93 protein-coding genes, 1 other RNA gene and 1 other annotated feature (2 of these 95 running past the window's edge) are annotated in these 115,343 nt (G+C 45.9%); of the genes, 29 read left to right on the forward strand and 65 right to left on the reverse strand.

Annotated features, from left to right (window positions below):
• The 3 genes in view from OO774_RS13220 to rppH are tightly spaced (at most 9 nt apart) and all read right to left on the reverse strand, a layout consistent with a single transcriptional unit that may run on beyond the window.
• Positions 1-133, reverse strand: partial view of a sulfite exporter TauE/SafE family protein gene (locus tag OO774_RS13220; protein ID WP_264903098.1) — the 5' portion only. It extends 659 nt beyond the left edge of the window; only the first 133 of its 792 coding nucleotides appear in the window; the start codon lies at positions 131-133; its stop codon lies beyond the left edge, outside the window.
• Positions 134-142: 9 nt separating this feature from the next.
• Positions 143-2,389: a phosphoenolpyruvate--protein phosphotransferase gene (ptsP, locus tag OO774_RS13225; protein WP_264903099.1), complete on the reverse strand. Its 2,247-nt coding sequence runs from the start codon at positions 2,387-2,389 to the stop codon at positions 143-145.
• 2 nt (positions 2,390-2,391) lie between these two features.
• Positions 2,392-2,913, reverse strand: a complete 522-nt coding sequence (rppH, locus tag OO774_RS13230; RefSeq protein ID WP_005381953.1) for an RNA pyrophosphohydrolase — start codon at positions 2,911-2,913, stop codon at positions 2,392-2,394.
• 617 nt (positions 2,914-3,530) lie between these two features.
• Here rppH and mutH point away from each other — a divergent pair.
• A complete protein-coding gene (gene mutH, locus OO774_RS13235) occupies positions 3,531-4,211 on the forward strand; it encodes a DNA mismatch repair endonuclease MutH (protein WP_264903100.1) in 681 nt (226 codons plus the stop codon).
• A gap of 17 nt (positions 4,212-4,228) precedes the next feature.
• On the opposite strand, the gene OO774_RS13240 is transcribed toward mutH, so the two are convergent.
• Positions 4,229-4,540 carry a DUF6482 family protein gene (locus tag OO774_RS13240; protein ID WP_264903101.1) on the reverse strand — a complete coding sequence of 104 codons (312 nt, stop codon included), beginning with the start codon at positions 4,538-4,540 and terminating at the stop codon, positions 4,229-4,231.
• 153 nt (positions 4,541-4,693) lie between these two features.
• On the opposite strand from OO774_RS13240, the gene OO774_RS13245 reads away from it, so the two are divergent.
• Positions 4,694-5,728 carry an NADP(H)-dependent aldo-keto reductase gene (locus tag OO774_RS13245; RefSeq protein WP_264903102.1) on the forward strand — a complete coding sequence of 345 codons (1,035 nt, stop codon included), beginning with the start codon at positions 4,694-4,696 and terminating at the stop codon, positions 5,726-5,728.
• Between the two features lie 134 nt (positions 5,729-5,862).
• On the opposite strand, the gene OO774_RS13250 is transcribed toward OO774_RS13245, so the two are convergent.
• The 7 genes from OO774_RS13250 to xerD form a co-directional block, all read right to left on the reverse strand.
• Positions 5,863-6,114, reverse strand: a complete 252-nt coding sequence (locus tag OO774_RS13250; protein WP_264903103.1) for a DUF1127 domain-containing protein — start codon at positions 6,112-6,114, stop codon at positions 5,863-5,865.
• 519 nt (positions 6,115-6,633) lie between these two features.
• Complete coding sequence (gene vpsR / locus OO774_RS13255) at positions 6,634-7,968, reverse strand: cyclic-di-GMP-binding transcriptional regulator VpsR (RefSeq protein ID WP_264903104.1); 1,335 nt, start codon at positions 7,966-7,968, stop codon at positions 6,634-6,636.
• 242 nt (positions 7,969-8,210) lie between these two features.
• Complete coding sequence (gene lysS, locus OO774_RS13260) at positions 8,211-9,728, reverse strand: lysine--tRNA ligase (RefSeq protein ID WP_264903105.1); 1,518 nt, start codon at positions 9,726-9,728, stop codon at positions 8,211-8,213.
• A 42-nt stretch (positions 9,729-9,770) separates the two neighbouring features.
• A protein-coding gene (gene prfB / locus OO774_RS13265; protein WP_118117739.1) for a peptide chain release factor 2 occupies positions 9,771-10,869 on the reverse strand; the annotation gives its coding sequence in 2 pieces (ribosomal slippage) (positions 9,771-10,793 and positions 10,795-10,869; 1,098 coding nt in all).
• A gap of 160 nt (positions 10,870-11,029) precedes the next feature.
• Positions 11,030-12,769 carry a single-stranded-DNA-specific exonuclease RecJ gene (gene recJ, locus OO774_RS13270; protein WP_264903106.1) on the reverse strand — a complete coding sequence of 580 codons (1,740 nt, stop codon included), beginning with the start codon at positions 12,767-12,769 and terminating at the stop codon, positions 11,030-11,032.
• 44 nt (positions 12,770-12,813) lie between these two features.
• Positions 12,814-13,602, reverse strand: coding sequence for a bifunctional protein-disulfide isomerase/oxidoreductase DsbC (gene dsbC, locus OO774_RS13275; RefSeq protein ID WP_264903107.1), 789 nt, complete (start codon positions 13,600-13,602; stop codon positions 12,814-12,816).
• A gap of 59 nt (positions 13,603-13,661) precedes the next feature.
• A complete protein-coding gene (gene xerD / locus OO774_RS13280; RefSeq protein WP_264903108.1) occupies positions 13,662-14,579 on the reverse strand; it encodes a site-specific tyrosine recombinase XerD in 918 nt (305 codons plus the stop codon).
• Between the two features lie 167 nt (positions 14,580-14,746).
• Here xerD and fldB point away from each other — a divergent pair, with 167 nt between their 5' ends.
• On the forward strand, positions 14,747-15,265 hold the full coding sequence (gene fldB / locus OO774_RS13285) for a flavodoxin FldB (protein WP_264903109.1): 519 nt from the start codon (positions 14,747-14,749) through the stop codon (positions 15,263-15,265).
• Positions 15,266-15,352: 87 nt separating this feature from the next.
• Here fldB and brnQ read toward each other — a convergent pair whose 3' ends face one another.
• Complete coding sequence (gene brnQ, locus OO774_RS13290) at positions 15,353-16,663, reverse strand: branched-chain amino acid transport system II carrier protein (protein WP_264903110.1); 1,311 nt, start codon at positions 16,661-16,663, stop codon at positions 15,353-15,355.
• Between the two features lie 328 nt (positions 16,664-16,991).
• Here brnQ and OO774_RS13295 point away from each other — a divergent pair, with 328 nt between their 5' ends.
• Complete coding sequence (locus OO774_RS13295; protein WP_264903111.1) at positions 16,992-17,711, forward strand: methyltransferase; 720 nt, start codon at positions 16,992-16,994, stop codon at positions 17,709-17,711.
• Between the two features lie 107 nt (positions 17,712-17,818).
• Positions 17,819-19,042 (forward strand): ATP-dependent RNA helicase SrmB, encoded by a 1,224-nt coding sequence (gene srmB / locus OO774_RS13300; RefSeq protein ID WP_264903112.1) that lies wholly within the window; start codon positions 17,819-17,821, stop codon positions 19,040-19,042.
• A 63-nt stretch (positions 19,043-19,105) separates the two neighbouring features.
• On the opposite strand, the gene yaaA is transcribed toward srmB, so the two are convergent.
• A complete protein-coding gene (gene yaaA / locus OO774_RS13305; RefSeq protein ID WP_264903113.1) occupies positions 19,106-19,882 on the reverse strand; it encodes a peroxide stress protein YaaA in 777 nt (258 codons plus the stop codon).
• 108 nt (positions 19,883-19,990) lie between these two features.
• Entirely contained in the window at positions 19,991-21,424 is a 1,434-nt protein-coding gene (locus OO774_RS13310; RefSeq protein WP_264903114.1) for a sodium:alanine symporter family protein, read from the reverse strand.
• A 724-nt stretch (positions 21,425-22,148) separates the two neighbouring features.
• On the opposite strand from OO774_RS13310, the gene OO774_RS13315 reads away from it, so the two are divergent.
• Positions 22,149-22,334 (forward strand): DUF3545 family protein, encoded by a 186-nt coding sequence (locus tag OO774_RS13315; protein WP_014230839.1) that lies wholly within the window; start codon positions 22,149-22,151, stop codon positions 22,332-22,334.
• A 229-nt stretch (positions 22,335-22,563) separates the two neighbouring features.
• On the opposite strand, the gene OO774_RS13320 is transcribed toward OO774_RS13315, so the two are convergent.
• From OO774_RS13320 to nfo, 3 genes are all read right to left on the reverse strand, one after another.
• Positions 22,564-23,115, reverse strand: a complete 552-nt coding sequence (locus tag OO774_RS13320) for a hemerythrin domain-containing protein (protein ID WP_264903115.1) — start codon at positions 23,113-23,115, stop codon at positions 22,564-22,566.
• Between the two features lie 111 nt (positions 23,116-23,226).
• Positions 23,227-23,907, reverse strand: coding sequence for a uracil-DNA glycosylase (ung, locus tag OO774_RS13325; RefSeq protein WP_264903116.1), 681 nt, complete (start codon positions 23,905-23,907; stop codon positions 23,227-23,229).
• 280 nt (positions 23,908-24,187) lie between these two features.
• Positions 24,188-25,075, reverse strand: coding sequence for a deoxyribonuclease IV (gene nfo, locus OO774_RS13330; RefSeq protein WP_264903117.1), 888 nt, complete (start codon positions 25,073-25,075; stop codon positions 24,188-24,190).
• Between the two features lie 328 nt (positions 25,076-25,403).
• Here nfo and grcA point away from each other — a divergent pair, with 328 nt between their 5' ends.
• The gene (gene grcA / locus OO774_RS13335; RefSeq protein ID WP_264903118.1) at positions 25,404-25,781 is read left to right on the forward strand and encodes an autonomous glycyl radical cofactor GrcA; all 378 of its coding nucleotides are present in this window, start codon (positions 25,404-25,406) and stop codon (positions 25,779-25,781) included.
• A 121-nt stretch (positions 25,782-25,902) separates the two neighbouring features.
• Here grcA and thrC read toward each other — a convergent pair whose 3' ends face one another.
• The 3 genes from thrC to thrA are packed head-to-tail and all read right to left on the reverse strand — an operon-like array spanning position 25,903 to position 30,616.
• Positions 25,903-27,183, reverse strand: a complete 1,281-nt coding sequence (gene thrC / locus OO774_RS13340) for a threonine synthase (protein ID WP_264903119.1) — start codon at positions 27,181-27,183, stop codon at positions 25,903-25,905.
• Positions 27,180-28,136, reverse strand: a complete 957-nt coding sequence (gene thrB, locus OO774_RS13345) for a homoserine kinase (protein WP_264906113.1) — start codon at positions 28,134-28,136, stop codon at positions 27,180-27,182. The genes thrC and thrB overlap by 4 nt, the downstream gene beginning before the upstream one ends.
• Before the next feature lie 20 nt (positions 28,137-28,156).
• On the reverse strand, positions 28,157-30,616 hold the full coding sequence (gene thrA, locus OO774_RS13350) for a bifunctional aspartate kinase/homoserine dehydrogenase I (RefSeq protein WP_264903120.1): 2,460 nt from the start codon (positions 30,614-30,616) through the stop codon (positions 28,157-28,159).
• 54 nt (positions 30,617-30,670) lie between these two features.
• Positions 30,671-30,787, reverse strand: a sequence feature (Thr leader region).
• A 437-nt stretch (positions 30,788-31,224) separates the two neighbouring features.
• On the opposite strand from thrA, the gene OO774_RS13355 reads away from it, so the two are divergent.
• On the forward strand, positions 31,225-31,695 hold the full coding sequence (locus tag OO774_RS13355; protein WP_264903121.1) for a ribonuclease regulator: 471 nt from the start codon (positions 31,225-31,227) through the stop codon (positions 31,693-31,695).
• On the opposite strand, the gene OO774_RS13360 is transcribed toward OO774_RS13355, so the two are convergent.
• Both OO774_RS13360 and OO774_RS13365 read right to left on the reverse strand, forming a co-directional pair.
• Positions 31,692-32,174, reverse strand: a complete 483-nt coding sequence (locus OO774_RS13360) for a putative 4-hydroxy-4-methyl-2-oxoglutarate aldolase (protein ID WP_264903122.1) — start codon at positions 32,172-32,174, stop codon at positions 31,692-31,694. The two genes, OO774_RS13355 and OO774_RS13360, sit on opposite strands and share 4 nt — an antisense overlap.
• A gap of 59 nt (positions 32,175-32,233) precedes the next feature.
• Positions 32,234-32,641, reverse strand: coding sequence for a DUF3293 domain-containing protein (locus OO774_RS13365; protein WP_264903123.1), 408 nt, complete (start codon positions 32,639-32,641; stop codon positions 32,234-32,236).
• Between the two features lie 360 nt (positions 32,642-33,001).
• Here OO774_RS13365 and arcA point away from each other — a divergent pair, with 360 nt between their 5' ends.
• On the forward strand, positions 33,002-33,718 hold the full coding sequence (gene arcA, locus OO774_RS13370; RefSeq protein WP_264903124.1) for a two-component system response regulator ArcA: 717 nt from the start codon (positions 33,002-33,004) through the stop codon (positions 33,716-33,718).
• Positions 33,719-33,776: 58 nt separating this feature from the next.
• On the opposite strand, the gene OO774_RS13375 is transcribed toward arcA, so the two are convergent.
• From OO774_RS13375 to OO774_RS13385, 3 genes are all read right to left on the reverse strand, one after another.
• Positions 33,777-34,226, reverse strand: coding sequence for a hypothetical protein (locus tag OO774_RS13375; protein WP_264903125.1), 450 nt, complete (start codon positions 34,224-34,226; stop codon positions 33,777-33,779).
• A 1-nt stretch (position 34,227) separates the two neighbouring features.
• The gene (gene arcB / locus OO774_RS13380) at positions 34,228-36,579 is read right to left on the reverse strand and encodes an aerobic respiration two-component sensor histidine kinase ArcB (protein ID WP_264903126.1); all 2,352 of its coding nucleotides are present in this window, start codon (positions 36,577-36,579) and stop codon (positions 34,228-34,230) included.
• 344 nt (positions 36,580-36,923) lie between these two features.
• Positions 36,924-37,883 carry a TIGR01212 family radical SAM protein gene (locus OO774_RS13385; protein WP_264903127.1) on the reverse strand — a complete coding sequence of 320 codons (960 nt, stop codon included), beginning with the start codon at positions 37,881-37,883 and terminating at the stop codon, positions 36,924-36,926.
• Positions 37,884-38,438: 555 nt separating this feature from the next.
• Here OO774_RS13385 and gltB (OO774_RS13390) point away from each other — a divergent pair.
• The 9 genes from gltB (OO774_RS13390) (at position 38,439) to OO774_RS13430 (ending at position 54,777) form a co-directional block, all read left to right on the forward strand.
• Positions 38,439-42,977 carry a glutamate synthase large subunit gene (gene gltB, locus OO774_RS13390; RefSeq protein WP_264903128.1) on the forward strand — a complete coding sequence of 1,513 codons (4,539 nt, stop codon included), beginning with the start codon at positions 38,439-38,441 and terminating at the stop codon, positions 42,975-42,977.
• Positions 42,977-44,446: a glutamate synthase subunit beta gene (locus OO774_RS13395; protein WP_014230823.1), complete on the forward strand. Its 1,470-nt coding sequence runs from the start codon at positions 42,977-42,979 to the stop codon at positions 44,444-44,446. Before gltB (OO774_RS13390) ends, OO774_RS13395 begins: the two co-directional genes overlap by 1 nt.
• Positions 44,447-44,902: 456 nt before the next feature.
• The gene (gene gltB, locus OO774_RS13400) at positions 44,903-49,366 is read left to right on the forward strand and encodes a glutamate synthase large subunit (RefSeq protein WP_264903129.1); all 4,464 of its coding nucleotides are present in this window, start codon (positions 44,903-44,905) and stop codon (positions 49,364-49,366) included.
• 21 nt (positions 49,367-49,387) lie between these two features.
• On the forward strand, positions 49,388-50,800 hold the full coding sequence (locus tag OO774_RS13405) for an FAD-dependent oxidoreductase (RefSeq protein WP_264903130.1): 1,413 nt from the start codon (positions 49,388-49,390) through the stop codon (positions 50,798-50,800).
• 291 nt (positions 50,801-51,091) lie between these two features.
• Positions 51,092-51,520 (forward strand): DUF1499 domain-containing protein, encoded by a 429-nt coding sequence (locus OO774_RS13410; protein ID WP_264903131.1) that lies wholly within the window; start codon positions 51,092-51,094, stop codon positions 51,518-51,520.
• A gap of 63 nt (positions 51,521-51,583) precedes the next feature.
• On the forward strand, positions 51,584-52,279 hold the full coding sequence (mtnN, locus tag OO774_RS13415) for a 5'-methylthioadenosine/S-adenosylhomocysteine nucleosidase (RefSeq protein ID WP_264903132.1): 696 nt from the start codon (positions 51,584-51,586) through the stop codon (positions 52,277-52,279).
• 30 nt (positions 52,280-52,309) lie between these two features.
• On the forward strand, positions 52,310-53,263 hold the full coding sequence (locus OO774_RS13420; protein WP_264903133.1) for a cobalamin biosynthesis family protein: 954 nt from the start codon (positions 52,310-52,312) through the stop codon (positions 53,261-53,263).
• Positions 53,263-54,087: a vitamin B12 ABC transporter substrate-binding protein BtuF gene (btuF, locus tag OO774_RS13425; protein WP_264906114.1), complete on the forward strand. Its 825-nt coding sequence runs from the start codon at positions 53,263-53,265 to the stop codon at positions 54,085-54,087. The genes OO774_RS13420 and btuF overlap by 1 nt, the downstream gene beginning before the upstream one ends.
• Positions 54,088-54,156: 69 nt before the next feature.
• Complete coding sequence (locus tag OO774_RS13430) at positions 54,157-54,777, forward strand: TRIC cation channel family protein (protein ID WP_264903134.1); 621 nt, start codon at positions 54,157-54,159, stop codon at positions 54,775-54,777.
• 2 nt (positions 54,778-54,779) lie between these two features.
• On the opposite strand, the gene OO774_RS13435 is transcribed toward OO774_RS13430, so the two are convergent.
• The 6 genes from OO774_RS13435 to secA form a co-directional block, all read right to left on the reverse strand.
• Positions 54,780-55,559 carry a TSUP family transporter gene (locus OO774_RS13435; RefSeq protein WP_264903136.1) on the reverse strand — a complete coding sequence of 260 codons (780 nt, stop codon included), beginning with the start codon at positions 55,557-55,559 and terminating at the stop codon, positions 54,780-54,782.
• 159 nt (positions 55,560-55,718) lie between these two features.
• Positions 55,719-58,952 (reverse strand): carbamoyl-phosphate synthase large subunit, encoded by a 3,234-nt coding sequence (gene carB, locus OO774_RS13440; protein ID WP_264903137.1) that lies wholly within the window; start codon positions 58,950-58,952, stop codon positions 55,719-55,721.
• 16 nt (positions 58,953-58,968) lie between these two features.
• On the reverse strand, positions 58,969-60,108 hold the full coding sequence (gene carA / locus OO774_RS13445; RefSeq protein ID WP_264903138.1) for a glutamine-hydrolyzing carbamoyl-phosphate synthase small subunit: 1,140 nt from the start codon (positions 60,106-60,108) through the stop codon (positions 58,969-58,971).
• Between the two features lie 481 nt (positions 60,109-60,589).
• Entirely contained in the window at positions 60,590-61,399 is an 810-nt protein-coding gene (gene dapB / locus OO774_RS13450) for a 4-hydroxy-tetrahydrodipicolinate reductase (RefSeq protein ID WP_264903139.1), read from the reverse strand.
• A gap of 114 nt (positions 61,400-61,513) precedes the next feature.
• The gene (gene mutT / locus OO774_RS13455; protein ID WP_264903140.1) at positions 61,514-61,915 is read right to left on the reverse strand and encodes an 8-oxo-dGTP diphosphatase MutT; all 402 of its coding nucleotides are present in this window, start codon (positions 61,913-61,915) and stop codon (positions 61,514-61,516) included.
• 301 nt (positions 61,916-62,216) lie between these two features.
• A complete protein-coding gene (gene secA / locus OO774_RS13460) occupies positions 62,217-64,943 on the reverse strand; it encodes a preprotein translocase subunit SecA (RefSeq protein WP_264903141.1) in 2,727 nt (908 codons plus the stop codon).
• Positions 64,944-65,343: 400 nt separating this feature from the next.
• Here secA and OO774_RS13465 point away from each other — a divergent pair, with 400 nt between their 5' ends.
• Entirely contained in the window at positions 65,344-65,799 is a 456-nt protein-coding gene (locus tag OO774_RS13465) for a DciA family protein (protein ID WP_264903142.1), read from the forward strand.
• A 73-nt stretch (positions 65,800-65,872) separates the two neighbouring features.
• Here OO774_RS13465 and lpxC read toward each other — a convergent pair whose 3' ends face one another.
• From lpxC to rsmI, 16 genes are all read right to left on the reverse strand, one after another.
• Positions 65,873-66,790 carry a UDP-3-O-acyl-N-acetylglucosamine deacetylase gene (lpxC, locus tag OO774_RS13470; RefSeq protein WP_264903143.1) on the reverse strand — a complete coding sequence of 306 codons (918 nt, stop codon included), beginning with the start codon at positions 66,788-66,790 and terminating at the stop codon, positions 65,873-65,875.
• A gap of 101 nt (positions 66,791-66,891) precedes the next feature.
• Positions 66,892-68,127, reverse strand: coding sequence for a cell division protein FtsZ (gene ftsZ, locus OO774_RS13475; RefSeq protein WP_264903144.1), 1,236 nt, complete (start codon positions 68,125-68,127; stop codon positions 66,892-66,894).
• A 30-nt stretch (positions 68,128-68,157) separates the two neighbouring features.
• Entirely contained in the window at positions 68,158-69,420 is a 1,263-nt protein-coding gene (ftsA, locus tag OO774_RS13480) for a cell division protein FtsA (RefSeq protein WP_014230805.1), read from the reverse strand.
• Positions 69,413-70,195: a cell division protein FtsQ/DivIB gene (locus tag OO774_RS13485; RefSeq protein WP_264903145.1), complete on the reverse strand. Its 783-nt coding sequence runs from the start codon at positions 70,193-70,195 to the stop codon at positions 69,413-69,415. The genes ftsA and OO774_RS13485 overlap by 8 nt, the downstream gene beginning before the upstream one ends.
• A gap of 191 nt (positions 70,196-70,386) precedes the next feature.
• Positions 70,387-71,844, reverse strand: coding sequence for a UDP-N-acetylmuramate--L-alanine ligase (gene murC / locus OO774_RS13490; protein ID WP_264903146.1), 1,458 nt, complete (start codon positions 71,842-71,844; stop codon positions 70,387-70,389).
• A 23-nt stretch (positions 71,845-71,867) separates the two neighbouring features.
• Complete coding sequence (gene murG, locus OO774_RS13495; RefSeq protein ID WP_264903147.1) at positions 71,868-72,935, reverse strand: undecaprenyldiphospho-muramoylpentapeptide beta-N-acetylglucosaminyltransferase; 1,068 nt, start codon at positions 72,933-72,935, stop codon at positions 71,868-71,870.
• A complete protein-coding gene (ftsW, locus tag OO774_RS13500; protein ID WP_264903148.1) occupies positions 72,922-74,118 on the reverse strand; it encodes a cell division protein FtsW in 1,197 nt (398 codons plus the stop codon). The genes murG and ftsW overlap by 14 nt, the downstream gene beginning before the upstream one ends.
• 21 nt (positions 74,119-74,139) lie before the next feature.
• Positions 74,140-75,453 carry a UDP-N-acetylmuramoyl-L-alanine--D-glutamate ligase gene (gene murD, locus OO774_RS13505; RefSeq protein ID WP_264903149.1) on the reverse strand — a complete coding sequence of 438 codons (1,314 nt, stop codon included), beginning with the start codon at positions 75,451-75,453 and terminating at the stop codon, positions 74,140-74,142.
• 38 nt (positions 75,454-75,491) lie between these two features.
• Positions 75,492-76,574, reverse strand: coding sequence for a phospho-N-acetylmuramoyl-pentapeptide-transferase (gene mraY, locus OO774_RS13510; RefSeq protein WP_014230799.1), 1,083 nt, complete (start codon positions 76,572-76,574; stop codon positions 75,492-75,494).
• Positions 76,574-77,938, reverse strand: coding sequence for a UDP-N-acetylmuramoyl-tripeptide--D-alanyl-D-alanine ligase (murF, locus tag OO774_RS13515; RefSeq protein WP_264903150.1), 1,365 nt, complete (start codon positions 77,936-77,938; stop codon positions 76,574-76,576). The genes mraY and murF overlap by 1 nt, the downstream gene beginning before the upstream one ends.
• Complete coding sequence (murE, locus tag OO774_RS13520) at positions 77,935-79,416, reverse strand: UDP-N-acetylmuramoyl-L-alanyl-D-glutamate--2,6-diaminopimelate ligase (protein ID WP_264903151.1); 1,482 nt, start codon at positions 79,414-79,416, stop codon at positions 77,935-77,937. Before murE ends, murF begins: the two co-directional genes overlap by 4 nt.
• A gap of 61 nt (positions 79,417-79,477) precedes the next feature.
• A complete protein-coding gene (locus OO774_RS13525) occupies positions 79,478-81,271 on the reverse strand; it encodes a penicillin-binding transpeptidase domain-containing protein (RefSeq protein WP_264903152.1) in 1,794 nt (597 codons plus the stop codon).
• On the reverse strand, positions 81,268-81,585 hold the full coding sequence (gene ftsL, locus OO774_RS13530; protein WP_264903154.1) for a cell division protein FtsL: 318 nt from the start codon (positions 81,583-81,585) through the stop codon (positions 81,268-81,270). The genes OO774_RS13525 and ftsL overlap by 4 nt, the downstream gene beginning before the upstream one ends.
• A gap of 5 nt (positions 81,586-81,590) precedes the next feature.
• Complete coding sequence (gene rsmH / locus OO774_RS13535; protein WP_264903155.1) at positions 81,591-82,541, reverse strand: 16S rRNA (cytosine(1402)-N(4))-methyltransferase RsmH; 951 nt, start codon at positions 82,539-82,541, stop codon at positions 81,591-81,593.
• A gap of 230 nt (positions 82,542-82,771) precedes the next feature.
• An RNA gene (gene rnpB / locus OO774_RS13540) (RNase P RNA component class A) lies at positions 82,772-83,201 on the reverse strand.
• Positions 83,202-83,397: 196 nt separating this feature from the next.
• Entirely contained in the window at positions 83,398-84,261 is an 864-nt protein-coding gene (gene rsmI / locus OO774_RS13545) for a 16S rRNA (cytidine(1402)-2'-O)-methyltransferase (protein ID WP_264903156.1), read from the reverse strand.
• 68 nt (positions 84,262-84,329) lie between these two features.
• Between rsmI and OO774_RS13550 the strand changes: the two genes are divergently transcribed.
• Genes OO774_RS13550 through OO774_RS13565 form a run of 4 tightly spaced genes read left to right on the forward strand, consistent with a single transcriptional unit; the run spans position 84,330 to position 87,780 of the window.
• Positions 84,330-86,144 (forward strand): penicillin-binding protein activator, encoded by a 1,815-nt coding sequence (locus tag OO774_RS13550; RefSeq protein ID WP_264903157.1) that lies wholly within the window; start codon positions 84,330-84,332, stop codon positions 86,142-86,144.
• Positions 86,128-86,496 (forward strand): YraN family protein, encoded by a 369-nt coding sequence (locus OO774_RS13555; RefSeq protein ID WP_264903158.1) that lies wholly within the window; start codon positions 86,128-86,130, stop codon positions 86,494-86,496. Before OO774_RS13550 ends, OO774_RS13555 begins: the two co-directional genes overlap by 17 nt.
• Before the next feature lie 3 nt (positions 86,497-86,499).
• Positions 86,500-87,090: a phosphoheptose isomerase gene (locus tag OO774_RS13560; RefSeq protein WP_014230789.1), complete on the forward strand. Its 591-nt coding sequence runs from the start codon at positions 86,500-86,502 to the stop codon at positions 87,088-87,090.
• A 21-nt stretch (positions 87,091-87,111) separates the two neighbouring features.
• Positions 87,112-87,780, forward strand: a complete 669-nt coding sequence (locus tag OO774_RS13565; RefSeq protein ID WP_264903159.1) for a BON domain-containing protein — start codon at positions 87,112-87,114, stop codon at positions 87,778-87,780.
• A 62-nt stretch (positions 87,781-87,842) separates the two neighbouring features.
• Here the strand turns inward: OO774_RS13565 and sspB are convergent, their stop codons facing one another.
• The 8 genes from sspB to zapE all read right to left on the reverse strand — a co-directional run bounded on the left by sspB (position 87,843) and on the right by zapE (position 94,406).
• Complete coding sequence (gene sspB, locus OO774_RS13570; RefSeq protein WP_264903160.1) at positions 87,843-88,328, reverse strand: ClpXP protease specificity-enhancing factor; 486 nt, start codon at positions 88,326-88,328, stop codon at positions 87,843-87,845.
• A gap of 15 nt (positions 88,329-88,343) precedes the next feature.
• Entirely contained in the window at positions 88,344-88,979 is a 636-nt protein-coding gene (gene sspA, locus OO774_RS13575) for a stringent starvation protein SspA (RefSeq protein WP_014230786.1), read from the reverse strand.
• Positions 88,980-89,077: 98 nt separating this feature from the next.
• Complete coding sequence (locus OO774_RS13580) at positions 89,078-89,815, reverse strand: cytochrome c1 (protein ID WP_264903161.1); 738 nt, start codon at positions 89,813-89,815, stop codon at positions 89,078-89,080.
• Positions 89,812-91,077, reverse strand: a complete 1,266-nt coding sequence (locus tag OO774_RS13585) for a cytochrome bc complex cytochrome b subunit (RefSeq protein WP_264903162.1) — start codon at positions 91,075-91,077, stop codon at positions 89,812-89,814. The genes OO774_RS13580 and OO774_RS13585 overlap by 4 nt, the downstream gene beginning before the upstream one ends.
• On the reverse strand, positions 91,077-91,667 hold the full coding sequence (gene petA / locus OO774_RS13590) for a ubiquinol-cytochrome c reductase iron-sulfur subunit (RefSeq protein WP_264903163.1): 591 nt from the start codon (positions 91,665-91,667) through the stop codon (positions 91,077-91,079). Before petA ends, OO774_RS13585 begins: the two co-directional genes overlap by 1 nt.
• 547 nt (positions 91,668-92,214) lie before the next feature.
• Entirely contained in the window at positions 92,215-92,607 is a 393-nt protein-coding gene (gene rpsI, locus OO774_RS13595; protein WP_005372876.1) for a 30S ribosomal protein S9, read from the reverse strand.
• Positions 92,608-92,622: 15 nt separating this feature from the next.
• A complete protein-coding gene (rplM, locus tag OO774_RS13600; RefSeq protein ID WP_264903164.1) occupies positions 92,623-93,051 on the reverse strand; it encodes a 50S ribosomal protein L13 in 429 nt (142 codons plus the stop codon).
• A 251-nt stretch (positions 93,052-93,302) separates the two neighbouring features.
• Positions 93,303-94,406 (reverse strand): cell division protein ZapE, encoded by a 1,104-nt coding sequence (gene zapE, locus OO774_RS13605; protein WP_264903165.1) that lies wholly within the window; start codon positions 94,404-94,406, stop codon positions 93,303-93,305.
• A gap of 194 nt (positions 94,407-94,600) precedes the next feature.
• Between zapE and zapG the strand changes: the two genes are divergently transcribed.
• The 3 genes from zapG (at position 94,601) to degS (ending at position 97,871) form a co-directional block, all read left to right on the forward strand.
• Positions 94,601-95,044, forward strand: coding sequence for a Z-ring associated protein ZapG (gene zapG / locus OO774_RS13610; RefSeq protein ID WP_014230780.1), 444 nt, complete (start codon positions 94,601-94,603; stop codon positions 95,042-95,044).
• A gap of 197 nt (positions 95,045-95,241) precedes the next feature.
• Positions 95,242-96,609 carry a DegQ family serine endoprotease gene (locus tag OO774_RS13615; RefSeq protein WP_264903166.1) on the forward strand — a complete coding sequence of 456 codons (1,368 nt, stop codon included), beginning with the start codon at positions 95,242-95,244 and terminating at the stop codon, positions 96,607-96,609.
• Positions 96,610-96,806: 197 nt separating this feature from the next.
• Positions 96,807-97,871, forward strand: coding sequence for an outer membrane-stress sensor serine endopeptidase DegS (gene degS / locus OO774_RS13620; RefSeq protein WP_264903167.1), 1,065 nt, complete (start codon positions 96,807-96,809; stop codon positions 97,869-97,871).
• A 42-nt stretch (positions 97,872-97,913) separates the two neighbouring features.
• Here degS and parC read toward each other — a convergent pair whose 3' ends face one another.
• The 6 genes from parC to nudF all read right to left on the reverse strand — a co-directional run bounded on the left by parC (position 97,914) and on the right by nudF (position 104,926).
• The gene (parC, locus tag OO774_RS13625; RefSeq protein ID WP_264903168.1) at positions 97,914-100,196 is read right to left on the reverse strand and encodes a DNA topoisomerase IV subunit A; all 2,283 of its coding nucleotides are present in this window, start codon (positions 100,194-100,196) and stop codon (positions 97,914-97,916) included.
• A 3-nt stretch (positions 100,197-100,199) separates the two neighbouring features.
• On the reverse strand, positions 100,200-102,080 hold the full coding sequence (gene parE / locus OO774_RS13630) for a DNA topoisomerase IV subunit B (RefSeq protein WP_264903169.1): 1,881 nt from the start codon (positions 102,078-102,080) through the stop codon (positions 100,200-100,202).
• Between the two features lie 251 nt (positions 102,081-102,331).
• On the reverse strand, positions 102,332-102,916 hold the full coding sequence (gene yqiA, locus OO774_RS13635) for an esterase YqiA (protein ID WP_264903170.1): 585 nt from the start codon (positions 102,914-102,916) through the stop codon (positions 102,332-102,334).
• A gap of 47 nt (positions 102,917-102,963) precedes the next feature.
• A complete protein-coding gene (gene cpdA, locus OO774_RS13640) occupies positions 102,964-103,770 on the reverse strand; it encodes a 3',5'-cyclic-AMP phosphodiesterase (RefSeq protein ID WP_264903171.1) in 807 nt (268 codons plus the stop codon).
• Positions 103,771-103,816: 46 nt separating this feature from the next.
• Positions 103,817-104,275, reverse strand: a complete 459-nt coding sequence (locus tag OO774_RS13645) for a DUF1249 family protein (protein WP_264903172.1) — start codon at positions 104,273-104,275, stop codon at positions 103,817-103,819.
• Between the two features lie 3 nt (positions 104,276-104,278).
• Positions 104,279-104,926 carry an ADP-ribose diphosphatase gene (gene nudF, locus OO774_RS13650; protein ID WP_264903173.1) on the reverse strand — a complete coding sequence of 216 codons (648 nt, stop codon included), beginning with the start codon at positions 104,924-104,926 and terminating at the stop codon, positions 104,279-104,281.
• A gap of 229 nt (positions 104,927-105,155) precedes the next feature.
• Here nudF and tolC point away from each other — a divergent pair, with 229 nt between their 5' ends.
• On the forward strand, positions 105,156-106,478 hold the full coding sequence (gene tolC / locus OO774_RS13655) for an outer membrane channel protein TolC (protein WP_264903174.1): 1,323 nt from the start codon (positions 105,156-105,158) through the stop codon (positions 106,476-106,478).
• Positions 106,479-106,804: 326 nt separating this feature from the next.
• On the opposite strand, the gene hldE is transcribed toward tolC, so the two are convergent.
• From hldE to OO774_RS13670, 3 genes are all read right to left on the reverse strand, one after another.
• Positions 106,805-108,235 carry a bifunctional D-glycero-beta-D-manno-heptose-7-phosphate kinase/D-glycero-beta-D-manno-heptose 1-phosphate adenylyltransferase HldE gene (gene hldE / locus OO774_RS13660; protein WP_264903175.1) on the reverse strand — a complete coding sequence of 477 codons (1,431 nt, stop codon included), beginning with the start codon at positions 108,233-108,235 and terminating at the stop codon, positions 106,805-106,807.
• Between the two features lie 67 nt (positions 108,236-108,302).
• Complete coding sequence (gene glnE, locus OO774_RS13665) at positions 108,303-111,146, reverse strand: bifunctional [glutamate--ammonia ligase]-adenylyl-L-tyrosine phosphorylase/[glutamate--ammonia-ligase] adenylyltransferase (RefSeq protein ID WP_264903176.1); 2,844 nt, start codon at positions 111,144-111,146, stop codon at positions 108,303-108,305.
• A gap of 111 nt (positions 111,147-111,257) precedes the next feature.
• On the reverse strand, positions 111,258-112,514 hold the full coding sequence (locus tag OO774_RS13670) for a methyl-accepting chemotaxis protein (protein WP_264903177.1): 1,257 nt from the start codon (positions 112,512-112,514) through the stop codon (positions 111,258-111,260).
• A gap of 67 nt (positions 112,515-112,581) precedes the next feature.
• Here OO774_RS13670 and OO774_RS13675 point away from each other — a divergent pair, with 67 nt between their 5' ends.
• The gene (locus OO774_RS13675; RefSeq protein ID WP_264903178.1) at positions 112,582-113,355 is read left to right on the forward strand and encodes an ion transporter; all 774 of its coding nucleotides are present in this window, start codon (positions 112,582-112,584) and stop codon (positions 113,353-113,355) included.
• A gap of 218 nt (positions 113,356-113,573) precedes the next feature.
• On the opposite strand, the gene OO774_RS13680 is transcribed toward OO774_RS13675, so the two are convergent.
• The gene (locus OO774_RS13680) at positions 113,574-115,106 is read right to left on the reverse strand and encodes an inorganic triphosphatase (protein ID WP_264903179.1); all 1,533 of its coding nucleotides are present in this window, start codon (positions 115,104-115,106) and stop codon (positions 113,574-113,576) included.
• Positions 115,107-115,318: 212 nt separating this feature from the next.
• Between OO774_RS13680 and OO774_RS13685 the strand changes: the two genes are divergently transcribed.
• A protein-coding gene (locus OO774_RS13685; protein ID WP_014230765.1) for a TIGR00153 family protein crosses the window boundary here: on the forward strand, positions 115,319-115,343 show its 5' end (the start). It continues 656 nt past the right edge of the window; only the first 25 of its 681 coding nucleotides appear in the window; the start codon lies at positions 115,319-115,321; its stop codon lies beyond the right edge, outside the window.

Consider the following 115,343-nt stretch of genomic DNA (forward strand, 5'->3'; position numbering starts at 1 on the left):
AAATACCAGCGTAAGGCAGAAGGTATAGTAAAGCCGGTACAACGATGAGTCCGCCGCCGATACCGAGCAGTCCCGCCATAACACCGACAAACGCACCCAATGCGAGCAATAGTAAAAATAAAGAGACTGTCACATTTACCTACTACTTCTTGCCTGCCCGGATAAAACCTGCAAATCCTTGTTGGATAAAGAAATCATGCATCATTTGATGGATCTCTTCTCCATATGAAAGTGTCATTGCTTGTTCAGCTAACTGTTTTAGCTCTTGTTGTTGGCTATGACGAATCAAATACTTAACCTTAGCGACATTAGACGTATTCATGCTCAGGCTCGTATAGCCCAAGCCCAACAGCAGCAACGAACCAAACGGATCACCCGCTAGCTCACCACAAATGCAGACTGGTACCTGATATTGCTGACAAACGTCATGAATCTGCTTCAGCGCCAGCAACACAGCTGGGTGCATGGATTCATAGACATCAGAAACACGAGAATTGTTCCGATCCACCGCCAATAAATACTGGGTTAAGTCGTTGGTGCCCACCGAAACGAAATCAACACGATGTGCGATAGTCGGCAATAAATACACCATCGAGGGCACTTCGATCATCACCCCTACTTTCGGTGCCTGAATCCGGTCATCAATTAACACGGCTTCACTGTAGGCCTGATCAATTAAAGTAATCGCATCATCCAACTCTTTCACCCCTGAGACCATTGGCAACAAAATACTCAAATTACCGCTATCCGCGCTTGCTCTGAGCATAGCGCGTAGCTGGATAAGGAAAATATCCGGATGATCTAAGGTAAAGCGGATACCGCGCCACCCTAAAAATGGATTGTCTTCATCGATAGGTAAATATGGCAGTGGTTTATCACCACCGATATCCAGGGTACGCATAACCACACGCTGATGTGCGTAACTGTTCAGTATCGCCTTATATTGATGATACTGCTCGTCTTCGGATGGAAAGTGATGCTGAAGTAAAAATGCGATTTCAGTTCGATATAACCCCACCCCATCCACTCCGGTGTTGATGGCAATATTGCTGTCAGCACTCAAACCCGCATTGAGCATAACTTCAACGTGGTGGTTATCTTGCGTAATCGCAGGCAGTGAGAGATCCTTATTCACCATGGCGGTGAGCTCGGTTTCTTCGCTGACTAAACTGCGGTATTCACGTAATAACTGACGGTTTGGCTCGAGGAAAATCTCCCCGGTATAGCCATCAACAATGCCCAACTTACCATTGACCACTTCTGTGTTGATATTGGCGCCCATCACAGCAGGCACGCCTAACGCACGAGATAAAATCGCCGCATGAGAGTTGGCTCCCCCTTCTAGCGAAACCACCGCCAATAGGTGTTCTTTAGGAACCGAAGCGAGTAACGTTGCGGTAAGCTCATTTGCCACCATAATGACCGGTCGATCAATGGCAGAATTTTCTTGCTCACTGTTGTGCAGAAAATAGAGTAACCTTTGCCCCAGCTCTTTGATGTCCTGCGCACGCTCTCGCATATAAACATCAGACATTCTGGCAAACCGGTTCGAGTAGGATTCCACAACCTGACGTAATGCCCAATCAGCTCTATCACCTTTCTCGATTTGTTTCTTAAGATCACCGCGCAACATCGGATCATTCAACAAGTGAGTAAACAAATCGAAGATAGCTAATGCGTCTTTATTGATTTCACTATCCAGCTTCTTACGCATTCGTCGGAAATCATTTAAAGCTCGTTCAATCGCGACCAGTAAGAGCTCATATTCACGCTCTTTGTCTAATGTCGAAGCAGGAAAAACATCGGACAAACTAGGTTGCGTGTTATCAAACCAGAACTCACCAATCGCCACCCCCGTAGACGCAGGAACCCCTTTCAAAATGGTCGGTTTCGACGCGAGCTGCCAATGGCCAAGGTTTTGCGCATGAGCGATCAATACCGCTAACTGAGCCGATAATGTGACGAGGAATGACTCTTCCATTTCACTGAACAAACGTGGTGTTTTCTGTTGAATAACTAAAACACCCAGCACTTGTTTGCGATGAATAATCGGAGTAGCAAGAAACGAGTGGAAGATTTGTTCTCCGAGTTGAGGGAAGAATTTAAACTCGGGGTGTTTGGAGGCTTCAGCAAGATTTAGTGGCTCAGCGCTACGCTTTACTAACCCAACCAAACCTTCATCGAAGTTGATATGGATGCTATCACCTTCAAAAGTCAGGCCTTGAGTTGCCATTAACTCAAGGCGCTGCATTTCTTCATTAGCAAGATAAATAGTACAACACTCTGTGCGAAGGGCAGCACAAGTCTCTTTAACCAATATATCAAAGGCCAGATGGACATCTTCGACCCTGGAGACTTTTTCAACTATTTCCCTTAGCTGGCTGAGCATGACTATCCTCTACGTTGCTTTTTTCTTTTCCCTTTCGCTTTTCTTTCTCGAAAAGGCATGGCTAAAGAAGCAAACTCTTTCATTGCACGACGGTAAACGTCTCGCTTGAAAGAAACAACTTGCCTAACTGGGTACCAATAACTTACCCACCGCCAACCATCAAATTCAGGGGATTTTCCGCGTTGCATATTGATGCGAGATTCATCGCATTCCAATCGCAGCAGAAACCATTTCTGTTTTTGGCCGATACAAACAGGCTTGGAGTCCCAACGCACCAATCGCTTTGGTAGTTTATATCTTAACCAATGACGACTTGTTGCAATGATTTTAACGTCTTTTTTCGTTAAACCGACTTCTTCATATAACTCCCTGAACATAGCCTGCTCAGGTGTTTCACCTTCGTCAATTCCACCTTGTGGAAATTGCCATGAGTGTTGCCCGTATCGTTTAGCCCAGAAGACCTGACCATGGTTATTACATATCACAATACCAACATTCAGTCGGTAACCATCGCCATCTATCACTGGCTAACCTCTATGAATAATTTTTTATTACCGTGATTTTTCCACATATCCCCATGACTAGCAAACTTACTGATGTGATATGAGCAAGATTTATTACTTTTCCACCACCATTGGATATCTTTTAGCCAGCAAATACTTTATCAACACAAGAGTGAGACATTGCCCACATTTATTCACCTTTTCTGTGAATAACTTTGTGAAGAATTCGAGGGCAAAAAATATTCCTGTTCAAAACAATCGCAAACGACCTCATTAATATTAATGATAAAAGTAAATAAATACATGATTAATATAATTTAAAATCCAACCCTAGTGATTAAACGACCACAAGACAACTGATGATCTTTTCACCAAAAACAGATCGGTCAAAGATCCATCAATGCACGATTTATCCACACTTATTAAGTGTACCTTCACGACATAGCCATAAAATCAAGCTTAAAAACCACTTAAAACCCCTGTTAATTCATCCAGCCCTGGCTTGGATCCCATGATACCCTGCCCATCTGTGGATAAGTTATGAATTGATCATTCTTAATCCACCTCGATTAAATCTTAAACAGTGATTTTTTACGGAATTTGTTAAACTGTGTGTTTTGAAAGTAACCCCAGTTATTATGAAACCAGAACCACAAACAGAATCGGAACTCATGGAACGTGCTCACGATATCGCAGGCCTCAGTTTTGCGGAACTCGCAGAAGAAGCTGATATGATCGTTCCTGATAATTTAAAGAGGGATAAAGGCTGGGTGGGTCAATTACTTGAATGGCATTTAGGTGCGCCAGCTGGAAGTAAACCCCAGCAAGACTTTTCCAAACTGGGGATCGAGTTAAAAAGTATTCCGATTGGTTATTCGGGCAGACCATTAGAAACGACTTTCGTCTGTGTTGCCCCTCTGACGGGAGTGCAAGGTCTTACATGGGAAACAAGCCACGTACGCAACAAACTCTCTCGTGTACTTTGGGTACCCGTTGAAGGCGAGCGAGAGATCCCTCTTGCAGAACGTCGAGTCGGCAGCCCTTTAATTTGGTCGCCCGACGAAGAAGAAGAACGTATTTTACGTAACGATTGGGAGGAGTTGATGGAAATGATCGTATTGGGTCAGTTTGATCAAATTTCCGCCAGACATGGAGAAGCGCTGCATTTACGCCCAAAAGCCGCCAATGCAAAAGCACAAACAGAAGCTTACAGCTCAAATGGTAAGCCAATAAAAACCCTGCCCCGAGGATTTTATCTCAGAACACAGTTTACTGAGCAGATTCTGCTAAAACACTACATCCATACACAATCTGAATGACAAATGATCTAAACGGCTTAGTGTGTGATGAGCGACAATTCAATATCACAATATGAGGCCACGCCATTGCTACCGCATTCGTCGTAGGCATTGTGTAGCCTCAAATATGCTTTGTCGAACCCTAACCTGAGCAGTTCTTCTTTCACCAATTCTAATGATCCGAAATGAATAGGATCTTCACCGTCTCTAATCGGCTCAAGTTGGTGTTTATATTCCACTGCTAGCAAATAGTCAGAGACATCAGAACAACCTATCACAAAGACCTTTGGCATTTTATAGCTGTCTTTATGATCACCATGTAGCCACATGTCCAATTGATGCTTCTGCATGATTCACCTCCTTTACCACTTGTTCTAAGTGTAGTTACGGTATGAAGAGCTTTCGAGTCATCTATGCCGCTAAACGTAAATCATTTGCGAGAGGGACTAAAAATCCCCTATATTGGAAGAACTTATTAAGTCGGTAACTCTCAAGGAAGTGAAATGCAATACACAAAACTACCGCACTCATCTCTCGAGATCAGTAAGATTTGTCTCGGAACGATGACGTTCGGAGAACAAAATACAGAAAAAGAAGCGTTTGAGCAGCTCGACTTTGCCCTGGATCATGGGGTGAACTTCATCGATACCGCTGAGATGTATCCGGTGCCACCACAAGCGTCGACACAAGGACTGACCGAACAATACATTGGAAATTGGCTAGCAAAATCAGGCAAACGAGAAAAAGTGGTTCTGGCCACGAAAGTGGCGGGGCCACGTACTCTACCTTATATCCGTGAAAATATGAGCCTGAATCGTCGCAATATTCACGATGCCATTGATACAAGCCTGGAGCGACTACAAACGGATTACGTTGATCTATACCAATTGCACTGGCCACAACGTCAAACCAACTGCTTTGGTCAACTCAATTACCCTTACCCAGACAAGCAAGAAGAAGTGACGTTAATCGAGACTCTGGAAGCGCTAACCGAATTGGTTAATGCAGGTAAAGTTCGTTATATCGGCGTATCAAATGAAACACCTTGGGGCGTAATGTCACTGCTGCGCTTAGCAGAAAAGCATGACTTACCGCGTATCGTTTCTATACAAAACCCTTATAACTTACTCAACCGCAGCTTTGAAGTGGGGTTATCAGAGATTAGCCACTACGAAGGCGTACAGCTATTAGCTTATTCTCCACTGGCATTTGGTTGCTTAACGGGTAAATACCTTAATGGAGCGAAACCAGAGGGCGCTCGCTGCACGAAATGGGAGCGCTTTGCGCGTTACTTCACACCGCAAGGCGTTAAAGCAACCGAAGCCTATGTCAACCTGGCGAGAGAACATGGTTTAGATCCAGCACAAATGGCACTGGCATTTGTGAATCAGCGTCCGTTTGTTGCTTCCAATATTATTGGTGCGACTAACCTCGACCAGTTAAAAGCCAATATTGATAGTATTGATCTTCAGCTCAGCGAAGAACTGTTAACGGAAATTCAGGCGATTGGCACAACCTACTCCAACCCTTGCCCATAAAATGAAACAGGCTGACCTTCAAGGTCAGCCTGTGAAGCACTATTTAAAGTAACTCCGTTGAACTCTGGATTTATAGCGTGCTGAGCTGGTCTAGCGTATGTATAGCAAACAAACGAAGCCCAACACGCTATCAATTACGTCGGTATTCGCGCAGTTAAAACACGACGAAGATGACGAACTCGACGTTCTACTTTCACAGTATCTGGAACAGTTGCTCGGGTAGAACGACCTTCCGGATCCAGACCAATATCTTTCAACAGATGCACATTAGTCCACGGAATATCATGAGCAGAACGGCGTACTTTCCTCTGCCATTCTTTTTCTTCACGTCTTAGGTCTGCTTTTAAAAGTAGAGTAGCAAGTTTCAAGTAGATAGAGTGACGCATAATAATTTCTCCAATTATCGATAAAAGTCGACTGGGAAAAATAGTGCGCAGAAAACAGATTGATCTGTGGTACTAAGCCGCCATTTTTCCGCAGCCTAGTAAAAATAAGATAGGTTACGGGTTAATTTTTATCTCGTGAGTCAATGGTATTAATATCTGCCGATTTTAGAGGTGTCGGTACGATAGAAATACGATCAGCGCAAGTCATGGTGTTATCAACGTAATGTTTCATCTTGCGCCTCCTAGCTAAAAATTAATCCGTTTGTGAAATGGTATAACTCTTTGAGTTACGGTTAAATTGTAAGCGATGGCGTTTATTTATCAAACAATTTTTACCTTCTCGATAAAAAACAAATCAATCACCTAAAGTTAAGTTGCATATGTTTTTTTGAATAACATATTCATCTGAGGAATATATAAATCTTCGAATTTTATAAATCGTAAATACAAAAATAACAAAAGCGACCATTGGCCGCTGTTGTTATTTCAATCTAATGAGAATCAATGAAGATACATGGCCTAAATAGGTTGGTCCGAAATTAAATTATGTTTGTTGAGAAGACGGTACATGGTTGCGCGCGAAACACCTAACTCCTTAGCGGCATTAGAAACTTGACCTGAATGCGATTCCAAGACGACAAGCAATGCATCGCGTTCGCTTCTCTCACGAATCGATTTCAAGCTACGCTTGGAGTCATTTCGTTGAGGCAAATCTAAATGATGCGCGTCAATCACAACACTGTCTGACATTAATACTGCACGTTTCACCTGATTCATCAGCTCGCGTACATTGCCCGGCCAGAAGTAACGCATCAGTGCTTTTAATGCATCTTCCGAGAAGCTTTTTGCTTGTGAGTTGTACTCCTTTGAAAACTCTTGCAAGTAATAGCGTGCCAGTAGCGCAATGTCACTGGCACGCTCTTTCAGGCTAGGAACGCTAATTCGTAACACGTTGATGTAATGATAAAGCTCTTCGTTGAAGTCGCCGTTGATCAGTGCTTTTTCTACATCAGAAGAGTTCGCCGCAAGAATACGAACGTTGACACTTTTCACTCCATCAGGGGTTTCTACTGTGCCTTCCTGTAAAAATCTCAACAAGTTCATTTGTTGCTGTTTCGAGATGGTAAGAACGTCATTAAAGAGCACAGTACCGCCATCAGCCTGTTCCAATAAGCTTGGACCCGTCTCGCGGTTCGCTGCAACGCCAAACACTTCAGCCTGGAACCTCTGCTCATTCAAAGCTCGGCAATTAATCGACATAAACGGCTTGTGAGAGCGGGAAGATACCTTGTGAATCGCTCGGGCAACCGCTTCTTTTCCCGTACCGCTTTCTCCAGAAATAAGAATACTGACGTCGGTTGGACCGATACGTTTCACCTGATCACGCAGACGTTTCATTGGAATAGATTCACCTATCAAGCCTATATCCAGACAGTTACCGAAGCTTGGCCACACTTTCTTTTCTAATTTAAGCATACCCAGTTGGTGGCCGATGGTGCTTAATAGTTGCGCATCAGGAATTGGGGCAGTGAAAAAGTCGATACAAAAATTGACGATAAACTGGCAGATAGTATCTGCCCCCAACTGCGATTCTCTGATGAACGCTAGCCAGCGCACATGTTTATGAGAACTTACCAAGTTAGCCAAACCGTTTAAGCTGAATTCATCATGGCTGAGGTCGACGATACCAATACATGGTCCAATATCTTCCAGCAACGCATTGGCTTTACGTAAATCACCCACCTGGTGACACTTCCAGCCAACTTGCTCCAACACTGACAACCAAGGCTCATACGTGCCACCTACGACGACAAGCGACCCCGGAATGGAATCCATCTTAAACTGCCCAGCCATTCTCTAACCCTTACTATTTATTGTTGATAACATATTGGCGAAAAGCCCATCTTTGCGAACGGGTACCATTATCGAGACTCCGATCGTTCAAGTCTGTCTCAATATTAAGACTATGCAATAGATTGAATTTTGGCGAATACTTATATGCATATCCTATAAGGGATATAGTGCAATTGCTTGAATTTTTAAATAGATGGCAAAAAAAAACCACCCGAAGGTGGTTTATTACGTTCTCTACACGATTAGGCTTGTGGACGCATCGCAGGGAACAGAATCACGTCACGAATCGTGTGCGTGTTGGTAAATAGCATCGCCAGACGGTCGATACCGATACCCTGACCTGCTGTTGGCGGAAGGCCGTGCTCAAGTGCAGTGATGTAGTCTGCATCGTAGAACATCGCTTCGTCATCGCCCGCGTCTTTCGCGTCAACTTGTGCTTTAAAGCGTGCGTCTTGGTCTTCAGCATCGTTAAGCTCTGAGAAACCGTTCGCCACTTCACGACCACCGATAAAGAACTCGAAACGGTCAGTGAAGAATGGGTTGTTATCGCTACGACGTGCCAGTGGCGAGATATCCGCTGGGTAGCCAGTGATGAATGTTGGTTGAATCAGTTGAGGCTCAGCCGTTTCACCAAAGATTTCTTCAAGAAGCTGACCACATGTCCAGAACGTTTCCACTTCAACGTGTACTGATTTCGCAATCGCAACCATCTTCTCACGGTCTTGTAGATCCGCTTCTGTTAGCGCCTGGATTTCTGCGTGTTCTGGGTTGTAGTGTTTGATCGCTTCAAACATGCTCATGCGCGCGTAAGTACCACCGAATTCAACCGTCTCTTCACCGTATGGCATTGATGTTGAACCCAGAACTTCCATCGCTACCGTGCTTAGCATCTCTTCAGTCAGATCCATCAGATCTTTGTAGTCAGCGTAAGCTTGGTAGAATTCCATCATTGTGAATTCTGGGTTGTGGCGAGGAGAAAGACCTTCGTTACGGAAGTTACGGTTGATCTCGAATACGCGGTCAAAGCCACCCACAACCAGACGCTTCAGGTACAGCTCTGGAGCAACACGCAGGAACATATCGATGTCCAGCGCGTTGTGGTGAGTGATAAATGGACGTGCCGTCGCACCACCAGGGATCACGTGCATCATCGGCGTTTCCACTTCTAGGTAGCCTTTTGAGCTCATAAAGTTACGAATCGCAGACACTAGCTTAGAGCGAATGATGAACGCCTGACGTGAATCTTCGTTCACGATTAGGTCTACGTAACGTTGGCGGTAACGCATTTCCTGGTCAGTCAGACCGTGGAATTTTTCTGGTAGAGGACGTAGCGCTTTGGTTAGCAGTTCGTACTCTTCCATGTTCACGTATAGGTCGCCTTTACCAGACTTGTGCAGTGCACCTTTCACACCGATGATGTCACCGATGTCCAGACCTTGGTATTTTGCCTTAAGCTCTTTCTGTACGTCTTTTGCTGCGTACGCCTGAATGCGGCCAGAAGTCTCTTGGATAACTAGGAAAGGACCACGCTTAGCCATAATACGGCCAGCGATTGCAACAACGTGGTTAAGCTCTTCTAACTCTTCCTTTGTCTTCTCACCGAACTCTTTTTGAAGGTCGCCCGCTAATGCGTCACGACGGAAGTCGTTTGGGTGGCCGTTTGCTTTGCAGCTCTTACGAATCTCGTCCAGTTTCGCGCGGCGTTCTGCAATTAGCTTATTCTCTTCTTGTGCGTTGTCGTTTTGAACAGCATCAGTCATTTTTCGATGTATCCTGTTTCGATTTGAGTGTCGATGAAAAGCTTAAAGACCTGATTTCAGGCTAGCTTCAATAAATTTGTCTAGGTCGCCGTCAAGAACCGCTTGCGTGTTACGGTTTTCAACGCCAGTACGTAAATCTTTGATACGTGAGTCATCCAGAACGTAAGAACGGATCTGGCTGCCCCAACCGATGTCAGATTTCGCATCTTCATTTGCTTGCTTCTCAGCATTCTGTTTTTGAAGTTCAAGTTCAAACAGTTTTGCACGAAGCTGCTTCATTGCTTGATCTTTGTTCTTATGCTGAGAACGGTCATTCTGACACTGAACCACTGTGTTGGTTGGAACGTGGGTAATACGTACCGCAGACTCTGTGGTGTTAACGTGCTGACCACCCGCACCAGACGCTCGGTAAACGTCGATACGTAGATCGGACGGGTTAATGTCGATATCAATGTTGTCATCAATCTCTGGGTAAACAAACGCAGAAGCAAATGACGTATGACGACGGCCGCCTGAATCAAATGGCGATTTACGAACCAAACGGTGAACGCCGGTTTCTGTGCGTAACCAACCGTATGCGTACTCACCAGAGATACGAACCGTTGCTGATTTCAGACCCGCAACTTCACCTTCTGATACTTCGATCACTTCCGCTTTAAAGCCTTTTGCTTCAGCCCAGCGTAAGTACATACGTAGCATCATGTTGGTCCAGTCTTGAGCTTCTGTACCGCCCGAGCCTGCTTGCAAGTCGATGTAGCAATCAGAGCTGTCGTGGTCGCCAGCGAACATACGACGGAACTCAAGCTGCTCTAGCTTCTCTTCTAGCTCAGCAAGTTCTGGTTCGATTTCGTCAAACGTTTCTTGATCTTCTTCTTCAACCGCAAGCTCCAGAAGACCTTCAACGTCTTCTACACCTTGCTCTAATTGGTCGATAGTTTCAACAACCGCTTCGAGTGATGCACGCTCTTTACCCAGTGCTTGTGCACGTTCAGGTTCGTTCCATACATCTGGTTGTTCTAGTTCTGCGTTTACTTCTTCTAGACGCTCTTTCTTTGCGTCATAGTCAAAGATACCCCCTCAGGACATTTGTGCGCTCAGACACGTCCTGTAGACGGTTTTTAATTGGATTGATTTCAAACATGTTTACTCAACATTTTAGAATAGAATTTAACCGAGGAATTCTACTGAAAAATGTGACGGAGATACAGGAAAATTTCGAATGGAAGGTCAGATTGCGACAAGATAAGCACGGCCTCGCACATGCAGGAGACCGTACTCGATATTAAAGAAAAGCTTAGGTACTACTTCGCTTCAATGTGATCAATCATCAGTTGCAGAGATTGATTGCCTCGGAATTCGTTCACGTCCAGCTTATAGGCTAAGCGCACCGTTTTGACGGAGGCGTCCGGCCAGCGTCGCAAATCAACATTGAACGCAATACCATCAATCATCACGTTGGTTGGATGACCTTTATGCAGTGGCTCTAACATCAGTTTCAGGTGTTTTTCGCCCACGAGTTTTTGATGTAATACTTTAAACTCACCATCAAAAACCGGTTCAGGGAACGCCTGACCAAATGGGCCACCAGCACGCAGCAACTCAGCAACATGCATGGAGAACTCTTCTGGCTTAAGTTCGCCATCAGACAGAATCACACCTTTTAGCGCGGCATCATCAAGTTCTTGCTTCACCACTTCGTCGAATAAACGACTAAAACGCTCAAAGTCCTGCTCTTTAATGGTTAATCCGGCCGCCATCGCGTGGCCACCGAACTTGATGATCAAGCCCGGGTTTTGCGTATCGATAAAATCGAGTGCATCGCGCATGTGCAGACCGGGAATCGAACGGCAAGAACCTTTGATCGTCCCTTCACCGCCATCAGCAAACGCGATCACCGGGCGATGAAACTTCTCTTTGATACGCGAGGCAAGAATACCAATCACACCCTGATGCCAGTCGCGTTGAAACAGAGCCAAACCGTAGGGTAGCTCACTGTTCTCACCAAACTGCAGGCGTTCACAAAAGGCCATCGCCTCCTGCTTCATCCCTTCCTCGATCTCTTTGCGGGTTTGGTTGAGACCATCAAGTTCATTGGCCATTCGGCGTGCAGCATGGATGTTATTACACATCAGTAACTCAACCCCGAAAGACATGTCATCCAAACGACCTGCCGCGTTAATCCGCGGACCAAGAGCAAAGCCAAAGTCAGACGCCACCAGACGGCGGGCATCACGCTTGGCGACTTCAATCAGAGCCTGAATCCCCGGCCGCGCTTTACCAGCACGAATGCGCTGTAAGCCTTGATGAACCAGAATGCGGTTATTTTCATCCAGCGGCACGACATCCGCAACGGTGCCTAACGCAACCAGATCAATCAGTTCCATCAGTTTTGGCTCTTGTATTCCTTGCTCGGCAAACCAGTTCAGTTTGCGCATGTGCACACACAACGCCATCATCAGATAGAACGCAACCCCAACCCCTGCTAAAGCTTTGGATGGAAACGCGCAGCTTTCCAGGTTTGGGTTCACCATGGCATCCACATCTGGAAGTACTTGTCCTGGCAAGTGATGGTCGGTAACCAGTACCGTAATGCCATTTTCTTTCGCATAACGAACCCCTTCAATCGACGAGACCCCGTTGTCCACGGTCATGATCATCTCAGCGCCAAGTTCCAGAGCTTGATCTACCACTTCCGGGCTCAAACCGTATCCGTCTTCAAAACGGTTTGGTACTAAGTAATCCACATTGGCACTACCTAACATGCGCAGTGCCAGCACAGACAACGCAGAACTGGTCGCGCCATCGGCGTCAAAATCGCCGACGATTATAATGCGCTTTTGTTCCTGAATCGCCTGGAATAACAGTGCCACTGCTTGCTCAATACCACCCAATTTTTGATACGAGTGTAAACCACGCGCTGAGGTTTCCAGCTGTGCCATATCCGTGATGCCACGATTGATATAGATGCGCTTCAAAATTGGGGGGATGGAATCCGGCAGCAGGGAAAGATCCGGCTCCGGACGTCGTTGAATTTCTATCATGCTTGAAAAGAGCCAGCGGTACTGCTGGCTCTGCTCCTAAAGGATTATTGTTGCTTTAAACGGTTTAGTAGATCGGCTGGAGGCAGATAGCCGCCCACCATTTCACCGCCTGGCAGGAAGATGGCAGGTGTACCAGAAATACCAAGTTGTCGACCTACATTGTAGTGTGCCTGAACCGTTTCTTTACACTGATTCAAGTCCTTCGCAGGGTTGTCGAAAGTACGATTTACTTTCGCATTGTGGATAGCAGCTTTCGGATCCTCTGCACACCATATTGTTGCCATTTGATCAGCAACTGGCCCTGTCGCGCCTTGACGTGGGTACGCCATGTAACGTACGGTAATGCCTAAGTCATTGTAACCCTGCATTTGATTGTGCAGACGCACACAGTATCCGCAGGTAATATCGGTAAATACGGTCACCACATACTTCTCATTATCAGCCTTGAACTCAATCATGCTGTCAGAAAATTCTGCAATCTTCGCAGCATTGAGTGGTGCCTGACGCTCAGCCAGCACATCTTTATAACCACCATTTTCATCAATCGCGTATAGTGTACCTGCAATAAAATGATTGCCATCATTTGAAGCAAACAAAACCCCACCATTGGTTTGAATTTCTAACAAACCGGTGACGTCTGAAGGCTGGATATCAACTATGGATAATCCTAATTTTGAAAATTTTGCTTTTAGTGCAGCTTCATCAAAGTTTTGTTGTGCCGTAGAGGCAACTTGTTGTGCAGGAGTTTCCGTTTTAGCCTGACTTTCTTCCGCCCCACAAGCGGTAACAAAAAAGGGTAAAGTCAGCAGAGTTAGTCGGCGTAATACGCTCATTAAAATCACCTTAAAAATACGTTCTTTCATCCATGAGACCAGGATGGATACAACCATCATTATGCTCTTGGGTGGTGTTGACTGTGGATCTGCTTCAATCGCTCAGTCGCCACGTGAGTATAAATTTGCGTAGTCGATAAGTCACTATGCCCTAACAGCATCTGTACGACCCTGAGATCTGCGCCATAGTTCAGTAAATGTGTTGCAAACGCGTGGCGAAGCACATGCGGCGATAACTGTTCGGTATCGATCTCCGCAATCACAGCATAGTATTTAATTCGATGCCAGAACGTTTGACGAGTCATTTGCCGGGCACGCTTACTTGGAAAAACCACATCCGAAGAGGTCTCTCCCAGCAGTGCTGGCCGACCTTGCTGAATAAAGGTTTCAATCCAGTCCACGGCGTTTTCCCCCATCGGTACCAAGCGCTCTTTTCCGCCTTTACCCGTTACGCGAACCACACCCTGACGCAAACTGACATTTTCCATCGTCAGACTCACCAATTCAGTCACACGAAGTCCAGTTGCGTAAAGTAACTCTAGCATCGCTTTATCTCGCAACTCCACAGGGTCATTCGGATCAGGCGCATCCAATAATGCATCAACCTGTTCTTCGCTGATATCTTTCGGCAAACGCTGCGGGAGCTTAGGGCTGACCAACAAGGCGCTGGGATCATCAGCACGTACTTTTTCACGATGAAGATACTGAAACAGACGACGAATGGCCGATAGCATTCGGGCACGGGAAGTCTGTTTGTAATCCAAATCAACTAAGTAGCTCTGGTACTCTTGAAGCCCCGATAAGCTGATAAAATCAAGACGGTAACGCTGTTGCTCCATCCATGTGAGCAGTTTGATCAGATCATTTCGGTATGAAGCTAAGGTGTTCTCAGACAGTCCACGCTCCATCCACATCGCGTCTAAGAATTGCTCCACAAAGGCAAAGTCTTGTTGATTGACAGGCAGTTGTGCTGTCATTCGCGCTTCCTTTTTTATTTTTCTATAACCCCTGAGGGTAAGGCAGCCCCAGTTTGAATGCCATAAAAAATTAGCTTAGTAAGAGATTCTCCACGATATTCGCTGCATTCACAGGCGGTTTAAGGTTAAAATCCTCCACAACAGCAACATAAAATACGACGAATATAATGAAAATCGGACTCTTTTACGGCTCTACGACCTGTTATACCGAAATGGCAGCAGAGAAAATTCGTTCCATCATTGGAGAAGATCTTGTCGACATTCACAATGTGAAAGAGACACCGCTAGCTTTGATGGCAGACTACGATTTATTGCTCATTGGTATTTCCACCTGGGACTTTGGTGAAATCCAAGAGGACTGGAGTGCCATTTGGCAAGACATCGCAACAACGCCATTAAAAGGGAAAGTGGTGGCATTATTTGGCCTGGGTGATCAGGAAGGCTACGGTGAATGGTACCTGGATGCCATGGGTCTGCTCCATGATGAACTGAAAGCAACAGGCGCACAATTTATCGGCTACTGGCCTAATCAAGGCTATGAGTTCGAGGCATCTAAAGCACTGACCGAAGATGGCAGCCAGTTTGTAGGCCTGGCATTAGATGAAGATTCTCAGTACGACTTGAGTGACGAACGCATTGAGAAATGGTGTGAGCAAGTGCTGGTCGAGTTCCACGATACATTGTAATCAGCTATTTGATGTTCCGCTTCGCAGAAAAAACAAAGCCCGATGAATGACTTCATCGGGCTTTTTGTTATTCGTCGCTCAGCGAACTTACGCTATTTCTTCTACCATTTCATTTTTAGGTTTAGAAATAAAGAACATACAAACGATCGCAGCAAGCGTTGGTAGAACCCAACCCATACCGATTTCAAACAGAGGCAGCATATTGAACGCAGAAACATCCATACCTGCTACTTTTGCTGCATCTAGTAACGCAAACAACAAAGAAACAAGCAGTACTGCACGGTAAGCAAAGCGAGTGTTAGGCAGTTTGCTACGCACAAACGTTAACGCTACCAATGCAATCGCGACAGGATACAGTGCAAACAACACAGGAACAGACAAAGAAATCAACTGCGCAAGACCCACGTTGGCAACCAACGCACACACAGAACCGTTAACCAGTACCCAGTGCTTGTAAGACAGCGATGTTTTAGAGCTGAAGAAATCAGAACACGCCGAGATAAGGCCGATAGCCGTGGTTAAACATGCCAGTAAGACGATCACAGAAAGAACGATTTGACCATAAGGACCAAACAGTGCCTGAACGTATTGGCTCAGAACCAAACCACCGTTGTCTGCGCCCGCAGCAACCGATGCACTGGTAGCACCTAAATAGAACAGTGAAATGTACACGAACGCCAGACCTGCCGCTGCAATACAGCCAGCAAAAATCAGGTATTTCGTTGTTGCTGCGCGCTCTGTAATGCCTTTACCACGAAGCGCATCTACCATAAGCATACCGAACATCAGTGACGCGAAGGTATCCATGGTGTTGTAACCTTCTAGAAAGCCTTTGGTCAGTGGTTGAGTTAAGTACTCACCTGTTGCACCGATCATTTCACCCTGAGGATCAATAAACACAGCGAGAGCCAGGACAATCAGACCAACAAACAAGACAGGAGTCAGTACTTTACCTATCAGGTCGATCAAGCGTCCCTGGAACCATGAAAATAGCATCGCAACGACAAAAAAGATCACGGAGAAAGCGGTCAGGTTTGTTTGAGAGGCTTCAATAAAAAATGGCTTAATGGCCATCTCATAAGCGACCAGGCCTGTACGAGGAGCAGCAAATGCCGGACCAATAATAATGAAAATCAGAGCCGCCATCACAACCGCCGCTTTTTTCGGCAGGTCTTGTGTTAAATGATCCCAAGTTCCGCCTGCCACAGCAATAGCAACGATAGTAATAAGAGGTAAACCTACCGCTGTTAGCAAGAAACCGAACATAGCTGGCATGAGGTTTTCACCGGCCAATTGGCCAGCCAGCGGTGGAAAGATGATGTTGCCAGCACCTAAAAAGAACGCAAACAGCATAAAGCCGATTGCGATAATATCTGTTAGTTTTAACGTCTGTTTCACAGATACCCCTTGTCTAAAAATGTGTGAATGTTGTGTATGCATCGACCACTTATTGAGTCTTTGTTATTAACAGGTACTCGTGGTTCAATCTAAAAATAGCGCCGCATAATGACGAAAGAATCATCATTTGGCAACCTGCGAGGGAAAAACACCATATTAATTTATGTTTAGAACAAAAAACCAGTTAATCTAACCAGTACAAAGAAAAAAACTAGAAATTTATCTCGATCAAATAACGATACAATTTACTAACCTACAAAATAACAAACCAAACAATTAATAAACATCAGATGAAAGCACTGAAATATAGAGCATATATGAAATAATTATGAACGGTGGGAAATTTAAAACTAAGAGCTTCAAGTTTAAGCGTTTTTTCATCGAAGGTGGCGAAAGTGGTATGCCTGTCAGTACCGATGGCGTGATGCTTGGTGCCTGGATTGAAAGCCCTGAAGATGCTGAGATACTCGATATTGGAACAGGTACTGGCTTGCTGGCATTAATGTGCGCCCAACGTTTTAGCCAGGCTCAGATAACCGCACTGGATATTGAAGCAACGGCAATTACTACAGCTTCGAGCAACTTCACTCAATCGCCTTGGAAAGAGAGATTGTGTGTGCTTCACACAGATGTATTGAGCTTCACGCCCGCTAAGTTATTTCAGCGAATCATTTGTAACCCGCCCTATTTCAATAGTGGAGAGCAATCCAAACAGAGTCAGCGAGCGACGGCAAGACACACCGACTCTCTGCGCCATGACGCCCTGCTTCAACGGTGTTACCAACTGTTAGAAGAAGATGGAAAAGCCAGCTTTGTACTGCCTATCACCGAAGGTGAGCAGTTTATTAAATTAGCATTGCAACAAGGTTGGCATTTATCTCGCCTTTGCCGAGTGCAGCCATCAGAGAAAAAGCCAGTGCATCGCTTGTTGTTTGAGTTGGCGAAGCAGCCTTGCGATACTCAAGAATCACACTTGATCGTTCACTCATCAGACGGATACAGCGACAATTTTGTCCAGCTAACCCGAGAGTTTTATCTTAAGATGTGAAATAACATGTGATCCTTATCACCAATCACTTTATAATGTGCGACCTTTTCGTATTTTAAGCTGTTGCGGCGGACCATTAACCAAGCCTTGCTTGTGGAGAACTCATTGTGATCAGAACTTTTGCTGAACTTGATCTAGACCCTAACCTACTTGATGCCATTGAAGATATGGGCTTCGATCGCCCAACAAAAGTCCAGGCAGAAGCAATCCCACAAGCGCTGGATGGTCGTGACATTCTGGCGTCGGCACCCACTGGTACAGGTAAAACTGCGGCATTCGTACTGCCAGCACTGCAATACCTGCAAGATTTCCCGCGCCGTAAACCTGGACCAGCGCGTATTCTGATCCTAACTCCAACTCGTGAGTTGGCGATGCAGGTAGCGGACCAAGCCCGAGCACTGGCGAAAAATACTAAGCTCAATATTTTTACCATCACTGGTGGTGTTCAGTACCAAGAGCACGCCGATATTCTTGCTACCACGCAAGACATCGTTGTTGCGACACCAGGTCGTCTGCGAGAATATATCGACGCTGAACGCTTCGATTGCCGTGCGATTGAATGGTTAATCCTTGACGAAGCCGACCGCATGCTAGACATGGGCTTTGCGCCAACAGTCGATCGTCTATCGAACGAGTGCCGCTGGCGTAAGCAAACTCTTCTATTCTCTGCAACATTAGAAGGCAGAGGCGTTGAAGGCTTCACGGCTGATCTACTCAAAGAGCCTGCAGAGATCGATGCAAAATCACCACTACGTGAGCGTAAGAAGATCGCACAATGGTATCACCGTGCGGACAATGCAGAGCATAAACTCGAGCTACTCAAGCACATCATCACAGAGCAAGCAGAACGTACAATCGTCTTCCTCAAGACGCGCGAACGTCTGGCTGAACTGCGTGGCCAACTTGAAAGCGCACAGATTCCATGTTCATGGATCCAGGGCGAAATGCCTCAAGATCGTCGTAACAATGCGATTGCACGTTTCCGTGATGGCACAGTTAACGTCCTGCTTGCAACCGACGTTGCCGCTCGTGGTATCGACCTTCCTGATGTGTCACACGTGATCAACTATGACTTGCCACGTACAGCAGATGTTTACCTGCACCGTATTGGTCGTACTGCTCGTGCTGGTAAAAAAGGTAACGCTATCTCAATTGTCGAGGCGCACGACCAGCCAATGATGGATCGCGTCGCTCGTTACGTTAAAGAAGACATCAAAGAGCGTTTCATCAAAGAGATGCGTCCAAAACACAAAAAACCGGTGTTTAAGAAGAAAAAGAAAAAAGACGACAAGAAGAAAACAGCGAAAAAGAAAGTCGCTAAGAAGAAGTAAGTTTATACCCAAATAGTGAAAGGGTTGGCAATGCCAACCCTTTTTTGTATCCGGAGTTTGAGCTTAGTTCTGCTCTTCGCGTTTGAAAACCAGCTCTGTTGGCGTCGACTCTTCTTCGACGAAGTAGTATCCCGCCGTATCAAACTTAGTCAGGTCAGCGACACTCTCAATTCGATTTTCGATAATGTAACGCGCCATCATGCCACGCGCTTTTTTAGCGTAGAAGCTGATCACTTTGTATTGACCATTTTTACAATCTTTAAAGATTGGCGTGATCACTTGAGCATCAAGGTTCTTTGGTTTCACCGCCTTAAAGTACTCGTTTGATGCCAGGTTAATCAGCACATTATCGCCTTGGGCTACAATCGCTTCGTTGAGCTTGTCAGTGATGACATTGCCCCAAAACTGGTACAAGTTAGCTCCTTTGTCGTTGGCAAGCTTAGTACCCATTTCCAGACGATATGGTTGCATCAAATCTAATGGTTTCAACAAACCATAAAGGCCAGATAGCATACGCAGATGATCTTGAGCGTAATCAAAGTCAGCTTCAGACAAGCTTTCAGCTTCAAGACCCGTATAAACATCACCTTTGAACGCTAGGATCGCCTGACGTGAGTTTTCAGTCGTGAAAGTTTCACTCCACTCCTGGAATCGACCTACGTTCAAATCTGCGATTTTGTCGCTCACCTTCATCAATGATGAGACATCAGCAGGCGTCAGTTTACGGCAAACTTCAATCAGCTGTTTGGAATATTCAATTAACTCAGGTTGAGTAAACTTTTCCGTTGCTAACGGAGACTCATAATCCAGTGTCTTAGCAGGAGAAACTACGATAAGCATGACTTTAACTCTATCCTTTTAATTTTATATACCGTTAAGGGTACAAAAAAAGCCATGCATTGTCTGCATGGCTTTTTGAATCGTGCTGATAGTTTTTAACTATGACACTTAGTCTTTTTTATCGTTGTACCAGATGCCTTCTTCCAGCTGAGACTTCAGCTCAGGGAAGTCGTTGGCATCAAATGTTGGTACCTTACCTGCATCTAGCTGACGGTTGTAGTCTTTAGCCAGCTTGATAACAATGCCCGATAGCAAAATAATCGCTACCAAGTTCACAATCGCCATTAGACCCATTGACACATCGGCCAACGACCATACAACTGGCAGGGAAGCCATCGCACCAAACATCACCATACCTAAGAAGACAATACGGAATACGCTAATGCCGGCTTTATGGTTATGCTCCAGGAAAACCAAGTTCGTCTCTGCATATGAGTAGTTTGCAATGATCGATGTAAACGCGAAGAAGAAGATTGCCACTGCAACGAAAATGCCACCCCAGTCACCAACTTGTGAGCTCAATGCGCGCTGTGTCAGTTCGATGCCAGTAACTTCTGTCGCCTGACCTACGTATTCACCAGACATCAGGATAATCGCTACCGTCGAAGAACAGATCACGATCGTATCCATAAACACACCCAGCATCTGAACATAACCCTGAGACGCAGGGTGCGGCGGGTACGGTGTTGCAGATGCTGCAGCGTTTGGCGCAGAACCCATACCAGCTTCGTTCGAGAATAGGCCTCGTTTTACACCGTTAATCATCGCTTGTGCGATAGCGTAGCCTAAACCACCTGCCGCTGCTTCTTGTAGGCCAAAGGCACTCTTAACAATCAGAGTAAGTACCGCAGGAAGCTTCTCGATATTTGCGAACATCACCACTAGCGCGAGCGCAAGGTAAAGCAGAGCCATAAGTGGAACAATCATCTCTGCGACTTTAGCGATACGTTTGATACCACCAAAGATAACCGCAGCAGACAAGCCAACAACAGCGATACCCACATAGAGAGAGTTCCAGCCAAATGCCGTATTCATCGCATTTACAATAGAGTTAGCTTGAACCGCGTTGAACACCAAACCAAAAGCGATAATCAGGAGAACCGAGAACAATACGCCCATCCAGCGCATGCCCAGGCCTTTTTCCATGTAGTAAGCAGGGCCACCACGGTAGTTGCCATCATCATCTTTGGTTTTGTATAGCTGTGCCAGAGTGCTCTCTGCAAACGAGGTTGCCATACCTAACATGGCAATCAGCCACATCCAGAAGATAGCACCAGGGCCACCCGCTGTTAGTGCTACAGCAACACCAGCCATATTACCAGTACCAACACGTGCGGCAAGACTGGTACAAAGTGCTTGGAAAGAAGAAATACCAGCTTTGTCTGCTTTACGACTGTTCTTTAGAACCGAAAACATGTGTCCGAAGTGGCGGAACTGAATAAACCCCAATCGAAAGGTGAAGTAAATACCAACACCAACAAGAAGATAAACCAGAATCGATCCCCAAAGTAGATCGTTCATCAAATTGATTAAGTCTGTCATGCGTACCTCAAAGTGAGTTGCGCTGGTCTATGCTTCCTAGCCATCCACCAGATTGCCTGCTAAGTGTCAAAGTGTGCTTAGCTAATTAAATAGTGTTTGTTTTTAAGGGCAATCTAGAATCGTAAATGTCGCTTCATGCATCCATTTTACGTACCAGCGTATTTTTTGACGGGCGGATAATGCAATCTGGAGACGCAAAAATCAATATGAACATGAGTGCGCAATATTGTTATTTTTCACTATAAAGTCACCAAAAAATAACATAATCAGAAGATTAACATGCCACAAATCGCAACATTTACCTCACCGGAATGCAACAAAAGTAATTAAGCCATAACCAAAGCTGTTTCACTCTATGATTCCGGTGCAAAGCTAGTATTCATAAGGTGTAACAGAAAGTTACCCCCCTAACATTTTCGCTAGTCGCACACTATTTAATCAAAGTCGTTTTATGCAACTTTAACCTTGGCTATATGCTCTACTGGAGAGTTTTTCATTAACACGGAAAAAATCATCATTTAATCGTTTTTACAGGCTCGTTTGGGCACTTTTTATGCAAGGGTACGAAAGTAAAGTGTGATTATCGAAGTGTTTTTGCACGAAAATGTCATGATACGGACACAATTTCGAAATATGTCATGGCTATTCTCACAATTATTGTGGTAATTAAAAATCTCCACATGGAGTGGTTACAACAGTTTATTTAAACAAGGTAAGGTGGCTTATGGACGGCTTTCAACTAGATGACATTTTTAATCTGGATACTACCTCAACAACCAAATCTCGTGCCAAACCAATGAAACGTAAATGGCGAGAAATAGAAGAGATGAACGACAGACGCAACTTATTGAAAGAACTGCGGGAACTCGATGTCTGTAATGACTACAACCTAGACGACATTAAACTCTAATTCGAACAAAAGGCACCTCATGGGTGCCTTTTGTTATTTGGTATAGAGCGAAGATTAAGGGTGCCACAGGTGCTTTGGGTTCGCTTACACCCAATTCTCACATAGTGATAATTATCTGTATGTGACCTCCGCATTCAAACGAAGTTTTATTTGTATTAAATTCTTATTTGGTAAGAAAAACGACATACAAACCCGAGCAAACGCCTCATTTACTCGGGCAAAATGCACGTTAGATGTACTCCATATCGCTTTGACGAACACGTTCAGCCAACTGTTTATAGCGGTCAGCAATGGTATCGCCAAATACCGGGTCGTCCTCATTTTCACTCCAGAGACTCTCAACGTACTGCCAGTCTTCCGTCGTAAACAGCTCTTCGATCAATGGCAAGACCTTGCGTTCTTCGAGCTCAAGGTGACGTTTCTGTGAGTTAATGAAATCTTCTAAATGTGCAATAAACACATCTTGGGGCACCACAGCATCTTGCAGAATCATCTCGATCACCGCTGAGAATTCTTTGTTTTTTTCGGCCAGCTCTTTATGTTCCTGCTCGAGGTTTTCCACGGTCCGTTGCTTACCATAATGTTCTAAGAAATGATGATAGAGGATGTCCTCTTTTGGGTGGTGAACTTTTTCTGAATGCGTAGAGAGGTAATCAACAATCTCGCCCACTAACGCATAGTTAATGGTGCGTTCTTGTTTTATTTCATTAAGTTTGTGGCGCAATATAGCCAACAGGCGAACCATGTAGCCGTGTTCGCGTCGAATTCTTTCGATCATCATAGCGTCTCTCCTTAACACCTTCTTTTAGTAAGTGTACATGAGAAATACAATGCCAGCTTGAGCACGCTCAAAAAAACAGCGATCAGAAGATCTTAATCGCTGTTATTCAGTTTACACCGTCAGTGGTAGATGCCAATTGATAGGTTGTTTACCTTGTGATGTAAGTATTTGGTTTGCTTGCGAGAAGTGCTTGCAACCCAAAAAACCTCGGTGAGCAGAAAGTGGGGATGGGTGAGGAGCAGTAAGGACGTGATGCTTGGAACGATCGATAAATCTGCCCTTTTTCTGCGCGTGCGCGCCCCATAACAGGAATACAACGCCCTGCTGATGCAAGTTTATCGCTTCAATGACTTTGTCGGTGAACGCTTCCCATCCCGTTTTCGAATGAGAATGAGCCTTACCCTGCTCTACCGTCAATACGGTATTAAGCAGTAATACACCTTGTTCAGCCCAACTTTGCAAAAAACCGTGTTGAGGAATTTCAAAACCATCGATGTCCTGAGCAAGCTCTTTGTATATGTTCACTAAAGAAGGTGGGATTTTCACTCCAGGCAAAACAGAAAAGCACAACCCATGCGCCTGATTAGGACCGTGATAAGGGTCCTGGCCTAAAATAACCACCTTTACATCATTGAACTCGGTATAACGAAACGCATTAAACACATCTTTGCTTGGCGGATAAATCGTTTTTCCCGCCGAACGTTCCGATTCAACAAAGTTTAAGGTATCGACAAAATAGCTTTGTTTTTTTTCTTCGCCGATCACATCGTGCCAAGTCGGTGACTGATTCATAGAAAGTTCCTGTCCTTAAGTGTTGCGCTATTCTAACCAGCAACACTCAAACAGACAAAAACTTACCAACCCGACTTGAGACCAGTCATCAGAGATTAGTGTTTCTGTGGCGTTCGGAAGTGGCCTTGACCCGTAATATGACGGTTAGGTGCAGGCAAACGCACCGAACGTCTGCTATGTGAAAAAGCGGTAAAAGTGTTAGGTCGAGACATAATGCAATCCTTCTTTGTATGGCCCCAATAAACATTAAGAAAGAAAAGTGCCAACTATGACAACTGAATTAATTTTTGTTTAATTCTTGCAAATGGTAGTCACGAAGCGTCTCTATTTCTTGATGCCAAATATCCGGATCAATTGTTTCCAAAATCAAAGGGATACCATCAAAACGGGCGTCTCTTGCTATATATTCAAAACAGTCCCAGCCGATTTCACCTTTCCCCAGAGAGTGATGGCGATCAACCCGGCTTGCAAACTCTACTTTTGAATCATTTAGATGCATCGCCCTTAAATAGTGCATACCAACGATACGATCGAACTCAGAAAACGTGCGTTCGCAATCTTCTTTCGTTCTTAAATCATAGCCTGCGGTAAACGTATGACAGGTATCAATGCACACACCGACACGCTCTTTGTCTTCTACTTGCTCGATGATTTCTGCAAGGTGTTCAAACTTCCAGCCCAGGTTGGTACCCTGGCCCGCCGTGTTCTCGATAACCGCAATCACGTTTGGTACTGCTTTGTGTGCAAGATTGATTGACTCCGCAATCGTCGCTAAACACGCCTGCTCGGAGACTTTTTTCAGGTGACTTCCGGGATGAAAGTTTAACAGCGTTAGACCAAGCTGATTACAACGCTCCATTTCATCAATGAATGCGGCGCGTGACTTATTGAGTTTCTCTTCTTCAGGCGCACCTAAATTAATCAGATACGAGTCATGCGGCAAAATACTATCAGAGCTAAACCCGAGCATTTTGCAGTTGGCTTTAAATGCACTAATGGTTTTCTCTTCCAGTGGCTTGGCTACCCACTGACGCTGGTTTTTGGTAAATAAAGCAAAAGCGTTGGCGCCTATCTCACGTGCACGCAAAGGGGCCTGATCTACGCCTCCAGCGGTAGAAACATGAGCACCGATCAGTTTACTTCCAAACTTGTTTTTCATATTTGTCATTTAATCACTTTAGACTTTCAGGATGCGTACCTAAATACAATCAGTTACACAACACTGGTTAAATTCAAGTTGACTATATGTAGTAAAATTACAACATACTGGCATTTAAAATATTTTTTATATTATCAAAAATAGTGTAATAATTTTGTTTTTAAACACTTTATTGATTTAACTCAACAAAACAACCTTAATGAAAATAATGTTTTTGGTTGTTTTTTGACTTAAATCAATATTAAAATAGTGGTTATTAGCTATATAATACTCAGCTCAATAAAAAGTTTGAAAACTAACACCAATAAACACCACGTAAGTGGACTAGGAGACAGTAATGATCCAAGGTATCCAAATTACTAAAGCAGCAAATGACGAACTACTAAACTCTATCTGGCTACTAGATGGTGAAAAGAACGAAGCTCGTTGTGTTGCAGCATCAGCTGGCTACGAAGCAGACCAAGTGATTGCAATCAGCGATCTAGGTGAATACGAAAGCCGTGAAGTAGCAATCGAAACAGCACCAAAAATTGAAGGTGGTCAACATCTGAACGTGAACGTACTTAAGCGTGAAACGCTAGAAGATGCAGTGGCTAACCCTGAAAAATACCCTCAGCTAACCATTCGTGTTTCTGGCTACGCAGTGCGTTTTAACTCACTAACTCCAGAACAACAACGCGATGTAATCGCACGTACGTTTACTGAGTCTCTATAATAGGGACACACTCTGGTAAGGTTTGAAAGCGGCGCTCATTGAGCGTCGTTTTTTTATCGCCTCTATAAAATAAAAAAGGTGGAGACTAAGCCCCACCTTTCTCATTTAGCTTGTAACTCGCTTATTGTACTCGACGCAATACCGTTTTAAGAGCATCAAAGTCCGCATCTAAATCTTCAGACAGCAGTTCCATCGCAGCATGCTTAGCCAGTGGAGCTGGTAGGTCGATATCAGATTCTAAGATATCATCAACGACTTCTTTGAACTTCGCCGGGTGAGCCGTACATAGGAACAAACCAGTCTCACCGGCTTGAAGTTGCTCGTCCAGTACGCGATAAGCGATTGCACCATGCGGCTCGCATAGGTAACCCAGTGAATTCAGCTCTTTTACTGACTCGGCACTTTGCTCATCTGAAACTGCACCTTTACCCAGCGTTTCCAAGCCCCACTCTTTTACGCGGCATAGCTCTTCAATACGTGGCCAGTTGTTTGGTTGGCTTACATCCATCGCGTTAGATGTCGTGGCAACCGTTGGTTTTGGATCCCACTGTCCTGTTTCTAGGTAGCGAGGCACTGTATCATTCGCATTTGTTGCAGCGATAAAACGTTTGATCGGCAGACCAAGTGCTTTTGCCAACAAGCCAGCCGTTAGGTTACCGAAGTTACCGCTTGGTACAGAGATAACCAGGTTTTCACGCTCTTGTTTACTCATTTGCGCCGCTGCTTCAAAGTAGTAGCAGATTTGCGCCATCAAACGGCTGATGTTGATTGAGTTGGCGGAGTTAAGACCGATTTCTTCACGCAGAGCGGCATCATCAAATGCCTGCTTAACAAGTGCCTGACAAGCATCAAAGTCACCGTTAATTGCTACGGTATGGATGTTCTTACCTAGCGTACAGAACAGCTTTTCTTGTAGCGGGCTGATTTTGCCTTTAGGGTAAAGAATCACAACGTTGATGTCTTCCATGCCGTAGAAAGCATGTGCAACCGCAGCACCTGTATCACCGGATGTTGCTGTAAGAATCGTGATCTTACCGCCAGTAGATACCGCAGCCAGTGATTGCGCCATAAAACGACCACCGAAGTCTTTAAACGCCAGTGTCGGGCCATGGAAAAGCTCTAATGCATAAACGCCATCTTTGACTTGTTTGATAGGTGCCGGGAATTGGAAAGCAGCATCAACCATAGAGTTCACTTGGTCTTCTGTCAGCTCATCACCAATCAACGCCGAAAGAATTTTTGTACTACGCGAGACAAAATCTTCTTCTAGCAGCGCATCAATATCATCAAATTTTGGTAATTCCGATGGAAAAAACAGGCCTTGGTTACGACCTAACCCTTGGCGAACGGCTTGGCCAAAGGAAACTTGTTCATCATTTTCTTTTATATTGTAAAGCTTCATAGCTCACTTCCTGTTACTTTCGAACCCTGTTTATCCAGACGACAAACGTGGACGAATCCTTCTTCGTTTTGTACGTAGTTTTGTTCTAACCAGCGAGCAACTCGCTCAGCGACATCTTTCTCTTTGCAAATACTGAACAGTGTTGGACCACTGCCAGAAATACCGGTAGCTAACGCGCCTGCAGAAGCTGCGTATTGGCGAGCATTCGCAAAACCTGGCAGCAGTTTCTCACGATACGGTTCTGCGATCACGTCTTTGATCATTTTCGCCGCAAGTTCCGGTTGACCAGAATGACACGCATGAATAAAGCCTGCAAGATGTCGACCGTGAGCTATGATATCTTGTCGACGGTACTGAGATGGTAGGATCTCTCGAGCTTCAGCAGTAGACACTTTTATTCCCGGGTAAGCCATTACCCAGTACCAGTCATCAAAACATGGTACTTCCTGGCTAATGATACCCAGTTCTTCAAGCATTAACTGCACGCCACCTAAGTAACAAGGCGCCACGTTATCATAGTGAATACCACCGGAAATTTTACCTTCCATCTCGCCCATTAGCGCTAATAGCTCAGTTTCATTGAGCGGTTGTCCGTGGAAACGGTTCAACGCATCTAATGCAGCAACAATAGAGCACGCACTAGAGCCTAAGCCTGAGCCAATCGGCATGTTCTTCTCAAGCGTCATTTCCAATGATTTCAGCTCAACGCCTTTTTTGTCCAGCTCGCGCGCAAAGACAACCCAACAGTCGTAAACAATGTTCTCTTTGGGTTCTGTTGGTAACTTCGAGACGAAGTTACCTGCAGTTTTCAGGCTGAATGGCTCAGAACCAGATTTCACTTGTACTCGGTCACCCAACAAGGTGCCATCGATAGGAGAGACAGCTGCTCCCAAAACATCAAAACCTACGCTTACATTACCAATTGATGCTGGGGCATAAACCACTACATCCATATCACTTGAACTCATTACTGTTATACCCCTAGTTTCCAACCTAAAGTACGCATCACATCTGAAAATACGCCTGCAGCAGTTACTTCAGTACCCGCACCGTAACCACGTAATACCAAAGGAATTGGTTGGTAGTAACGGCTGTAAAATGCTAGTGCGTTTTCACCATCTTTAATTTTGTACATTGGATCATTTTCATCAACACTTGCAATGCTGACTTTGCACTTGCCTTCACTAATTTCACCAACATAACGCAAAACTTTACCTTCTTCAGCGGCTTTTGCGACCAGATCTTTAAAGTAAGCATCCGCTTCAGGTAGTCGCGCCATAAACTCATCAACGCTGCCTGAATCGTCAAAGCCAGGTGGCAGCGCCTGATCAACCACAACGTCTTCCAACTCTAGCGACATTCCCGCTTCACGAGCTAGAATAAGAAGCTTACGAGCCACATCCATACCCGATAGATCATCACGTGGATCCGGTTCAGTGAAGCCGTTCTCTTTCGCAATGTTGGTCGCTTCGCTCAAGCTCATGCCTTCGTCTAGTTTACCAAAGATGTAAGACAGTGAGCCTGACAGAATACCGCTGAAGCGCTCAAGCTCATCACCTGCTGAAATGAGATTTTGTAGGTTTTCAATCACCGGCAGCCCCGCACCAACGGTTGTCTCGTACATCAGTTTACGACGTGAGTTACGCGCCACATCGCGAAGCTGATGGTAGTACGCCATGCTTGCTGTGTTTGCTTTTTTGTTTGGTGTTACAACGTGGAAGCCCGCCGCCAGGAAGTCGGCATACTGATTAGCAATATCTTCACTCGAAGTACAGTCAACTAACACAGGGTTAATAATGTGGTTGCGTTGCACCAATGCAATAAGGCGAGCCAAACTAAACTCTTCCGTTGTCGAAGACATACGATCTCGCCAATGCTCCAGTGATAGGCCTTCACTATCGAGTAACAGTCCTTTACTGTTTGCCAAACCACATACGCGAATGATGATGCCTTTCTCTGCCAGTTTTGCTTGTTGACGTTCAATCTGATCCACTAGCTCACCACCAACACCACCAATGCCTACGACGAAAACATCAAGGAAGTGTTTAGAATTGAACAGGTTCATGTGACAAGCTTTGATTGCCTCAGAGATCTTATCTTCAGGAATAACAGCAGAGATAGCTCGCTCGGAAGAGCCCTGTGCAATTGCTACGATATTGACATTCACTTCTGCAAGAGATGAGAAGAAACGTGAAGCAACACCACGTGACGTACGCATACCATCACCAACCAGTGTCACAATCGCTACATCATCAATGAATTCGACTGGTTCAAGCAAACCGTCTTTCAGTTCCAGCTCAAACGCTTCTGCCAGAGTCTGTTGTGCTTTTACTTTATCTTGTGCTTCTATACAGAAACTGATGCTGTATTCTGAAGATGACTGAGTGATCAGTACAATTGACACACCTGCTGACGACATTGCGCCAAAGACTCGGCTCGCCATGCCAACCATGCCTTTCATACCAGGACCAGAGACGTTAACCATGGTCAGATCATTCAGTGTAGTAATACCCTTGATAGCCAGATTATCTTCACCCGTATCTTGACCAATCAAGGTACCAGCACCTTGCGGGTTAAAACTGTTTTTGATTAAGCATGGGATGTGGAACTGAGCAATTGGGGCAATGGTTTTCGGGTGCAGAACGGATGCACCGAAGTAAGACAGCTCCATCGCTTCCTGATAGCTAAGCGACTTTAGTAGCCTTGCATCTTCTACTAAGCGAGGATCACAGTTGTATACGCCATCAACGTCAGTCCAGATTTCACAACAATCGGCACGAAGACAAGCGGCTAAAACAGCAGCTGAATAGTCTGACCCGTTACGACCCAGTGTAACCAGTTCTCCTTTCTCGTTACCGGCAGTAAAACCAGGCATGATGTTAACATGACCTTGAGGAAGAGGCTTTTGGCGGAAATTTTGTGTAGAAATATCAACATCAACCATCGCTTCAAGGTGATCACCTTGAGCGTAAAGGTATTCAACCGGGTCAATTAAGCTAGCCTTTTGACCTTTTGCTTCAAGTACCGCTTTCATCAGTTGAATAGAAATACGCTCACCTTTACTGATGATGCGCGCATTTACATTGTTTGGACACATGCCTAACAAACTGATTCCGTGGACAAATTGACGTAATTGAGAGAGCGAGGTTTTAACTTGATTGTCGTAGCCAGTCCCATCTAGGTTAGGCACCACAGCTTGGATTTCGGCAAAGAGCGTTTTAAACGACTCATCTAACTCGTTAATTTGTAATTCTGCTTCACCATTTCGTAAAGCGCCTTCAATCACAGCAACCAATTTATTTGTTGTTTTACCCGGTGCAGAAAGTACGACTGCGACTTCTTCCTGTTGAGCATTATTCGCAATGATATCTGCTGCTCTTAAAAAGCGATCTGCATCAGCCAATGATGAACCGCCAAACTTCAATACTCGCATCCCTTCCTCCAATGTATATTCTTAAACTTGTCTAAATTTTGTATTAAGAAAGCATAAAAAAAGGCCTGTATCTTGTTGGATACAGGCCTTTTTTGTGAATTTCTTTCGCTCAGCAGCCTGCCCCAACAATGGTAATGTCGGTAATAATAATGGTGGTCATTACAAAGAGGCTGTTAACTGGCATAAATTAATATTCTACGAATTGTGTGTTTGCTTAACTCTACGTTTACCGAGTTTCTGTAACAGAGTCAATAAAAAATTGTTTATTTTCCAGTCTTGCAGAGATAAATGCTGCGGTATAACACTGAAAACAATGGAGTTATTTGAAATTAATTTTTTTTGAAAATTTAACTTCGCTTTTCACTCCTCACTATAGGTTTGTAGAGAAAAAGTGACACACTGCTCCCTACGTTTAAGAGAAGCATTGCTAAAATGGCAAAGATATAAATGCACCGCTAGGATTATTTCACATCAATCGAAGTGTGATCGCAGTCCAGAGAGTAAATTATTTAGCAAATAAATGAGCTGGCTTTCATATTATATGCTTTAATAGTGAGAAGCTTTGAGCACATACCAATAAAAACTGTGAAACACAAGGAGTGGTGAGCATGAAAAGATGGCTTTTTCTGTTACTGTTTGTCATGCCCAGTGTTTCTATGGCTGCAGAACTGCCAACCCTTCCTGGAGCAATGAGTACTTCTCCTCATAAATTGTTTCTTTCGAGTGACAGTTACCAATCAGATAGTTTTGATGTGTGGAATATCGACGGCGGATACTCATACGAGTTATTTGATTCAGTCGATCTATACGTTGGTGCACGTGTCAACAACTCTCCAGTCCAAAACCAAAGCGGTTTTTTAAGTGGCGTCAGTTACCACTTTAATGATCGTTTCACGGTTAAAAGCACGCTGCGTTCTTTCAAATCGGACACCAATGAGCGCATTGATGAAGAAGACAGTGGCCTTGCTGCCGAAGTGTCTAGCCGCGTAAAGATCACTGATAAGCTAGATCTTCACGCAACTCTGGATTACCAAGATTGGCAACAAGGCTTTGAGGTAGGATTAGGCTTCCGCTTCTAGAACTCCAGTTTTTCTTTGGAAATCAATACGCCATTCCAGTCTGCATAAACATAATGCTTCGGCTGCACTAACTGATTTTGCATTGTTACTGTCACATTGACCTCACCCAGACCTCGTTTCTCTGTCTTAAACGGACAGGAGCCAAGTGCTTGAACGCCAATATCCATTTGTGACATTTGCGCCACATCACGTACAGCACCGTAAACAATAATCCCTTCCCACCCATTTTCGATACCAAGAATGGCCAATTGATCACCGAGCAACGCTTTTTGGCAAGAACCGTGGCCATCGACAATCAATACTTTTCCTGTACCGTCCTGTCCAAGTACTTCTCTTACCTTGGAATTGTCGTGATAGCAACGGACTGTGACAATTTCACCAAAAAACGCAGTACGCTGTCCAAAATTCTGTAATGGCAGATTTAGCAACGTCACTTTGTCTTCAAATTGGTCACAAATATCTGGTGTTATATCGTTCATATTTCCTCCGTGAATGGTCTCGCTCGAGATAAGCTCCAACGAGTAATATCCTGTTTGTGCTATACGAGTCGCTCACTCATCTTCGCTACCTTGTGTCGACTGCTCAGATCACTGCAGGCAATAAGGTATAGGTCGCCATGAGAAACATAATAAATCGCGTTTTGTTGAAACTCGTTTGCCAGTGCTATCGCGTCTTCTATTGAGATCTGCGCCGCAAAACTCTCTTCGTACCATTCAAAGGTGCTGTCACCCACAGTGACTGGCACATAGTTGACGTGCTTTAGACGCCTTTCTAGCTTTTGATTAATTATGCAGTTATCTTCTTTTGACAGCAAATTACTGTATGGGTTCCAAGCAGTTATCACAACATAGGTCAAAACATTCCACTTTGTTTCAAAACGGAAAAAAGAATTTGCATAAGCATTCCATAACGATGCGTCGATGTTCGTATTATTTTTTTCTATCATAACTCTTAAATGATTAATAACAGTTAAAATTACTCAATTGATGTAAATCAACAAACTGCATGGAATTAACATTTGAGCATTGTTAGCATGCTGTTAACAATATAAAATTCGCCCATCTCTAGGGTGTTTACGTTTCCTCCTCCAAGTTAGAAACTGGAAATGAAAGGTAAATATCCCATTAGAATAAAAGTCGCCACGGGATGATGGTGAGTTGGTAAATCTCCATGGAAGGCGGATAACTGAAAGAAGTGTAATTTTGATTAACTTGATTTATTATCAAAATTTCATTACCTGTATGTTATATTTTTGCCTAGAATTTATTCTATTAGCACAATTTTGTCACAAATTTAGGTACCGCCAATGCAAACCCCGCAGATTCTGATCGTTGAAGATGAGCAAGTAACTCGTAACACTCTTAAGAGTATTTTTGAAGCAGAGGGATACGCTGTTTTTGAAGCCAGTGACGGTGAAGAGATGCACCAAGTATTATCAGACAACTCTGTTAACTTGGTCATCATGGACATTAACCTTCCAGGCAAGAATGGCCTTCTACTTGCACGTGAATTACGCGAACAAGCAAACATCGCACTGATGTTCCTGACAGGCCGTGACAATGAAGTGGACAAGATACTAGGTCTTGAGATTGGTGCAGATGATTACATCACTAAACCATTCAACCCACGTGAATTGACTATCCGTGCGCGTAACTTGTTGAGTCGCTCAATGAGCGAGAATGCCGTTCAAGAAGAAAAACGCTCAGTAGAAAAATACGAATTCAACGGTTGGGTGCTAGATATCAATAGCCGCTCACTAGTGAGTCCTTCAGGCGATAGCTACAAGCTGCCTCGTTCTGAATTCCGTGCTCTACTACACTTCTGTGAGAACCCAGGTAAAATACAAACACGCGCTGACCTTCTTAAGAAGATGACAGGACGCGAACTTAAGCCACACGATCGTACTGTAGACGTCACTATTCGTCGTATTCGTAAGCACTTCGAATCTGTATCAGGTACACCAGAAATCATCGCAACAATTCATGGTGAAGGTTACCGCTTCTGTGGTGATCTTGAAGACTAATTAAGTCTTCATAGGTACCAAGGGCTTGCCTGCGCAAGCCCTTTTTTACTTTTAGAGGTCAATACACCTTATTGATCTTCACATACTTTTCCACCAGCCAGCGCTTTTTGCCAGCATCATCCAGCAGTATCGCCAGTTCAACCCACTTCTCAGTGTTAACTTGATTTTCCCAGGTAAAAGCGACTTCCCATTGGTTTTCGCTATGAGTCCGAGTGTCCAGAGATTCTTCGTCCAACATCCATTGCTCATCACCTTGTTTAATTATCAAAGCCTCAACAGTAAGATTTGCAGGTAACTGCGTATCACTTTCCAAAGAGAGAGAGCCATGGAGGTTGGCTTCCTGCGAGTCGCCAATCGTCGGCATCAAATTGACCCAGAGGTTACTCTTGAGTTCAATATTCACTTTATTGATCGTTATCTGGCTGTCTTGTTTCCAATTCACTTCAGGAACAGCACTACAACCCGTCAGCAAAGCAGTCGCAATGGCTACTGATGCAAGTTTTTTCATGTTATTTCCTTTGTTCTAACCAACTTCTTAGTACTTGAATATCGTTGAGGTATTCATTTTTTATCTCTTCGATCCAATCAGAAATATTCTCCCACCACGCAGGCATATCAGGAGACTGGGCTTTCTGCGCGACACTTTGAATACGTTTCAGACCAATTGAACCTGCCGCACCTTTAATCTTGTGCGCTTCTGACACAATGCCGTCTTTATCTTTCGCGATCATATTGGAATCCAGAACTTCAATATAATCGGGCATCATCTCTTCAAACATTTTGATACTGTCATAAACTGGCTTCGAGCCGACAATATCAACGTAAGACTCCAGCATATCGAGATCAAGCAAATGCGTCTCTATCACTGGGGATGGGGTTGGTTCTTCTGCCACTTCAATAACCGCTACTGGCTGTGGTTTTTCCACTCTGTGCATAAAAAACTTATCAACCACAGACTGAATAGCATGAACAGCCAAAGGCTTGCTAATGGCATCATCCATGCCGTTTTGCAGATATTCTCTACGATCTTTTAGCACATTCGCCGTTAACGCGACTAATGGGGGCAAGTTGTCGTAATGCTCTCGGTAGTACTTAGCTACATCAAAGCCGGTCATATCAGGCAACTGAATATCCAGTAAGACTAAGTCATACTGTTCCGGAACGAAATTGACTAACGCCTCTTGTCCTGTCATGGCAACAGTGACTGAATGGCCTAAGCTTTCCAATAGTGATTTCGCCACTGTCACGTTCAGTTCGATATCTTCAACCATAAAGATATTTAAGTGAACATTATCGCGTTGCGCGTCGATGATCGGCTCTTCGAGAGCCACGACTGGAACATGAATAGAAACGGTAAATGTACTGCCGTAGCCCTCTTCACTAGCGACAGAGATATCACCATCCATCATATTGATCAGCTGCTTAGAGACTGCCAGCCCGATGCCAGTGCCCACCGCATGTAGGTTATCTTTGCCTGATTTCACTTGGTAATACATGGCAAAAATCTTATTCAATTCTTCTTCCGGAATACCAATACCGGTATCTTCCACTTCAATGATGATGGTCGCGAAGCTATCTTCAACATCGGCACTTACCGTCATGACTACGCCACCTTCCTTAGTGAACTTCATGGCGTTGTTGACCAGGTTCCAGATAACCTGACGTAAACGGGTAGCATCGACTTCAATCGCCTTCGGTAAATCGCTCAAACGCTCTAAATCAAAGCGCAAGCCTTTCTGTTCAGCCATCAAAGCAGAGATACTCTCTATTTCTGCGACAAAGTCTTCGAAATTAAGTGGCTCAGGTAATAACTCTAGTTTGCGACGGTCAAACTTATCCATGTCGATAATATCGTTGAAAATATTTCCAAGCGTAATCGCGCTGACATTGATGGTTTGCATGTACTTACGCTGCTCTTCCGTCAACTGGGTATCCAGCAACATACGACTCAGGCCGACAATCCCATTGAGTGGTGTACGAAGTTCATGGCTGATAGTGGAGATAAAGGTGGTTTTGTCCCGGCTGGCTTTTTCCAGAGACTCTTCGTGTCGCTTGCGCTCGGTGATATCACGTCCAAAACCAACCAAACCAAGGTGACGGCCATCCTTGCTATAGAACGGAACCTTACGCAGTTCGAAGTAATGTTTGCGACCATCCGGGTATTCCAACCATTGCTCATAAGTAATGGCCTGATTATCTGTAAAGACTTTCTGGTCCGTATCAACGATTGGCTGTGCAATTTCTTTACTGTAAACGTCCCAAGGGCTTAAACCCACCAACTGATGCTCTTTCTTACCGGTCAGCTCTTCCATGGCACGGTTACAACCTGAGAACACACCATCCGCATTTCGGTAGTAAATCAGATCCGGAGACGCATCAATGAAGGAGCGCAATAAGGCGGTTCGCTCCGCAAGCTCTAACTGGGTGCGCTCACGCTGAAAGACCTCATTTTCCAGATCCTTCATCGCTTCTTCACGCGCTTCTTCAGCTTTAATACGCTCTTCAATCTCTTGATTGAGCTTTTCAATATTCTGTTGCAACTGGAAGTTCAGTTCTTGGTCACGCGAGCGCATGTCTTTCAGTTTGGAAACCAGTTTGGTTAACCTCTGGCGCGACTCCTCCAATTGGTCGACAACTACCGACAGAAAGTATACCGCCCACGGGGTAATCAACAGACCAAAGAACACAGAACGAACGATATCAATATCGTCAACTCGCCCCTTTAGGGCCAGGGTAATACCGACTTGTACCACGACAGCCAACGCCACCAGCGCAAGCGCCAGCAAAATTGAAAAACGGACAATCCCCAGTTTCACCAGAAGGTCGACATAGTACTGGGCGAGATTTTTCATCGGTTTCATTCACGACTCCACGGCGCAAAGCTAGATATCATCCCTGAACATGAGACATTTGCCTTGGTGTTTAAAAAGTATCAGGGTAATAATGGAAAAACACCAAGTACCAGCAGTTTAACGTGTTTGATACGGTGATTAAAACTGCTCACTATCAACTTAGAGCAAGAGGTCACAAAGCGCTGGCAATAACTTCGGTTAATTCTCTTATGTTTTATAAATAACAATGAAAGAGACGTTAGAAAAGGGGCTAAAACGACGTTTGTAAGGGATGGAGACAAGATGGTCATTCATGCGCCCAAGTAAGTTTGCAATACTTGGGCATGTAAACCTACCACGAAAGTCGGGCGAATTTAGGTGTTAGAACTCACTTCGACTTTAAGTTGGGGCTTTTTATAGATAAACGGCTGACCGGTTAAACTCCCCTGAGCACCTTCTATGTCCAATGTGCGGCCAATTTCTGTCATCGCGAGCCAACGATTTTCACACCAGAGTGGCGACAACAACGTCGGACGACGTGCAGCAGATGAAACCCTGTGATAAACAATCTCTGCCGGTGTCATACGGATTAATTCGCTGGCGATGGTGACATAGTCCTCTAGCTCTGGGGCTTCAAGCTTTCCTGCTCGCCACGCTTTAGCCATGGTACTGCCCTCAACAATGTGCAAACCATGCAGCTTTATGCCATCGGTGCCCACTTCAAGTACTTTGTTCATCGTCTCCACGTTATCTTGGCGGGATTCTTTGGGCAATCCTACGATCAAATGGGTGCACACCTTAATGCCCAAAGCACGTGCTCGCTTGGTGATCTCAGCGTAACATTCGAAATTATGACCGCGGTTAATTCGCTTTAGCGTGTCGTCATGAGCCGTTTGTAAACCGAGTTCTAGCCAGATTTCGTAACCTTGCTCAACGTAGTCAGACAGTAAGGCCAGTACGGCATCAGGAACGCAGTCAGGTCGGGTGCCGACACATAAACCAACGATATCCGCCGCTTTGAGTGCTTCTTCATACATGCTTTTCAAAACCTGAACTTCAGCATAAGTACTGGTGTATGCTTGAAAATAGGCGAGATACTTTTTCGCACGTTGTATCTCTCCTGCACGATCACTCAGTTGCTCATGAATGCTTTTAACTTGTACTTCCTCGTCGGAAAAAGATGCAACATTACAAAATGTGCACCCTCCGCGGCCTATCGTGCCATCTCGATTCGGGCAGCTAAATCCACCATGCAATGTTAATTTATGAACTTTTTCGCCATATCGGCGCTGAAGATCCTGGCCTAATGTGTTGACCAACTCATGTAACTGCATAAACTTCCACCAAGCGAAAATCGAAATCAATCTCACTACGATCCTTGTAAATTAATTACATCCTTGCAAGAAAAGACACAGAATATTAATTAATCCAAACAAGATACAGACTGGTTAAAATCAATAAACCTGCATAAATACATATAAAAATCGGCAATGTTACGTAATTGTTAAACAAAATATGCATAATTAAACAAAAAAAATGGGTCACAACGTCGACTTTTCGTTGCATTCTGAAGTAACAAAATTGTAGGATACTTACGCATCCCCGTTGTTTTTGTCATTTTGGTTACAACACGGACTGCGGGGTTTGTCGGTGTTATCCCACTCCTACCTATATAAGTCACCAGTAAGTGGCAAATAATAAAGAGATATCACCAAGGATTGTTTTTCTCGCAACACTTTTCCTGCGAGATACGGAAAGGAATCAAGACTGGTCAACCACGACCAGTGGCGAATCATAAATATAAAGGACAAGACGCAAATTAAATTTAACTAGACAGGCTCAGTCTGTCTGGAGTTTTCGCGTCTACATTGAACTGGAAGGATGTATCTATGGTAGATAGAGAGCAAAATTCACAGGGTCTGTACACTCCAGAATTGGAGCATGACGCTTGTGGTATCGGTTTTGTTGCTCACCTTAAAAACCGTAAATCTCATGAAGTAGTAACGCAAGCATTGGATATGCTGGCGCGTATGGAACACCGTGGTGGTCAAGGTTGTGACCCATGTAGCGGTGACGGCGCTGGTATCTTGCTGCAGAAACCTCATGAATTTCTATTGGAAGAAGCCGTTAAACAGGGCATTAAACTGCCTTCGTTCGAAAAATATGGTGTTGGTGTCGTTCTTTTCCCGAAAGACGAATACAAACGTGAACAGTGCCGTGACATTCTAGAGCGCAATGCCAAGCGCCTGGATCTTGAAGTTATTGGCTACCGCGTACTTCCAGTAGATAATTCTATGCTTGGTGCCGACCCACTTAGCACGGAGCCGCAATTCGAACACGTATTTATCTCTGGTGGCCCGGGTGTTACACCTGAGGAACTGGAACGTAAACTGTACGTTCTGCGTAACTACACAGTACGTGTCTGCCTGGAAAGCGTATCGAATATCAAAGACGAGTTTTATATTAACTCTATGTCGTACAAGACTCTGGTATATAAAGGCCAGCTGACGACAGAACAGGTACCGCAGTATTTCCTTGACCTGCAAAACCCAACCATGGTGACTGCACTGGCACTGGTACACTCTCGTTTCTCTACCAATACATTCCCAAGATGGCGTCTGGCTCAGCCTTTCCGCTACATTGCTCACAACGGTGAAATCAATACAGTTCGCGGTAACCTGAACTGGATGAAAGCCCGAGAAGCGATTATTGAATCAGACCTGTTCACTCAGGCTGAAATCGATATGCTGCTGCCTATCTGTCAAGAAGGCATGTCTGACTCAGCAAACTTCGATATGGCTCTGGAACTGCTGGTTCTTTCTGGTCGTACCCTGCCTCACGCGCTGATGATGATGATTCCTGAAGCATGGCAAGAAAACAAAAACATGGATCCTAAGCGTCGTGCGTTCTATCAGTACCACGCAAACATTATGGAACCATGGGATGGCCCTGCCTCTGTATGTTTTACTGATGGTGTTCAAGTAGGTGCAACACTAGACCGTAACGGTCTGCGCCCTTCTCGCTACACAGTAACGAAAGACAACTTCCTGATAATGGCATCAGAGTCTGGCGTAGTCGACATTGCACCAGAAAACGTTGAGTTCCGTGGTCGTCTGCAGCCTGGTCGTATCTTTGTTGCTGACCTAGAGCAAGGTCGTATCATTTCTGATGAAGAAGTGAAAGATACCATTGCTACCTCTCAGCCATACGAAAAATGGGTTGAAGATAACCTTCTCAGTCTGAAAAACTTGCCAGATGCAAGTAACCAGTTTAGCCAACCTTCTCCAGAGCGTTTGTTACACCGCCAACAAGCATTTGGCGTAAGCTCAGAAGAAGTGAACGAAATCATCGTTCCAATGGCAAACGATGGTAAAGAGCCACTATCGGCAATGGGTGCTGACTGGCCGCTAGCCGTTCTGTCTCACCAATCACAGCATCTATCAAACTACTTCAAGCAGCTATTTGCTCAGGTAACTAACCCGCCGATCGACCCGATCCGTGAGCGTATGGTTATGTCCCTGAACACCTACTTGGGTAAAGACCAAAACCTACTGACAGAAACACCGCTTCACTGTCAAAAGGTAGAGCTGGAATCTCCAGTACTGGCTAACTCTGAGCTTGAGAAGCTACGTGCTATCGATAACGAGCACTTACAAGCTAAGACACTGGACATCGTATTCCAGGCAAGCGAAGAAAAAGGCAAGCTTGAGCGCGCACTTAAACGTATCTGCCAATACGCAGAAGACGCAGTGATCGACGGTTACTCAATCATTCTACTGACAGACCGTGCAGTAAACTCTAACCACGCGGCTATCCCAGCAATGCTAGCGGTTGGCGCAGTTCACCACCACCTGATCCGTAAAGGTCTGCGTGCTAAGTGTGACATCGTGGTAGAGACAGGTGACGCGCGTGAAACTCACCACTTCGCAACGCTACTTGGTTACGGTGCGAATGCGGTTAACCCTTACTTGGTCATCGAAAGCATCATCGAACTGCAACGTACGAAGAAGCTCGATCCAGAAGCAAATCCAAACGATTTGTTCAACAACTACCGTAATGCTGTTAACGGTGGTCTGCTGAAGATCTTCTCTAAGATGGGTATCTCAACGCTACAGTCTTACCATGGCGCACAGATCTTCGAAGCGCTTGGTATTCACAAGTCTGTTGTAGATAAATACTTTACCGGTACGGTTTCTCGTATTCAGGGCCTGACTCTGGATGACATCGCAAAAGAAGTAGTGGTTCGTCACCGTGTGGGCTACCCACAACGTGAAATCCCTATTCAAATGCTGGATGTTGGCGGTGTTTACCAATGGAAACAACGTGGTGAGAAACACCTGTTCAACCCAGAAACGATTTCTCTGCTACAGCAGTCGACTCGTAACAAAGACTACTCTCAGTTCAAGCAGTACGCGAGCGCAGTAGATAAGCAAGGCGACAATGCTGTTACGCTTCGTAGCCAACTTGAGTTCATTAAGAACCCAGCAGGTTCTATCTCTATCGACGAAGTTGAACCAATTGAGAGCATCGTAAAACGCTTTGCAACGGGTGCAATGTCATTTGGCTCGATCTCTCACGAAGCACACTCAACACTGGCTGTTGCGATGAACCGCTTAGGCGCAAAATCCAACTCAGGTGAAGGTGGTGAAGACCCAATTCGCTTCGAGCGTAAAGAAAATGGCGATTGGGAACGCTCAGCAATCAAACAGGTTGCATCAGGTCGTTTCGGTGTGACGTCTTACTACCTGACTAACGCAGAAGAGCTTCAAATCAAGATGGCTCAAGGTGCGAAACCAGGTGAAGGTGGTCAGCTACCTGGCGATAAAGTCGATGACTGGATCGGTGCGACTCGTCACTCAACTCCGGGCGTCGGTTTGATTTCTCCACCACCACACCACGATATCTACTCAATCGAAGATTTGGCTCAGCTGATCTACGACTTGAAAAACGCCAACCGTGCGGGTCGTGTAAACGTGAAACTGGTATCTGAAGCAGGCGTTGGTACCATCGCATCAGGTGTAGCGAAAGCAAAAGCAGACGTTGTACTGATCGCTGGTTTCGATGGCGGTACAGGTGCGTCGCCAATTTCTTCGATTCGTCACACAGGTCTTCCTTGGGAACTCGGTTTGGCAGAAACACACCAAACACTTCTGAAGAATGGTCTGCGTAACCGTATCGTTGTTCAGGCTGACGGCCAGATGAAAACACCTCGTGACCTTGCAATCGCAACTCTACTAGGTGCTGAAGAATGGGGCGTGGCAACAGCAGCATTGGTTGTTGAAGGCTGTATCATGATGCGTAAGTGTCATAAGAACACCTGTCCTGTTGGTATCGCAACTCAGAACAAAACTCTGCGTGAACGCTTTGATGGCCGCGTAGAAGACGTTGTGACCTTCTTCCAGTACATGGCTCAGGGTCTGCGCGAAATCATGGCGGAACTTGGTTTCCGTACTATCGATGAGATGGTTGGCCAAGGTGAGAAACTACGTGTTCGCCAAGACGTTTCTCACTGGAAATACAAGAATCTGGATCTGTCGCCGGTTCTACACATCGAGCAACCACGTGAAGCAGACGGTGTATACAACCAAACCGTGCAGAACCACAACCTTGAATCGGTACTAGACCGCAAACTTATCCAAGCAGCAATTCCGGCGCTTGAAAAAGGTGAAGCAGTTACCGCTGAATTCCCTATCGTCAACACTGACCGCTCTGCGGGTACTATGTTGTCGAACGAGATTTCGAAGGTTTACAAAGACCAGGGTCTGCCACAACCAATGAACGTGAAGTTCAACGGTTCTGCTGGTCAGTCATTCGGTGCATTCCTTGCGAAAGGCGTGAAGTTCGAAGTTGAAGGTGACGCGAACGATTACTGGGGTAAAGGCTTGTCTGGCGGTACGTTAGTACTGTACCCAGATGCGAACTCTAGCATTGTTGCGGAAGACAACATCATCGTAGGTAACGTATGTTTCTACGGTGCAACCTCTGGTGAATCTTTCATCCGCGGTATGGCTGGTGAGCGTTTCTGTGTTCGTAACTCGGGCGCGAAAGTTGTGGTTGAAGGCGTGGGTGACCACGGCTGTGAATACATGACTGGTGGTGCAGCGATCATCCTTGGTTCAACAGGTCGCAACTTTGCTGCTGGTATGAGCGGTGGTGTAGCGTACGTATGGGATAAATCAGGTGACTTCGAGTCCAAACTGAACCCAGAACTCGTTGACTTGGATCCTATCGAACAAGAAGACAAAGATCTGTTACTCGACATGTTAACTAAGCATGTTCAATTCACAGGAAGTGAAGTTGCTCAGTCTTTCCTAGACAACTTTGAAGCGAGCCTGACCTCTATGGTTAAGGTAATGCCGCGCGATTACAAAGCGGTACTTCAAAAGCGTAAAGCTGAGGCACAACAAACTGAAGCGGAGGCAGTGTAATGGGTAAGCCTACTGGATTTTTAGAGCATGGTCGTGAACTTCCACAGAAGATCGATCCCGCTGAACGTATCAAGAACAACAAAGAGTTCGTTCTGAACGAGGAGTTTGGTAGCAAGATCAATACTCAGGCTTCTCGCTGTATGGACTGTGGCGTGCCGTTTTGTCATAACGGCTGCCCGATTGGTAACATCATCCCAGAATTTAACGATGCGGTTTATCGCGATAGCTGGGAAGAAGCATGGAACATTCTGAGCTCGACTAACAACTTCCCTGAATTTACGGGTCGTGTATGTCCTGCACCGTGTGAAAGCTCTTGTGTACTTGGTATTAACCAAGATCCAATCACCATCTGTAATATCGAGAAAACCATCGTGGAAACGGCGTATCGTGAAGGATACGCCAAGCCAAAAACGCCACGTTCTCGTACAGGTAAAACCGTTGCTATCATCGGTTCTGGCCCAGCAGGTCTGGCTGCGGCTGAACAGCTGAACAGCGCGGGTCACTCAGTGACCGTATTTGAACGTGATGAGAAAGTTGGCGGTCTGCTACGTTTTGGTATCCCTGACTTTAAGCTCAGCATGGAAGTGATTGATCGTAAGATCAACCTGATGGCTGAAGCGGGTGTGGAATTCAAAGTGAACCAACACGTTGGTGTTGACGTGAACGCTCAGCAGTTACGTCAAGAATACGACGTGGTACTACTGACTGGCGGTTCGACCGTTCCTCGTGACCTTCCGGTACCGGGACGTGAGCTAAACGGCGTTTACTTCGCAATGCAGTTCCTTGGTCAAAACAACCGCCGTGCAAACAACATGGACCTGAAAACTGAAGAAATTCACGCTGCAGGCAAGCATGTGGTAGTTATCGGTGGTGGTGATACAGGTTCTGACTGTGTTGGTACCTCAAACCGTCACGGTGCAGCGAGTGTGACTCAAGTTGAGATCATGCCAATTCCACCAGAAAAACGCCCTGCGAATATGCCGTGGCCTCAGTACCCAATGATCCTTCGTACTTCAACTTCTCACGAAGAAGGGGTAGATCGTCACTGGAACATCCTGACTAAAGAGTTCATTGGTAACGATAAAGGTGAAGTAACGGGTCTGCGTATTGCTGACATCGTATGGGAAGATGCAAAACCTGGCGAGCGCCCAAGCTTCAAAGAAGTCGAAGGCAGTGAGCGAGTGATTCCATGCGACATGGCTTTCCTAGCGATGGGTTTCTTACATCCGGAACCAACAGGTGTGCTGGCTCAGCTAGATATCGCTCTTGATGATCGTGGCAATGTAGCGACTCAGGGCTTTGCGACTAACCAAGAAGGTGTTTTCGCTGCAGGCGATATGCGTACAGGTCAATCACTTGTGGTTCGTTGTATTAACGAAGGCCGTGAATGTGCTCGTTCTATCGATGAATACCTGATGGGCGGTACGCACCTAGAGGCAAAAGCAAACTCGCTGATGCTTTCAGCATAATAGGAGGAGGAGATGTACTCCTCCCTCTTTACTGAGTTTTAAACAGCCATCATTTATATTGTTGGCTGTTGTCCTAGAAAGAAAACAATTCCTTCCAATCTTTCTATTTTGACCAGCATTTTATGCTGGTCTTTTTTCTTTCACTCAGCATTAAATATTACTTTGTTGTAACAACCAAAAGCCTATCCAATTGAATTAATTGAATAATTTTAGTCAATTAAATGGTAAATACCTTATTCGCATGATTATCCACTAATAACTTGACCTTTTTTACAATAAGCTATAGCTTGTGAAGTTGATGAAAATAAAACAGACAAAACTTGTTAAATATTTCACAACTTTTATTGAATAAATATACGTAAAATTATAAAAATGACGCATAGTTAGTCATCAAAATCAACATAAGCAGTGTTGATGTATCTGTCGGGATGACAGATAAGCAAAGGGAGAATTGCAATGGCTCTTTATAATCCAAGTCTTGAGAAAGACAACTGTGGATTTGGCTTAATCGCTCATATGGAAGGCGAGCAAAGTCACAAGCTGGTTCGTACAGCAATTTCTGCACTTGACCGTATGACCCACCGTGGTGGTATCGCCGCCGATGGTAAAACAGGTGATGGTTGTGGTCTTCTATTACAAAAGCCCGATTCCTATTTACGCCTGGTCGCTGAAGAACATGGTTTTAACCTTGGCAAGCAATATGCCGTGGGAATGATCTTCTTTAGCCAAGATCCTATCAAAGCTCAACAAGCACGCGAAATAGTAAATAAAGAACTCGCTCAAGAAACGCTAACCATAGCGGGCTGGCGAGAAGTACCAACAAACTCTGAAGTTCTGGGCCCGATTGCCCTTCATTCAGTGCCTAACATTCATCAGGTATTTATTTCAGCGCCAGCAGGATGGCGTGAGCGAGATATTGAACGCCGCCTGTATATAGCGCGCCACCGTATCGAAAAGCAGATCACGGAAGATCCAGACTTTTATATCTGTAGCTTATCAACCCAAGTGTTGGTCTACAAAGGACTTTGCATGCCGGCAGACTTGCCGCGCTTCTATCTTGATCTTGCTGATCTTCGCATGGAGTCCGCTATTTGTCTGTTCCACCAGCGTTTTTCTACCAACACACAGCCGCGCTGGCCATTAGCTCAACCGTTCCGCTATCTGGCACATAACGGTGAGATCAACACCATTGAAGGTAACCGTCAATGGGCGCGAGCGCGAGCTTACAAATTCTCATCACCACTGTTACCTGATCTGCAAACCGCAGCACCATTCGTCAACGAAACAGGCTCAGACTCTTCCAGTCTTGATAACATGTTGGATCTATTACTGGCTGGCGGCATGGACATTTTCCGTGCAATGCGACTGCTTGTGCCACCAGCATGGCAAAACCACCCAGATATGGACAAGGATCTGCGTGCTTTCTACGATTTCAACTCGAAACACATGGAACCATGGGACGGCCCTGCTGGTATCGTATTATCTGATGGTCGATATGCCGCATGTAACCTGGATCGAAACGGTCTGCGTCCGGCACGCTATGTGATCACCAAAGACAAATTGATCACGCTTGCCTCTGAGGTTGGTATTTGGGATTACGCGCCAGATGAAGTCGCGCAAAAAGGTCGTGTTGGTCCCGGTGAACTACTGGTGGTCGATACACGTAAAGGCAAATTGTGGCAATCGAGCGAGATCGACAACGATCTGAAAGGTCGCCACCCATACCGTGAATGGATGGAAAACAACGTACGTAAACTGACGCCACTTGCCGATTTACCTGAAGATCAGGTTGGCGAACGTGATTTTGATGCAGATTTGCTTAAGACCTATCAAAAGCAATTCGCCATGAATAACGAAGAAGTCGACCAAGTCCTGCGTGTACTCGGTGAAATGGGACAAGAAGCAGTCGGCTCGATGGGTGATGATACACCAATGGCCGTGCTGTCTTCAAAAGAGCGCCTGGTTACCGACTACTTCCGTCAGAAATTTGCTCAGGTGACTAACCCGCCGATTGACCCACTACGTGAACAACACGTGATGTCACTGGCAACCAGTATCGGCCAGGAAATGAACGTCTTTTGTGAAACCGACGGGCACGCGCATCGTGTGACGTTCGATTCACCGGTTCTGCTTTATTCGGATATGCAGCAGCTGCTTGGGCTGAGTGACGATCACTATCGCAATACCATTCTCGACATAAACTACAACCCGGAAGAGAGAAACCTCGAAGAGGCTATTCACTTCCTGTGTGATCAAGCGGAACAAGTGGTTCGTGAAGGCACCGTTCTGGTCGTACTGTCAGATCGCGCTTTGGTTAAAGGCAAATTACCAATCCCAGCAGCAATGGCGGTAGGGGCGGTACAAACTCGCCTTGCTAATGCCAACTTGCGCTGTGATGCGAATATTGTGGTCGAAACCGCAACAGCACGGGACCCACACCAATTTGCTGTTCTGCTCGGCTTTGGTGCTACCGCGGTGTATCCATACTTAGCCTACGAGGCACTCGGTAAGCTGGTCGATGATGGTGTACTAAATAAAGAATACCGCGACGTGATGCAAAACTACCAGTACGGCATCAACAAAGGCCTGTACAAAATCATGTCGAAAATGGGGATCTCGACCATCGCCTCATACCGCTGTTCTCAGCTGTTTGAAGCGGTAGGTTTAAATCAGCAAGTCGTTGATCTCTGTTTTAAAGGTGTTGCGACACGAATTGCCGGAGCGAACTTTGAAGACTTCCAGCAAGATCTGACTAACCTTTCCCGTAAAGCCTGGACAAAACGTAAATCTATCGATCAAGGTGGTTTGCTGAAATACGTGCATGGTGGTGAATACCATGCCTACAACCCCGATGTCGTCGGTACACTACAAACTGCAGTTAAATCGGGCGACATCAATGACTATCAATCCTACGCGAAGCAGGTAAACCAACGTCCGGTTGCGATGCTGCGTGACTTAATGACACTGAAGAAAGCCGATTCCCCTTTATCACTGGATAAAGTGGAACCGAAAAATGACCTGTTCAAACGTTTCGACTCTGCAGCGATGTCTATTGGCGCGTTGAGTCCAGAAGCACACGAAGCACTTGCAACCGCAATGAACCGACTCGGTGGTTACTCAAACTCTGGTGAAGGTGGTGAAGATCCTCGCCGTTTTGGTACCGAACGTAACTCGCGTATTAAACAGATTGCCTCGGGTCGCTTTGGTGTAACGCCACATTACTTAACCAACGCGGATGTGCTGCAAATCAAAGTCGCTCAAGGGGCGAAACCGGGTGAAGGTGGCCAGCTTCCGGGACATAAAGTCACGGCTGAAATTGCTAAGTTACGTTATTCCGTGCAAGGCGTGACGCTGATCTCCCCTCCTCCTCATCATGATATTTACTCGATTGAGGACTTGGCTCAGCTGATCTTCGACCTGAAACAAGTTAACCCGAAAGCACTGGTTTCGGTGAAGCTTGTATCTGAACCAGGCGTTGGCACTATCGCTACGGGTGTGGCAAAAGCTTATGCAGACCTTATCACTATCTCTGGTTATGACGGTGGTACAGCTGCAAGCCCACTAACCTCGGTGAAATATGCTGGTAGCCCTTGGGAGCTAGGCCTAGCTGAGACTCAACAAGCTCTGGTTGCCAACGGTCTGCGTCATAAAATTCGTTTGCAGGTTGACGGTGGTCTGAAAACCGGTTTAGACGTTGTAAAAGCCGCGATCTTAGGCGCGGAGAGCTTTGGTTTTGGTACTGCACCTATGGTTGCGATGGGGTGTAAGTTCTTACGCATCTGTCACCTAAACAACTGTGCGACAGGTGTTGCGACTCAGGATGAGACCCTGCGTAAAGAGTACTTCAAAGGCTTGCCAGAAATGGTGATGAACTACTTCACAGGCCTTGCAGAAGAAGTACGTGGTCTGCTCGCAGAACTTGGGGTCGAAAAGCTGACCGACTTGATTGGTCGCACTGACTTGCTTGAAGCCGTTGAAGGCTTCACCGCAAAACAAACTAAACTGGATCTGTCCAATATCCTAGAAGCGCCGGTCTCTCCAGAAGGACATCCGCTGTTCTGGACCGAGCCAAATGCACCATTTGACAGAGCGGAACTGAACCAACGCATCGTTGATGACGCTATTAATGCGGTAGAAGAAGGCCGTTCAGCCAGCTTCTACTACAATGTGATCAACACCGACCGCTCAGTGGGCGCGCGCCTGTCAGGTGAAATAGCAAAACGCTACGGAAACCAAGGGCTGGCGGCCTCACCGATTAAACTGCATCTCGATGGCACTGCAGGCCAGTCATTTGGTGTATGGAACGCTGGCGGTGTAGAACTTTACCTGACTGGTGATGCCAACGACTACGTCGGTAAAGGTATGGCGGGTGGCAAGATTGCTATCAAGCCACACTTAGGTACTGCGTTCAAATGTAACGAAGCAACCATCATCGGTAATACCTGTTTGTATGGCGCGACTGGCGGCAAGTTGTTTGCAGCGGGTAAAGCTGGCGAGCGTTTTGGTGTGCGTAACTCAGGTACCATCGCGGTCATTGAAGGTGCTGGTGATAACGCATGTGAATACATGACAGGTGGTATTGTTGCTATTCTTGGTGAAACAGGCGTGAACTTTGGTGCAGGTATGACAGGTGGATTTGCCTATGTACTGGATGAGAAACAAAGCTTCCAAGGACGTGTAAACAACGAATCGGTTGAAGCGATTTCACTGTCTGAACTGTATATACATCAAGAACATCTTCGTGGTTTGATTGCAGAGCATTTAGAAGAGACCGGCTCTAGCCACGCAGAGCATATTTTGGCGAACTTTGATGAATGGATTCCGAAGTTCTACTTGGTGAAACCTCAAGCGGCAGATTTGAATACCCTGCTTGGTCACCAAAGTCGTAGCGCTGCTGAACTGCGCGTTCAAGCCCAATAAATCATGGAGGATGTTTGAATCATGAGCCAGAACGTTTATCAATTTATCGATGTTCAACGCGTAGATCCGGCAAAAAAACCAATTAAAATTCGTAAGATTGAGTTTGTTGAAATCTACGAACCGTTTACTAAACAACAGGCAACGGCACAGGCTGACCGTTGCTTAGATTGTGGTAACCCATACTGTGAATGGAAATGTCCAGTACACAACTACATTCCTCAATGGCTAAAACTGGCCAATGAAGGACGTATTCTAGAAGCAGCAGAGCTATCTCACCAAACCAATAGCTTGCCAGAAGTGTGTGGGCGTGTTTGTCCACAAGACCGCTTGTGTGAAGGTTCCTGTACACTCAATGATGACTTTGGTGCGGTCACTATCGGTAACATCGAGAAGTACATTAACGACAAAGCCTTTGAGATGGGCTGGAAGCCAGATATGTCCAAGGTCGAATGGACCGACAAGAAAGTCGCCATTATCGGTGCTGGTCCTGCGGGTCTAGCTGCTGCGGACATCTTGGTTCGGAACGGGGTTAAACCTGTGGTGTTTGACCGCTACCCTGAAATTGGTGGCCTGCTGACCTTTGGTATCCCTTCATTCAAACTTGAAAAAGGGGTGATGGAAAATCGTCGCCGCGTTTTCACTGAGATGGGTGTCGAGTTCCGCATGAACGTAGAAGTCGGTAAAGACGTGCAGATGCAAGAGCTTATCGATGATTACGATGCCGTTTTCCTGGGTGTAGGTACCTACAAAAACATGCGTGCCGGTTTGGAAAATGAAGATGCACCAGGTGTATATGACGCCCTGCCATTTTTGATTTCCAACACCTATAAAGTGATGAACCTGAAAAATAGCCAACCTTATATCGATATGGCGGGTAAAAAAGTCGTGGTACTCGGTGGTGGTGACACCGCAATGGACTGTGTACGTACTTCTATCCGTCAAGGCGCATCCAACGTAATCTGTGCGTACCGTCGTGACGAAGCCAACATGCCGGGCTCACGCCGAGAAGTTAAAAATGCCAAAGAAGAAGGCGTGAAATTCATGTTCAACCTTCAACCTCTGGGATTAGAAGTCAATGCATCGGGTCATGTAACTGGCGTGAAAGTGGTGAAAACAGCACTTGGTGAACCAGATGAAGCAGGCCGACGTCGTCCTGAGCCTGTTGAAGGTAGTGAGCATGTATTAGCTGCTGATGCCGTGATCATGGCATTTGGTTTCCAACCGCATCAAATGGATTGGTTAACACCTTTCAATGTTGATCTTGACCAGTGGGGCCGGATTAAAGCCCCTCTGAAGCAAGAGTATCAGTATCAAACCAGCAACGAAAAAATCTTTGCTGGTGGTGATGCAGTACGAGGCTCTGACTTAGTGGTAACCGCGATTGACGAAGGTCGAAAAGCAGCCGAAGGTATCCTCGACTACCTGGACGTCTAACGTTCAATACGTTAAATCTCTCAAAAGGACCCGATTATTGGGTCCTTTTTTCTTTTATTACATATAATTACCTAGTACTAATCTGAAAGACTAATACTAATTCGGAAAATTAGCAGGCCAGGAAACAGGGTTCGATAAACAAACTCTATTTGCCATGGATGGCAAATCGAAGCCCCATGGATGGGTTGATGCGTGTTTGTGTTCGATGACTGTTTTCTGCTTCAATATCATTAAGTATGACCACGTTCTTACTTAAGTTGGTATAAATTCCTAGCACAAGGAATCCAATCCATGAAAAAAGTTGCTCTCCTTTCTATCGTTCTTTTCAGCTTAACCGCGTGCAGCCAAGGAGTTCCAACCATGACCGATCGCTCTCAAACACCATGTGGTAACAAGCCAAACTGCGTATCCACCCAAGACACTCGTGAAGAACACTACCTTGAACCTTTCCTGCTGACAGAGTCCACAACACTCGATGCGATTGAGCAAGCAGCTCTCAAACTACCGGGGGCAAAAACCGCGGTAAAAGAAGGCGATTACCTACGTATTGAATGTACGTCCAAAATCATGCGCTTTGTTGATGATCTTGAGCTAAAGATCAGTGACGATAGGCTCATCGTTCGCTCTGAATCGCGTATTGGATACTCCGATTTTGGCGTCAACAGAAAGCGTGCAAAACAATTACGGGCAGAACTCTATGACGCAGGGCTCATCAAATAGAAAACTGACTCTGGTGAGTGTTATACTCTCGCCCGAATGAATATTTTACCCAAAGAGAGTGTTATGAAAGTTGGTATCATCGGTGCGATGGAACAAGAAGTGACCATCCTGAAAGAAGCAATGACAAACTGCCAGACGGTTAACAAAGCAGGCTGTACGTATTTCTCTGGTCAAATTAACGGTGTAGATGTAGTACTTCTGCAATCGGGCATCGGTAAAGTAGCCGCTGCTGTGGGTACGACCATCTTACTTGATGAATACCAACCTGACGTTGTTATCAACACGGGCTCTGCTGGTGGTTTCGACTCCAGTCTGAACCTGGGTGATGTGGTCATCTCAACGGAAGTACGTCACCACGATGCAGATGTAACAGCATTCGGCTACGAAATAGGCCAAATGGCAGGCCAACCTGCAGCATTCAAAGCAGATGAAAAGCTGATGGATCTGGCAGAAAAAGCACTAGCCAAGATGGAAAACAAACACGCGGTACGCGGCCTTATTTGTACTGGTGATGCTTTCGTTTGTACCGCTGAGCGTCAAGCATTTATCCGCGAGCACTTCCCATCCGTGATCGCAGTAGAGATGGAAGCATCAGCAATTGCTCAAACTTGCCACCAGTTCAATACGCCATTTGTAGTGGTACGTGCCATTTCAGACGTAGCAGATAAAGAGTCACCAATGAGCTTCGAAGAGTTTTTACCGTTAGCGGCGAAAAGCTCTTCAGAAATGGTGTTCAAAATGCTAGAGCTAGTAAAGTAAGTCGAGTCGGTTAAATAAACCAAACCATTCATGGAAGAAACTTTTCAGCAACTTTACGCCAATGGTGCGCTCCTTGTAATGTGGGGCGCACTGTTGTTTCATCTCGTTTTGCCTATCCCTCACTCCGCTCATCCTTTCACTTTATGGCGAAAAATAGCCGAGCAGTTGACCACAAAGGTGAATCGGCACCATAGCTATTCGCAAAGCATACTGGCGGGCAGCCTTTCCATTCTCATCATGATATTGCCTTGTTTGGTGCTATTGATTGCGTTAAAGCCTCTGGTATGGAAAGCGCCACTATATGAGTTAGCATTATTGCTGCTCGCGTTAGACTGGCGAAGTAGTGAAAGGTTAACCAAACAGCTCGTTAGCGCTATGTCCAATGAGGACAAACCTTTATGTCGCCAACGATTAAAACCGTACCTCAACCGTGATACAAACAGCCTTTCTCTGTTAGGAATAGGAAAAGCGGGAGCGGAAACGATCATTATGGGCTACGGCCGAAATGTCGTCTGTGTTCTGTTCTGGTATGCAGTTGCGGGTGGTATCGGGGCTTTTTTCTACAGACTTATCGCTGAGCTTGCACGTACCTGGTCACCAAGCCGAAAACAATACTCACCATTTGGCAAACCGGCCATTCAACTTCTCGCCGCACTTGAAATCATCCCATTACGCTTGTTCGCTCTGTTTATTGCATCAGGGAAGAGTTTGTCTGCTGTGATTAGCGGAATAAACCAACAAGCGCAATCCTGGCCGCTACCCGGACCAGCGTGGTTGCTGTGTAGTGTCGGGAACAAGTTACAACTCTCTTTGGGTGGCCCAGCTATTTACCAGGGAACAAGAGCAGAGCGAGCTAAAATAGGTGGGCGTATTGCGCCGTCTGCTATACATCTGGCGCAGATCCAAGCCCTCTTAGTCTGGCGTATTTTTGCTTGGATTGTTATCCAAAGCCTTCTTCTAGGACTGATTTATCAAGGATTATGATGTCTAAAATTGCCGTATCAATTTCAATTTTGTTTTCATCAATCGTACTGGCTAACGAGCCAGCGCAACGTGTAATTAGCTTAGCGCCACACGCAACCGAGATTGCCTATGCTGCTGGGTTGGGAGACAAATTAATCGCAGTAAGCGAAATGAGCGACTACCCTGAACAAGCGAATAAGCTGGAGAAAGTCTCTAATTACCAGGGAATAAAGCTAGAACGTATCATTGCGCTTCGTCCGGATTTGGTCATTGCCTGGCCTTCAGGTAATCCAGCCAAAGAATTAGAAAAACTCGCTCAGTTTGATGTACCCATTTATTACTCTACTTCCAGCTCACTGATGGACATCGCCAACAACATCGAACAATTGAGTCAGTACAGCGAAAATCCACACATAGGCCAGAAAGCCGCAGATGACTTTCGAACCCAGTTAAAAGCATTCAAAGACAAATACAACACCGAAGACAAGGTCCGCTATTTTTACCAGCTGAGTGAAAAACCTATCATCACGGTCGCAGGAAAGAACTGGCCGAGTGAAGTGTTTAGCTTTTGTGGCGGCGAAAATATATTTTCCAGTGCGGGCTCTCCCTACCCTCAGGTCAGCATCGAGCAAATCATCACTCGCCAACCAGACGTCATTTTTACTTCGCGTCATGCAATGAGTAGTGACGGGATGTGGTCTGAATGGAAGAATGAAGTGCCTGCTTTAAAGAATGGGCATATTTGGTCATTGAATGCTGACTGGATTAACCGCCCGACACCGAGAACACTTAACGCCATCACAGAAGTGTGTGATTACTTTGAAAGCGTACGCCAAAAACGCTAACGTTTTCGTGGTAAATACCGTACAATTTGCGCCCATTTTTTATCACTTTGCTTAAAGGTACCAAGTAACATGGACTCCATGCTGCTTTACATGATCGACTTATTCGGCACTGCCATATTCGCCATTTCAGGTGTATTACTGGCTGGCCGGTTAAAGATGGACCCATTCGGCGTGATTGTGCTCGGTAGCGTCACCGCTATTGGTGGTGGAACAATCCGAGATATGGCACTGGGTGCCACACCTGTATTTTGGGTCACTGACACGACCTACCTCTGGGTTATCTTTATCACCTGTCTATTGACCATGCTGATAGTCCGTCGTCCCAAACGCCTTTCTTGGTGGGTTTTGCCCGTTTGTGATGCCATTGGTCTTGCTGTATTCGTCGGTATCGGAGTAGAAAAAGCCCTGGCTTATAATGCTTCAGGCATGGTCGCTGTGATTATGGGCGTGATAACTGGGTGTGGTGGCGGCATCATACGTGATGTACTGGCGCGAGAGGTCCCGATGGTACTGAGAAGTGAAGTGTATGCAACAGCCTGTATTATCGGTGGGATATTCCATACCACCGCTGTTGCAATGGGCTATGACCACTCAACAGCGCTGATCGCTTGCGTTAGCTCAACGTTGATTATTCGTCTTGGCGCGATCCGCTGGCATTTGTCGTTGCCGACATTTGCTTTAACTAAATAACGTTAAAGTAGACTCATTATCCAGTCTGAGTGTTGTTGCCAAAGCAGCTTAGCCGCCATTAATAGTGACATCATAATAACTAGAGGCCGAATCCATTTCTGGCCTTTAGTTACCACCACTTTTGCCCCGATCCTTGCTCCCAAAAATTGTCCGGCAGCCATCACTAATCCTAACTTCCAAATTGGTAGCCCAGCGATTATAAAAAACATTAGTGCCGCGATGTTAGAAGTAAAATTTAGAATTTTGGTGCGTGCAGTTGCATCTACTAATGAGAAATGACCTAACACGACAAAACAGACGGTAAAAATCGAGCCAGTACCCGGACCAAAAAAGCCATCATAAAAGCCAACGCAGCTACCAACACTCAGCGCGAAAGCGGCCTCGGATAATGGTTTCTTTCCTGAGTCAGCTTTGGTCTGTGGTGCCAATAAAAAGTAGAGAGAAATCGCTACTAAAAGTATCGGAATGAAACTGGTTAAAAAAGACGTATCAAATAGCTGAACTAACTCAGCCCCTGTCGCAGCTCCGATAAAAGTACACAAGATCGCAAGACGCATCTCTTTAAGGCTGATGATGCCGTTGCGAACAAAATACAAGCTGGCAGAAAAACTACCGAATGAACTTTGCAGTTTATTCGTAGCTAAAGCGTTAGTAGGAGGAACTCCAGCGGCTAAAAGTGCTGGAAGCGTTAGTAGTCCTCCGCCGCCGGCCATAGCATCAATAAAACCAGCTGCGCTTGCGACAAAAAACATTATCGCTAATAGTTCGAATGAAACGTCCATGAAAATCCGCTACCGAAAATGAGATGTAACAAAATATCACTAGGTGACTGTTTAGCCTAACGATTATTCAATTAACAGGCATAAAAAAGCCCGCTCGAATGAGCGGGCAATGAGGTTGTCATATAAGCTCTGATTAACGAGCTTACTGATTTTTATCTATTACGCTTCTAGACTTGCTTTCACTTTAGCGTGTAGCTCTTGAACAGAAGTTACTGACGCTTTTGCATCTGCAGTGTGAGACATACATGTAGCGAACGCTGCGTTCAGTGTCGTAGTGTAGTTCACTTTCTCTGCCAATGCACCGCGGCGTAGAACTTTCGAATCTTCAATCGCTTGACGACCAGCAGCCGTGTTTACGATGTAGGTGTATTCGTTGTTCTTGATACGGTCAAGAATGTGTGGACGACCTTCGTGTACTTTGTTTACCAGACGTGGGTTGATACCTGCTTCGCCTAGAATCACTGCAGTACCGTGTGTCGCATCCAGCTGATAACCTAGTTTCACTAGCTTAGAAGCTAAGTCAACAACACGCTCTTTATCGCCTTCACGTACTGATAGTAGCGCACGGCCACCTTCAGGGTAAACGCTGCCACAGCCTAGTTCTGCTTTTGCGTAAGCTTCTGCAAACGTTGCACCAACACCCATTACTTCACCTGTTGAGCGCATTTCTGGGCCTAATAGTGGGTCAACACCAGGGAATTTGTTGAACGGCAGAACCACTTCTTTCACTGAGTAGTAAGGAGGAATAATTTCTTTAGTAAAGCCTTGCGACTCCAGAGACTGACCCGCCATTACACGTGCTGCGATTTTCGCTAGTGGTGCGCCTGTCGCTTTCGAAACGAATGGTACCGTACGAGCAGCACGAGGGTTAACTTCGATTAGGTAAACGTCGTTGCCTTTCACTGCAAACTGCGTGTTCATCAGACCGCGTACACCTAGTTCAAATGCTAACTTCTCAACTTGCTCACGCATCTTATCCTGGATTTCCTGGCTTAGCGTGTAAGCTGGAAGTGAACATGCCGAGTCACCTGAGTGAACACCTGCTTGCTCGATGTGCTCCATGATACCGCCGATAACAACACGCTCACCATCACAGATAGCGTCGATATCAACTTCAGTTGCGTCATCAAGGAAACGGTCTAGTAGAACTGGAGACTCGTTCGATACGCTTACCGCTTCGTTGAAGTAGCGACGTAAGTCTTGCTCGTCGTATACGATTTCCATCGCACGGCCACCAAGTACGTAAGATGGACGAACAACCAATGGGAAGCCGATTTCTTTAGACTTCTCAACCGCTTGCTCCATCGTCGTTACTGTCGCGTTTTCTGGCTGAAGCAGACCTAGACGGTCAACTGCTGCCTGGAAGCGCTCACGGTCTTCCGCACGGTCGATAGCATCTGGGCTAGTACCAATGATAGGCACGCCAGCCGCTTCTAGTGCACGAGCCAGTTTAAGTGGTGTTTGACCACCGTACTGAACAATCACACCTTTTGGCTTCTCAACGCGAGCGATAGACAGTACGTCTTCCAGCGTTACTGGTTCGAAGTACAAACGGTCAGACGTATCGTAGTCCGTTGAAACGGTCTCAGGGTTACAGTTAACCATAATGGTTTCGTAACCGTCTTCACGAAGTGCCAGTGACGCGTGTACACAACAGTAGTCAAATTCAATACCCTGGCCGATACGGTTTGGACCACCGCCAAGAACCATGATTTTGTCTTTGTCTGTTGGGTTTGCTTCACACTCTTCATCGTAAGATGAGTACATGTAAGCCGTGTCAGAAGAGAATTCTGCTGCACACGTATCCACACGTTTGTAAACCGGGTGAATGTCGAACTGTTCACGAGCGCGACGAATTTCGCTTTCAGCAACACCAAGTAGTTTAGACAGGCGAGCATCAGAGAAGCCTTTGCGCTTAAGTTGACGAAGAACGTCTTTGGTCAAGCCAGCATAACCGCCCGCTTTCACTTCTGCTTCTAGTTTCACTAGTTCTTCAATTTGAACCAGGAACCAGCGATCAATTTGCGTTAGGTTAAATACGCCATCGACTGACATACCTGCACGGAATGCGTCTGCGATGTACCAGATACGCTCAGCACCAGCTTCTTTCAGCTCGTGACGAATCTTAGTCAGTGCATCTGGCGCTTCTAGGTCAACCATCTCGTCAAAACCAGTCGCGCCAACTTCTAGGCCACGTAGTGCTTTGTGAAGAGATTCTTGTTGGTTACGACCAATCGCCATTACTTCACCAACTGACTTCATCTGTGTTGTCAGACGGTCGTTAGCACCCGCAAATTTCTCGAAGTTAAAACGAGGAATCTTAGTGACTACGTAGTCGATTGTTGGTTCGAATGATGCTGGAGTTGCACCACCAGTGATGTCGTTTTGTAGCTCGTCTAAAGTAAAGCCAACCGCCAGTTTCGCTGCAATCTTAGCAATTGGGAAACCTGTTGCTTTTGACGCTAGAGCAGAAGAACGAGATACACGTGGGTTCATCTCGATGATAACCATACGGCCATCTTTCGGGTTGATACCAAACTGTACGTTTGAACCGCCTGTCTCAACACCGATTTCACGCAGAACTGCTAGCGATGCGTTACGCATTAGCTGGTATTCTTTGTCAGTCAGTGTTTGTGCTGGTGCTACTGTGATTGAGTCACCCGTGTGGATCCCCATTGGGTCAAAGTTCTCGATTGAACATACGATGATACAGTTGTCCGCTTTGTCGCGAACTACTTCCATTTCGTACTCTTTCCAACCGATTAGAGATTCATCGATAAGCAGTTCGTTGGTCGGAGAAAGATCCAGACCACGACGACAGATTTCTTCGAATTCTTCTTTGTTGTACGCGATACCGCCACCCGTACCACCCATCGTAAATGATGGACGGATGATACAAGGGAAGCCAACCATATCGAGAACGGCATAAGCTTCTTCCATGGTTTTAGCGGTATCAGCACGTGGACACTCAAGGCCGATAGACTTCATTGCTTTATCAAAGCGAGAACGGTCTTCCGCTTTATCAATCGCGTCAGCCGTTGCACCAATCATTTCTACGCCGAACTCTGCAAGAACGCCGTGCTTCTCTAGATCGAGAGCACAGTTAAGTGCAGTCTGACCACCCATTGTCGGTAGAACCGCATCAGGACGCTCTTTTTCGATGATCTTGCGTACCACTTCCCATTGGATTGGCTCGATGTAAGTCGCATCAGCCATCTCTGGGTCAGTCATGATGGTTGCTGGGTTAGAGTTAACTAGAATAACTCGGTAGCCTTCTTCTCGAAGAGCTTTACACGCTTGTGCGCCAGAGTAGTCAAACTCACATGCCTGACCGATAACAATCGGACCAGCACCAAGAATTAGAATACTTTGAATGTCAGTACGTTTTGGCATTATCTACTACTCCGAATTAAGCGCTGTGTGTTTTGATTAGTTCGATAAAGTGGTCAAAAAGCGGTGCCGCGTCGTGTGGACCTGGGCTCGCTTCTGGGTGACCCTGGAAGCTAAATGCTGGCTTATCTGTGCGGTGGATACCCTGCAGAGAGCCATCAAATAGAGATACGTGAGTTGCACGTAGGTTTTCCGGTAGCGTTGCTTCATCCGCTGCAAAACCGTGGTTTTGAGAGGTAATCATTACAACGTTACGATCTAAATCTTTAACTGGGTGGTTCGCACCGTGGTGACCAAACTTCATTTTCACCGTTTGTGCACCAGACGCTAGCGCCAAGATTTGGTGACCTAGACAGATACCAAAAATAGGTAGACCTTTTTCTAGGAACACTTTTGTTGCTTCAATCGCGTAAGTACATGGTTCTGGGTCGCCAGGGCCGTTTGATAGGAAAACGCCATCTGGGTTAAGAGCCAGCACTTCTTCTGCTGAAGTTTCAGCAGGTACAACCGTTAAGCGGCATCCTCGGTCAACCAACATGCGTAGGATGTTTCGCTTCGCTCCGAAGTCGTATGCAACGACATGGTACGGCAGCTCGCTGTCATCTTTCGCTTCCGGAAGTCCACCCTCAAGCGTCCACGAGCCTTGTTTCCATTGATACGCTTCTTTTGTTGTAACTTCTTTCGCAAGGTCCATTCCTTTTAAGCCAGGGAATTCTTTTGCTTTTGCTAATGCCAAAACTTCATCTAAGTTGTCACCAGCGACGATACAACCATTCTGCGCCCCTTTTTCACGCAAGATACGAGTCAGTTTGCGCGTATCAATGTCGGCAATACCAACAATGTTTTGTGATTTAAGGTAATCAGAAAGAGATTGCTCATTACGGAAGTTAGAAGCGATAAGAGGAAGATCGCGAATCACAAGGCCTTGTGCATGAATTGAAGAGGATTCTTCATCTTCGGAAGTGGTTCCGGTATTGCCAATGTGAGGATAAGTAAGAGTAACGATTTGCTGAGAATAGGAAGGATCAGTGAGGATTTCTTGATACCCCGTCATCGAGGTATTGAAAACGACTTCACCGACGGATACGCCATCTGCCCCAATGGACACTCCGCGGAACACTGTCCCATCTTCTAGGACTAACAGTGCTAATTTACCCAAGACAACCTCCAGAATAAAAATGCAAAAAAAATAAATCAAACTGCAAACATGCCTTCCTTTACCTATAAATTCGACATAAATAGGTACTTCAGACAAATTGGCGGTATTCTAAAGACGGACTGGAAACCTGTCAATAAGCAATTAAAAATAAATTATGAATTTCTCGCAAGTAAGGGCATTTAGGCAGAATAACCGCCAAAATAACAAGTTTTAGACATCTTTAGATAGGAGGGGGTGACTTTTTTGTGAATTTTACAAATTTGAACTTTCTACAGATCACAAAATCCGATGAGAATTTTACGCAAACGTTAACCAAACAAAAATAACTGTGTTTTTTAATGCCTATAGGCAAAATTGACAACAAAGACGCCAAAACAACCACTAAACTAAAGTAAAAACTCGGGCATCATTAAATCATTTATTTTACATCTATACCTATGGGTATAAAAAAGCCGGCTTACGCCGGCGAATAATTATGTAACTACAGTTCATTCAGGCCCAGTACATCGGTCATGGTATAAAAGCCTGCAGGTTTAGCACTCAACCAAACCGCGGCCTTCACTGCGCCATTTGCAAAGGTCATGCGATCCGTTGCTTTGTGTGTAATCTCAACACGCTCACCAATATCTGCAAACATCGCAGTGTGTTCACCAACAATGTCGCCAGCTCGAATGGTGGCAAAGCCAATCTCATCTTTAGTTCGCTCACCAGTAATGCCTTCACGAGCATAAACCGCTACGTCATTAAGATTGTTACCCATCGCACCTGCAATAGCCTCTCCCATACCAATTGCAGTACCTGACGGTGCATCCACTTTATGGCGATGGTGTGCTTCAACAATTTCGATATCGCAGTAATCACCCATGACTTTGGCTGCTTTTTCTAACAACTTGAATACCAGATTCACGCCAACAGAGTAATTAGGAGCCATTACAACAGGAACTTGCTTCGCAGCTTCATCAATAAGCGCACGTTCTTCTTCACTAAAGCCAGTGGTACCAATCACAATGCTCTTACCATGCTGTTTGCATAGCTCCAGGTTAGCTAAAGTGCTTACTGGTGCAGTAAAGTCGATAATGACATCAAAGTTATCCACGTCTTTAACAAGATCATCCGTCAACACAACATCAAACTTACCTTCACCACAAAGCTCACCGATATCGACACCAACGAGTGATGATTCCGGGCGTTCAGAACCAGCCGCTATCGATGCTTCTTGATGATGGTGTGAAGCTTTGACCAAGTTGCGACCCATACGGCCAGCTGCTCCTGCGATTGCAATACGAACCATTGCGTTTTATCTCCTTCTCTGGATCACGAGATCTATTCTCGTTTTCTCACGTTTCGCTCAATCTTTTTAAACTAACAACATACCTTGCGAACCACAAGATACTTACAGACGAAACTAGCAAGAAAACTCTTGTACGACGCGTTCGAGGATTGGCACATTCGCTTCCGGAAACGCATATTCAGGCAAGCTCTTGATATCAACCCAACGTCCTTGCTGGCCTTCTTTACCATATGGTTCATGTTCAAAAGCGGTAACAGAGATAAAATCGAACTTGAGGGATTTGTCTGGGTAGTCGTATTCAAGGTGTTCAAACAGAGACTGCTCTGTCACCAAAATTCCCACTTCTTCTTCCAGCTCGCGAGTCATCGCTTGTTCAACAGACTCTTCGGGCTCGACTTTGCCACCAGGAAACTCCCAGAATCCGCCTTTATGTTTATCGTCAGGACGTTTAGTAATGAAGATCTGCGATTTATCCTGGTTAAAAATGATCGCCGCAACGATGTGAATTCTTTTCATGAAGAATACTTCCTAAAGCTGAAATGCTTGCTACCCGCAAGTGGATGATACCAACCTAAGTAAGAAAGAAAGTGGTCATACTAAATTATAGAGAACCAGAAAACAGGCATCGAACACAAACACGCATCAACCCATCCATGGGGCTTCGATTTGCCATCCATGGCAAATAGAGTTTGTTTATCGAACCCTGTTCCCTGACCAGTTAATTTTCCGGATTGGTATGGCACGATTGGGAGCAATAAAATTTACTTAAAAAAAGAGCCGCCTAAGCGACTCTTTATCAATATGTGACTAAACTCTGTTAGTCAATTTTTCCGTGGCACTGTTTGTATTTTTTACCGCTGCCACATGGACAAGGCTCATTACGACCCACTTTACGCTCATCACGAACGACTGGTTGCTGTCCATCATCAGCTTGTTCACCATCAGCAAGCTGGTTCTCTGCCGCCGCATGCTGAGCTTGTGCACGGCGCGCCGCTTCTTCTGCTTGCGCACGGCGTTGCTCTTCCATACGTTCCACTTCTTCTTGCTGCTGAACACGTACGCGAGACAGTACTGTGATAACATCAGATTTCAGCGCGTCTAATAAACCTTCGAACAGTTCAAACGACTCACGCTTGTACTCTTGTTTCGGGTTTTTCTGTGCGTAACCACGTAAGTGGATACCTTGACGTAAATGATCCATTGCCGCCAAGTGTTCTTTCCAAAGCGTGTCCAGTGTCTGTAGCATGACTGATTTTTCGAAGTTGCGCAGTACTTGTTCACCAACCACTTCTTCTTTCGCTTTGTAAACTTCAACTGCCAATGCAATGATCTTTTCACGAAGTGCTTCTTCGTAAAGTTTGTCATCTTCTTCAAGCCATTGCTTGACTGGTGCGTCCAGATCGAAGTCCGCTTTCAGACGTTCTTGCAGACCTTCAACATCCCACATATCTTCCAGAGATTGTGGTGGAATGTATTCATCGATGATCGCCGTCATCACGTCTTCGCGGTTTTGCTCGATCATGTCGCTGATATCGTCAACGCTCATTAGCTCATCACGTAGCTCGTACACGACTTTACGCTGATCGTTCGCAACGTCATCGTATTCCAGTAGCTGTTTACGAATGTCGAAGTTGCGACCTTCCACTTTACGCTGCGCTTTTTCAATCGAACGAGATAGCATTTTCGATTCAATCGCTTCGCCTTCTTCCATACCGCTTTGGATCAAACTCGCCATACGGTCTGAAGTAAAGATGCGCAGTAACGAGTCTTCCATTGAGAGGTAGAAACGAGAAGAACCTGCGTCACCCTGACGACCAGAACGACCACGTAACTGGTTGTCGATACGACGAGACTCGTGGCGCTCTGTACCTATGATGTGCAGACCACCCGCTTCCAGTACTTTGTCGTGAACAACTTTCCAATCCGCTTTAATCGCATCGATTTGCTCTTGAGTCGGATTTTCCAGCATATCAACTTTAGATTGCCAGCTACCACCAAGCACGATATCGGTACCACGGCCCGCCATGTTTGTCGCGATAGTTACAGCGCCAGGCATACCTGCTTCGGCAACGATCTCTGCTTCTTTCTCGTGGAATTTAGCGTTCAGTACGTTGTGCTTAATCTTAGCTTTCTTAAGTGCATTAGACAGTAGCTCAGATTTCTCAATCGATACGGTACCAACCAGGGATGGCTGACCCTTTGCTACACGCTCTTTGATATCTTCAATGATTGCAGCAAACTTGTCAGCTTCGGTACGGTACACCACATCTGGCATATCATTACGGATCATTGGTTTGTTGGTTGGAATAACCACCGTTTCCAAACCATAGATAGACTGGAACTCAAACGCTTCAGTGTCCGCTGTACCAGTCATACCTGACAACTTCTCGTACAAACGGAAGTAGTTCTGGAATGTGATAGATGCCAACGTTTGGTTTTCATTCTGAATCTTAACGCCTTCTTTCGCTTCCACAGCTTGGTGCAAGCCTTCAGACCAACGACGGCCTGGCATAGTACGACCCGTGTGCTCATCAACAATGACAACTTCACCGTCTTCAGTAACGATGTAATCAACATTACGTTCAAACAGTACATGAGCTCGCAGCGCAGCGTTAACGTGATGAAGTAGGCTGATGTTGGTTGGAGAGTAAAGTGTATCGCCCTCTTCCATCAGGCCGTTCTTAACCATCAGCTCTTCAACAAACTCTTGACCGGTTTCAGTCAGGTAAACTTGTTTCGATTTTTCGTCTAACGTGTAGTGACCATCACCGCGGTATTCTTCTGAATCTTCTTGATCTTGTTTCTCAAGATGCGGGATCAGTAGGTTGATTCGAGTGTATAGCTCAGAGCTGTCTTCAGCAGGACCAGAGATGATAAGAGGAGTACGAGCTTCATCGATAAGGATTGAGTCAACCTCATCGACAACGGCAAAGAAGCGCTCGCGCTGTACGCGGTCTTCGTTGCGGAAAGCCATGTTGTCGCGAAGGTAATCAAAGCCAAACTCGTTGTTTGTTCCGTAAAGGATATCGGCTTGATACGCTTCTTTTTTCTCTTGAGGTGGCATGTTTGGCACGTTGATGCCAACGCTCATACCTAAGAATTCAAATAATGGACGGTTTGTCTCTGCGTCACGTTTAGCCAAGTAATCGTTCACGGTGACAACATGAACGCCTTTACCCGCTAGTGCGTTTAGGTAAGCTGGAAGAGTTGCAGTTAAAGTTTTACCTTCACCTGTACGCATCTCCGCGATTTGACCTGCATTCAGGACCATACCACCAATAAGCTGTACATCGAAGTGACGCATGCCGTAAACACGCTTAGACGCTTCACGAACGGTAGCAAAAGCTTCTGGAAGGAGTTGATCGAGAGTTTCACCTTTGTCCAGACGCTCGCGGAATTCAACAGTCTTTGCTTTTAGTTCTTCATCAGATAGAGCTTCAAATGTCGGCTCATAATTATTAATTTCTTTTACAATTTTTCTAAGGCGGCGCAGTGTTCGATCGTTGCGACTGCCAATAACTTTTGTCAGTAGCTTAGCTATCATTTTTCGTGAATCTCTCTTTCATCAGACCGTTGCCGATCTACTCGTAATGCCTTCAGTCTCTGCCAGTTTGGCACTAAGAATACTGATATAAATCATTTAACAAATGATATTGAGTCCAAACATCCATATTTCAAGGCTAAATTTAGAAACATTGGGGCTTAGTGTAAGGATTTTTAATCGATACAACCATAAATAGACCTATTTGTTTGAAGCACTCTGAAAATTTTATTGAAAGTGGTGATAGATTAGCCAAGGATTCAGTGGCAAAGCGCCAAATCTATCAGTTTTACTTTCATTTGCCGTTTCCGCACAGTTTGTACTAAAGAGGCTAATGTAAACTATACCTAAGTAGAAAGCTGCTCTAGAATAGCTGGTATATCAACAAAATTAGATTTTACCTATGCGTGATCATCGACCAACCTCAACCGAGGATGTTATTGCTGAATCTCAGTTTAAGCAGATTCAAGAGCATGCTGGAGAAATCTTGCAGCTCAATCAAGCCTTGCAGGAGATCCTACCTAAAGGAACAGCGGATCATTGCCGGGTAGCCAATATTCGCAACGGTCATCTGTTGATCGATGTATCGAGCGCTGCAATTAAAATGAAGATCGACTACGATCGACTAATGATCCTCAATAAACTCCGCACTCAAGGCTATGCAAAGTTGATCAGTGTCGAGGTCAGAATTAATCCATCCCTTTATCGTAACCGGCACGAGCAAGACGATAGACCTAAGCGACCGCCGTTGACTGAGGCAGCGGCCAAATCATTAATGGTCATTGCAGATATGGCGCCACCAAAAATTCAAGAGCGTCTGAAAAGGCTGGCTGACATGGCAGACAAGTCAAAGCAATAATGCACTGATAAGTTTGAATTTTGGATAGAAAAAAACCAGGTCGAGACCTGGTTTTATTAAATTCAGTTTAAGCTTATGCTAGTACCATGTTTGGCTCTGCAAATGCGACTGGAGAACCGGCTTCTTCTTCGAATGTTGTCCATTCCCATGCTTCCTGGTCAGCCAGAACAGCACGTAGAAGTTGGTTGTTTAGACCGTGACCTGATTTAAATGCACGGAATTCACCAATAATCGGGTGGCCACACATGTAAAGGTCACCAATGGCGTCCAACACTTTATGAGTAACGAACTCATTGTCAAAACGCAGACCTTCTTCATTAAGAATTCGGTAATCATCCAGTACGATAGCGTTATCAAAGCTACCACCCAAAACTAGGTTCTGAGATTGTAGATATTCGATATCACGCATAAAACCAAACGTACGTGCACGAGAAATCTCACGAACGAACCCTTTAGATGAGAAATCAAACAGTAAACGCTGCTCATCTGATTCTATTGCAGGGTGGTTAAAGTCAATCTCAAAGTCCATACGGAAACCGTTAAATGGAACAAACTCTGCCCACTTATCGCCATCTTCGAAACGAACTGGTTTTTTAATACGGATGAAACGCTTAGGAGCATTTTGCATTTCGATACCCGCTTGCTGAAGCAGATATACAAATGGGCTTGCACTACCATCCATAATTGGAATTTCTGGCGCGTCGACTTCAACAACAATGTTATCGATGCCCATACCAGCAAGTGCAGCATTTAAGTGCTCAACCGTTGAGATACGCACGCCTTGATCGTTCACTAGTGCGGTACATAGCATAGTGTCACGAACAGACGCTGGATCAGCTGGGAAATCTACAGGAGGGTTTACATCGGTACGACGGTAAATAATACCTGTGTTTGCAGCAGCTGGGCGCAGAGTAAGCGTGACTTTACGACCAGAGTGGAGACCCACACCAGTTGTTTTCACTATTTCTTTCAGAGTACGTTGTCTGATCATCTGCTTGCCTCTCTAAAGTGTGCTACAAAACACGGTCGTCTGTAACGTCGACCGTGAATGCTACCATAATTTTGAACCATGTCAAATTTATGGGTTAAAGATTAATCAGCCTGGCGACGTAAGAATGCCGGTATATCTAAATAACCGCTCTCTTTCTCTTGCTTTGGTGCAGCTGAGCTTTGACTCGACGACGCAGGAGAAGAAGAAGCTGTATTTGTCGGCTGAGGAGTAACCTGAGGCTTCTCTTGCACTTGAGGGCGCAAAGTTTGTGCCGGTTTCTCTTCAGCTTGAGTTGCCATTGCTTGTTGTTGTGGTTGAGCTTGAGGCGTTGGCGCTACTTTTGCCTTACCACCAGCAACAAGGGTAATATCTGGTTTTTTCTCGTTACCAATACCTGTCGCGACAACCGTTACACGGATTTCATCCGTCATGTCTGGGTCTAGAGAAGTACCGATAACTACAGTTGCATTATCAGAAGCAAATGCTTTAACCGTGTTACCCACTGTCTCAAACTCGTCAAGACGCATATCCAAGCCTGCAGTAATGTTAACAAGAACACCACGTGCGCCAGCCAGATCGATGTCTTCCAGAAGTGGGCTAGAAATTGCCATTTCAGCCGCTTCTTCAGCGCGGTCTTCGCCTTTCGCGATACCGCTACCCATCATTGCGTGACCCATTTCAGACATAACAGTACGTACGTCCGCAAAGTCGACGTTGATCATGCCAGGACGAGTAATCAGTTCCGCGATACCTTGAACCGCGTTTTTAAGAACATCATTCGCGCTTGCAAACGCTTCTAGCAACGTCACACCACGACCAAGAACTTTAAGTAGCTTTTCGTTTGGAATCGTAATCAATGAGTCAACGTGTTTAGAAAGCTCATCGATACCTTGTTCAGCAAACGCTAAACGCTTCTTACCTTCAAAGCTGAACGGTTTAGTTACCACTGCAACGGTAAGAATGCCTAGTTCTTTTGCTACTTCAGCGATAACAGGTGCTGCACCAGTACCTGTACCACCACCCATACCGGCTGCGATAAACACCATATCGGCACCAGTTAGGGAATCTTTAATTCTGTCTCTGTCTTCGAGAGCTGCCTCACGGCCGACCTGTGGATTCGCACCTGCACCCAGACCTTTAGTGATATCACCACCAATCTGAATAACATTGCCAACGCTTGTCTTACGAAGTGCTTGCGCATCAGTGTTAACGCTGATGAATTCCACACCTTCGATGGATTCACGCACCATGTGTTCAACAGCGTTACCACCGCCGCCACCAACTCCAACGACTTTGATTACTGCATCGTCAGACATTTCCATCATCGGTTCAAACATGTGTTGTCTCCGTTTATCCTGCAACTCAGGTTAAAACTCTTTTTGTATCCAGTTACGCAATTTACCGAAAAAGCCAGTGACAGATGAGCGTTTAGGTTCATTGTAATCGCTATCGTCGCTGGACTGCATGTCTCTTGCGTAATGAAGTAATCCAACTGCCGTAGAATGGTACGGCTCTTTTACATAGTCAGTTAATCCGCTGACTTCGAGCGGTTTACCGACCCTTACTTGGTTACGGAATACGCGTTCCGCACATTCTACCACCCCGTCCATTTGCGCGGCGCCGCCAGTTAGTACAACACCAGCAGCCAGATGATGCTTAATGCCCTCTGCGCGTAATTTTGCCTGAACGGTATCGATCGTTTGGTTAACCAGTCCCATAAGCTCAGAGTAGCGTGGCTCTATCACTTCTGACAATGTTTGACGTTGCAGACTACGTGAAGGTCGCCCACCTACGCTTGGAACGTTAACCGTGTCATCCTTACTGACCAGTTCACTTAAAGCACAGCCATATTTTACTTTTATTTCTTCAGCATCGCTTACTGGCGTACCAAAAGCAAAAGCAATATCGCTTGTTACCGCATTTCCCGCGTATGAAAATACTTCGGTGTGACGTAGCGCACCACCCGTCCAGATTGCAACATCCATCGTGCCGGCGCCAATATCGACCACACAAACTCCAAGCTCTCTTTCATCCTCGGTAATTACTGCATTACTTGCAGCAAGCCCAGAAAATACAAGTTGCTCTACCTTAAGGCCGCAACGTTCTACCGCCTTAATGATATTGCGCGCCATGTCATTATGGCACGTGATAAGATGGACACTCACTTCCATTCTTACCCCAGAGAGACCAAGCGGGTTTTTAATCCCTTCCTGGTAATCGATGGTAAATTCTTGTGGAATCACATGAAGGATTCGCTGTTCATCACCGATTTTAATTGATTTTGCAGTATGGATAGCTCTGTCCATATCTTCCTGAGAAACTTCCTCATCAGATATCGTACCCATACCTTTTTCGATTCGGCTTGCGATATGCTTACCAGACAACGAAATGAATACTCGGCTGATTTGGCACTCGGCCATTAACTCAGCTTGATCAATTGCGCGTTGTACTGATTTTACAACCGACTCCAAGTCATTCACGCCACCTTTGTCCATGCCACGCGAAGGGCTACTACCCGCACCAATTATATTAATTTGGCCATCTGGTAAAATTTCGCCCACTAGAGCTGATACGGTTGCAGTGCCTATATCAAGACCAACAATAATGTTGTCGTCTGCGGCCTTAGTCATCTGTACTCTCTTCTAACTCTTCTTCAGGAAACCAACCGACTGCAGCTCCTGTATCGTACCTGAGATCGATATAACTGATTCTTTGCGTGTCACTACCAAGCTTGTTATAGAGTGAAAAAAAACGCTCTATACGCTCAAGAAGAGACTCTTTACCGAGCTCTAATCGAATACCGTTTTCAAGGATGATTTGCCAAGCTCGTCGCTCATTTAATACCAGAGACGATATCGCTAAACCTAGTTGCTGAAACTTAGGACTCAAATCACGGTAGGTTTGTAAAACCTCAGGTCCGCTATCTTTAGGTCCATACAGCTTAACTTTATCTTCCTTTACCAGACCAACATCCCCGTCGAATACCAAGCCGTTTTTATCCAACAGCTCGTTGCCATTCCAGATGGCTTCAGGATGATGCTCTGTCAAAAAAACTTTTACTGTATCTGGCCATTGCTTTCGAATTGCTGCATGAGCAACCCACGGCAAGGCTTCAACACTTTGCTGTAATACATCGATGTCTTGCGACATAAACGTACCAATGTGGTCAATTCTGCTGAATGCAGTTTGAACATCATCAGCTTTGATATACTCCAACTCTCCTTGGAGCACTATTTTGGATAGAGGAAGTCTTTGGTCATCCCACATCCAACTGATCGCCGAGTACAAAACAGAACTAATTAAAGTCAAAACTACGACAAAAAATAGCGCACCTAAGATTTTATTTTTGCGACCACGATTATTTTCCGTGTTTCGTCGCTCTTCATTTAGTGCAATATTTAACAACGTCTGTGTTTCCTGACCTTTGTCGCATACCTTCGCTCATGTTAATACACACTAACAAAAGCAATGACTTTAACTTTGAGATTATACTGAGCTCTAATAAACTATCAAACACTGATAACAATAAATCACAACGTTGTTGGCGCAAAATCGAGATCTAGGTCTTTATCTTCAAGCTCACACTGAATTCCAGTTTATCCCACCATTTTATTAACATTTAACTTAAGAGCGGCGAGCTGTTTAGCCACTTTACCAACATCTCCGGCACCTTGCGTTAAAATTAAGTCTCCGTCTTGTATAACGTTAGCCAAAACTGACGGTAATTGCTCGATTTCTGGAACAAAAATTGGATCTAACTTACCTCTACTGCGAATTGTGCGACATAATGCGCGTCCATCAGCACCTGCAATTGGCTTTTCTCCCGCAGAATAGACATCCAACATAATCAACACATCGACCTGCTCAAGGACATTGGCAAAATCATCATATAAATCACGAGTTCGACTGTAGCGGTGCGGTTGGAAAATCATCACCAGGCGCTTATCTTGCCAGCCGCTGCGCGCCGCATTGATCGTGACACCGACTTCCGTTGGGTGGTGACCGTAATCGTCCACCAGCATTGCATGGCCGTTGCCCGTATCGAATTCACCAAGGTGATCAAAGCGACGTCCCGTACCTTGCGTTCCCGCCATGGCTTTCAGAATTGCTTCATCTTCAATGTCATCTTCCGTTGCAACTGCGATTGCGGCTGATGCGTTGAGTGCATTATGACGACCCGGGATATTTAGCGTGATATTAAGATCAGCTCTGCCTTTACGAACCACCGTAAATTTACCTTGCTGGCCTTCTTGGCGGTAATTCTCGATACGTACATCCGCGTCTTCAGAGAAACCGTAGGTAATCACCTGACGGCTAATACGTGGAATTAACTCGCGAACGACAGGATCATCAATACAGACAATCGCTTGACCGTAAAATGGTAAATTATGCAGAAAGTCGATGAAGGTTTGCTTCAGAGTTTCAAAGTCACCACCGTAAGTATCCATATGGTCGGCTTCGATGTTGGTAACAATACTCACCATTGGCTGAAGGTGCAGGAATGACGCATCGCTTTCGTCTGCTTCAGCAATAAGAATGCGACTAGAGCCAAGACGTGCGTTGGTTCCCGCACTTTTCACCAAACCACCATTGACAAACGTTGGATCCAGGCCCGCTTCTGAATATATTTGCGTCACAAGTGCCGTGGTAGTGGTCTTGCCATGTGTACCTGCCACAGCAATACCGTGACGGAAGCGCATCAACTCAGCCAGCATCTCTGCGCGACGAACAATTGGAATACGCAACTCACGGGCCGCCATCACTTCCGGGTTTTCTTCGTTGATAGCCGTAGAAACAACAACCACACTTGCTTGCTCAACATTGCTTGCCTGGTGCCCGATATAGATAGTCGCGCCTTTAGCGGCTAATCGTTCAGTTACTGCATTCTTTGCAAGATCAGAACCGGTAATTTGATAACCTTCGTTTAGGAGCACTTCAGCAATGCCGCTCATCCCCGCACCACCAATACCGATGAAGTGGATTGATTTCACGCGACGCATTTCTGGAACCATTGCGCGAATCTGAGCTAAGTCTTGTGTATGTTCAATAGTCATCTGTTTCTATTCTCGATAATTCATTAACGCTTTTCAGTCAAAGCGACGATGGCTTGTGCGACAGTTTTGTCGGCGTCCAGTTTAGCGGCGCTACGTGCATGCTGAGCCATCTCTAGTAAAGTTTTGCGATCTAACTGCTGGATTTGCTCAGTGAGTGTTTCAACCGTAAACACTGGTTGTTCAATCATTCTCGCCGCTCCGCATTCGACTAAGTGATCCGCATTGAGTGCTTGTTGACGGTCTTTATGCATAAACGGTACGAAAATGGCGCCGACACCAGCAGCAGAAACTTCAGATACCGTCAAAGCGCCTGAGCGACACACTAACAGGTCTGCCCATGCATAGGCTTCCGCCACATCATCAATAAATTCGCTCACTTCAGCATTAACCACATTGTGTTTCTGATATGCGGCTTGCACCTCTTGCGCTGATCCTTTACCCGCTTGATGACGAATACAGTAGTCTTCACCTAAGTTAGCCATAACCTCAGGTAAAGTTTGGTTAAGAATACGAGCGCCTTGGCTACCACCCATTGCCAAAATCCGAATCGGACCTTGGCGGCCTTGCATACGAAGCGCTGGTTCAGCCAGTTGAGTCACATCCTCACGTACAGGATTACCGACAACCTCAGCTTTTGGGAAAGCACCAGGAAAAGCCTGAAATACTTTTTTAGCGATCTTAGACAGCCACTGGTTAGTCAAACCTGCAACGGCATTTTGTTCATGTAGGACAACAGGAATACCACTTAGCCAAGCCGCAACACCACCGGGTCCACTCACGTAACCACCCATGCCCAAAACCGCATCCGGCTGCCATTGTTTCATGTGAGTACGCGCTTGCATAATGGCATTGATAATTTGGAATGGCGCCGCCAGAAGACGCTTCACGCCCTGACCTCGCAAACCTTTCACTTTGATGAAGTCGATTTCAATACCATGTTTTGGTACCAAATCCGCTTCCATTCGATCCGCCGTACCTAACCAGCGAATCTCCCAACCTTGTTCTTGCAATTGCTTAGCAACGGCAAGCCCCGGAAATACGTGACCGCCAGTACCACCAGCCATCACCATCAAACGTTTAGTTTTCTTCATTAGTTTGTTGTTCTGATTGTTGTTGCTCGCGTTTCAAGCGGCATTCGTGATCGATACGCAGCAATATGGATACTGCAACGGACATAATAATCAGACTGGAACCACCATAACTGATTAGCGGGAGGGTCAAACCTTTGGTTGGTACGATACCTGCGGCAGCGCCTACGTTAACCAGTGTCTGGAACGCGAACCAAATGCCAATACCGAACGCGAGGTAGCCACCAAAGATTTCGCCGTCTTCGAAAGCGCGCTTACCGATATAAACGGCTTTCAGTACCAGACTAAATATCAACATCAGTACCAGTACAACGCCAGCAAAACCAAGCTCTTCAGCCAATACGGCAAATACGAAGTCAGTGTGCGCCTCTGGTAGGTATTCGAGTTTCTGAATTGAGTTGCCAAGCCCTTGACCAAACCATTCACCGCGACCAAACGCCATCAAAGATTGCGTCAACTGATAGCCGCTACCGAATGGGTCTTCCCAAGGGTCAAGAAAGGAGGTTACACGTCGCATACGGTAAGGTTCGACCAGAATCAAACCGACTACAGCACCAATACCAGCGACCATCAGTGCGAGAAACTGGGTTAACTTTGCGCCCGCAATAAACAGCATACCGAACAAGGTTACCAGCATTACCACAACGGTTCCCAAGTCTGGCTGTCCCAGCAATAGTACGGCAAAAAAGGCAAACACCATGATTGGCTTCATAAAGCCGCCAAAAAAAGTTTGACGCACTTCTTCTTGCTTGCGGACTAAATAGCCAGACATAAAGATAAATAAGGACAGCTTTGCGACCTCGGCTGGCTGCAAGTTAAACAGCCCCAAAGGGATCCATCGAGAGGCACCATTTACAGATTTCCCTGCAAGCAACACGATGATAAGCAGCGTAAAAGAGAGCCAAAGCAAATAGTGACTGCGCTTGAACCACTCTTCTAAAGGAACCTGAAGAATCACCGCTGATGTGATCAACGCCAGTACAAGAAAAGTGGCGTGACGAAACATAAAGTGGAAAGGTTGATCGGTCAGTCGTGAGCTGATCGGAAAAGAAGCCGACGTTACCATGATCAACCCTGTCAGCATTAACCCCAACGCAATCCATACTAACTGACGATCAAACAACGCTTGTGGTGCGGGCTGCCTGAGCCAATGACTGATATTATGTTTAACGTTACCTAAACCCACGAAACGAGTGACCTTCAATTATTATGCGTATTTTTTAGCAAGAGCAGCGAACGCATCACCTCTTGCCATAAAGTTGTCGAATTGATCAAAGCTAGCACATGCAGGAGACAGCATCACCATATCACCCGCTTTTAACTGCGAAGATATTTGCTGAATCACATCTTCCATCGTATTGAAACGAATCGCTGACTCATGCAATGGTAAGAATTCATCACCATCTTTACCAAAGCAGCACAACTGTAAATTGAGTGTCGCGAAGATCGGTTCTAAGGGGGTAAAATCTGCGCCTTTACCAACGCCACCAACCAGTAGATACAACTTACCAGTAAGTTCCAGACCCGATAACGCTGCCATCGTGCTAGCAATATTGGTTGCCTTGGAATCATTGACCCATTTAACACCTTGATTATCTTCAACAACCTGGCAACGGTGTGTCAGTCCGGTGTAATTTTTAAGTGTATTCAATGTGTTGTGATAGTCGATACCTGTCGCTTTGAGCAAAGCCAACACCACCAGAACATTCGCTAAGTTGTGTTTGCCGACCAGCTTAAGTTCATCACTGGCAATCACGCGCTGGCCGTGATCAAGTAACCAGGTTTTCTCACCATCGGTATCTAAACCAAAGGCTTGCTCATCGCCGCCAAAGGTAACCACTGGCATGGCATGATCAGGCAAGGTTTCCTGATCATCTCGATTGACAACCGCAAGCTCAGCATGATTGAAAATACGCAATTTTGCAGATCGGTAGTCGGCCATGCTTGCATAGCGATCCATATGATCTTCTGAAAGATTCAGAAACGCCGCCGCAGTTAACTTAAGGCTGGACGTGGTTTCCAGCTGGAAGCTAGACAGTTCCAGCACATATAGGTCCGCCTCTTGTTCGAGTAGATCGAGCGCAGGAACGCCAATATTGCCGCCCACACCAACATTCAAACCCGCCGCTTTTGCCATTACTCCGGTTAAGTCCGTGACCGTACTCTTACCATTAGAGCCGGTAATCGCAACAACAGGCTTACTGACTGCCCAGGCAAACAGTTCAATATCCCCGACAACGGGTGTCCCGCGACCTAGTACGGACTGAATTTCAGGCGTCGCAAGCGCGATGCCAGGGTTGGTCACAACCAGATCAGCCTCTGTAAGCCACGTGGTATTCCAACCACCGCTATGCAGCTCAATCCCTTCAGGAAGGCGGTCAGCCCCCGGAGGATTAGCTCGGGTATCAATGACTTTAACCACTAGTTGTGGCTGATTTTTTCTTAGGTGTTTAACGACAGAGAGCCCGGTAATACCGAGCCCTACGACGACAACATTATGTATGTTTTGCCAACGTTCCATATTTGTTCACACTGTAACTCTTGTCTGAAGAGGCGCGATTAACGCACCTTCAATGTTGCTAGACCAATCAGAACAAGAACGATAGAAATAATCCAGAAACGCACGATAACGCGAGGCTCTGGCCAACCTTTAAGTTCATAGTGGTGATGGATAGGTGCCATGCGGAAAATACGCTGGCCACGTAGCTTGTAAGAACCCACCTGAAGAATAACCGACAGGGTTTCCATAACAAATACACCACCCATAATAACCAGCACAAATTCCTGGCGAACCAATACCGCGATAGTACCCAGCGCACCGCCCAAAGCCAGTGAGCCGACATCGCCCATAAATACTTGCGCTGGGTAAGTGTTGAACCACAAGAAGCCAAGACCAGCACCAACAATCGCCGTACAGACCACCACAAGTTCAGAAGCATGAGGCAGGTAAGGGATATGCAGGTATTCAGAGAAGTTAACGTTACCCGTGGCCCAAGAAATAACGGCAAAGCCTGCTGCCACCAGAACCGTCGGCATAATCGCCAATCCATCCAGACCATCAGTCAGGTTTACCGCGTTACTCGTACCGACAATCACAAAATAAGTGAAGATAATGTACAACATGCCCATTTGCGGCATGACATCTTTAAAGAATGGTACTACAAGTTGAGTTGCCGCTGTATCTTTGCCGTAAGCGTAAAGAGCGAACGCTACTACAAATGCAATTAACGACTGCCAAAAGTATTTCCAGCGAGCGATCAAACCGTCGGTATTCTTGCGCACCACTTTACGGTAATCGTCAACAAACCCGACAGCACCATAACCAAGCAGCACTGCAAGAACCGCCCAAACATAAGGGTTTGATAAATCCGCCCAAAGCAGAATGGTGATAGAAATCGCAGCCAAAATCATGATACCGCCCATGGTTGGCGTACCACGTTTACTAAAGTGAGATTCTGGGCCTTCGTTACGTACTACCTGACCGATTTGCAGCATTTGCAAACGCTTGATCATGATAGGTCCCATCCAAAGAGACAGACCTAGGGCTGTTAATACACTTAAAATTGCTCGAAATGACAGATATTCAAACAAGCGAAAAAAAGAGAAGTATGGCTGTAGCAGCTCGGCAAGCCAGATAATCATTAAAAATACTCCTTCAAAGCAGCAGCGACTTCAAACATACGAGCACCGTTCGCTCCTTTAACCAATATGGTATGGTTTTCGGAAACGGTTTGGTCTAGATGCTGCTTGATGTAGTCAATCATATCTTGATGTGTCTCAAAGTGGCTTCCGTCGCACAGGTCACTGATCACCTTTGCGTCCGCGCCATAAGTGAGAACGTGTTCAAATTTTTGTGGGGCAGCATGTTCCCCGACTTGACGATGAAGTGCAAGACTTTCCTCGCCCAATTCCGCCATATTGCCTAAAATCAGCCAGCGCTGACCTTGGAAGGCGCTTAAAAGGTCAACTGCGGCTTTCATTGCGGGAACGCTGGCATTGTAGCTGTCATCTATCAACTTAATGGATTGACTCAGTTGCTCAACGTCCACTCGGCCTTGCACTTTACTCAAGTGCAACAAACCAGATTGAATTTCGTCGATTGTTGCGCCCATTTGTAGCGCAATGACTGAAGCCGCAATCGCATTCGCAACATTGTGTTGACCAATAATGCCCAGAGATAGTTCAATTTCTTGTTCATCTTCTGCGAGGTGCAAAGTAAAACTGGCTTTACCCTCTTCATTCAGTTTTATATTGGACGCATAGAAATCTGCTTGAGTGTTAGTTTGCGAAAAAGAGAGCACCCTCTTATCGACGAGAGCAGATTTCCATAACACATCACCATGACTGTCCAAATTAACAATAGCAACTCCACCCGCTGACAAGCCTTGGTAGATTTCACCTTTTGCTTGTTTAACCCCGTCAATGGAACCAAAACCTTCAAGGTGAGCGGCTGCAACATTGTTAACCAAAGCTATATCTGGTTTCACCAATTGCGTGGTATAGGCTATTTCACCGATATGATTTGCTCCCAGCTCAATGACGGCATAGTCATCGTCTGCTTGCGAACGTAATAACGTTAATGGCACACCGATGTCGTTGTTGAAGTTGCCAGCTGTAAACAGCACCTGACCTTTCAACTGTAAAATGCTCGCGACCATCTCTTTCACTGTGGTTTTGCCGCAGCTACCCGTAATAGCGACGGTTGGCGTTTGGCAAGATTGGTGAATCCAGGCTGCGATTTCACCCAAAGCAATTTTGCTATCAGCGACCACCACTTGTGGGACATCCACATCGAGACGTTTTTGCACCAGCAGGGCACCTGCTCCAGCGTCAACCGCCTGCTGGCAGAAGTCATGCGCATCAAATCGTTCACCCACTAATGCGACAAACAATGAGCCACTTTCTATAGTTCTGGTATCGGTTGAAACTGCGGCGATGGTGATGTCTTCACCAACCAGTTCACCATACGTAATTTCAGCAAGTTGAGACAAAGTGACTTTAATCATGATGACAGTCCTAATAGCTGCATTGCAGATTCTCTATCCGAATAATGGATCGTCTCGCCATTACGAATTTGATAGTCTTCGTGGCCTTTACCAGCCAGCAAGATAATGTCTTGGGCTGACGCATTGTCGAGGGCATAAGACAGAGCCTTAAAACGGTCATGCTGAACAATCGCCTCGGCCGGTTTCGATAATCCAGCCAGCATATCTTTGACGATAAGTACCGGACTTTCGCTACGTGGGTTGTCGTCCGTTAACACCACTTTATCACCCAGACGTTCTGCGATTTCAGCCATCATAGGACGTTTACCTGCATCACGGTCTCCGCCACATCCGACTATCGCCCAAAGCTGACCTTCACAATGCACACGCAGCGCCTGCAACGCTTTTTCTAATGCATCAGGGGTATGCGCGTAATCGACCACCACTTTGGCTCGTTTTTCTGTCTGGAATAGTTCCATTCGACCTAATACTGGCTGCAGTTGATTCGCCGTCGCCAAAAGCTCTTGTTTGTCAAAATCTAAGCTTAGCAAAGTCGCAAACGCTAACATCAAGTTCGCCGCGTTAAACTCCCCAATCAAAGGGGCATATAAAGTGCCGCTACCAAACATACCGTCAAAATCGATAGTGATACCAGATTCGGCATACGTGACGTTGCTGGCCCATAGTGCGTTTGTAAACTCAGTTGTTGGCACTAAAGAAACTGCAATCGCATTCGAAAGGTCTTTAGCCCAAGCTGCACCGACATCATCATCAACGTTAATAATGGCTTTTTCACACTGGTGCTGGGTAAAGAGGGTAAATTTAGCGCTCGCGTAATCTTCCATCGTGCCATGATAATCAAGGTGATCACGGCTCAGGTTGGTAAATACTCCTGCAGCAAATGACAGGGCTTTCACTCGTCCTTGCACTAAACCATGAGAAGAGACTTCCAGCGCAGTGTACTTCGCGCCTTGCTCTGCTAATGACGCGAGCGTATGTTGAATTTCCACCGCGTTGCCAGTGGTGTTCGCAGCGGCTTGCAAATGATCTAAGAAACCATTTCCTGTCGTCCCCATCACGGCCGCTTTCGAACCGATGAGTTCAATCCACTGCGCAATTAGTTGGGTGATGGTGGTCTTGCCATTGGTTCCTGTCACACCAATAAGATCCATTGCTGGATAGCGATAAAGTTGACCGGCCATTTCAGACAGACACTTATCCAAAGCACTCAAATAAATAACCGGAATGTCATCGACCCACTCTATGGTGCCATGCGTTTTGTTCTCACAGGCTTGCGCAATAACCGCATTCGCACCTTGCTGAATTGCCGCCGGAATAAACTTCCTTCCATCCACGACGTGCCCGACAATCGCAACAAAAGTGGTACCGGGTTGAACTCTTCGGCTGTCGAGTTCCAGTTCAGAGACAAGAACGGACGCTAAACTTGGGCAATCAACCCAAGAGGACAGCAATGCGTCCATACTGATGGCTTTAGTCATATTTGTTCTCCGAGCTTTGGCTCAGGTTTACTCAAGTTATTTAGCAGTAAGCTAACTTTGCTTACTGCTGGAATTTATTTTCATCTGGTGCCACGTTCAGGATCTGTAGCGCACCTTTCATAATTTCAGAAAAAACCGGAGATGCCACAGAACCACCATAGTAATCATCACCTTGCGGCTCATTGACGATCACCACGAGTGCGATTTTCGGGTCACTAACAGGAGCGAGACCTGCGGTGTAAGTAATATACTCATCACTGTACCCCCCCGCAGAAGCTTTACGAGAGGTACCGGTTTTCGCCCCAATTCGGTAGCCCGGCACTGCCGCACGGCGAGCTGAGCCACCTTGCTGCGTTACCGTTTCTAACATATCAAGTACCTGACGCGCATGCAGAGGGCTGACGACCTGGCGAGACATATTGTTGTCGTTACTTTCGATGATATGTATCGGCTCGTATTTACCAAGGTTTCCGAGCGTGGCATAAGCGTGCGCAAGCTGAATGGGTGTAATAGAGAGACCATAGCCAAAAGAGATGGTCGCCCTTTCAATCGGTGACCAGCGCGACCGACTTGGGAAAATCCCCGTCACTTCACCCACCAGGTTCAAACCAGAAAGCTCTCCAAAACCGACAGAGCTGTATAAACCCAGTAGTGCCTCAACAGGCATTTGCATCGCCAGTTTAGTCACACCGACGTTACTGGACTTTTTCAGGATCATCTCCAGGCTGGCTTTACCAACGCGAGAGACGTCCTTAACCCGGCTTCCACCTAATCGAAGCACGCCGTTTCCCGTATCAACGATGGTATCGGTATCAGCGATTTCATTTTCTAACGCAGCCAGAATCACAAATGGCTTAATGGTTGACCCCGGCTCCATGGAGTCAGTAATCACACGGTTGCGCATTTTGTAACTTTGCCAATCACTGCGATTATTCGGGTTATACGATGGCGCGTTAACCATCGCCAATACCGCGCCAGTTTTAACGTCCAACATCACAACAGAGCCAGAGGTGGCACGGTGGTCCGCCACCGACTGTTTAATGGCTCGATACGCAATCGCTTGTAAACGTTGATCTATGGTTAGTTGCAGAGACTTACCTTCTTGTTTGTCTTGCCAGGCAATATTCTCGACCACTCGACCATAACGGTCTTTACGGATGGTTTTTTTACCTTCTTGGCCAGTCAGCCATTCATCATAGCTGCGCTCTACGCCTTCCAAGCCATGGCCATCGATTCCCGTTACTCCCACTAAGTGAGCACTAACCTCACCTGCCGGATAATAACGACGAGACTCGGATTTAAGCCCGACGCCCGGTAATTTCAACTCGCGGATATAATTTGCCATGGCGGGACTAACCTGACGCTGCAGGTAAATAAAACGACGCTTTTCATTGCTCCTGATTTTGTTAATCAGACCTTGACGATCAACGCCCAAAACGTCAGCCAGCGCATGCCAGCTTTGAGTTTGACTCAGGGCATTTTCTTTAAAGATAGTCGCCGGATCGGCCCAAACGGCTTCAACAGGAACACTGACGGCAAGAGCTTCTCCGTTGCGGTCAGAGATAATGCCTCGTGCAGAAGGAATCGACTTAACTCGAACAGAGCGCAGATCACCTTGTTTAATTAGGTTATCGGGCTCGATAATTTGGATGTACGCCACACGCCCAATAAGCAGCGCAAACGCACAGAAGACAAAAAACAGTAATAGATGGAAACGCCAACGAATCAAAAAAGACTCTTCTACCTCAACTTTTGCTGCTGTTTTTTCAGTTTTATTATCATCGACTGCAGCTTTTGCTTTTGTGGAAACCTTGCGCTTATTTCCTTGTTTGGTATTGGTTTTCTTTCTAATCATTTTAGTGTGATAACCACTTCTTTATCGCCGTCAGGTCGTTTCATTTCAAGTTCCTTTTTTGCAAGGTCTTGAACTCGACTATGTTCTGCCAGGGCGTTTTCTTCCAACATCAGGTTGCGCCATTCACTGTCTAGCCGCTCTCGCTCGACCAGAGTGTGATCTTTTTCGGTGATCGCTTGACGCGCATGGTGGGTAGCAAATACCACTCCCATTGCTGATGCCAGAATAAGCAGCAACAACAATAAAGGCCAACGACCAACTGTGAGTAAGTCCGTGGCAATCAACTTAGCAAGGTTAGGAGTGGCTTTCGTCATAATAATTAAAGCTTTTCAGCAATTCTTAACACAGAACTGCGTGAACGAGGATTTATGTCAATTTCTTGTTTACTTGGCTTAATCGCTTTGCCAATGGGTTTCATGTTCGCACTACCCAGCTCTTTGATTTGTGCTTCGGTTAGCGGAATACCATGCGGGACTTCCGGCCCTTTACTCTCTTTACGGATAAAGCGCTTCACCATGCGGTCTTCCAATGAGTGGAAGCTAATTACAGACAAACGCCCTTGTGGAGCAAGAATACTTGCCGCTCCTTTTAGCGCAGTATCAATCTCTTCTAGTTCACTATTGATGTAAATACGGAATGCCTGAAATGCGCGCGTCGCAGGGTGTTTTTTCTCTTTAAAGCTTTTTGGAGCCGCTTCTGAAATTAGCTTCGCTAACTGGCCCGTACGAACCATTGGCTCGTTTTCTTCGTTTTCACGGTATTCCACAATCGCGCGCGCAATACGGCGAGCGTGTTTGTCTTCTCCAAATTCGCGAATCACCCAGGTGATGTCATCCAAATCCGCTTCCATTAGCCACTGAGATACCGAAATGCCCGTGGTTGGATCCATGCGCATGTCCAGTGGGCCATCTTTCATAAAGCTAAAACCACGCTCAGCGTCATCTAGCTGAGGAGACGAAACGCCAAGATCTAGCAATACACCGTCTACTTTGCCAACCAGATCGTAATCTTGTGCGTATTCAGCCATGCCAGAGAATGGACCGTGAATAATGGTGAAACGAGGGTCGTCAATCTTACCCGCTTCTGCGATAGCCTGTGGGTCGCGGTCAATACTGTAAAGTCGGCCGTTTTCACCTAGCTTAGATAAAATCGTACGGCTGTGACCGCCTCGGCCAAATGTTCCATCGATATAGATACCGTCAGGTTTGATTGCCAGGCCATCAATGGATTCATTTAATAACACGGAAATATGTTGAAAGGTTTCGGTCATAGCTTTCTCGTTGAATAATCTTGAAGCGACTTTTAGGGCGTGTTGTGCTCTCATGCTGAATTAATCAGCGAGTGAATAATAGTTCCTAGTGTACTGATTTCCCACATCATCGCCACCACAAGTCTAGAGTGAGACGTGATTAAATACCAAGTTTATTGGTAATGACGCAGTCTGAGTCAATAAAATGCAAAAAACCCATCATTACTAACAAGTAATGATGGGTCTCGAATAGTTGGAGCCGACACATAAGCCGGGTTCTGTTCCGCTTGCGCGGCGGTAGCCATTCGTCTAGGCCAGTAATCACTCACTGGCTCGAGCAACCTACCCGCCTCCTTACGCGAGCAACGCAATGTGGAGGCCTATTTGGTCTTGCTTCAGGTGGAGTTTACCCTGCTACGAACTATTGCTAGTCGTCCGGTGCGCTCTTACCGCACCCTTTCACCCTTACCTGATCCCTTACGGGCCATCGGCGGTCTTCTCTCTGCTGCACTTGTCGTAGGCTTGCGCCCCCCAGGCGTTACCTGGCACCTTGCTCTATGAAGCCCGGACTTTCCTCCCCTTTGTCAGTCTCCCGAAGGACGTCAACGTCAGTTTCCCGAAGGACCTCAACGTCAGTCTCCCGAAGGACATCAACAAAGCAGCGACTACCCAGTCAGCTCCGAGGGCGGATTGTATAGAGTTCTCCTCTCCGCGTCTAGTGAGATCACAGATATGATGTAAGGAATGCATCAAGTGGTGCTTTTTTGCTCTAACAACGCCCCAACATGACGTCTGGTTAACAGAAAAAAGGGCTAATGAAAATCATTAGCCCTAATCCATTTTGCTAGGTAAACCTGTTTAGACAGAGGCCGCCTGATTAATCCAGGTTTTCTAAACCCCATTTATACAAAGCGTTCTTTTTAAGGTTATGGATTTCTGCCACCAACGCCGCCGCCTTTTTGAGTGGCAACTCTTTGGTTAAAATACCCAGTGTGCGCAACGCGTCATCAGGCAAAGAGTCATCCGCAGTTTCTCGATGGCCATGAATCAGTAACACCATTTCTCCGCGCTGTTGGTTATCGTCGCTTTTCACCCATTCGATTAACTTTCCAAGCGGCATACCTTGAATAGTTTCAAACGTTTTGGTCAACTCTCGCGCCAAAACAACTTCTCGTTCAGGGCCAAGAACGTCTAACATATCTTGTAGCGAGTCTAAAATACGGTGCGGAGATTCATAGAAGATACAAGTGCGCTCTACCGATGCGATTTCTAAAAACTTGTCTTTACGTCCTTTGCTTTTCGGCGGTAGAAACCCTTCAAAACTGAAGCGGTCAGAGGGCAAACCAGAAGCACTTAACGCTGTGATAACCGCACACGCACCAGGAAGAGGCACAACTCTTACGCCCGCTTGACGACATTTTGTCACCAGATGGTACCCTGGATCGCTGATTAAAGGTGTTCCTGCGTCAGAAACCAGCGCGATGGACTGACCTGAAAGTAGCTTTTCCACCAAGACCTGCGCTTTTTGCTGTTCGTTGTGATCATGCAACGCAAAAGTTTTGGTTTGAATATTGAAGTGAGACAGTAATTTACCCGTATGTCGGGTATCCTCAGCAGCAATGATGTCCACATTCGACAGAACCTCGATAGCACGTTGGGTGATATCTGCTAAATTTCCGATGGGAGTCGGTACGATAAAGAGAGTTGGCCCCTCATTCGGCAAATTATTTTTATCTGTCATTTGTTTACCATCACTTCAACGATTAATATAAAGACAATTTTGTACAAAATTATAGAGAACTCACGGCAATGATTAACCATAAGAGACTCAGTGTACCACGCATACTCACTCCTGTTGCACTAGCAATTACACTCGCCGCCTGTTCTTCAGGTCCGAGACAACCTGATGGTGTAGATGTCACACTGGAGCCTACCCAGTCAGTGCAGAGCTACATGATTCAAGCTGACAGCTCGGAAGGCAGCGTACAAAACGACTGGTTGATCATGGCAGCCAAGGCCGCAATTCAAGCCAACCAACTTGATCAGGCCGAACTACTGATCACTCGACTTTCTCGCCAGCAATTGTCAGAAGTACAACAGGCTGAGTGGCAACTGGCGCGAGGAACCATACAGCAAAAGCAAGGCAATTACTCTCAGTTACTACAACTACTGAACTTTAAGCCTTGGTGGAAACTGCCGAATGAACAGTGGAAGGACTATTATGCGTTACGAGCAGACGCTTACCAAAGCCTGAACCAGTCATTTGAAGCAAACCGCGAACTGGTTATGCTAAGTCAGTATTCCTCTTCTTCAGAACAGAGAGAAATTTCCAGCCGTATTTGGATGAACTTCGGTAGCTACTCAGAAGCAGAATTGACATCGCTAAGCACGGCTCCAAACGAAGAAGTTTTGAGTGGCTGGTTGCAACTGGCGATTTACTCTAAATCGATGTCAGGCAACCTTTCTCAGCTAAGAAACACGCTAGAGAATTGGTTAACAGAAAACCCATCTCACCCAGCAGCCGTCTACACACCAGAAGAAATTCAAAACATTTTATCGCTCAACATCGTTAAGCCGAATAATACCGCGTTGCTTCTACCACTGACGGGGAAATTTGCTCCTCAGGCACAGCTGATCCGTGAAGGCTTCATGTTTGCGATGATGAATGATGAGAATCGTGACCAGAGCACAAGCTTAACCGTTATCGATACGCATGCTTATAGCGCCGACCAAATCAAACAACGTCTTATCAACGAAAATATCGATTTTGTTGTTGGCCCGCTGCAAAAAGAAAATGTTGAGCTGTTACAGACCTCTATTGATGGTTCTTCTGCGGGTCCAACCATTCCAGCTTTAGCGTTGAACATCCCTGAAGAGATCAAACCGGGCAGTAATATCTGCTATCTGGCACTTTCACCAGAGCAAGAAGTGGCACAAGCAGCGAAATACCTGTTTAACCAAGGCTATAATTTCCCGCTAATTCTTGCTCCTAAAGGCAGTTACGGCGAGCGAGTGGTTGAAGCGTTTAATGAAGAGTGGAATAAATACAGCTCAAACAAAGTCGCAACCAGCTACTTTGGAGATAAACGACAGCTGCAAAAAGACATCAATGACGTATTCGGCCTGCAGGAAAGTAAACAGCGTATCGCTCAGATGCAATCGCTGATGAAAATTAAACTGGAGACACAGCCACGTAGCCGTCGCGACGTCGATGCAGTGTACATAGTAGCGAGAAGTTCTGAACTGACTTTGATTAAACCATTCATCGAAGTCGCGATTAACCCAGATGCCAAGCCGCCACAAATCTTCTCTAACTCTCGTAGTAATAGCGGTGGCGCAACTTACGATGATTTGACTGGCATTATTTACAGCGATATTCCGCTACTGATCGACCCAGACCCGACGGTTGCCGCTGAAATGAAAGAGTTATGGGCAGAACAATCCAATATGGAAGTCCGCTTAAAAGCGCTTGGTATGGATGCATACAAGTTGATTGGCGAACTGCCTCAGATGAAGCTGGTTCCAGGGCTATCTATCCGAGGTCAGACAGGTGTTCTAAGCCTCGATAACAACTGTGTTGTGCAACGTGAGCTAAGTTGGGCTGAGCGTGGGGCTTTTCAGTAAACGTCAGATAGGTAATCAATATGAAACTCTGGCGAAGCAGTACCTAATTCGCCAGGGTTTACGCTTTGTTGAGCAAAATTTTCTGACAAAAGTCGGCGAAATTGATTTAATCTTCCAACAAGGTAAAACTATCGTCTTCGTCGAAGTCAAATATCGCAAGAATGATCGTTTTGGCTCGGCAGCGGAAATGGTCACTCGCGCCAAAATGCGCAAGCTGATCAAAACCGCAAACATCTGGCTAAGTCGCCAGAGACAGTCCATATATACAATCGATTACCGGTTCGATGTTATCGCCATTCACGACAATGGCCGAGATATTAACTGGATACAAAACGCAATATCTGAAGGATAAGCGATGCTAGATAGCATTAAAGACAGCTTTACAGAAAGTATTCAAATTCAAATTGCAGCTGCTGAAGCACTGCCAGACGCTATAACTCATGCCGCTCAAGCCATGGTTTCGAGTTTGCTCAACGGTAACAAAATCCTATGCTGTGGAAACGGTGGAAGTGCCGCCAATTCACAACAATTTGTCTCTTGCCTGTTAAACCGCTTTGAGACAGAGCGTCCCAGCCTACCAGCCATGGCCCTGACCGCTGACAACACAACGCTAACAGCCGTTGCCAACGACTACCATTATCAGGAAATTTTTTCTAAGCAAGTTCGTGCATTTGGTCAGCCGGGGGACATTCTTCTTGCCCTATCGACCAGCGGCAATAGCAAGAACATCATCAAAGCAATGGAAGCGGCGGTAACTCGAGACATGACGATCATTGCACTCACAGGCAAAGATGGCGGCGAGATGGCGGGTCTACTGGGTGAAAATGACGTCGAGATTCGAATCCCGTCTCATCGCACAGCACGCATTCATGAAGTCCACATGGTGACCCTGCATTGTTTATGTGACTTGATTGACCAAGTACTTTTCCCTGCTCACGAAGAATAACTCAGATCGAGAATCAGAATTATGTTACGCAGCCTCATCATTTTATTTACTGTGCTTAATCTTAGTGGTTGTGCAGGTTTGTTCATTGCTGGCGCAGCAACGACAGCCAATATCGTCACCGATACACGTACGACCAAACAGATTTGGCAAGACAACAACATTGAGTTTGAGGTCGCCGCGATTGGTAATAAGCAGCCATTTAAAGGTCAGGCTCGTGTTTTCGCCAGCTCATACAATGGAACTGTAGTACTAATGGGTCAAGCTCCAACTCAGGACTTAATCAGTGATCTTGAGAAAAGAACCCGTGCAATCACCGGCGTGAAAGTCATTCACAACCAAATGAAGCAAAAAGCGCCGCTAACGGTTACGCAAATCAGTAATGACAGCTGGATCACCACCAAAGTAAAATCCTCGCTGCTCACTGATGAGCAGCTAAATGCTGTCAAAGTAAAAGTGATTACTGAAGATAGTGAAGTGTTTCTGTTCGGCTATGTAACAGAAGCACAGAGTCAGCGAGCGATAGAAATCGCACGTAATGTCTCGGGGGTAAAGCAAGTGATTAATGGGTTCCAGTACGGAGAGGCAGAACCCGTTGACGTGGACTTACCAAATAATGGTGCAAAACCAATACAAAGTGACACAAACCAAGATGGTGAAGAGAACGTTGAGGTATTCACTATAAGTGAGTGATCGCCAAAGGATCACTTTAAAAATCAAGAAACCAAAAAAAAGCAGCGTAATCGCTGCTTTTTTTATTTAATCACTCTTAAGCTTGGTTTGCCTTTCGGACGAGGTGCTTCACTTTCGTTGTCACCCGATTCCGAGTCCTCTGCTTGAGGAGCTTCATCACTTACCGTCGTAAACGATGGCGACTGCTCTTCTTCCATCGTCTCCTCTTCGATATGTGTATAAGCCTCTTCAGGTTCAAACATCGTACCTGCACCATTTTCACGTGCATAAATAGCTTGAACCGCATAAACAGGCACAATTACCGAGTGCGGACGACCGCTAAAACGAGCATGGAAGGTAATCGCATCATTACCCAACTCAAGATTACCAACGGCACGAGGGGCAATATTCAGGATAATCTGGCCATCTTGAATAAACTCAACAGGTACACGTACACCTGGCATGGTTGCATCAACAACCAAATGAGGAGTTAAATCATTGTCTACCAGCCAGTCATAAAACGCACGAAGCATGTAAGGACGGCGAGCAGTCATTTTTGCAATATCCATAACGTCTTTAATCGCTTAACGAACCAGACGCATTTCACGTTCTGCTTCCGTCAAAGAAGCCAGGAATGAATCACGTTCAAATACGCGGTTCATGTAAACCTTGATCTCTTTAGAGCCAGGACCAACAAGCTCGATACCAAGTTGAGGTAAACGCCACAACAGTGGAGCTAAGTAGCAATCGATCAGGCTGAATTCTTCACTCATGAAGTATTCATATTCAGCAAAGATTGGCGCTAGAGTCAGAAGATCGTTACGCAGTTTCGTACGTGCTTTTTCTGATTCTTCCGCGTTACCTTTCATTACTTTTTCAGCTAGTGAGTACCAATTACGTTCGATACGGTACATCATCAAACGACTGTTACCACGGGCAACAGGGTAAACCGGCATTAGAGGTGGATGAGGAAAACGCTCGTCCAAGTACTCCATGATAATTTTTGAATCGTATAGCGCAAGCTCACGATCCACAAGAGTTGGCACTGATTTATATGGGTTTAGCTCGATAAGTTCAGCAGGAAGGTTAGCTTCATCAACAAGCTCAACTTCAACACTTACACCTTTTTCAGCCAGTACAATGCGAACCTGATGGCTATACAAATCTGATGCACTTGAGAAAAGAGTCATCACAGAACGTTTATTGGCAGCTACAGCCATGGAGCCCTCCAGTACACTTACAAATAAAAACAATGGAGGCTAAGCCTCCATTGTACAGTCAATTAAAAATTGGGAATTAGCACGGTATTTTAGCACAATTAATGCACATCACGCCAATACTCTTTCTTAAGCAACACAACGATGATAGTCAGGATGACTAAGAAGCCCATCACCCACCAACCAATCGCATGGCGTTCTAGCTGCACAGGGTCACCAGAGTAAACCAAGAAGTTAACCAGATCACCCACAGCTTTATCGTATTCACCGGTACTTAACTCACCAGTACCATTGGTTTCAGTACCAACGACTACCTGTACTTCTTCACCATCAGAAACGTGAGTCTCGTAGACTGGAGTTGGGATACCTTGTAGCTCTTCAAGTACATGTGGCATACCCACACTTGGGAATACAATGTTATTTACACCAAATGGACGAGATGGGTCCACATAGAAAGAACGCAGGTAAGTGTATAGCCAGTCCGCGCCACGAACTCGAGCAACCAGCGTCAAATCTGGTGGTGGAGCACCGAACCAGTTTGCCGCTTGCTTAGGTGGCATAGAGTTAACCATCAGATCACCGATTTTCGCCTCTGGGTTGAAAATCAAGTTCTCTTTCATTAAGTCCGTTGGAATTTCTAAATCTGTCGCGACACGCTCATAGCGCTGGTATTGCGTAGAGTGACAGCCAAAACAGTAGTTCATGAATAGCTTCGCGCCGTTTTGCAGCGAAGCTTTATCCGTCAGGTCCACGTGTGCTTTATCAAGCGGTACGCTGGCACCGGCTGCCATCGCTAGGGATGGCAACATAGCAAATAGAATTACAATCCACTTCTTCATTTGAATGTTACCCTCTCTGGTAATGGTTTGGTCGCTTCATTTTTACTGTAGAAGAACAGCACTACAAAGAACATGAAGTAACACAAGCTAAAGATCTGAGATAGTAGTGTGTACGTTGGCGTTGCCGGCAGCGCACCCAAAATACCCAGAGCGATAAAGGCAATCGTAAACTGAACAATATTCAATAGGTGAATTTTGCTACGGTAACGGTACGAGCGCACTTTACAGCGATCCAGCCAAGGTAGAACAAACAGTACAGCAATCGAAGCGCCCATTAGGATTACGCCTAACAGTTTGTCTGGAACCGCACGCAAGATTGCGTAGAACGGAGTGAAGTACCATACAGGAGCAATGTGCTCAGGCGTCTTCAGTGGGTTTGCAGCTTCAAAGTTAGGCGGCTCAAGGAAGTACCCACCCATTTCTGGGTTGAAGAACAACACGTAACAGAAGAAGAACAAGAAACCAGCAACACCAACCAAATCTTTTACCGTACCGTAAGGGTGGAACGGAATAGAATCAATGATGTCATATTTCTTCGTGTAGTAATCGTGGAACTTGAATTGCGTTTGGTAATCGTCGCCCATTTTACCTTTTGGTAGCTTAGTCTCGATACCATCTGGGTTGTTTGAGCCTACCTCGTGCAGCGCCAATACGTGAAGCACGATAAGCAGAAGCAGTACGATTGGAAGCGCAATAACGTGAAGTGCAAAGAAACGGTTCAACGTTGCACCTGAGATGATGTAGTCACCACGGATCCAAAGCGTTAAGTCATCGCCGATAACAGGAATCGCACCAAACAGAGAAATGATTACCTGCGCACCCCAGTATGACATCTGGCCCCATGGTAGTAGGTAACCCATGAAGGCTTCAGCCATAAGAACCAAGAAGATCAACATACCGAAGATCCACAGTAGCTCACGAGGCTTTTGGTAAGAACCGTAGATCAGACCACGGAACATATGTAGGTAAACAACCACGAAGAATGCTGAAGCGCCAGTAGAATGCATATAACGTAGCAACCAACCGTACTCAACATCACGCATGATGTATTCGACAGACGCGAACGCACCTTCGCCAGAAGGGACATAGTTCATGGTTAGCCAAATACCCGTCAGGATTTGGTTAACAAGAACCAACATTGCCAGAGAACCGAAAAGGTACCAAAAGTTGAAGTTCTTCGGCATAGGGTATTCAGATAAATGCTTTTTATAAGCATTCATGGCTGGAATACGTTTTTCTACCCAGTCTAACATTGCTTGCATTATGCATCCCCCTCATCAACACCAACTATAAGCCTTGTGTCACTCAGATACATGTGCTTAGGAATCACAAGGTTCAACGGCGCAGGAACACCCTGGAACACTCGACCAGCCATATCAAACTTAGAACCGTGACAAGGACAGAAGAAGCCAGATTTAACACCCTGAACTTGCTCTGCGAAAGAGTCCGGTAGATAGGTAGGTGAACAGCCTAAGTGCGTACAGAAACCAACCGCGACGAAGTACTCTGGCTTAATTGAACGGTACTCGTTCTGAGCATAAGCCGGTTGCTGCTCCATTTCAGATTGTGGATCACGAAGCTGATCGTCGATAGTTTTCATGTTATCGAGCACTTGTTGAGTACGGCGTACGATCCATACAGGTTTACCCTGCCACTCAACACGAACCAATTGGCCCGGTTCGATTTTACTGATATCCACTTCCACCGGTGCACCCGCCGCTTTGGCTTTAGCACTCGGATTCCATGATTTGATAAAAGGCACGGCGACGGCGACTGCCCCTAACCCACCTACAACTGCCGTTGTAGCGGTTAGAAAACGCCTGCGACCGTTATTTAAAGGCGCGTTGCTCATCCAAACATTCTCCCATTTGCTCCCTTGGATAGTTATTATTCCGCTTATAAGAGCATGGCTAACACATAATGAATTTCGTTATATTTATTGGGATGAAATGATAAAGAAAACCCTACTTTTTGACAAGATAAAGCTACCTTTTTGTAACATTTGTGAGGCAAATCGCCCGTGTCGTCACAAAAGCAGTAAAATAATAAATGTTTGATGTGATTTGTAACAAGAAAGCAAAACGAAGAGGCAGGGAATAGCGAGGTTTGTCCCTTTTATATCGGTTGTTTTCAGTAGATTAAGTCTGCTGAAAAAGAAAAAACATAGCTAGCCTACTGACAAAATTTATTAAAACTTTGTAGCACATAAAATTAAGACAAAACTTAATAAAGGTTCAAAGAAATGTTGCATGGATATTAAGGAACAGCGCAGAGATTAATATCGAATGAGCGTCGTATTTTTCCAGTAAAATAAAAACAAAAAGCTCGGCATATAGCCGAGCTTTTGGTGCACAGTATCCAGAATAACTCTGGAAAGCATAATTCCCAATAAGAGGAAATTAACGCTTAGAGAACTGTGGACGACGACGTGCTTTACGTAGACCAACTTTCTTACGTTCAACGCAACGTGCGTCACGAGTAACGTAGCCAGCTGCGCGTAGAGCAGGACGTAGAGACTCATCGTATTCCATAAGCGCGCGAGTGATACCGTGACGGATAGCACCAGCTTGACCAGAAATACCGCCGCCTTTTACTGTTACGTAAAGGTCTAGCTTCTCAGTTAGTTCAACTAGCTCTAGAGGTTGTTGTACAACCATACGTGCTGTTGGACGACCGAAGTATTCGTCAAGGTTACGCTTGTTTACTACAATGTTGCCGCTGCCTGGTTTGATGAAAACACGTGCAGCTGAGCTTTTGCGACGGCCAGTGCCGTAGTATTGATTCTCTGCCATTTTCGAAATCCCCAATTAGATGTCTAGTACTTGTGGTTGTTGAGCAACATGGTTGTGCTCAGCGCCCGCGTAAACTTTAAGCTTACGGTACATAGCACGGCCTAGAGGACCACGAGGAAGCATGCCTTTAACTGCAAGCTCAAGAGCCATCTCAGGTTTACGATCGATCAACTTTTCAAAAGTGATAGATTTTAGACCACCTGGGAATTCAGAGTGACGGTAGTACACTTTGTTCTTAGCTTTGTTACCAGTTACAGCAACTTTCTCAGCGTTAACAACGATGATGTAATCACCTGTATCAACGTGAGGAGTGTATTCAGCTTTGTGTTTGCCACGTAGGCGAGATGCAATTTCACTTGCTAGACGGCCAAGAGTTTTACCTTCAGCGTCTACAACGTACCAGTCGCGTTTTACAGTTTCTGGTTTAGCAACGAAAGTTTTCATGCTAATAATAACCCGTTAATTAAATTTTAAACTTTAAAGGAACACCCTTTGGTGCTCCCACACTGTCTAAGAGCCCAGTCATCACCCCTTCGAGTCGTTGGTACTCTCGACCTTCATTGTCGAAATAACTTCGATAATCAGGTCTGCAGTAACGGTGGGTCGCAGGATTATAGAGAAGACCGAAGAAAAAATCACCTTTTTTTGCGCCAAATCACTAATTTTTTCTTCAGTTTTTTTTGAAACCAGCAGATTTAGGCTAAATGCTCTCTTGCAAGATACTCATGACTCTGCATCTCAGTCAGACGAGATAGGCAGCGCTTGAATTCAAATTCTAGCTGGCCCTGGGTGTATAAGCTGTCCATCGGCACTTGCGCAGAAATAATAAGCTTTACATTGCGCTCGTAGAATTCATCAACCAGAGCAATAAAACGTCGTGCAGCGTCGTCTATTTTTCCACTCATCTGCTCAACATCAGCCAGCAATACCGTGTGATATATGCGCGATAGCTCAATGTAATCATTCTGGCTGCGGGTGGTTTGGCATAGCTGGGCAAATGAAGCATGCAACACACCATCGCTGGCTTCAATCACATCGATATTGCGGTGGTTAATTTCTATCTGATGCGCCACATGTTGCCGCTCGCCCGTCAGTTGCTGGTAATACCGGTTCAGGTTGATTGTCGCCTGCTCGTCAAGCGGATGATGATAGATCTCAGCCTGCTCCAGAGTTCGTAAGCGGTAATCCACCCCGCTATCAACATTCAATACATCACAGCGAGCCAGAATCATATCAATCGCGGGTAAAAACCGCGCTCTCTGTAGCCCATTACGATAGAGGTTTTGTGGCTCAATATTCGAAGTCGCGACCAAAATCATCTGACGCTTAAACATCTCTTGCAGTAACGTCGCCAGAATCATTGCATCGGTAATATCAGAGACAAAAAACTCATCAAAGCAAACTACGTCAGCTTCGTTTTTGAACGTGTCAGCCACTTTCGATAAAGGGTTTTCAACATCACCAAGTTGCTTTAATTCATCGTGCACTCGGTACATAAACCGGTGGAAGTGCACCCGCATCTTTCTGTCTGTTGGCAACCCATCAAAAAAAGCATCCATTAAATAGGTTTTACCGCGACCGACGCCTCCCCAAAAGTACAAACCTTTAGGTGACTCAGGCATTTCAACCTTTTTACCCATGAGCTTTTGCCATTTAGACAATTGAGGCATTGGTGCAGACTGAAATTCAACAATAGCATGGTAGAGCTTATCTAAAGCAGTGACCGCTTGATGTTGTGCTTCATCACGCTGGAACCCATGTTCTGCTATATCTTTTTGATATCGTTCTAGTGGTGTCATCGCATTAAGTCGTTTTAGAGGTACAAGGAAAGTGTCACCTCGGGGGCAATGTCTGATTAGAGAGAATTAACGATCAGTCCCCGAAGACATACTGCTATTTTTCTTTATCGGCTGTTCAAGCCATAGTAACATGGACGAGCACCGTGTGTAACTAAGCAGTAAAAGACTTGTTAAAACAAATATAAGGAGCAGTTATGCCTTGGATTCATGCAATTGTGGGTTTGCTGGTCGGTACAATAGTAGGCGTAGTCATTAGCAGACTAACCACCCCTGAATACAAAAAACAGAAGTCTGTACAGAAAGAACTTGAGTCGGCGAAGTTTGAACTAGAACAACAACGCCAAGAGCTCGTTGACCACTTTGCCCAAACCGCAGAAATGCTGGATACCTTAGGTAAAGATTACACCAAACTGTATCAGCATTTAGCGAAGACCTCTTCTGAGCTTCTGCCTAATTTACCTGAACAAGACAACCCGTTTGATAAGAAGACGGCGATGGCTTCAGAGCAGATCAAAGAAGATCAGCCAAATGTCAACGAACAGCCTAAAGACTATGCCAATGGCGCAACTGGTCTGCTAAAGGATCAAGAGAAAGAAGTGATTACAGCACCTGAAGCGGTCACAGCCAAGGCATCATAACATCTCTTACCTCCCCTACCAGGTCGATACAAAACGCATTTTTGTATCGACCGTTTTTGAACTTTTCTTAAACCGTCATCTCTAACTTACTTGTGTACTGCTACCCCTTTTGATTATCCCAACTAATCCCTATATAAATAGTTACTAATAGTTAGGATATTTCTTTTTGGCAGACATGTTTCAAGAGGAGTTATTGGATGAAAAAACCACTGCTTGCACTGACCGTTCTTTCTCTAAGTTTGAGTTCTATCATCACGCCAATTCAGGCGACGGCAGCCTTGCCGCTCAGCATGGATGGTCAGCAATTACCTAGCCTCGCCCCCATGCTGGACAAAGTGACCCCAGCAGTAGTTAGCATTGCGGTAGAAGGCAAACAAGTGCAAACCAGCCGCATTCCTGAACAGTTTCAGTTTTTCTTTGGCCCTGACTTCCCTACGGAGCAAACGCGAGAGCGTCCATTCCGCGGATTAGGGTCCGGTGTCATCATTGATGCGAAAAAAGGTCATATCGTAACCAATTATCACGTAATAAAAGGGGCAGATAAGATTCAAGTACGCTTGTATGACGGTCGGGAGTATGATGCAGAGCTCGTTGGTGGCGATGAGATGGCCGATGTAGCGTTACTCAAATTAGAAAAAGCGAAAAACTTAACCCAAATCAACATCGCTGATTCCGATAAACTGCGCGTCGGTGACTTTACCGTTGCGATTGGTAACCCATTCGGTCTCGGTCAAACCGTCACTTCAGGTATTGTTTCCGCCCTCGGCCGCAGCGGTTTAAACCTTGAAAACTTCGAGAACTTCATTCAAACCGATGCAGCGATTAACAGCGGTAACTCAGGTGGTGCATTGGTCAACTTAAATGGTGAACTGATCGGTATCAACACCGCAATTTTGGGTCCAAATGGCGGCAACGTCGGGATTGGCTTTGCGATTCCTTCTAACATGATGAAAAACCTGACCGAGCAAATCTTAGAATTTGGTGAAGTCAAACGCGGCATGTTGGGAGTTCAAGGTGGCGAAGTAACCTCTGAGTTAGCGGAAGCACTCGGCTACGAGTCTAGCAAAGGGGCATTTATTGGTCAGGTTGTTCCAGACAGCGCAGCTGATAAAGCTGGATTGAAAGCTGGTGACATCATCGTATCCGTGAATGGCAAGTCTATTAATACCTTCTCTGAATTGCGCGCAAAAGTGGCAACACTGGGCGCAGGCAAGAAGATAAGCCTGGGTGTTGTGCGTGATGGTAAAGACAAAACTTTCGACGTTACGCTTGGCGAGTCAACCAACATCAAAGCGAAAGCGGAAACACTGCACGATGGCCTTAAAGGTGCTGAGTTAAGTAACACCAACCAGAGTGATTCCGTTCAAGGTGTGAAAGTAACCAGCGTTGTTGAAAACTCACCAGCAGCACAATACCAGTTGCAAGAAGGTGATATCATTATCGGTGTGAACCGTCAGCGCGTGAAAAATCTAGCTGAGCTTCGTGCCATTGTAGAGAAGCATGAAGGCGTACTCGCACTTAATATTCAACGCGGTGATCGTACCATTTACCTGGTAATCCGATAGCAATATCCGTTCAAACATGAGTCGATAGAAGCGCGTTGGATACACAACATTCGGTGACAGAGCTCTAATACTTTGATGAACTTTTCATCGGACAATTAAAAGGGCAGCACAATCACGTGCTGTCCTTTTGTTATTTTTCAATGTAATGCTATTCTTCACCTTCCGATGCCAGTTTGGCGTTCATACATGGAGAGGATATGCTTAGCTTTTTATTACGTTCTGTCTTTTTAGGCTTAGCAACCGCCGCCGTTGTCCTACTTGCAGTTCCATCTTTACGTAATAGCGTAATTCCGGCAGCACTTGATCCTCAACCAAGCAACATGGCCTCTCTTGAGATCTCTTTCAACCAGGCAGTAAGAAAAGCCGCTCCAGCCGTGGTAAATATTTACAGTCGCAAGTATGTGGAAAATGATCGCAGCAAACTGTCTACCCAAGGACTTGGCTCTGGTGTGATTGTCAGTGAGAAAGGCTACATCATTACCAATTACCATGTTGTCGCACAGGCAGACCAAATCGTCGTTGCGTTGCAAGATGGCAGAGCGGCCGCAGCGCAACTTGTCGGTACTGACAAACGCACCGATATCGCCGTGCTGCGTGTTGAAGGTACGAATCTGCCCGTAATTCCCCTCAATTCAGAATACAAACCTCAAGTTGGCGATGTGGTACTGGCCATTGGTAACCCATATAACTTAGGACAAACCACGACCTTTGGCATTATCTCCGCTACTGGACGCTCGTCTATCAGCGACGGACGACAAGCCTTTATTCAAACTGACGCAGCCATCAACGAAGGTAACTCCGGTGGTGCGCTGGTGAATACCCAAGGTGAGCTAGTCGGAATCAACACGGCTTCGTTCCAGCAAGCAACCGATTTAGAAACCTATGGCATTTCCTTCGCCATACCAGCACCACTTGCCAGTAAAATTATGCAAAAGATCATTGCTGACGGCCGTGTGATACGTGGCTATATCGGCATTGATGGCCAGGATATTAATGCAGTCACCGCTCGATTACTGGGTAATCAGCACATTGGAGGCATTGTTGTGCTCGGCATCGATCCTAATGGCCCAGCCAGTGATGCTGGTTTCGAGAAGCAAGATATTATTATCAGTATTGATGGTAATAAAGTTCAGGGTCGTCAAAGCGTAATGGATATTGTCACTGATTTACGCCCTGGTACAACGGTAGACGTGGGCATTATTCGTAAAGGCAAAGAGATAACGTTAAAAGTCACCATTGCTGAAGACAAACAAGAAGCATAAAAAATCCCAGCCACTGGCTGGGATTGTTGTTTTTATCTAGTTTTATTCGCTTGCGCTCGATTCTTCAGTGCTGCTCTCACCGAGTTCAACTTCAATTCTCGTCACTCGCTGTAAGCCTCTTGGTAGCAGACTGCCTCGACGACCACGCTCACCACGGAAATTATCTAAGTCTGTAGGCTTTAAGCCCAGCTTGCGCTTACCCGCGTAAAGCGTCAGAGAGGCTCCCTGCGGCAGAGCCATCAGATGTGACAACACTTCTTCACGCTCTTTCGCTTTCGCCGCAGGAATGTTGATGATCTTATTCCCTTTACCTTTTGCTAATTGCGGCAGGTCTTTAATCGGGAACAACAACATACGTCCCTGGTTGGTGATCGCCAGAATTTCATCAGAGTCTAAATCTTCAACCTCTTTTGGCGTCATCACTTCAGCATTCGCTGGTAAGGTCACTAACGCTTTACCACTGCGGTTCTTCGACAACAGATCGGCCCCTTTACATACAAAGCCGTAACCCGCATCAGAGCCCACTAACCATAGCTGCTCTTCTTCGCCCATAATCACCTGGCGAATGCTGCTGCCTGCGGTGATGTTCAGGCGACCAGTAATTGGCTCACCCTGACTACGCGCGGAAGGCAAAGAGTGCGATTCAAGCGAGTAGCTTCGCCCATCACTGCCAAGGAACACCGCCGGTTGGTTACTCTTACCTCGGGCATGTGCCAGGTATTTATCACCAGACTTGTAGTTCAGACCTTCGGCTTCAACTTCGTGGCCTTTCGCGTGACGAATCCAGCCTTTTTCAGACAGAACAACGGTAATCGGTTCGCTTGGTACCAGATCACGCTCAGTCAACGCTTTCGCTTCGGCACGCTCTACCAGAGGAGAACGACGGTCATCGCCGTATTTCTCTGCATCTGCTTTGATCTCTTTCTTCAGCAGTGTATTCAGACGACGTTCAGAACCTAATAGCTGCTCTAACTTCTCACGTTCTTTTTCCAGCTCTTCTTGCTCACCACGGATCTTCATCTCTTCCAGTTTGGCAAGATGACGAAGTTTGGTATCCAGAATCGCGTCGGCTTGGATATCAGTAATAGCAAAACGTTCCATCAGCACCGCTTTTGGATCGTCTTCAGTACGGATGATCTCAATCACTTCGTCCAGATTCAGGTAAGCAACTAACAAACCTTCTAAGATGTGTAATCGAGCCATCACTTTGTCTAAGCGATGTTGCAAACGACGGCGAACCGTCGTGCGGCGGAACTCAATCCACTCCGATAGAATCTGCACCAGACCTTTAACCTGAGGGCGATTATCCAGACCAATCATGTTCAGGTTAACGCGGTAGCTGCGTTCAAGATCCGTCGAGGCAAACAGGTGGTTCATCAAGGTATCGCAATCGACTCGGTTAGAGCGAGGAACGATAACGATACGAGTTGGGTTCTCGTGATCCGATTCGTCGCGAAGATCCTCAACCATTGGCAACTTCTTCGCGCGCATTTGGTTTGCAATCTGCTCAAGTAACTTAGAGCCTGACACTTGGTGCGGAATCGACGAGATGACGATATCCGACCCTTCTTTATGCCAGACTGCACGCATCTTGATGCTGCCGCGTCCGTTACGGTAGATCTTTTCAATTTCCGCTTGCGGGGAAATGATCTCAGCTTCCGTTGGATAATCCGGGCCTTTCACGTACTGCATTACGTCCGGCAGTTCCGCTTTAGGGTTATCAATCAGATGGATTGTTGCATCAGCTACCTCACGTACATTATGCGGAGGAATATCAGTCGCCATACCAACCGCGATACCCGTTACGCCGTTAAGTAAGATATGAGGCAGACGTGCCGGCAGCATTTGCGGCTCTTTCATTGTGCCATCGAAGTTTGGCTGCCATTCAACCGTACCCTGACCTAACTCACCCAGCAGTACTTCAGCAAACTTAGACAGTTTCGCTTCGGTATAACGCATCGCAGCGAAGGATTTTGGATCATCCGGCGCACCCCAGTTACCTTGACCGTCAACCAGTGGGTAACGGTAAGAAAACGGCTGAGCCATCAACACCATCGCTTCGTAACACGCCGAATCGCCGTGCGGATGGTATTTACCCAGCACGTCACCGACAGTACGTGCTGATTTCTTGTATTTTGCTGATGCCGAGAGACCTAGCTCCGACATCGCGTAGATGATACGTCGTTGAACCGGCTTCAAACCATCGCCAATGTATGGCAATGCGCGGTCCATAATTACGTACATCGAGTAATTCAGATAAGCGTCTTCGGTGAACTTGCGCATCGGCAACTGTTCAACGCCATCGTAAGTAATTTCTGTAGACATTCGTTAAACCTCTGCCAAATCGCCGTTGTTTTGTAACCAAGAGCGACGGTCATCTGCACGCTTCTTACCAAGCAACATGTCCATCATTTCCATGGTCGCCGCAGAGTCGTCAATGGTTAACTGAACCAGACGACGCGTATTCGGATCCATGGTGGTTTCACGCAGCTGTAATGGGTTCATCTCACCCAGACCTTTGAATCGCTGCACGTTGATTTTGGCTTTCTTCTTCGACAAGCGCTCTAGTACGCCATCTTTTTCATCGTCATCAAGCGCGTAGAACACTTCTTTACCGCAGTCGATTCGATACAGCGGTGGCATGGCGACATAGATATGGCCCGCTTCCACTAGTGCGCGGAAGTGACGAGTAAATAAGGCGCACAGCAGTGTCGCGATATGAAGACCATCCGAGTCCGCATCGGCAAGGATACAGATCTTACCGTAACGAAGTCCGTCGAGGTTGTCGTTGTCAGGGTCGATACCCAACGCAACGGAAATATCGTGCACTTCTTGTGAGGCCAGAACTTGGTCAGCAGACACTTCCCAGGTATTCAGGATCTTACCGCGAAGTGGCATAACTGCCTGGAACTCACGATCACGAGCTTGTTTTGCCGAGCCACCCGCCGAGTCACCCTCCACGAAGAAGATTTCTGTACGGTTTAGGTCTTGTGCCGAACAGTCGGTCAATTTACCTGGCAAAGCCGGACCTGATGCCACTTTTTTACGTACGACTTTTTTGGCCGCACGCATACGTCGGTGTGCGTTAGCGATACAAACTTCAGCCAGTTGCTCTGCCAGTTGCGGCTTTTCATTTAACCATAGGCTGAATGCGTCTTTCACCACACCTGATACGAACGCTGCCGTTTGACGCGAAGAGAGACGCTCTTTGGTTTGACCAGCAAATTGTGGATCTTGGATCTTCACCGACAGCACGTATGAACAGCGGTCGAAGACGTCATCACCAGTCAGTTTGACGCCACGCGGAAGCAAGTTACGGAATTCACAGAACTCACGCATTGCATCCAATAAACCTTGGCGCAGACCGTTAACGTGTGTACCACCCTGAGCGGTAGGGATCAGGTTGACGTAACTTTCGGTGATCATCTCGCCGCCTTCTGGCTGCCAGATCACCGCCCAATTTGCCGCTTCGGTTTCTGCAGAGAATTCACCGGTAAATGGTTCTTCAGGCAGAACCGTGTAGCCTTTAACCCCTTCAACCAGATAGTCTTTTAAACCATCTTCGTAGTGCCACTTGTAGTCTTTGTTGTTCACTTTGTCAGTGAAAGTGATTTCTAAGCCTGGGCAAAGTACTGCCTTAGCACGCAGGTTGTTGACCAAACGCGTCACAGAGAAGTTTGCCGAGTCAAAGTACTTTGTTTCTGGCCAGAAGTGTACGCTGGTACCGCGATTACGTCGGCCACATGTACCGGTTACGGTAAGATCGGAGACTTTATCACCATGCTCAAAGGCAATCTCATAGACCTGACCATCACGGCGGACCGTCACTTCAACACGCTTAGACAGTGCGTTTACTACTGAGATACCTACCCCGTGAAGGCCACCGGAGAACTGGTAGTTTTTATTCGAGAATTTACCACCCGCGTGAAGCTTACATAAGATCAGCTCAACACCAGAGACTTTCTCTTCTGGGTGGATATCAACTGGCATGCCTCGACCATCATCGATCACTTCCAGTGATTGGTCAGCATGTAGGATGACTTGTACTTTAGAGGCATGTCCGGCTAGCGCTTCATCGACACTGTTATCGATAACTTCTTGGCCCAGGTGGTTCGGGCGCGCTGTATCCGTATACATCCCTGGTCGGCGACGTACTGGCTCTAGGCCATTCAGTACTTCAATGGCCCCAGCATTATATTGTTCAGTCATAATACGGAATTGTTCTCAACGTTTATTTGTTACCTGAGCAACACCAATCAGAATGTGCTTACTCAGGAAACGAAAAAGCCACCCTGTTAGTATCTTTAAATGTTTGTAAATCCGATACATAACAAAGCAGCCAGAGTCTATGACCCTTAAGATCTTTCAGCAAAATATAGTCGGAAAGCAAACCGCCTATGTCAAGCAACGGTTGGATATATCAGCAAAAACTATGAGCGTATTCCAAGCGTTGCTATCAGTTACAGTTCTAGAAATTCGATAATCTTTGCAGGATAACGCTCAAAGCTCACAAAACTGTGATCACCGCCTTGTTCTACCGTTTGCTTCGATTGTGCGAACTTATTTACCGCCTGGCGATAATCTAAAACCTCGTCTCCGGTTTGCTGCAGTAACCAAAATGAGTCTGGCGATGCGATGCTTTGTACATCAAGAGCTTTCAACTCGTCAATATGGCAAGTCTCAAGTGTATAAGTTTCATTCGTGTAGGGGTTTGTTTGTTCGCCTAAATAGTCGACTAACAACTCATAAGGTCTGACGGCTGGATTAACTACCACCGCTTTGAAGCCAAATTGACTGTTCAACCAAGTGGACATGAAGCCCCCTAACGAACTGCCTACTAATCCGATTCGGTAGTCTTTTTGATACTGCTCGACAATTTCCAACAACAGTTGAGCGGCCAGCTGCGGGAAACACGGCAATTGCGGAATGATCACTTTGATGTCCGGGCGATGCTGCTGACAATACTCTCTCATTAGATTCGCTTTCATTGAGAGTGGTGAGCTATTAAAACCGTGGATATACAGTAGTAGAGAAGGTTTCGTCATAAGAGTCTCACATAAAAACAAAGCCCGAACATCATGTTCGGGCAGGATTAGTATCCGTTCGAGGAGAAATCGGGTTGGAACTGACCTTCTGGTAATCGATTAACCTGGGTCGTAATCTCGCCAGTCGGGTGCAGCTCTAATTCTCGCCAGCCTGGCGAAGTGGTATCTAGTGCAAAGTCATCTGAGTTAGGCTTGAATTGCACACACGTAGAAGGTGTCGCCATGACTCGAACCCCATGATGAAGCACATTCATATCTTGATGAACGTGCCCACACAGAACCCCTTTAACACCATCAAAACGCTCAATAATCTGCCAGAATGTTTCTGTATCTTTGAGTGTGTGTTGGTCTAGCCATGCGCTACCGACAAGAATTGGGTGGTGATGCAATAGTACCAGCGTATAACGCTCAGGATACTCGGCTAATTTTTCTTCAAGCAATGTCAGCTGCTTATCGCTTAAACGACCATGTGGTACGCCGACGACTTGAGAGTCGAGCAGAATCACTTGCCATTTGTCACCAAGCAATACATGCTCTGTGGCCTTGATCTGCTCTGATGGCAGCACACTGCCCATATTGGGTTTGTAGTCATGATTGCCCGGCAGCCAAAAACAATCTTTCTCGAGCGGCGCAATACCTGCGGCGAATCGTTGATACGATCCTGCGCTGTGATCTTGCGAAATATCCCCGGTTGCTAAAATGTAATCAAACCCCACTTTGCGGCGCAAAACCTCATCAACCACAGCAGAAAAGCTGTCGGCCGTTTTTACGCTCAGCAAACTTCCCTCATCGGCGTCAAACAGATGAGTATCCGTGATTTGTAAAAGTTTGATGCTGTCACTAGATGATTGCAAAATGAAAACCTGATTCGTCCACTATATTGTTATTTGTTATTTTCCTTTAGCGACGCGACGAGCAATTGAAGGCAAGTGGTGTTCTACTGATTCCACTTCTTAAACAAAACGTCAGCCATTCACCAAGGAATGTGTTTAGTTGATGCTTTTCATCTCGTTGCATCAATTTGTCGTTGGGATAATCATATTTAGCTTTAATGCGAGAGAAGTCTCCGCTTGAGCACACTTCCGCTACCCTCGCATCGTGATAAAGCCTGACAGACATCGTCGGTAAAGGAAACACTGGTGTTTCATCACTCTGACATATCTCAACAACTGTGGTGTATTTTGTGACTTCTTTCACGGTCAGCTGGTAAACCATATGCGCAGCTTGATAGCAGCGCACATCACCGACCTCGGCAGAGACAGGTAGCAAAGCATTTAATTTAGCGTAATTGGTCTCATAGGTTCTCATTAGACCCGCTAAATCAACATGATATCGCTGTTTTTCAGCTATCTGTGCCATTACTTACTCTCCACCGTTATGGGGGCTTGCCCATTGTGATTTCAACTCTAAATGGTTTAATTGCAACCATTGTACTGCAATAATTGAGGCAGCATTCTCAAGTTTTCCATCTATCACCCATTGATATGCTTCTTCACGACTGATGACGTGAACTCGAATATCTTCATCTTCATAGTCTAAACCATGAATGCCTTCCGCTTTAGAAGCATCGACTTCTCCGACAAAAATATCCAACTTTTCTGAGCATCCGCCTGAAGAGGGATAGTAAGACGTCATCGGAATAACACGCCCCACCTCAAGCCCCGCCTCTTCGTGAGCTTCGCGGCGGATCACATCTTCAACGGACTCATCTCGATCAATCATGCCGGCAACTATTTCAAGCTGCCAAGGGTGAGCATGTTCTAATGCACCAACTCGTATCTGTTCAATGATAACAACCTGATCCTGTATTGGATCATAAGGCAACATCGCCGCAGCGTGTCCACGTTCGAACATTTCCCGCTCGACAACATCACTCCAACCACCAGCAAACAGCCGATGTTTGAAACGGTACTTCACCATTTTAAAGAAGCCCTTAAATAAGGTCTCTTTCGAGATGATTTCCACATCTTGTGAAGTAAACTCGTCTTGTCGCTTGTCACACTGTTGCATTCAACACCTCTCTGAGTGAATCTTGTAGTGTACTCATTGTTAATCACTTGCTCAAAGGACTTGGCTCAACTTTTTGTATAATAGTTATAATTTATTTTAAGTATTGTACAAATTTTTATTGCACAGATGGATAATTACGTGTAAAAAAATGCAAAGTTTAGAGTAAATATCGTCCAAATTGAGTTAAACTACTGAGAATTAACCAATCTATTGACCGCGGGAATAGAAAATGAAAAAATTGCTTCCACTATTTATCAGTGCAGCGCTAGGTAGCATAAGTGCATCGGCTTATGCAGACTCACTAGCTGACATCTACGACTTAGCAAAGCAGAATGACCCACAATTGCTTAGCGTAGCAGCTCAGCGTGACCAAGCTTTCGAAGCAATCACCTCAAGCCGTAGTGCCCTTCTACCACAAATCAATTTAACTGCGGGTTACGAAATAATTCGTGGTGATATTGATTACGATTCAGCAGGTAAATCAACTTATGACAAGAATGACCTGACCGCTGGCATCAACTTCAGTCAAGAACTGTACAACCGCGCATCTTGGATTACGTTAGACACTGCTGAGAAAACAGCTCGTCAGGCAGATGCAACTTACGCAGCAACCCAGCAGAGTTTGATCCTGCGTGTTTCACAAGCTTATTTTGAAGTACTGCGTGCGCAAGACAGCCTGGTCTTTGTTCGCGCAGAAAAAGCTGCTGTTGGCCGTCAACTTGAGCAAACTAAACAACGTTTTGAAGTAGGCCTATCTGCAATTACAGACGTTCATGATGCGCAAGCTGAATACGATGCAGTACTGGCTGATGAAGTTTTGGCAGAAAACGATCTGATCAATAGCTACGAATCATTACGTGAAATCACAGGCCAAGAGCACAAGAACCTAAATGTGCTTGATACTGATCGCTTCTCTGCAAGCCGTTCGGATAGCCCTGCTGAAGCACTGATAGAAGTAGCAAAAGAGCAGAACTTGAGCTTGCTTTCATCACGTATTTCACAGGATATCGCTCGTGACAACATCTCACTAGCAAGTTCTGGCCACTTACCAACGTTGAGTTTAGATGGCGGTTATAACTACTCGGATAGAGCACAGAGTGCCACCGACTACGATCTTGATGCTCTAAACGTTGGCATTAACCTATCGGTTCCTCTATACACGGGTGGTAACACGACATCACAAACGAAACAAGCAGAGTATGCTTACGTTGCTGCAAGTGAAGATCTTGAAGCTCAGTACCGTAGCGTAGTGAAAGAAGTCCGTGCACAAAACAACAACATCAACGCGTCTATCGGTGCTTTACGCGCTTACGAACAATCTGTAGTTTCTGCACGCTCAGCACTAGAGGCGACTGAAGCTGGTTTTGATGTGGGTACTCGTACCATTGTTGACGTGCTTGATGCCACTCGTCGTTTATATGATGCAAACCGCAATCTATCTGATGCTCGTTACGATTACATCCTAAGTGGCCTGCAATTGCGCCAGGCAGTGGGCACTCTAAGTGAGCAAGACATCTTGAATATCGATGCGGGTCTGACGCCAGTAAACTAATCGATCCACAAGATAAGCAAAACGCCAGTTACAACAAAGCAACTGGCGTTTTTTATTGCCTGAAAAACACAGTTTGAACCTGGCTATCGCTCAAGGGATCAAAAAAGGCTACCCACAGGTAGCCTTTTGCTGAACAGCGAGCAGAATATTCCATTCAACCGTCTTCCTGAACAGCGACGAAGGAGCGTGATTCAGGATCTAATTTCGAGCACTTTATGGCCGAAATTATTTCATTAACTTCTCAGCGTGCTGACTCTAGATTCCTAGTCTCGCTAAAGCTCGCTGGAATGACCCGATAGTAATAGTGAAAACCAGGCATTAACCCGTTAACCTTTGCCGCCTTTAATCGCGTTAATGATCTCACTGGTCGAGCAGCCGTCTTCAAAGTTCAGTACGCGAACTTCACCGCCAGCAGCAATCACCTCTTTGCCACCTGCAATCTCTTCTGGTTTGTAGTCTCCGCCTTTCACCAACAAGCTTGGCAGCACTTCAGAGATTAGACGCTGCGGCGTATCTTCACTAAATGGTACCACCCAATCTACCGCACCTAAACCAGCCAATACCGCCATACGACGATCGGTTGGGTTTACCGGACGGCCAGGACCTTTAAGACGCTTAACAGACTCGTCAGTGTTCACGGCTACGATTAGGCGATCGCCCAATTCAGCCGCATGGTTTAAGTAAGACACATGGCCTGCGTGAAGAATGTCAAAACAGCCATTGGTCATCACAACCTTCTCGCCTTTAGCACGTGCTTTCTTCACCGCTTCGATCAAAGCTTTTTCTGAAATCACACCAAAGTCGGTATCTTTACTACCATGTACCGCTTCAGCCAGTTCAATTTCAGACAAAGTTGATGTTCCTAGTTTACCAACTACAACGCCAGCAGCCGCATTCGCTAGAGCACACGCTTCTTCAAATGATTTACCCGCAGCAACTGAAGCCGCCAGTACAGAAATCACTGTGTCACCTGCACCCGTTACGTCATACACTTCTTTTGCTTGTGTTGGTAGGTGGAACGGTTCCTGGCCACGGCGAATTAACGTCATACCATGTTCACTACGGGTAACCAGCAGGGCTTCAAAGTCAAACTCTTCCACAAGCGCCAGTGCTTTTTCCACCAGCTCCTGATCGGATTTCACTTTGCCAACCACATCTTCGAACTCTTTCATATTTGGCGTCAGAAGTGTCGCACCACGGTAGCGTTCAAAGTCGGCACCTTTTGGATCGATGAAGACAGGAACGTTGGCAGCACGCGCTTTCTGAATGTATGCCTGTACATGTTCAAGAGAGCCTTTTGCGTAATCTGACATGATCACGGCTTTAACGTTTGGCAGAGCGGTATCCATACGATTAAGTACAGGCTCGGCATCGGTATTTTCGAACTTATCCTCGAAGTCCAGACGGATCAACTGCTGACCACGGCTCATTACGCGGAGCTTGGTGATCGTTGGGTATTCTGGCAATGCTACAAAGTCACATTTTACTTTGAGTGAGTTAAGTGTTTCAGTCAGAACTTTCGCCGGTTCATCCATGCCTGTCAGACCAACAATGTGAGCATGGCCACCCAATGATGCAATGTTCATCGCAACGTTTGCGGCTCCGCCCGGACGCTCTTCATTGTTTTCTACTTTCACAACAGGGACTGGCGCTTCAGGTGAAATACGTCCAGTTGGGCCATACCAGTAACGATCTAGCATGACATCACCGATGATAAGCACACCAGCGCTGTTGTAATCAGGTAGAATTGGTTTCATTATTGGTCTCCAAAAATTAAATCGTGCAGAGTTTACCACAGCCCTTGTCGTGGCTAAATATTTCGCCTTAACTGAACCACTGATTCCATGCCTGCTTCACCCACTCTCTTTCAGCAACAAACTTATCTTCGACAACATCTGCATCTAAATTGAGCAGGTTTCGGTGATGTATCTCATTACGCATTGAGGTATAGGCGTTTATCAGTTGCATCGCTTGGTGTTCGTCCATTACCCCTTGTGCAATAAGCGTTTCAAAAATTCGTACGTTATCACACCAACGCGTTAATTTAGGTTTAGCATGGCTGTAGTTAAGTACCAGATACTGAGCAAGAAACTCGATGTCGGTAATGCCTCCAACATCCTGTTTAAGCATAAAGCGTCCTGCTTTTTTTCCACCGAGATGATCGCGCATTTTCTCGCGCATCTCGACTACCGCTTGTTTAAGCGCATCTTGCTCTCTCTCTTTACACAAAACGTCATGGCGAGTGTTGTGGAAAGCGACGGCTAGCGGCTCGTCACCATATATCATTCGCGCACGAACCAAAGCCTGATGTTCCCAGGTCCAGGCTTCCTGATGCTGATATTCGTCAAAGGCATCGGTTGGGCTCACCAGTAACCCTGAGGCACCCGATGGGCGTAAGCGAGTGTCCACTTCGTACAGAATTCCTGATGCGGTGCGGATAGAGAAAATATGGATGATGCGCTGCGCTAAGCGAAGATAGAACTGGCGGCCATCGATTTCTTTCTTACCATCAGTGTACACGCTGACCGGACAGTCATGCATAAACACGATATCCAAATCAGAGTTGTAACCCAGCTCCCAGCCGCCAACTTTGCCATAACCAATAACCGCAAACCCTCGGCCTTCACGGTCTTTGACATGGGTAGGTTCACCATACTTTTCTGATACCTGCAACCAGGCCTGGCTGACAACCGCTTCCACAATGGCTTCTGCCAGATAAGTTAAGTGGTCACTCACTTTCATCACAGGTAAGGCACCAGCAATGTCTGCCGCAGCAATACGCAAGATACAAATTTGCTTGAATTGGCGCAGTGCTTCCATCTGCTGTTCCATGTCGTCTTCTGGAATACGCGCCAGATAATCGCGCAGCTCAACTCGGTAGCTGTCTAAAGGAATCGGGTTGTACAGTTGCTGCGGATCGATCAGCTCATCAAGCAGGATTGGGTAGCGAGACAACTGCTCAGAAATCATCGGACTCGCCGTACACAGTCTCACGAGTTGCACCAGCGCTGCCGGGTGTTCATCTAAAAGCTCTAAGTAAGTGGTTCGAGTACAGATTTTGTGCAGCAAGTGCAGCACTCTTGGTAAACCAAATTGCGCGTCCGGGTGAGCGAATACCGCATCGAAGACTTTAGGCATGAGTCTGGTCAGCACTTCTCGCCCACGAGGCCCAAGTGTTTTCTTTGCGATATCTTGCTTAAACGCCATTATGCTTTTCGCGCAAGAGGCAAAATCTTCCACCTGAATATCTTGCTGCAGGATATGTTCAATGACATCCTGCTTTTTCGCCATATCCCACAGTTCATGAAAATGACGAGCAACAGTACTGCCTTCATCTTCTTCATCATCACCAATCAACGCATCGAACACCTGATGAACGTTACCCATATGTTGCTGAGTCTGCGAGGTCAACTGCTCCCAGGTGTCGCATTGCATTGCCGTCGCCAATTTCGTGCGCTCTATATCGCAGTCTGGAAGTGTCTGAGTCTGCTTATCTGCCATGGCTTGCAGCAAGTTCTCTAACCGGCGCAAATATTTATATGCTTCTTCCAAGTTCTGAACTTCTTGCGATGTCAACAAAGCCAGCTCTTCAATGCCTTGCAGTGTTTCCAGCAATCCTCGATTACGCAGACAGGGCTCGCGCCCACCTCGGATCAGCTGGAATACCTGAGCAATAAATTCAATTTCGCGAATACCGCCCGCACCAAGCTTAATGTTGTTATTTAATCCACGACGGCGCACTTCACTGCTGATCATCGATTTCATACGGCGTAAGGACTGAATCGCACTGAAGTCGATGTAACGTCGGAACACAAATGGACGCAGCATCTTGCGTAGTTCTTGGTACTGGGGATACATTTCACACCCCATCACACGAGCCTTGACCATTGCATAGCGTTCCCAGTCTCGGCCTTGCTCCTGATAATAGTCTTCCAGAGCCGCATAACTCATCACCAACGGGCCACTTTCACCGAATGGGCGTAAACGCATGTCAACGCGGTAACAGAAACCATCAAAGGTTTGCTGATCGAGTGCTTTAATAATGCGCTGGCCAAGACGGGTAAAGAACTGCGCATTGGCAATACTACGCCGAGTACCCTGAGTCTCACCGTTTTCTGGATAGGTAAAAATGAGATCGATATCGGAAGAGAAATTAAGCTCGCTACCACCGAGCTTGCCCATACCAATGACTAACATAGGCTGTGCTTCACCTTCAGCATTGGTGGGCGTCCCCCACTCTTTACAACAAGCCTGATATTGCCATTGGTAAGTTTCGAAGATCAGCGCCTCAGCCAGTTGAGAAAGATGACTCAGTGACTCTTCCAGTGTCCAGGCATGGAGGAAATCCTTCCACGCAATATAGACCATCTCACGATTACGGAACTGACGTAATACACGATGACCTGACATCTCATCCTGACACTCTGCCAGTAGTACCGCCAGTCTTGTCCGGTAGGATGCTTGTCGACTGGGCTCCGCCACCATCTCTGGCAAGTCCTGAGCGAGCTTTTCATCTCGATGAATGGCTTCAGTAATGAACTGACTCAGGCCAGAGACATAGTAAAATTGTTCTGCTAATTCACTTGGCCACAATTGAAAGTAACCAGCTTGCTGAGCATTTTGAACGGCAGATTCAGCGACAGAAATCAACGACGGAGGCAACTGCATTTTTCTTCCTTGTGAAAAGCACGATAAATGAGGTTTAAGTTATACCAGAGTTGACGCAAATAAAAACGCCCACAAAAGGTTTGTGGGCGTTTAATCATAAGCTGTAAATTCTTATACACTGAATGACTTAATTTTCTTGTCTAGCTCTTCAGCGTTGCTTTGCATGGTTTCAGACGTTTCCAACAGCTCGGTCACCACAATCACAGAAGCTTCCACCAGTTCTCTTACATTGGTTAAGTTTTGGCTCATTTCCTCTGCGACACTGCTTTGCTGACCAGATGCCGTGGCAATTTGGAAGTTCATATCATTGATGTGCGTGACCTGGGTAACAATGCCATCCAGCTCAGTGCCAGCATTCGAGACCAGCTCATTTCCTTCAGCAGCCTCAACCACGCTTTTCTCCATCAATTCCACAGCAGACTCTGCACTGGTTTGCAGTTGAGTAATCATTTCCTGAATTTCAATCGTCGCTTGTTGTGTCCGCTGTGCCAGGTTACGAACTTCGTCTGCGACGACTGCAAAGCCTCGTCCAGCTTCACCTGCTCGTGCCGCTTCAATCGCCGCATTCAGTGCCAGTAAGTTGGTCTGTTCAGAAATACCCTGAATGGTTCCCACCACACTGCCAATTGCTTCCACGCGCTCTTCAACCTGATTAACGGCCTGAGCAGAAGAGGCAATGTCGGTAGAAAGTTCACTCATTTTCGCGACGGTGCTCTGTAAGAACTGTTGGCCAGAAACCGCCTGGGAAGATGCTTGTTCCGTAAGAACTGATGCCTGATGCGCATGCTCCGCCACCGTTTGAACAGTAGAAGACATCTCACTCATCGCGGTGGCAAGCTGATCTATCTCATTGAACTCTTCTTGAGCAGACTCTTTGGTTTCAGACATGCTGATTGTCATCACTTCGGTCAGAGCCGATAACTCATCAGAAGCATTGACTTGCATTTGGATCACGTCATGTAATTGGCGACGTGTTTTTTCCAGTTCTCGTGCCACATCTCCGTATTCGTCCTTGCAATCCATACCAAAGGGTACCGATAAATTCTTGCTCGCCATCAGTTTTATTGCGTCATTCAGGTATTGAGTTTGACGCAGCATGACGCGTGCTGCCGCAAACAATAAAACAACAAAGACGATGATAAGTAACGCAGTCTGCCATACAACCTGAGTGAGGTACGCCTCGTAGTGCTGCTGAGCAACATCGACATTCTGTGTCGCATCCAACAATGAATCGTAAAACGTGTTGGCATCCCAAAGTTGCTTTGCCACAATCAAAATAGTACTGAAGACCATTAATATGACCATTTTTGGTACCAGTCGAATGTCGGATATGACTCTTTCCCACGGCTTAAATGCCAGTTTTTCCATTGTCAGTTCTCCACCGAGTCTTATATAGTTTTTGTCATTCTGTTACGCGAATTATTTCGAGATTTGTATGAAAAACAACGATATCAAAGACAGCACACGTCCAATGGGACTTTTGTCATTAGTTCTGTCCTTTTTGGCATTATTTGTGACCTCAGGCCTGTTATTTTTTTCGATCGATCGCGAAACCCGTCAAGTACTTATCGGTCTGGACTTCATAATCTGTAGTATTTTTATCTTACAACTCACCATTGATTTGATCCGCGCCACAAATCGGTGGACGTTCCTTAAGCTCCATTGGATAGATTTTATTGCCAGTATCCCAATGATCGAGCCATTACGCTTTGCCAGAGTCTTTCATATTTTGCGTATGATACTGGTACTGCGCTCTTCTAGATTCATTCTCCATCAACTCAAAGAGAACCGTCGAGAGACAACCGTCGCCTCCATCCTATTGTTGATGGTGATTTTAATTACTTTAGGCTCTAGCACGATGCTGTTCATTGAAGCCAAAGATCCTGCAGCCAATATTCGTACAGGGGCTGACGCTTTATGGTGGGTGTTTGTGACTATTTCGACCGTAGGATATGGCGATCATTATCCGGTGACCAGTGGTGGTAAATTCCTGGCTGTAGTGATCATTGTTTGTGGCGTGGGGATCTTCGGTATGATCTCAGGTTTAGTCACGTCAATCGTGACCGCGCCAACCAAGCAGGAAGATCACCGTACTCAACATACTGAGCGCATGTTGAGTAAACTCCTCGAGCAGCAGGAAACACTACTTAATCGGATTCATGAACTGGAAATGCAGCAACAAGAGCAACAGAGTCCAAAAGAAAAATAGGGCTTCATGGTCGAATGCCGTTCGTTTAACAGCGAACGGCATGTTTAAGTCCCTGCCATCCTGAACAGCGACGAAGGAGCGTGATTCAGGATCTAGTTGCCGAGTACTTTATGCCCAAAGTTATTTCATAACGGCTCAGGGCGCTGCTATTAGATTCCTAGTCTCGCTAGAGCTCGCTGGAATGACGCAGATAAAAATCGTTTCAACGTTTAATGTCATTATTCTCGCCAGTAGGGCTGCGCTTCAACGCTGATGGCGCGGGTTTGATCCATCGCATGCAAGATAGAACGCTCTTGACGGTGCAACCAGCGTTCTAGCTGCTCTTTTTCATCAGCTTGCAGCATACCCACCAGCGGCAACAAGTGATTCAGCATCAACAGGTCATCAATACCATGAACCAGATCCGCCCACGGAAGACGGAAGCTGTTCCGCTCATCGCTGTTGTACAGACTCGCAAATCCAATTCCAGTGTAGAGGTTACGCAGCAAACGGTAGCGCTGATCGACATAATCCTGCGCAGACAAATCACGCTCTGCCGGGAACGCTTCCATCAACTCCGCCCAAGTGCGATCCAGCTGCGTCACAGAAAATGGCATAATGTTGCTCGCCATTTTTTCACGTGCTTTTTCATCCAAGAATGGCTGCCAGCCACGCGCAAGAATCCAACGGCTCAGGTCAAGCAACAAGCCTGTGTAACGTGCTGAGCTTAATAGCTCCAGCACTTCTTCACGGCTTGGAAGCTCTTGTAGCTGCTGGGTTAGCTCAGAAACCAAGAACTTGCGAGCGTCAAGCTTACGCAGGACGTTTCCTTTGTCATCAAGCAACTCCTCAAGGTGAGCATGTTCGTCTAACCACCCAAGCTCTTCTTCCAGCCACTTTAGTTCTTGACGCAGAATCGCACTGGCTCGACGTGGGACAACGCCACCAAATATGGTTAAGGTCTGACGGATAAAACGCAGCGCATTGCTGATTTCGCGTAATGCTTCGACACACTCACGCTCCGCATAGATTTGCTCATGGTAATGCCAGTGGGACAACGCGTGCTCTAAAGAGTTAATCAGACAATATTCCACGGTGTCTGTGCTACGGCTGTCGACTAAAGCCAACGGTTTTACCTCATCGCCTGCATAGCCAGTTGCCAGACGATAGCCTTTGGCCGCTTTGCTTAAATTCCCCAGACGCATACCACCTTGCTCGCAGAAGCTACGCGCTAATGTAAACAGAGCATCGGTTTGGCCGGATTTGAGTTCCAGTTCGACTTCGCAAATTGGCTCTTGTCTCTCTTCTCCCTCTTCACCTTGAGCGATAACCATGCCTTGATCAAAGGCAACTTCAACCTGACTGCCATCAGGCATACCAATTAACCACTGCTCACGAGTGAAGTTAGTCGAAAATAATGGGGTAAGTTCGGATTGCAAGGTCTCGACATCTTTACCTGAAGGCCAGATGTCAGAAGGATGAAGCGTGAGATCCGGCTCGTCGCTCGTGTGCTCAGCATTGTATTCTGGTCTTTGATGTAAACCAGCGACGACGCGTCCTGCGGTTTTCACGGTTTGAACAAATACATCATCAAAACGGCGAATTCTTAAACCAATGTCATGCTTTCTTAACCATTTATCGCCAGTATCAAAGTAGGTGTTACCCAAGTCACGACAACTATGCTGAAGTACTTTTGTCTCAGAAATTTTTTCCTTTAAAGTTTCTGAAAATTCAGGAGAAACAAAAAACTTCAGTTCTATTTCGGTTTCCATAGCTATACCTTTCAAAGCAGATAGAAACAGGATATTGCGTATTTTCTTACACGGCAAGAGAGAAATATCACTCGAATGATGATCTAAAACAGTTTTAAAGAGCGATTTAATGAGTTAACATGCGCGCCTTTATAGCCATCGTTCAACATTTCGCCAAGACTCAAGAAATGGTGTATGTTTTTTTTAGGTTATAGTTATTAGGTTGAATGACCATGCCAGTAAATACAATTATGGGGT

Origin of the sequence: Vibrio sp. STUT-A11, assembly GCF_026000435.1 — a bacterium.
In the GTDB taxonomy this organism is placed as follows: Bacteria; Pseudomonadota; Gammaproteobacteria; order Enterobacterales; family Vibrionaceae; genus Vibrio.

Excerpts from the sequence above, each read along its gene's own strand:
- ptsP (WP_264903099.1), bottom strand. The coding sequence starts at position 2,389 with ATGCTCAGCCAGCTAAGGGAAATAGTTGAAAAAGTCTCCAGGGTCGAA.
- mutH (WP_264903100.1), top strand. The coding sequence starts at position 3,531 with ATGAAACCAGAACCACAAACAGAATCGGAACTCATGGAACGTGCTCAC.
- OO774_RS13240 (WP_264903101.1), bottom strand. The coding sequence starts at position 4,540 with ATGCAGAAGCATCAATTGGACATGTGGCTACATGGTGATCATAAAGAC.
- OO774_RS13245 (WP_264903102.1), top strand. The coding sequence starts at position 4,694 with ATGCAATACACAAAACTACCGCACTCATCTCTCGAGATCAGTAAGATT.
- OO774_RS13250 (WP_264903103.1), bottom strand. The coding sequence starts at position 6,114 with ATGCGTCACTCTATCTACTTGAAACTTGCTACTCTACTTTTAAAAGCA.
- vpsR (WP_264903104.1), bottom strand. The coding sequence starts at position 7,968 with ATGGCTGGGCAGTTTAAGATGGATTCCATTCCGGGGTCGCTTGTCGTC.
- lysS (WP_264903105.1), bottom strand. The coding sequence starts at position 9,728 with ATGACTGATGCTGTTCAAAACGACAACGCACAAGAAGAGAATAAGCTA.
- recJ (WP_264903106.1), bottom strand. The coding sequence starts at position 12,769 with ATGATAGAAATTCAACGACGTCCGGAGCCGGATCTTTCCCTGCTGCCG.
- dsbC (WP_264903107.1), bottom strand. The coding sequence starts at position 13,602 with ATGAGCGTATTACGCCGACTAACTCTGCTGACTTTACCCTTTTTTGTT.
- xerD (WP_264903108.1), bottom strand. The coding sequence starts at position 14,579 with ATGACAGCACAACTGCCTGTCAATCAACAAGACTTTGCCTTTGTGGAG.
- fldB (WP_264903109.1), top strand. The coding sequence starts at position 14,747 with ATGAAAATCGGACTCTTTTACGGCTCTACGACCTGTTATACCGAAATG.
- OO774_RS13295 (WP_264903111.1), top strand. The coding sequence starts at position 16,992 with ATGAACGGTGGGAAATTTAAAACTAAGAGCTTCAAGTTTAAGCGTTTT.
- yaaA (WP_264903113.1), bottom strand. The coding sequence starts at position 19,882 with ATGCTTATCGTAGTTTCTCCTGCTAAGACACTGGATTATGAGTCTCCG.
- OO774_RS13310 (WP_264903114.1), bottom strand. The coding sequence starts at position 21,424 with ATGACAGACTTAATCAATTTGATGAACGATCTACTTTGGGGATCGATT.
- OO774_RS13315 (WP_014230839.1), top strand. The coding sequence starts at position 22,149 with ATGGACGGCTTTCAACTAGATGACATTTTTAATCTGGATACTACCTCA.
- OO774_RS13320 (WP_264903115.1), bottom strand. The coding sequence starts at position 23,115 with ATGATGATCGAAAGAATTCGACGCGAACACGGCTACATGGTTCGCCTG.
- ung (WP_264903116.1), bottom strand. The coding sequence starts at position 23,907 with ATGAATCAGTCACCGACTTGGCACGATGTGATCGGCGAAGAAAAAAAA.
- nfo (WP_264903117.1), bottom strand. The coding sequence starts at position 25,075 with ATGACAAATATGAAAAACAAGTTTGGAAGTAAACTGATCGGTGCTCAT.
- grcA (WP_264903118.1), top strand. The coding sequence starts at position 25,404 with ATGATCCAAGGTATCCAAATTACTAAAGCAGCAAATGACGAACTACTA.
- thrC (WP_264903119.1), bottom strand. The coding sequence starts at position 27,183 with ATGAAGCTTTACAATATAAAAGAAAATGATGAACAAGTTTCCTTTGGC.
- thrB (WP_264906113.1), bottom strand. The coding sequence starts at position 28,136 with ATGGATGTAGTGGTTTATGCCCCAGCATCAATTGGTAATGTAAGCGTA.
- thrA (WP_264903120.1), bottom strand. The coding sequence starts at position 30,616 with ATGCGAGTATTGAAGTTTGGCGGTTCATCATTGGCTGATGCAGATCGC.
- OO774_RS13355 (WP_264903121.1), top strand. The coding sequence starts at position 31,225 with ATGAAAAGATGGCTTTTTCTGTTACTGTTTGTCATGCCCAGTGTTTCT.
- OO774_RS13360 (WP_264903122.1), bottom strand. The coding sequence starts at position 32,174 with ATGAACGATATAACACCAGATATTTGTGACCAATTTGAAGACAAAGTG.
- OO774_RS13365 (WP_264903123.1), bottom strand. The coding sequence starts at position 32,641 with ATGATAGAAAAAAATAATACGAACATCGACGCATCGTTATGGAATGCT.
- arcA (WP_264903124.1), top strand. The coding sequence starts at position 33,002 with ATGCAAACCCCGCAGATTCTGATCGTTGAAGATGAGCAAGTAACTCGT.
- OO774_RS13375 (WP_264903125.1), bottom strand. The coding sequence starts at position 34,226 with ATGAAAAAACTTGCATCAGTAGCCATTGCGACTGCTTTGCTGACGGGT.
- arcB (WP_264903126.1), bottom strand. The coding sequence starts at position 36,579 with ATGAAACCGATGAAAAATCTCGCCCAGTACTATGTCGACCTTCTGGTG.
- OO774_RS13385 (WP_264903127.1), bottom strand. The coding sequence starts at position 37,883 with ATGCAGTTACATGAGTTGGTCAACACATTAGGCCAGGATCTTCAGCGC.
- gltB (WP_264903128.1), top strand. The coding sequence starts at position 38,439 with ATGGTAGATAGAGAGCAAAATTCACAGGGTCTGTACACTCCAGAATTG.
- OO774_RS13395 (WP_014230823.1), top strand. The coding sequence starts at position 42,977 with ATGGGTAAGCCTACTGGATTTTTAGAGCATGGTCGTGAACTTCCACAG.
- gltB (WP_264903129.1), top strand. The coding sequence starts at position 44,903 with ATGGCTCTTTATAATCCAAGTCTTGAGAAAGACAACTGTGGATTTGGC.
- OO774_RS13405 (WP_264903130.1), top strand. The coding sequence starts at position 49,388 with ATGAGCCAGAACGTTTATCAATTTATCGATGTTCAACGCGTAGATCCG.
- OO774_RS13410 (WP_264903131.1), top strand. The coding sequence starts at position 51,092 with ATGAAAAAAGTTGCTCTCCTTTCTATCGTTCTTTTCAGCTTAACCGCG.
- mtnN (WP_264903132.1), top strand. The coding sequence starts at position 51,584 with ATGAAAGTTGGTATCATCGGTGCGATGGAACAAGAAGTGACCATCCTG.
- OO774_RS13420 (WP_264903133.1), top strand. The coding sequence starts at position 52,310 with ATGGAAGAAACTTTTCAGCAACTTTACGCCAATGGTGCGCTCCTTGTA.
- btuF (WP_264906114.1), top strand. The coding sequence starts at position 53,263 with ATGTCTAAAATTGCCGTATCAATTTCAATTTTGTTTTCATCAATCGTA.
- OO774_RS13430 (WP_264903134.1), top strand. The coding sequence starts at position 54,157 with ATGGACTCCATGCTGCTTTACATGATCGACTTATTCGGCACTGCCATA.
- OO774_RS13435 (WP_264903136.1), bottom strand. The coding sequence starts at position 55,559 with ATGGACGTTTCATTCGAACTATTAGCGATAATGTTTTTTGTCGCAAGC.
- carB (WP_264903137.1), bottom strand. The coding sequence starts at position 58,952 with ATGCCAAAACGTACTGACATTCAAAGTATTCTAATTCTTGGTGCTGGT.
- dapB (WP_264903139.1), bottom strand. The coding sequence starts at position 61,399 with ATGGTTCGTATTGCAATCGCAGGAGCAGCTGGCCGTATGGGTCGCAAC.
- mutT (WP_264903140.1), bottom strand. The coding sequence starts at position 61,915 with ATGAAAAGAATTCACATCGTTGCGGCGATCATTTTTAACCAGGATAAA.
- secA (WP_264903141.1), bottom strand. The coding sequence starts at position 64,943 with ATGATAGCTAAGCTACTGACAAAAGTTATTGGCAGTCGCAACGATCGA.
- OO774_RS13465 (WP_264903142.1), top strand. The coding sequence starts at position 65,344 with ATGCGTGATCATCGACCAACCTCAACCGAGGATGTTATTGCTGAATCT.
- lpxC (WP_264903143.1), bottom strand. The coding sequence starts at position 66,790 with ATGATCAGACAACGTACTCTGAAAGAAATAGTGAAAACAACTGGTGTG.
- ftsZ (WP_264903144.1), bottom strand. The coding sequence starts at position 68,127 with ATGTTTGAACCGATGATGGAAATGTCTGACGATGCAGTAATCAAAGTC.
- ftsA (WP_014230805.1), bottom strand. The coding sequence starts at position 69,420 with ATGACTAAGGCCGCAGACGACAACATTATTGTTGGTCTTGATATAGGC.
- murC (WP_264903146.1), bottom strand. The coding sequence starts at position 71,844 with ATGACTATTGAACATACACAAGACTTAGCTCAGATTCGCGCAATGGTT.
- murG (WP_264903147.1), bottom strand. The coding sequence starts at position 72,935 with ATGAAGAAAACTAAACGTTTGATGGTGATGGCTGGTGGTACTGGCGGT.
- murD (WP_264903149.1), bottom strand. The coding sequence starts at position 75,453 with ATGGAACGTTGGCAAAACATACATAATGTTGTCGTCGTAGGGCTCGGT.
- mraY (WP_014230799.1), bottom strand. The coding sequence starts at position 76,574 with ATGATTATCTGGCTTGCCGAGCTGCTACAGCCATACTTCTCTTTTTTT.
- murF (WP_264903150.1), bottom strand. The coding sequence starts at position 77,938 with ATGATTAAAGTCACTTTGTCTCAACTTGCTGAAATTACGTATGGTGAA.
- murE (WP_264903151.1), bottom strand. The coding sequence starts at position 79,416 with ATGACTAAAGCCATCAGTATGGACGCATTGCTGTCCTCTTGGGTTGAT.
- OO774_RS13525 (WP_264903152.1), bottom strand. The coding sequence starts at position 81,271 with ATGATTAGAAAGAAAACCAATACCAAACAAGGAAATAAGCGCAAGGTT.
- ftsL (WP_264903154.1), bottom strand. The coding sequence starts at position 81,585 with ATGACGAAAGCCACTCCTAACCTTGCTAAGTTGATTGCCACGGACTTA.
- rsmH (WP_264903155.1), bottom strand. The coding sequence starts at position 82,541 with ATGACCGAAACCTTTCAACATATTTCCGTGTTATTAAATGAATCCATT.
- rsmI (WP_264903156.1), bottom strand. The coding sequence starts at position 84,261 with ATGACAGATAAAAATAATTTGCCGAATGAGGGGCCAACTCTCTTTATC.
- OO774_RS13550 (WP_264903157.1), top strand. The coding sequence starts at position 84,330 with ATGATTAACCATAAGAGACTCAGTGTACCACGCATACTCACTCCTGTT.
- OO774_RS13560 (WP_014230789.1), top strand. The coding sequence starts at position 86,500 with ATGCTAGATAGCATTAAAGACAGCTTTACAGAAAGTATTCAAATTCAA.
- OO774_RS13565 (WP_264903159.1), top strand. The coding sequence starts at position 87,112 with ATGTTACGCAGCCTCATCATTTTATTTACTGTGCTTAATCTTAGTGGT.
- sspB (WP_264903160.1), bottom strand. The coding sequence starts at position 88,328 with ATGGATATTGCAAAAATGACTGCTCGCCGTCCTTACATGCTTCGTGCG.
- sspA (WP_014230786.1), bottom strand. The coding sequence starts at position 88,979 with ATGGCTGTAGCTGCCAATAAACGTTCTGTGATGACTCTTTTCTCAAGT.
- OO774_RS13580 (WP_264903161.1), bottom strand. The coding sequence starts at position 89,815 with ATGAAGAAGTGGATTGTAATTCTATTTGCTATGTTGCCATCCCTAGCG.
- OO774_RS13585 (WP_264903162.1), bottom strand. The coding sequence starts at position 91,077 with ATGCAAGCAATGTTAGACTGGGTAGAAAAACGTATTCCAGCCATGAAT.
- petA (WP_264903163.1), bottom strand. The coding sequence starts at position 91,667 with ATGAGCAACGCGCCTTTAAATAACGGTCGCAGGCGTTTTCTAACCGCT.
- rpsI (WP_005372876.1), bottom strand. The coding sequence starts at position 92,607 with ATGGCAGAGAATCAATACTACGGCACTGGCCGTCGCAAAAGCTCAGCT.
- rplM (WP_264903164.1), bottom strand. The coding sequence starts at position 93,051 with ATGAAAACTTTCGTTGCTAAACCAGAAACTGTAAAACGCGACTGGTAC.
- zapE (WP_264903165.1), bottom strand. The coding sequence starts at position 94,406 with ATGACACCACTAGAACGATATCAAAAAGATATAGCAGAACATGGGTTC.
- zapG (WP_014230780.1), top strand. The coding sequence starts at position 94,601 with ATGCCTTGGATTCATGCAATTGTGGGTTTGCTGGTCGGTACAATAGTA.
- OO774_RS13615 (WP_264903166.1), top strand. The coding sequence starts at position 95,242 with ATGAAAAAACCACTGCTTGCACTGACCGTTCTTTCTCTAAGTTTGAGT.
- degS (WP_264903167.1), top strand. The coding sequence starts at position 96,807 with ATGCTTAGCTTTTTATTACGTTCTGTCTTTTTAGGCTTAGCAACCGCC.
- parC (WP_264903168.1), bottom strand. The coding sequence starts at position 100,196 with ATGTCTACAGAAATTACTTACGATGGCGTTGAACAGTTGCCGATGCGC.
- parE (WP_264903169.1), bottom strand. The coding sequence starts at position 102,080 with ATGACTGAACAATATAATGCTGGGGCCATTGAAGTACTGAATGGCCTA.
- yqiA (WP_264903170.1), bottom strand. The coding sequence starts at position 102,916 with ATGACGAAACCTTCTCTACTACTGTATATCCACGGTTTTAATAGCTCA.
- OO774_RS13645 (WP_264903172.1), bottom strand. The coding sequence starts at position 104,275 with ATGGCACAGATAGCTGAAAAACAGCGATATCATGTTGATTTAGCGGGT.
- nudF (WP_264903173.1), bottom strand. The coding sequence starts at position 104,926 with ATGCAACAGTGTGACAAGCGACAAGACGAGTTTACTTCACAAGATGTG.
- tolC (WP_264903174.1), top strand. The coding sequence starts at position 105,156 with ATGAAAAAATTGCTTCCACTATTTATCAGTGCAGCGCTAGGTAGCATA.
- hldE (WP_264903175.1), bottom strand. The coding sequence starts at position 108,235 with ATGAAACCAATTCTACCTGATTACAACAGCGCTGGTGTGCTTATCATC.
- glnE (WP_264903176.1), bottom strand. The coding sequence starts at position 111,146 with ATGCAGTTGCCTCCGTCGTTGATTTCTGTCGCTGAATCTGCCGTTCAA.
- OO774_RS13670 (WP_264903177.1), bottom strand. The coding sequence starts at position 112,514 with ATGGAAAAACTGGCATTTAAGCCGTGGGAAAGAGTCATATCCGACATT.
- OO774_RS13675 (WP_264903178.1), top strand. The coding sequence starts at position 112,582 with ATGAAAAACAACGATATCAAAGACAGCACACGTCCAATGGGACTTTTG.
- OO774_RS13680 (WP_264903179.1), bottom strand. The coding sequence starts at position 115,106 with ATGGAAACCGAAATAGAACTGAAGTTTTTTGTTTCTCCTGAATTTTCA.